An 83,813-nucleotide genomic window follows, 5' to 3' on the forward strand; every position below is an offset into this window, starting at 1 on the left:
GTCTGTGGAGGCTTAGGGGATGCCCAGCCTGTGAAGCAGAAAGTCTCATTTGTGAATCTGAGATGCTCCCGCTACACTGCTTGCAGTTAGCGGTGAGAGTTGTCACATCAGCATTTTACCCAACAGCAAAGTCTGTAAACTGTCTTTTATAAGGTGAGTGAAATCCTAAGACAATATCTTGCTTAGGAACGCCTAAAGCTACTAGTTCATCAGCAATATTGGCTTCTGTGCCATTATGCTGAATCCAAATTTTTTCATTTTTAATATCTAAATGCAAGACACAACCATATACACGCCGTTTATTTTTCCAACCAACATATACTAATTGATAATGGTCGTGTTCGCTATCAAATATAGTTTGTGCTTCTACCTGATTATCAGATTTATAATACTGGCTATATTCTGTTAATATCTGCTTTATATATTTTCTATATTCTTCTAATTTAGCCATTGGACGATTACCTCATTTTCAATGTCATAAATTACCAAAATTTAAGAAATTTCAATGTAGGGTGTTTTGTCGCCAAGCGCCTCACCGCCAAAAATTATAAGTGCGTTAGCCTACAAACTTTAATTTTGAATTTTGAATTTTGAATTTTGAATTGTTATTCATCTTCATCGCGAATAATTGTTAAACCTAAAGCTTTATAAGCCGCCAACATATCATTAGATACTGTGGGTGCAGTGACAAGATAAGTCAACGCATGAATTGACTCAACTACATAAGGTGCGGCTGTGTCTAACTTTTGCGCTGTGACTAATCCGACTACCTCAGCTGAACCCGCAATCATGGCGCGTTTCACATGGGCTTCATCTAAATTTGGCACGCTAATTCCCACTTCTGGATGCAAACTGCACACCCCTAACATGCACAAATCTGCACGAATCATCCGCAATGATTCGATGGTAACTGTACCAACGTTAACTAAAGCCTTTTTGTAGAGCTTACCACCTAACATCACAACTTCTATATAAGGATGTTCGGCTAAAGCGATCGCAATTGGTGGGCTATTTGTCACCACAGTAGCTTGCAAATCTAGCGGTAAATGGCGCGTTACCTGCAGCGTTGTTGTACCGCCATCTAATATTACCACCTGCCCCGGACAAACTAATTTAGCTGCGGCACGAGCGATCGCTTCTTTTTCTTTGGGCGCTTGTTTTTGCCGATCTGCATAACTGGCGGTAGCTGGAGAAGTCAGCAATGCACCACCATGTACGCGCTGTAAAAGTCCCGCTTCTGCAAGTTCCCGCAAATCCCGCCGAATAGTATCTTCCGAAACCTTTAATACAGCACTCAGTTCCGTTGATAGCACCTTCTTATCACGATTGAGAAGTTCAAGGATGAATTGTCGGCGTTCAGCAGTCAACATAAAAATTTTCCTGAAGTTGCGTTTTTAATCTTGAAATTGCACGTTTGTGAGTTTATACTTATTACATAAAGTTCAATACCAGCAAATCACAAGCATTAGACTCAATCTGATGTCCGCCTAATTGCCGATCAATAAAACTCTCCCCGTATCCATTGCTCTGAATCCTTACAGAGTAAGGGTTACGCTAGAACCGTGTCAACATATCGGTCGGTATTTTACCGGACTTGATATCACTTTTAACTGCTGCTTCCCATACCAGGAAGGAGACAATTCAGCCTATCTTCTGTCAAAAGAGAGATTGCTGCTAGGGTTATTCATTTCACAATAGCGGTAAAGTGCATGTTTTCGTACATTTAACCGTATCTTCACTTGTATACAAGCACATTCGTGCAAATTTGATTGTTGACTGTTGACGGTTGACTGTTGACTGTTGACTGTTGACGGTTGACTGTTGACTGTTATCAATGCCCAATGCCCAATGCCCAAAAAGGACAAATAACAAATGACTAAATTTCCTATCGATCTCGGTGCTTACAAATATTTATCGCTCAATCCTGCGAATGCTACCCTAACAGCAGAACAGCGAGATACGCTCAAAGCAAATATTCAACTTTGCCGAGATGCGATCGTGTTTTTTACAGCCACAGGCGCGGCTAGAGGCGTGGGCGGGCATACTGGCGGCCCCTATGATACAGTTCCAGAAGTGATGATTCTTGATGCCTTCTTCCGGGGTGCTGCTGAACAATTTGTGCCGATTTTCTTTGATGAAGCTGGACATCGCGTGGCTACTCAGTATCTCATGTCAGCGCTACACGGGGATTTACCCGCAGAGCATCTTCTACAATATCGTGCAGCCCATTCTCATTTACCGGGGCATCCAGAATTAGGATTTACACCTGGTGTAAAATTTAGCTCTGGGCGTTTGGGGCATGTGTGGCCTTACGTAAACGGGATAGCAATGGCGAATCCGGGGAAAGTCGTTTTCTGTCTCGGTTCTGATGGTTCCCAGCAGGAAGGTAACGATGCAGAAGCAGCGCGGTTGGCGATCGCGCAACATCTCAATGTTAAACTGATCATTGATGATAATGATGTGACAATCGCTGGACATCCTTCTAAATATTTACCGGGTTTCACCGTCGCCAAAACCTTAGAAGGACATGGTTTAAAGATACTTGAGGGCGATGGGGAAGATTTAGACGATTTGTACAGCCGCCTTTGCACAGCTGTAAATACACCAGGCGCGATCGCAGTTATTAACAAACGCCCCATGTGTCCCGGTATTGCAGGTTTAGAAGGCTCAACCCACGGACATGATGTGATTTCCGTCGATTTGGCGATTAAATATCTCGAATCTCGCGGACAAACTGCGGCGGTGGAATACCTGAAAAATATCGAAAAACCCAAGCAAACCTATACATTTCTCGGTGCTAGCGACAAATGGGGCGCAAATCGCAACGTTTTTGGCGAAGCTGTGGTAAATGTCCTCAGTCGCATGAGTGAAGCCGAACGCAAGGAGAAAGTCAGAGTAATTGATAGCGACTTAGAAGGCTCCTGCGGATTGAAGAAAATCCACGATACCTATCCCGAAGTATTTATTCCCTCAGGCATCATGGAAAGAGGTAACTTCTCGGCTGCGGCTGGGTTTGGGATGGTAAAAGGCAAACAAGGCATTTTCGCCACCTTCAGCGCCTTTTTAGAAATGTGTATTTCCGAAATTACAATGGCGCGGTTAAACCAATCTAACGTTCTGTGTCATTTTTCCCATGCAGGTATCGATGACATGGCAGATAATACCTGTCACTTCGGCTTAAATAATATGTTTGCCGATAATGGTTTAGACGATCGCTATGACACAAAACTCTACTTTCCCGCCGATGTCAATCAAATGACAGCTTGTGTAGAAGCGATATTTTTCGATCCAGGATTGCGGTTTATATTCTCCACCCGTTCCAAAGTCCCGAATATATTGGATAGTAACGGGAATGAATTTTTTGGCGATGGTTACAAATTTATCCCCGGTAAAGATGAAATCATCCGCGAAGGCACACAAGGTTATATAGTCAGCTTTGGCGATGCTTTATACCGTTGCTTGGATGCGGTAGAACGCTTGAAGCAGGAAGGCTTAGATGTGGGTTTGATTAACAAGCCAACTTTAAATGTCGTGGATGAAGATGCGATCGCTAAAATTGGTAAAGCACCCTTTGTTTTAGTCGTCGAAGCCTTCAACCGTCGCACAGGTTTAGGTAGCCGTTTCGGTACCTGGTTATTAGAACGGGGGTTAACTCCCAAATATGCCCACCTGGGAACTTATAAAGAAGGTTCCGGTGGTTTGTGGGAACAATACCCCCATCAAGGTATCGATCCGGTGGGCATTATGAAGAAGGTGAAAGAATTGTGCTAGTTGAGTAGGGTGTGTTGTCGCGTAGCGCAACGCACCGCCACTCTGCTGATTTCTCTCGCATACCCGATATATCGCCCGCAGGAACCAGTAGCCTGGGGCTATCATTACGAAGCCTGCAACAGCAGGCTTTGTTCAATTAGCCGCACCCTTCTAGGGTGACGGCGGGATTACGGAATCAGCGAGGTATTTGATATAAATCCGGTTGAGTTCATCAATTCTCTCGCATACCCGAAATAACGCCCGCAGGCTATAAGCCTGGGGCTATCATTACGAAGCCTGCAACAGCAGGCTTTGTTCAATTAGCCGCACCCTTCTAGGGTGACGGCGGGATTACGGAATCAGCGATATATTCTAGAGGGCATGGCAGTGCCAGTGCCCCTACAATCTGCCGCATTATTTTTGCAATTGGTATAAGATTTCACAGGTATAGAGCATTATTAGCTTTTCCCATGCCCCATGCCCAATGCCCCATGCCCAATGCCCAATGCCCAATGCCCAATATTACTTCATCCCCCGCCAATTGCCCGAAGGAATAAAACTCGCCCAATAATAAGGATGCTGATATTTGGGATTATTTAATAACTCTAACTGCACCTCTCGCAACGCTTCATGTCTCCCCTTACCCGCCCGCAATTTATCATAATATTTCACCATTAAATCTTTAGTGCCATCATCAGCAACTTGCCATAAACTTAATAGTTGAGTTTGCGAACCTGCAATTACCAAAGCCCGCCGCAACCCATAAACACCGCCACCAATTTTCACATCACCAAGCCCAGTTTCACAAGCAGATAAAACTACTAATTCTGTACCCCGTAAATTTAACCCAGCAACTTCTAAAGCTGTGAGAACTCCATCATCTGTATCGGCTTTTTGTTGACGGTTATTAAATCCAGCTAAAGCTAAACCAGAACGTAATAAGGGATTTTCTAAATTTAAAACTGGGGCTTTATCTAATTGCTGATTAAAAGCATTGGTTGGGGGCTTAACTTCTTCATCTGGTAAAAAGAATCCGTGAGTAGCTAAGTGTAAAATTCTGGGTGCATTTAATTGTTTAATCGCCGCTTCTGTGGCTTGTTTTCCTAATATGAGATTTACTTGGGGGAAAATCTTTTGGATTTGTTGCCCTTCGGCTAAAGTCGCTGTTAATGAGCTAAATTTTAAATTAGCAAAGTCAATAGAACGCTGATTTGAACCACGGGATTTGGCTACAACAGTGTTATCTTGTTGGTTGTAGTCGATATTTGCAAAGACTACAGGATTTGCGGCTGCTTTGGCTGTGGTTTGCAAGCTGAGTAAATCTCGCCCAGTGGTGAGGTAAGAAAAGGCGTAACGTTGGACGAGATATTGATTTTGCTCATCTTTTAAGGCTTCAAAGGGTATCAAGTTTAACTGACCATCTGGTGAAAGCAACAGGTGATGCGCATCGCCTAACAGAGGACGGATGGGAGCCATGATTTGCTTATCCAAGCTACGGGCGAGTTCCTGAAGCTGGGCTACAGCAGTTTTGCTATCAATTTGAAAAATGCCCCGCTCTTGTTTGGAATTATTGTGATTTTCTTGACTAGATATGGGAGCATAAGCCAAAATATTGCGGAAACTCGCAACAGATTTATCAATAGTTGCAGCATCACCCAAATCAACCCACTTCGGCTCCCCCGCAGCACGCAACACCACGGCTGCATAACGCGGGTTATCCCATTGTTCGCCTTTTTTTGCTTTGGGATTAAATGGATCATATTGCACAATTTCCACCATTGCAGCATCTTGGGGAATTTGGGCTTGGATAGCAGCTAATTCCACTGGTTGAATTGCTTGGCGGAATTCGGCACTTTTAGCACTTACCTGTTCTTCTAAGCGTTCTTTTTCAGCTTCTAATTGTTTAATTTGCGCTTGATAAATTTCAAATTTCTCTTGCCCCTGTCCGCGATATACTAGGGCGGCTAACTGTTGCTGCACATCCAACCAATCATCAAACAGCTTTTTGGTTTCTGGATTGTTCGCTAACTGGGTGCGTAATGTCTGCACTGTGTCGGTCATAGCATCTAGTACGCGACCTTTACGACGGAGTACAGTAGTTAGGGCGAGTTTGGCTAATGCGGGGTTGTTGGTAGATTGTTGTAGGGCGAGGGAAACAGCAGCGTTAGTGGTTCCACTAAAGGTTTGAGCGTAGTTTTGTTTTCTTTGTTCCGAACCCACAGCATAGATAAGTTGCAAATTTTGTTCTTCAATTGCGAGTGCGCGGGTGAAAAAATCAGTGGTGCGATTGATATCACCCTGTGCCCAGTAAAGTAGAGCTAAATTTTTCAGGCTAGCAGCCACATCGGGATGTTCTTTCCCCAGTACCTTTTCCCAAATTGCCAGAGAGCGGAGGTACAACCCTTCGGCTTTGGCATAATTTCCCTGTGACTTGTAAAGTCCAGCTAAATTGTTCAGGCTACTAGCCACATCAGGATGTTCTTTTCCCAATACTTTCTCCCAAATTGCCAGGGAGCGGATATAAAGGCCTTCGGCTTTGGCATTATTCCCTTGTTCTCGGTAAAGTACTGCTAAATTGTTCAGGCTAGCAGCCACATCGGGATGTTCTTTCCCCAGTACCTTTTCCCAAATTGCCAGGGAGCGGATGTAAAGTCCTTCGGCTTTGTCATAATTCCCCTGTACACGATAAAGTCCTGCCAAATTGTTCAGGCTACTAGCCACAAGTGGATGTTCTTTACCCAGTAGCTTCTCCAAAATCACCAGAGAGCGGAGGTAAAGCTCTTCGACTTTGGCATAATTTCCCTGTTCTCGGTAAAGTACTGCTAAATTGTTGAGACTTTCTGCTACAAGTGGATGTTCAGTACCCAGCACTTTCTCCCGAATCGCCAGAGCGCGGAGGTAAAGCCCTTCGGCTTTAGCATAATTCCCCTGTAAATAGTAAAGTGCAGCTAAATTGTTCAGGCTTTCTGCTACAAGTGGATGTTCAGTACCCAGCACTTTCTCCCGAATCGCCAGAGAGCGCAGATAAAGTCCTTCAGCTTTGGTATAACTCCCCTGTTCCCGATAAAGTGCAGCTAAATTGTTCAGGCTAGTAGCCACATCGGGATGTTCAGTACCCAGCACTTTCTCCCGAATCGCCAGAGCGCGGAGGTAAAGCCCTTCGGCTTTAGCATAATTCCCCTGTGAGGAGTAAATATCTGCTAAATTATTCAGGATAATTGCCACAAGTGGATGTTCTTGACCCAGTACTTTCTCCAAAATCGCCAGAGAGCGGAGGTAAAGCCCTTCGGCTTTGGCATAATTCCCTTGTGAATAGTAAAGTGCTGCTAAATTGTTCAGGCTATTTGCCACAAGTAGATGTTCAGTACCCAGCACTTTCTCCCGAATTGCCAAGGAACGGAGGTAAAGACCTTCAGCTTTAACATAATTCCCCTGTGAGGAGTACAGTATAGCTAAATTATTCAGGCTTTGTGCCACATCGAGATGTTCAGTACCCAGTACCTTCTCCCGAATTGCTAAGGCTCTTTCTGCCAGGGGGATGGCTTCACTATATTTACCTTGCTGATACAACTGCATCGTTTGTTCATTCAGTTGCTCGGCTTCGACTAACTCTGCGGACTGTTGGGCTGATAGTGGTGGTTGGGCTTGTCCTGCAACTTCCCTGGGTATACTCACCAGTAGTCCTAATGTCATTGCTGTAGCGATTGACCAAGTTAGCAATTTCATCGGGTTACGCTTGAAGAGGCTGTAATTCGTAATTGGTGACCGGGAAAGATAGATTTTGGGTATTTTAGTTAGTATAGCAGGGTTTATTAGAATTTTTTTAGTGTTTTTTGCCAGATTTAATAAAGTTTGTCGGTGCATAATCATCTGCTGACGCTGTTGGCGCTGAGTTTTTTGGCGTTGCAATTACATATATCTTTGAGGCGTGGGGGGTTATGTAATTTTTCATTTGTCATTGGTCATTAGTCATTGGTCATTTGTCAATAGGGCTTATATGAGTAGACGTAGGGTGTGTTGTCGCGCAGCGCAACGCACCACAGCCCAGAATTCGGTGCGTTACAAGCCTTTACAAATATGGCTTCATTAATCAATACATACGCAACGCACCACAGCCCAAAATACGGTGCGTTACACTTTGTGATAACGCACCCTACACATACGTATTAATTACGGCAGTTTTCACCTATTTTAACCACATCTGTCGTAGGGGCACGGCATCGACAATCTTTTGGTACATACAATAATTTTACTAGTGCCGTGCCCCTACAGCGTGGTCTATTTACCTGACAATAGCTTTTAAGATGCGATCGCTATATCAAAAAAACACATAAAGCTGAATTTAGTAGGCAAAAAGCCATTTTACTTACTCGAAATGCTTAAACGAGTTCTTAAAAAGCCTTACTGCTTTCTCATTATTGTGTTTTCCGCAGGCAAAAAGCTATTTTACCTTCTCAAAAAGCCTTACTGCTTTCTCATTTTAGTAAATCACGCAGTCATTTTAGTGTTTTCCGCAGGTAAAAAGCTATTTTATCTACTCAAAAAGCCTTATTACCTTCTCATTTCGGTAAATCGCGCAGTCATTTTGGTGTTTTCCGCAAGTAAACAGCAAATCAAATTCTTAATTTCCTGATTTATCAACTTATATCCAGAATTCACCTACTTATTACTTAAATCTCTGTGTAGCAAAAGCTATTTTATATTTGCCGAAATATTCCCAGGCTGATCGGTACATAAAATTTTTAAGGTAAATAATATCAACGATTATTTATCAGCAGGTGTAGAATATGGCGCGTCAAAAAAGAAGCTCTAAAGTTTTAGAAAGAGCAGTGCGTCGTGCTGCTAGCATGAACTCAATCAATCCCAATTTAGATGTAGGTAATGGACTGACTTTACCTGGCTTTCGCACTCTCATTGAGAAAATGCAATCGCAAGAATATGCATATAACACAGCCCTTTCTAACTTGGATGGATTATACCGAGAAATGCTAGAAACCGAGCGCGAATTAGGCGATATGACAGAGCTTATACTGTTAGGAGTTGCCACAAAATATGGCAAAAGCAGTGTAGAGTATGGCAAGGCGGGAGGAGTACCAAAAAACCAACGCCGCCGCGCCGCCAAAAGTGACGCATCAACTCCTAATTCTGCACCAATGGAATTAATTCCTAATGTAAATAGCAACGGTAATGGTAAGAAACCAGCCGCTACAAATTAGGATGGAATCTTCATTTTAATTGTAAAACGAATGCGAGATGTTGTGGGGCTACAACATTGTTTATTCGTGTCAACTTAACGTGAAACCTCCTTACCGCAAGGAACTGAAGTTCCTTGCTAATAGCCAAAGTCATCTCAAGATGACTAAATATCCTCAAAATCTTGAGTCTACTTTAGTAGACTTTGGCTATTAGCCTGAGAATTCATTCTCAGGCGGGTGACAAAGCTAAGACAGAGGCTATTTTTAGCTTAAATTGACATCAATGGGCAGTGCTATGCCCTCCTTCAAAATATATTGATGTGTCGCTTAATAATTCCTTCTTCTCTCTTGGCGCACTTGGCGTTCTTCTCTTCGAGACGCTGCGCGTTGGCGGAAGCCTCTCGCAGAGAAGGCGGTTCATTAAATAAATATCAATTGCATCATAGCGAATTGATATTATCCTAAATTAAATACTTCTCGCAACATATAAATATATTCTAGAGGGCATGGCAGTGCCAGTGCCCCTACAATCATTGATAGGGTGAAATATTATCCCCTACTAACACCAAATCTGCACAACACGCCCTTGCAATTGTTGCCCTAACCAAGGTGTATTACGAGAAAGTGTATGCAGATTTTTACTTTCAACTTTCCAACTTTGCTGCGGATCGAATAGAGTTAATTCTGCTTTTTGATTTGCTGTCAAACCTGTCAAATTTTGTCGCAAACATTCTGCAGGACGACTACTCAAAGCACGCCATAATTCTAAAGCGGTGAATTCTCCCGTTTCTACTAAATGTTGCCATAACAAAGGTAAGGCTAACTCTAAGCCAATGGCTCCCGGTGGTGCTTCTGCAAAGGCTTGGACTTTTTCTTCATAGGTGAAAGGTGCATGATCGATCGCGATCGCATCGATGATTCCTGTACGTACCCCTTCCCTTAATGCTGCCATATCTTTAGGCGTACCCAAAGGCGGATCTAAATGCAAGCTGGTGTGATAACTCTTAACAGCTTTGGTATCTAATAATAAATGCATCCAGGTAGTACTAGCGGTAATTGGTAAACCCGATGCTTTAGCTGAAGCAATTAATTCTACACTACGCGCCGTAGAAACACGCATAATATGCACGTGAGAATTACCGATGCTAGCGACTAATTCTAGCAAAGATGCGATCGCAGATGTTTCTGCACTCTCTGGTATTGGCGGTAACCCAAACCGCAATGCATCGGCACCTTCGCGCATTACCCCATTGGCAGCCAATTGGCGATCGCAAGCCCAAAAAGCCACTGGTTGATTGAAAGGCAGTAAATATTCTAACACCCTCCTTACCAGCCCCAAATTCTCCCTTGGCTGCCCATCAGTAAAGCCAACCACACCAGCCGCCGCCAAATCTGCCAACTCCGTCAACTGCTTTCCCGCCAAATCCAAGGTAATTCCACCCCATACTTGCAGCTGGGGTGTAGCGGTAGCCTCCTCAACTCCTCTGCCTTTCTGCAACTGTGCCACAAGCGCCGGGTTATCAATCGCGGGAGATGTATTCGGTAAAACACTAACTCTAGTAAAGCCACCAGCCGCCGCCGCTTGCAACAGAGATGAGAGAGTTTCCCGTTCTTCAAACCCTGGTTCACCAGATTGGCTGTACAAATCCACCAACCCCGTCCCTAGAACTAAACCCCGACAATCTCTAATTTGAGTATCGGAACTAACATCGGTAATATGAGATGCGATCGCTTGGATAAAACCATCAGCAATCAACACATCTGCTATTTTATCGGTTCCAGAAACCGGATCTATAACCCGTACTTGTTGTAACAATTCAGTTGTCATGTGAGCTTTCAGCTATTATTTATCAGTGCTGCCACTGTTAGTCTATTTTCATCTAGGAAATTTCAGAATAAAATTATCCAATTTGTCAGAGTAAAAGAGGCAGAGGGGCAGGGGGAATAAAGAAAAATCTCATTAAATAAATTGGGTAATTTATTCGCTGGATGTCCCTTAAGTAGACGTAGGTTGGGTTGAGGAACGTAGACGCGGAGCGGCTTCCCGTAGGGTAACCCAACACCAAAGCCGCTTTGTTGGGGAGCATCCCAATTTTGACGCAATACCCTCAAGGGTATTGCTATACCAACAAAGCCTGCCTTCGCAGGCTATCAAACTTTTAGCCTGCCAAGGCAGGCTTCGTATTTCTAGCCCCACCCTTATAGGGTGAGGGCGTTTTTGCACATTTGGGATGCTCCCCTTTGTTGGGTTTCGCTGACGCTCTACCCAACCTACAATTATCCTGTCAACCGTCAACCGTCAACCATCAACAGCCTTAACACCAATCTCTACAATGCTCCAGCTGCTGTTTTATCAAATACCCCGCCACCTAAGTGTGTGGTAATATTCATTGCTTGCAGCACTGGTAAACCATCGGGGCCTGATGGATAATCGATAACACTAACTGCACCATTACCCTGGCGGAAATTCCAGAAATTATCTGCGGGTAAACCCAGAATATGACATAGTAAAGTTTTGTTAGTAGCATCGTGAGCTACGACTATGCCGGTTTTAAGTTCGCTTTTAGCTGCGGCTTGCACAATAGCTTGCCAAGCTGCAACGCTACGTTCCCATACTTGTTGTAAATTTTCCCCTTCTGGCATTTGTACCTCGGCGGGAACTGTGCGCCAGCGTTCCAATTCACCGGGAAATTCTTGTTCAATTTCTACTTCTAATTTGCCTTCCCAAAGTCCGTGGCTAATTTCTCGTAAACCATCTTGCAATTCCAAATTTATCTGCGGATGGTGCTGTAAAATAATCTCTGCGGTTTCTTTGGGACGCTGCATGGAACTGCTAACGGCAAAATCAATGGCTACATCTTTCAGAAATTCTCCGGCTTTTTGCGCCTGATTTCTGCCGTTGTCATTGAGGGGAACGTCAATTTGTCCTTGAAATCTAGTTTGACGATTCCACTCTGTTTCCCCATGACGTACCAGTAATAATCTTACACCTTCATGTCCTGGTCTTAATGAAGGCAAAATTTCGCCTGTATGTTGTGTTTGATTTAAAGACTCTAGCTGAACTGCATCGCCTAAACCGCCAGCAAAATTTAAAATTGTGATGCCACAATTAGATTGCTGTATGGAATGGTAGCGACTGGGGGGAACGCCTAAAGCGGTGCTGATTAAAGCGCGATTAATGCCGTTATGCCCCACAATCAAAATAGTTTCGCCTTGATGATGGGGTAAAGTTTCTTGCCAAAATTCTTTAGCTTGGGCGTATAAAGACACAACAGGGAAATGTTCTTTAGTTCCCTGTGCATCTTCTAACAACATCCGCAATTCGTCGGGATGTTCGTGCCAAGTTTTATAATCTTCAGCATACTTTTCCTTGACCTCAGATGTGAGCATTCTCTCCCACAAAGGCAAGTCTATTTCCAACAATTTATCAGAAGTTTGGATAACAGCAGCTTTTCCCCTAGCATTGACTAATTGATGATGAATAATTTCTGCTGTCTGCTTTGCCCGTTGTAAGGGACTACTGTAAATGGCATTGAATGCAATATTACTGAGGGCTTGGCCTAATTTGGTAGCATCATTCTGACCTTTTTGAGTCAATTGTGACGCATCAGTGCGTCCTTGAATCCGCCGCTCGGTGTTATAGCTACTTTGACCGTGGCGTACAATGATGACCTTAGTCATCTATTTTGCCCTCCTCTATCTAAAGGACTAATTTTACTGCAAACTGGTACGAGGGAAATAAGGGACTTCCAAGTAAATCAATATTCAATTGCTGGGAAGGGAGACAAATGAATATTGTAGAGACGCGATTCATCGCGTCTTTGCCCAATGCCCAATGCCCAATGCCCCAAGCGGCGGGGCGACTATCCCTCTCCACCCAGCAGAATATGAAGTTTCCCGCCGCTTTCAATCAATCTTGCCAAGGTGTAGTCGGTGCATCTGGATCGTCTGAAGGTGCAGTGGGAATTGACGAATTATTTTGCCTCATAGTATTTTTATTGATATATGTACTCAACTGCTCAAAGGCGATTAAAGCCTCCCTTGCAGTTTGATAGCGTTGCTTATAGTCTTCCAATACCATTTGGCTGAGAATGTCTGCTAAGGGTTCGCTGACTTCTACCTTATCGCGCCATTGCAACTCACCCTCGCTATCTCTTTTAAACTCGTGGGGGGAGATACCAGTCAAGGCTTTGATACCTATCATCCCTACTGCATAGATGTCGCTACTATATTGGGGACGACCAAAACATTGTTCGTTAGGTGCATAACCTTTTGTACCAATGCCAATGGTGAAGGGGGTGTGTTCTTGATTTTCCATTGGCGGTGCAGATACGTCTTTGACTGCACCAAAGTCAATTAATACTAGTTTCCAGTCAGAATGGCGGCGGATAATGTTGCTAGGTTTAATATCGCGGTGAATTACTTTATTTTCATGCACAAATGCTAATGTTTGCAGTAAATCTCGTAAAGTATCAATAACTGTAGTTTCTGATAGACATTGACCAGAAGATAATTCTTGGCTTAATGGATGACCGACTATAAATTCTTGCACTAAATAAAATTCTTCGTTTTGTTCAAAATAAGCTAATAGTTGGGGTATTTGCGGATGGTTACCCAATCTTTCTAATGTTTGCGCTTCGGAGTTAAATAAACGTCTGGCTAGTTGCAATCCTGTGGATTTGGTATTTGCAGGTTTGAGCTGTTTGACTACACAACGGGGATTTCCCGGACGATGGGTATCTTCGGAAATGTAGGTTTCGCTAAAGCCGCCAGAACCGAGAACTTTGACAATTTTATAGCGTCCGCCCAGTATGATACCAGCTAAGGCTAAATTCCGTTGCTGGAGTAAGTCTTGCAAGTCATCTTGTTGGCTAATGATTTCTTGCACCACTGCTGAAGATTGATGTTTGCGAAATATATCAATTAATTGCCGTTTTTTAATACTTTCTCTAATTACTTCGGTTCCCAGGTAAGTGAAGCCACTAAAAGCGATCGCAATTATAGGTATAGTTGTGGGAAAAATTAAATCGTTGGCGATAAACAATACATAGCTCATTCCGCCCCACATCGTTGCTAATCCCAGACTCAATATAAATCGCGTGCTACCACGTTTACTGCGAGTACAAATCAAGATTGCACCCCCAACTATGGTGAGTACAAATAAACCGCGTAATGGGGGACTAGTGATACCTTGAGCGATCGCTTTATCGTACATTAAAGTCGCGATCGCATTGGCATGGATTTCTACCCCAGCCATGCGTTCGGGATACAGCCAGTGACTACCCGCCGCTACAGCATAAAAATCATTGCCTAACTGAGCTGTCGCGCCAATAATCACAATTTTATTTCGGAACACCTTACCCCGTTGCAAATAATTTTGCCAATTTTCCGGGTCAAGTACATACCAAAAGGGAATTTGTTCAAATGTCCCAGAAGTTCCCCAAAAATGAATGCGATCGCCTTTAGGTCGAGGATAATTAATTTGCGCCGCCCTCAGTACTGCTTCGTCAAATGAGGGCATCTTATCAGTAATTAAATCATTAGTTGCCAGTAACTGCGTATACTCGCTGGCTAATCGGTGAATTTTGCCATCTACCTCTATGGGAAAATTTACCGTCCCGATTGATACTGAACCTTTATGAAACATCCTTTGCGGTTGCGTTAGCTGCACAAAGTTTCCTTGATGGGTGTCAAAGTGTTCGTACAGCGCAGCTAAAGTAACTTTACCACCGTATTTTTCTAAGGCTGCTTGCAATTGGCGATCGTCCGCCGGGCCATAACTGCTTGGAGTATCAAACACAACATCTAATGCCACAGCCTTAGCACCAGCCTGCACCAATTTTTCAATAACTTGGGCATATGCAGCACGTTTAAATGGAAAAGATTTCAGTGGTTCCAGGTAAGCATACTGTTGTGGATTTGTTTTATAGTACTGTTCAGGGACTGATACAGACTGATTGTCGATTGCCAAAATCACAATGTCTTCTGGAGGATTTACTGGCCCCCGCAGTTGAAAAAAAGTCGAAATCGCCTGACTTTCCATCAATTGCACCATACCCATACCAGAAGTACTCAGCATGGCTGCGCCAATTGCTGAAGCACCAGTCAACACATGACCAAACCAAGTTATCAGCTTGGAACGGTAAGTTGAAGTGGTCGAAGTGGCTTTTGTCGGTTTGCTTAACCGTCCATCGCTAGCAGAGACATCTTGTTTAGTTGCGGTAGAGGTAGGTTCTTCTGCCATATCGTGTTATTGAATAATTAAGGTACAACAACTTTTATTTATTCAGACCCTGTTTTCGTGCAACCACATTGAAATCTGACTTAAATGAGAAACTTATACATTTGTCATCTATCAATTAATTTCCCCCAAATTTTTATTCATATCGCTACTTTGCTTACTTATAGTTATTTTTACAATCCTGACCTCATTCTTGCAAACAGTTGCAAGCTGTAATCTTCCCAAGTACTCAGCTAAAAATCCTTGGTCTTTACACTTGCTGGAGATGAGATCTACCCCACCCAACATTTATACCCCCAATCGCGAGTGGATGGAGCAAAGCTTTTCAGTTGTCATTGGTCAGTAGCATTATCTATGCAACTGACATCAGTATTGATGACGATCGTAGCATCACCCAGAGGGCAAGTTATATCGCAACTGGTTTGATCGCCCTCCCTCAGCCAACGATCTCAATATATATTTGCCATTGACAGCTGACAAAATCCTCAGCCACTAGCGAAGTTTATTTTCCGCAACTTCTGTGACTGCGGTAACGCCAATCCAGCAAAAAAATTCTGTCCTGTTGATGATGGCAAAAATTAGAGCTGCGCTTTCGCCTAACTTCTCCCCTACAGGTTGTACCATACCTCTTTAGGAGTAAACTGAACTGTTATACAGTTAAGATTACTGTTATTAAGTCTAATTTATTGGTAGATTTTGATCGGAGGGTAACGCTTGTATTGCCCTATATCCAAAGCTCAGAGTCTCCAGGATCTGCTCTAATGTTGCCGCTATTATTAATGAATTTAAAGAGGTTAAGATAAAAGCTATACATGAAGATACACTTTATAGATATTAGCAAATTGAGCGATTGATAATTGCTATAATCTATTGTTCAATCTACAATTCTTTTCTATTATTTAGGTGTAATTTTTTATGGTATCTCCTATGAATCGTCTGTCTATTTTTGTAGACGGAAACAATATGTTCTATGCGCAGCAAAAAAATGGCTGGTTTTTTGACCCCAGGCGAGTATTAGAATATTTTAAACACGAACAAGCAGAAACAACCTTAATCAATGCCTTCTGGTACACTGGCTTAAAAGACCCCCAAGATCAACGAGGTTTCCGCGATGCTCTAATTAGTTTAGGATATACAGTACGAACGAAAATTCTCAAAGAATATTATGATGATTCTTCCGGGAGGTACTCGCAAAAAGCTAATCTAGATATTGAAATTGTTGTCGATATGTTCAATACAGTAGATCAATACGATAGAGTAGTTTTATTTAGCGGCGATGGCGATTTTGAACGGGCAATTGAACTATTACGCTCAAAAAATACACATATTACAGTAGTTTCCACAGAAGGCATGATTGCTAGAGAATTACGTAATGCTACTGATAGATATATAGATTTGAATGATATTAGAGACCGCATAGAAAAGACTGAAGCCTAATATAGTTAACAAAAATTTACAAATGTAAATAGTAAAAAACTTAAAATCCAAGTGTAGTTATAGCAAAAAGTCCACCCTAAACTAAACAAAGAGAAAATGAGCAGCCAACCAGAGCGAATTATCATATTTGATACGACATTGCGCGATGGCGAACAATGTCCGGGAGCGACCTTAAATATAGATGAAAAGCTAGTAATAGCCAAGCAGTTGGCGCGGCTTGGGGTAGATGTAATTGAAGCGGGTTTTGCGTTTGCCAGTCCGGGAGATTTTGAAGCTGTTAATAAAATCGCCCAAGTTGTCGGTACAGAAAATGGCCCGGTAATCTGTAGTTTAGCCAGAGCCAAGCATGATGATATCAAAGCCGCAGCCGAAGCGATTAAACCAGCAGCGAAAGGTAGAATTCATACATTTATCGCCACATCTGACATTCATCTCCAGTACAAGCTGAAAAAAACCAAGTCAGAAGTAATTGCGATCGCGGAGGAAATGGTCGCCTATGCCAAAAGCTTTACCGATGATGTAGAATTTTCCCCAGAAGATGCCGGACGCTCCGATCCAGAATTTTTGTACCAAGTATTAGAAAGAGCGATCGCAGCTGGCGCAACCACAGTGAATATTCCCGATACTGTGGGTTACACAACCCCCAGCGAATTTGGGGCAATAATTAAGGGGATAAAAGAAAACGTCCCCAACATCGACAAAGCGATTATTTCCGTTCACGGACATAACGATTTAGGTTTAGCCGTTGCCAACTTCTTAGAAGCAGTCAAGAATGGCGCGAGACAATTAGAATGTACCATCAACGGCATTGGCGAACGTGCCGGGAATGCAGCTTTAGAAGAATTGGTGATGGCGTTGCATGTGCGGCGACAATATTTTAATCCCTTCTTGGGCAGACCAGCCGATTCTGAACAGTCCTTAACCAATATCGACACCAAGGAAATTTATAGATCTTCGCGCCTGGTGTCTAATTTAACCGGGATGTTGGTGCAGCCAAATAAAGCCATCGTCGGGGCTAACGCCTTTGCCCATGAATCCGGCATTCACCAAGATGGTGTATTAAAGAACAAGCTGACCTATGAAATCATGGATGCCCAATTGATTGGCTTAACAGACAATCAAATCGTTTTGGGTAAACATTCTGGGAGAAACGCTTTCCGCACCCGCCTAAAAGAATTGGGCTTTGAATTATCTGAAAGCGAATTGAATAAAGCCTTTGTCAGATTCAAAGAAGTCGCTGATAAAAAGAAAGAAATCTCCGATTGGGATTTAGAAGCGATCGTCAACGATGAAATTCAACAAGCGCCGGATTTGTTTAAAGTAGAATTGGTGCAGGTTTCCTGTGGAAGCAACGCCCAACCTACCGCCACAGTTACCTTGCGCACTCCCGATGGACAAGAATTAACCGACGCCGCCATTGGTACCGGGCCTGTGGATGCAGTTTATAAGGCAATTAACCGTGTAGTTAACGTACCTAACCAGTTGATTGAGTTTTCTGTACAATCGGTTACAGCAGGTATTGATGCGATTGGGGAAGTAACTATCCGGTTAAAGCATGAATCGCGCATATTTTCAGGTCATGCAGCCAATACAGATATTATTGTGGCTTCGGCGCAAGCTTACGTAAATGCACTGAATAGGTTGTATTCTTCTTTGCAATCTAAAGAGAAGGCAGAAGAAGCGACTCCCCAGAAAGTCTAGATAAATCTGAGTTTGAGTTGCTAGAACCCCGATTTCTTGAAGAAGTCGGGGTTCTAATTATGTAATACTAATTTAAATAATGTTGGCGCTACATCAATATATTCTAGAGGGCATGGCAGTGCCCATACCTGTCAACTTAATGCGAAAGCCAGTTACCGCAAGGAACTGAAGTTCCTTGCTAATAGCCAAAGTCATCTCAAGATGACTAAATATCCAAATATCCTTAAAATCTTGAGTCTACTTCAGTAGGGGCGGGTTCACAGATATGCTCCAATAATTCACGACTATCTCGCTGAACCCGCCCCTACTTGGGCTATGAGCCTTGAGCAAAGTCGAAAGGCGGGCGACAAAGCTAAGACAGAGGCTATACAGCATATTTCAGGTAAATGAGGTACGCGCTTCGGGGCATGGCAGTGCCAGTGCCCCTACAATCAACGATAATCTGTACCTCACCCACTAGCAATATGCTGAAGTTCCTTGCTAATAGCCAAAGTCATCTCAAGATGACTAAATATCCAAATATCCTTAAAATCTTGAGTCTACTTCAGTAGGGGCGGGTTCACAGATATGCTCCAATAATTCACGACTATCTAGCTTAACCCGCCCCTACTTGGGCTATGAGCCTTGAGCAAAGTCGAAAGGCGGGCGACAAAGCTAAGACAGAGGCTATACAGCATATTTCAGGTAAATGAGGTACGCGCTTCGGGGCATGGCAGTGCCAGTGCCCCTACAATCAACGATAATCTGTACCTCACCCACTAGCAATATGCTTTAAGTTGACACTAATGGGTAGTGCCATGCCCCTACCGTCTGTTGTCTTCTTTTTGCAAATTGATAAATTATTCTCTGTGCCATCTGTCTTGAAAAGTTCTGAGCGCCGGAAGCCGGCGCTCAGACTTTTCGCTGTGTCTCTGTGGTTCATAAATTAATTATTCACCACAGAGAGGGCAGAGGCGCAGAGAGATATAGGAATATTTTTCGCTTTAAAAGCAGAGTTTAGATGATGAATTGGGAGAAGTTGCTGTGACTAGAGGGATTTGAATGGTAAATTCTGTACCTTCTCCTAAAGACGAGACACAATGCAAACTGCCAGCGTGGATTTCTGTGATAATCTGATGACTAATCGCTAATCCTAAGCCTGTACCTTTACCTTCTGACTTGGTAGTGAAGAAAGGGTCAAATAATTGCGATCGCACTTCTTCTGACATTCCTGTACCATTATCGGCAATTTTGATAATTAGATAATTTTCATCGCTATTGGTGGTGATAGTAATGATATTAGGATGGGCGAGTAAATCAGCAAAACTTTTGTTCTGGTTCGACTCTTCTAAAGCATCAATCGCATTAGCGCACAAATTCATAAAAACTTGGTTGAGTTGTCCGATATAGCAATCAATTTGCGGTAAATTACCATAATGCTTGACAACTTGAATGGCAGGACGATTTGTGGTAGCTTTGAGACGATGCTGTAAAATCATTAGGGTAGTGTTAATTCCCTGATGAATATCGGCGGTTTTTTTCTCAGTTCCATCTAGGCGCGAAAAATTGCGCAATGATTCCATGATTGCTTGAATGCGATCGCTACCTAATTGCATGGAAGAAATCATTTTTGGTAAATCTATCAGCAAGAATTCTAAATCAATAGCTTTTGTTTGCTGTTCAATTTCCTTACCTGGTTCGGGAAATTTTTGGCGGTAAAGGTTGACTATATTAATTAAATCTTGAATATAGTCGTTAGCTAAAGACAAATTACCAGAGATAAAATTTACCGGATTATTCACTTCATGGGCAACACCTGCAACTAACTGTCCTAAAGAAGAGATTTTTTCTGTATGTGCTAATTTGGCTTGAGTGCGTTGCAATTGTTGTAAAGCTTGTTCTAGTTTACTCGCTTGTTGTTGCTGAAAACATCTTTCTATATGTTGACGTTGGATAATTTCATGTTCGAGATTGGCTAAAGCTACTGTTCTTTCGATTGCTGTTGTCTCTAAGGAAATTATTAATGCTAATCCTAAAATTGCAAAGGTGACAATCCCAATAGTTGTAGCTAGCGCAGCAGCATCAACAGCCATCGCTGAAGGTGTCTGTACTACTGCGATCGCATGAAAGTTAGTAGCAGTCATCCCTGTATAATGTACAGTAGGGATAGCTGCGCCCATAATCATCGCACTAAATATTTTCTTCCTTCTATAGGCTACAGTATGGCGATCGGGTAAATGAAATGCTAACCATAAAGCTGCGAAGGAAACGATAAAAGCGATCGCTACGGAAATTCCTACTAATAGATAGTTGTAATGAATACTCGCATTCAGACGCATCGCCACCATTCCCGTATAGTGCATGGTGGTAATACCCAGCCCCATCAATAGACTACCAGCAAGTAAATTAGAGATACCCATTACTTCCTGACTGACAACAAATAAAGCACAGCCTGAGGCGAAAATAGCTGCCAAAACTGATATCAGCACGGTAAATATATCATATTTTACAGGAATTGGTAAATGAAAGGCGAGTATGCCGACAAAGTGCATAGACCAAATACCAGTTCCCATTGCGATCGCACCGCCAATTAACCAGCCAATTTGCGCATATCCTATCGATCTGCGCACTCGTTCCGCTAAATCTAAGCTGGTGTAAGCAGCCAGTAGTGCGATCGCTATTGAAAGAATTAATAACCGAATGTCATAACTACCAGTAATAACTGTACTCATATAATAAATTTATTTTCTCTGCCAGCAAAATTCATTTCAGCACCGATGCTAATTCTATAAAGAGAAAATAAAGAAAATATGAGATTTTTAAAATTAATAATTCCCTAATAAAAGACAAATTCTTATAATTCCCATTTCTTCCTCAAAAATCACACCTAATCTTTATCTTGTGTTTGATTTAATTAAATATCGTCAACAGTAATTCCCCTTACTGATGACTAATGACTAATGACTAAAGCGCATCATCATTTTTTCTGGTGCAGCTAAACTTTTAAACCCGCAGCGTCGGTATAATCCATGAGCGTCTTTCGTTCCTAAGAACCACTTAGGTACAGTTTGCAGTTCTGAATATTCCAAAATGTACTGCACAAACCATTTACCTAAACCCTGTCTGCGATAAGGCTCAAGAATAAACACATCTTTTAACAGCGCAGAAGTAGCATAATCAGTAATTACCCTAGCAAAACCAACTTGCTGTTCATCTTCGTAAAGTCCGAAGCATAAAGAATTTTCAATTGATTTTGCTAAAACTTCTAAAGGCATATTTTCTGCTAAATCAGCACTGCACAGAAAATTGTGGATCATGGGGATATTCAGTTTAGATTTATCTATGCTGATATAAAATCTATGTTTTAAATCTTCATTCATAGCGACCTCAAGAAATTTACCAATAAATTGATTTATCTGCGAGATGTAGATGCAAATGATGAAAAACTCCACCCACAAGGGGATGGAGTTTTTGGGCATGGGGAATCGGGCATGGGGCATGGGAAAGAACATAACCAATGCCCAATGCCCAATGCCCCAAGCGGCGGGGCGGCTGTCCCTCTCCACCCACAAGGGGATGAAGTTTCCCGCCGCTTTCGATGAAACTACTGAAACATTAGCTGAATGAAAGAGGCTATATTCAGCAAGAGCAGGGATATATCTATTATTAATTATGAATCAAATAGGTACCACATCTTGGAATTTAGTTTTGGATACCTTCAAAAAAATTTGGGGCTACGATGATTTTCGTTCCCCACAGGGAGAAATTGTCAGCAGTTTATTAGCTCAAAAAGATGCCTTAATTATTATGCCCACAGGCGGGGGAAAGTCGATTTGTTTTCAACTTCCCGCACTGCTCCAAACAGGATTAACTTTGGTAGTTTCCCCTTTAGTGGCGTTGATGGAAAATCAAGTACAGGAACTACGTCAGTTAAACCTCAGCGCCGCATTGTTGCATAGCGAATTACCAGCATCTCAACGCCGTTTAACAATGCAAGCATTAGCACAACAAAAACTGCGGTTATTATATTTATCACCAGAAACTTTACTGAGTGCGCCAGTTTGGGAAATTTTATCTCAGCCACAATTGCAGATTAACGGCATCATTCTCGATGAAGCCCATTGTTTAGTCCAGTGGGGTGAAACCTTTCGTCCAGCTTATCGCAGATTAGGTGCAGTGCGCCCAGCTTTGCTGCAATCGAAACCAGTCGGAACGAAAATTAGCGTAGCAGCTTTTACCGCCACTGCTGACCCTGTAGCGCAAAAAACCATCGCCACAGTTTTACAATTACAACAACCAGATATTTATCGTCTCAATCCCTACCGGGCGAATCTGCATCTTAACGTCTGCATAGCTTGGACTCCGAGAGGGAGAAAGCAGAAATTATGCAAATTTATCCAAAATCGACCGCAACAAGCCGGATTAGTCTATGTGCGCACCCGCCGCGATAGCGAGGATTTAGCCGCATGGTTTACGGAAATGGGTTATGCTACAGCTGCGTACCATGCAGGTTTGAGTGCAACAGAACGCCGCGCTGTGGAAGCTAGCTGGTTAAGTGGTAAAATGCCATTTGTGGTCTGTACCTGTGCATTTGGTATGGGGATTAATAAACCAGATGTGCGTTGGGTTATACATTATCACGCACCGTTGCTGCTTTCAGAATATGTGCAAGAAATTGGGCGCGCTGGAAGAGATGGAAAACCAGCCGAAGCTTTAACGTTAATTAGCGAACCTACAGGATGGTTAGATGGGGAAGATAAACAGAGACAGGAGTTTTTTGCACAACAAATGCGATCGCAACAACAAACCGCACAGCAATTAATCAAAAAACTACCCAAACGAGGAGAAGTCAATTCTGTAGCGCGACAATTTCCCCAAGGTGCGATCGCTCTTTCTCTACTCCATAGTAGCGGTCAATTACACTGGCTTGACCCATTTCATTATCAAATCCAGCCAAGAGTCAACAAACAGCCGATAAACCAGCTTGCAGCCGCCAAGCAAATGCATCAGTATTTACATAGTAAACATTGTCGCTGGCAATTTTTATTAACCGCCTTTGGTTTTGACAAAGAAGCCGCTAACTGGCGTTGTGGACATTGCGATCGCTGTTTGTCTAAATAATTATCAATTTGTCAAAAATCTCCGGCTACTTTTTCTCTTCGTGACTTCGCGCCTTCGTGGTTTAATCATATTTTTTAACCGCGAAGGCGCAAAGAACGCAAAGAAGAAGAGTTTATTGAAGTATCAGCTTTAAAACTGGCGTAAAAAGCGCAAATCGCTGGCGTACAACCTGCGAATATCATCCATTTGATGTAAAACCATCGCAAAACGTTCTACACCAAAACCAGCAGCAAACCCAGTATAAATTTCTGGGTCATAACCTACAGATTTTAAAACATTTGGATCGACCATCCCGCAACCCATCACTTCCAGCCAGCGCCCATTCCATTGCAAATCCACTTCTGCAGAAGGTTCGGTAAAGGGGAAGTAACTCGCACGGAAGCGAATTGGCAAATCGCCAAACATAGCTTGCAAAAATACCTTAATTGTGCCTTTGAGGTCTGTAAATGTTAACCCCTCATCAATGGCTAAAAGTTCTATTTGATGGAAAACGGCTGAGTGTGTCGCATCCACATTATCCCGGCGATAAACTCGCCCTGGCGCGACTACCCGAATTGGCGGTTCTTCCGTTTCCATGTAACGAATTTGCACGGAGGAAGTGTGAGTCCGCAGCAAATTACCATCTGGTAAGTAGAATGTATCTTGCATATCGCGGGCGGGATGGTCTGGCGGAGTATTCAACGCCTCAAAATTGTAATAATCTGTTTCCATCTCTGGCCCTTGCGCCACAGTGTAGCCCATGCCCACAAAAATATCCAGCGCCCGGTCAATAATACCATTGAGGGGGTGAATTCGACCTTGGGGGCTGAAAATTCCTGGCATAGTGACATCCAGAGTTTCCGCTTCTAACTGGGCTTGAATTTGCGCAGTTTCTAAAGCGGTGCGCTGCTTATCTAAACTATCTTGTAAAGATTCTTTAACAGTATTGGCGATCGCTCCAATTTTCGGGCGTTCTTCTGCACTCATCTGCCCCATACTGCGCAAAAGTGCCCCTAGTTGCCCTTTTTTACCCAGATAGCTGACTCTGAGTTCTTCTAGGCGTTCTAAGGTATCAGCAGCTGCGATCGCTTGTTCTCCTTCCTGCCGTAGTGCTAAAAGTTGAGCCTCTAAATTGCTAGTCATTAGTTAATACTCAAGAGTCAATAGTCAATTGGTGTCAATCGTCCAAAGTTTTGGACTTGTCGGCAAATAACCCTAGTAGTATGCCATTAAAACCAAACCTCTGTTTACCAGTTTATAAGGGATTCAGTGTTTGCATCTGTTTTTTGTCTGCTATTTGTGACCCTCGACATTGACAAATAGCCAATAACCAATAACTAATGACAAATGACCCATGACTAATGACCAATCACCATGAAATTACTCATTAGCAATGATGACGGAGTTTCTGCTTTAGGTATTCGTACCTTAGCCAACAGTTTAGCAGAGGCTGGTCATGATGTAACCGTAGTTTGCCCAGACCGAGAGCGATCGGCCACCGGTCATGGATTAACCTTACACCAACCGATTCGCGCCGAAATTGTCGAGTCAATTTTTCACCCAAATGTCAAAGCATGGGCTTGCGATGGTACGCCCTCAGACTGTGTGAAATTGGCGCTTTGGGCTTTATTAGAATCTCCCCCCGATTTAGTGCTGTCTGGAATTAATCAAGGCGCTAATTTAGGCACGGAAATTCTCTATTCCGGAACCGTGTCTGCCGCGATGGAAGGTATAATAGAAGGTCTTCCCAGTATAGCTTTCAGCCTTGCCAGTCATACATATAAAGACTATCAAGTTGCTGCTCGCTTTGCCCAAAATCTCGTAGCCCAACTGGCTGCCAAACCTCTGCCTGAGTTAATGTTACTGAATGTAAATATTCCCCCTGTGAAGTGGGAAGAAATTGCTGGCGTAGCAATTACACGGCAGGGAGTGCGGCGCTATGTTGATGTATTTGATAAGCGCGTCGATCCTCGTGGTAAAACCTACTACTGGTTAACCGGTGAAGTGCTTGAGGATGTCGAACCCCCAGAGGGTTTAAATTTGCCTCAACACATCCCCATTGATGTGCATGTTATCCGTAAAAATTACATTAGTATCACGCCATTACAATACAATCTCACCTACGCAACTGGCATTAACCAATTAGCAGATTGGGAATTTAAATTTACGTAATAACTTTGTCTTCTTTAGAAAAATTTGCAACTGAGGAGGTATTTAAATCTATTTTCCCGAAACTTAGGCTATAAAGTAGGAGCGCTCTCGATCCCATCGCTAAACTCAGTCCTAATAACTTAGGATTTTTGCTTAGTAATGTCTCACTCAAGCTGACAAAAATAGCCTGAAAAAGGGTATGCTGTTTTACCAAGAAATTCTCCTCTATTAAAATGGTAAGACCGCATAAACTGAAGAATAATCAGTAACAATTTGTTTTATCGATCGCCCGCTCAGTCCAGAAAGCAACACCCATGTCTAGGTTAGAACACCAATTTACCGTGCAATTTTGGGGCGTTCGCGGCAGCATCCCCAGTCCAGGGACACATACCGTGCGTTATGGCGGTAACACCCCTTGCGTCGCCATGCAAGTAGGTGGTAACCGCTTAATTTTCGATGGTGGCACCGGGCTACATGTTTTGGGACAATCTTTATTGTCACAAATGCCGTTAGAAGGTCATCTATTTTTCACCCACTCTCACTGGGATCACATGCAAGGATTTCCATTCTTTGCACCAGGGTTTGTCAAGGGCAACAGTTTTAAAATCTACGGCGCAATTGCTCCCGATGGTTCCACAATTGAACAGCGCCTGAATGACCAAATGCTGCACCCAAATTTTCCGGTGCCTTTGCAAATTATGCAGGCTAACTTGAACTTTTGTGACATTACACCGGGGCAACCAATACATATTAATGACATTACCGTAGAAACAGCACCACTCAATCACCCCGGTGAAGCGGTGGGATATCGCGTCAACTGGCTTGGCGGTGCTGCGGCTTACATTACTGATACAGAACATTTTCCCGATCGCCTGGATGAAAATGTCCTGTGGCTAGCCCGGAATGCCGATGTGCTGATTTATGATTCTACTTATACTGATGATGAGTATCATTCGCCCACATCACCGAGAATTGGCTGGGGACATTCCACTTGGCAAGAAGCGGTAAAAATTGCTAAAGCTGCTAAGGTGAAGACTCTGGTAATTTTCCACCACGACCCTGCCCATAACGATGATTTTTTAGATAAAATCGCCAAACAAGCGGTAGAGCAATTCCCCAATGCCATCATGGCCAAGGAAGGGTTAGTAGTCAATATTCCCGTTTCCGTGCCTTTATCAGAATCTTTATCAGTTAGCTAATTTTTTGTTTAAAGGTAGCAGTCGCATTGATTCGAGATTTTAGATTAGATTGTTGATCGGAAGCTCTCAGCAAGAGAGTGGCCTTTGAGGTAAACTGCGAAAACTGAAGAACTAGCTTTGCGAGTTCATCAGAGGAGCAAACAAGCCTGGAGAATAACTCTGTTGGGGCTTTTGCGAGTCAAACCTCGCCACAACCCAAAATGTCAGCCTCAAGCCAAAATGGCTATGGTATCGGGTGCTATGGACTGAGTAACGAGCGGTTAACCGTTGGCGACTTTCCTGAGAGTATGCTGTGGCTAAACAGTCAGTTATGTCATTCCTTGGCTGATGGCAAAAAATGTCATCTCGCCTGCGATCGCATTTTCTCCTCTAGGCGGTTACCCATCAGGTAGCTTGTGGCTGATAGCTAAATAAACCTAAAATCCCAGAATCAAGTGCTAAATTTGTCTCAAAATGGGTGTTCTGTGTGGGTTGCTTCTGCAACCGAAGAACTGTTAACGCCAACGGCTGTGGCTCTTGGCAAATTTGATGGCGTGCATCTTGGCCATCAAAGAGTAATTAAACCAGTTTTGCAGCGAGCAAACAAACAAGTTCCACCAAGGACTTTGGATGCAGAAGAGAGCAATGTACTCGAACTCTCACCCACAGACGCTACAAACCATATATACTCAACTGTTGTCACCTTTCATCCCCATCCCCAGGAGTTTTTTTCGGGACAACCCAGGGCGTTATTAACTCCCCTAGATGAAAAAGTTGCCCAATTGCGATCGCTCGGCATAGAACAGCTAGTACTATTACCCTTTGATAAAGAATTATCAGCTTTATCCCCCGAAGAATTTGTGGAAAAAATTCTCGTGCAAAAACTGCGATGTCAGCAGCTGAGTGTGGGACAAGATTTTTGTTTTGGCAAACAGCGTACCGGTACAGCCAGGGATTTACAACTACTCGCCGCAAAATATGATATCCCTGTCACCATAGTTACTCTAGAAAAATACGCAGGTAAGGCTGAATTACCACCAGAAAATCATTGTGTCGATTTTCTACCTACACCAGATTTACCAATTAGCACTTCCCTCATCCGCCAAACCTTAGAAAATGGCGATGTCAAAAATGCAAATCTGTTATTAGGCAGGCCTTACACTTTGTTTGGGCTGGTGATTCAAGGGCAACAATTGGGTAGAACCATTGGCTTTCCTACCGCGAATTTGCAACTCCCAAAAGATAAATTTTTACCCCGCTTTGGTGTTTACGCCGTGCGCGTTTTCCTCACAGAGCCAACAGCACAGACATCTATCCCCCTATTGGGAGTGATGAATATCGGTAATCGTCCCACCGTTGCAGGTATCAATACATCGGTAGAAGTCCATTTATTCGATTGGGCGGGAGACTTGTACGGTAAACAGTTAGCTGTGCAGCTGGTGGAATTTTTACGCCCCGAACAAAAATTTTCTTCCCTAGAAGCACTCAAAGCACAAATTCAACTCGATTGCAATATTGCGAAAGAAGTTTTGCTATTTCCATGATGAGTTGTGCCGCTTGGTTGGGAACAATAGGAGGGGCTAGGGGCTAGGGAAGGGGACAAGGGGGACAAGGAAGACAAGGAGGACAAGGGGGATATCAATTATTCATGCCCCATGCCCAATGCCCAATGCCCCATGCCCAATGCCCAATGCCCAATGCCCTATACCCAATCCTGGTGCATGAGAGAAAAAATTGACGCTTTAACACAAAACCTGTCTCGTACTATCGTTGGTAAAACTGAAGCAATACGTTTGGTGCTGGTTGCTCTTTTTGGCGGTGGTCATGCTTTATTAGAAGATGTTCCTGGTGTTGGTAAAACTCTGCTAGCTAAGTCTTTAGCGCGTTCTGTTGATGGTAAGTTTCAACGGCTACAATGTACCCCTGATTTATTGCCAACTGATGTTACAGGGACTAACATTTGGAACCCAAAAAGCGGCGAATTTAGCTTTCTTCCCGGGCCAATATTTGCTAATGTACTCTTAGCTGACGAAATCAACCGCGCTACACCTAGAACTCAGTCAGCGTTGTTAGAGGTAATGGAAGAACATCAGGTAACAGTTGATGGGGTTTCTCGTCCTGTACCTAAGCCGTTCTTTGTTATCGCTACCCAAAACCCCATTGAATATCAGGGAACTTTCCCGCTACCAGAAGCGCAGATGGATCGGTTTATGCTGTCCTTGAGTTTGGGCTATCCTTCTGAGGCAGAAGAACTGCAAATGCTGCAAAATTTGGCTGATAATATCAAAGCCGATGATTTGCAAGCTTGCATTACCTTGGACGAAGTGACGCAATTGCGACAACTCTGTGCGCAAGTGAGGGTAGAACCGACTTTACAGCAATACATCTTAGATTTGGTAAGGGCGACAAGGCAAGATGAGGAAATTTCCCTTGGTGTGAGTCCCCGTGGTACGGTGGCATTACAAAAAGCTACCCAAGCCCTCGCTTTTATTTTAGGGCGTGAATATGCCATTCCCGATGATGTCAAATTTCTCGTGCCCCATGTACTAGGCCATCGTTTAATTACAAGAGGCGGGCGCAGTTCTCGCACTGTAGTTGAGCGATTATTGCGATCGCAACCCATTCCCTAAATAAGGGGAGCATCCCAATTTTGACGCAATACCCTTCTAGGGTATTGCTATACCAACAAAGCCTGCCTTCGCAGGCTAAAAGTTTGATAGCCTGCGAAGGCAGGCTTCGTATTTCTAGCCTCACCCTTATAGGGTGAGGGCGTTTTTGCACATTTGGGATGCTCCCTAAATAAGTGCTTTCATCTTCTATTTAGCCCGCTCAGGCGGGTTTTGTTATTTTAAACACAATTATCTCTAAAATAGTTCGGTAAATACAGTCAACCGTCAACCGTCAACCGTCAACGAAAAAAATATTACCTTCACTATCTAATCTGGGAATCCTGAGTAGAGAGGAACATTCACCTGGAGGATATCTGCTGATGCGGAATTGCGCATCCAGCTATGAAGTTATGTATAAACAAATGCCCCTACGAGTAATTTTTGTTGTCTCTACACTACTCCAGGTGATGACTGCGGTAGGACTTACCGGATATTTCTCTTTTCGCAATGGACAAAGGGCTGTGAATGAAGTCGCCACCCAGTTGCGGGATGAGGTGACTGCAAGAGTTAAGGATCAATTGCAGGTTTATATCGAAACGCCTCATTTAATTAATCGCCTGAATGCTAATGCAATTGAGTTAGGGCAGTTAGATACACAAAATATTCAGTATAAACAGAAGTATTTTTGGCAGCAAATTCGGACTTTTTCGGTAATTACCTATAACTTTTATGGTAACGCTGATGGGGAATATTTAGGTGCTAGAAGGTTAGCCAATGGTGAGTTGCAGGTAATGCAACGCGATCGCACTACAGGACATAATCAGTATTTTGCTACCAATAATCAAGGCGATCGCACAAAAATGATCCAATCTCTACCTAATTTTGATGCGCGTCAACGTCCTTGGTATCAGGAAGCTGTGGCGGCTGGTAAACCAACTTGGAGTAAAATCTACCGCGATTTTAGTACGGGAGGATTAGCAATTACCGCCGCTCAACCTGTCTATGACAAGCAGGGGAAACTCAAGGGGGTACTGGGTAGCGAATTTATTTTTTACGAAGTAAATAGATTTTTGCAAAGTTTGAAGATTGGTAAATCTGGTCAAACTTTTATTATGGAGCGATCCGGGTTGTTGGTGGCGACATCTACCCCAGATGCAAGTAACCGCCAGAGTAAGAATCCGCCTACACAAAGAATTAAAGCTTCTGAAAGTCAAAATTATCTGATTCAGCAGAGTGCGAAACATTTAGAACAGAAATTTGGCGATTTTGCGCAAATTCACAACAGTCAACTCCTAGACTTTGAGATTCAGGGAGAACGTCAATTTCTCCAGGTGACACCATTAAAAGATAGTCGGGGATTGGATTGTTTAATTGCGGTGGTGATTCCCGAAGCGGATTTTATGGCGCGGATTCAGGAAAATACCAGACTCACAGTTATGTTGTGTCTGCTGTCGCTGATTATTGCAACGGTGTTGGGTTTGCAAACATCTCTGTGGATTGTTAAGCCAATTCAGCGCTTAAATCATGCAGCTAGGGATTTAGCTGATGGAAATTGGGAACAAAAGTTAGTAATTGAGGGTTCGTATGAAATTGGCGAACTGGCGGAATCTTTCACCAGCATGGCGCAACAGTTAAAGGAATTGTTTGCTACTTTAGAACAAAAAGTACGCGATCGCACTCAAGCATTAGCCAAGACAAATCAAGAACTGAAAAACCGTAATGCACTGATTCGCCAAATCTTTGGGCGCTACCTCAGTGATGAGATTGTCAGCAATTTACTAGAAACACCCCAAGGGCTAGAGTTAGGCGGTACGCGCAAAAAAATTACCATTCTCATTTCCGATTTACGTGGTTTTACGGCGACAGCCGAACGACTATCCCCAGAGGAAGTAATTAAGATTCTCAATTTTTACCTGGAATATATGGCGGATGTGATTACCCATTATGAAGGAACCATAGATGAATTCATGGGTGATGGGATTCTCACATTATTTGGTGCGCCGACTATGAGAGAAAATGATACAGAAAGAGCGATCGCCTGTGCAATCGCCATGCAACAAGCCATGATTCCCGTTAACCAACAAATGCAACTATGGGGTTTCCCTCCTCTGGAAATGGGGATTGGGATTCATACAGGTGAGGTTGTGGTTGGTAATATTGGTTCAGTCAAACGCACAAAATATGGTGTGGTGGGAAATCATATTAACCTCGCCTACCGCATTGAAGCTTGTAGCGTCGGCGGACAAATTATAATTTCCGAGGATGTGTTAGGGGAAGTACGGGAGATTGTCAAAGTAGATGGTAAGCAACAGGTGCAGATGAAAGGAGTCAAAGATCCGATTAATCTGTATGAAATTAGCGGGATTGCGGGAGAGCATAATTTATATCTCACCAAGTCTACAGAAGAATTCCACGAATTGCCTGAGCCGATTTTACTCCAGTACGTCACATTAGAAAGCAAACATGTAGGCGATCGCTTGTATGCGGGGGAAATTATTCAACTTTCCCATCGAGAAGCTTTGATTAAATACAACAGCGATGGGGGAGAATTACCGCCACCTTTGACAAATTTGAAGTTAATTTTGCTGAATAAGGATGTGTCGTCAGGGGTAGGGGAAGATTTTTATGCCAAGGTGTTAGAAAAACCTGCACCGGAGAATAGCTTTTATATTCACTTTACATCTTTGCCGCCATCTGTGCGGGCAATGCTGGATCGGTTTTATGATGTTCCTTGTTTGGATGGTTGAAATTTGGACGGGATTCATTACGATGGAGACGCGATGAATTCCGTCACACAGGGAGACGCGATGAATCGATTCAAGAAGAAGACGCGATGAATTCCGTCACACAGGGAGACGCGATGAATCGATTCAAGAAGAAGACGCGATGAATTCCGTCACACAGGGAGACGCGATGAATCGCGTCTCTACAAGGGGTTAATGGGGTTGTCGATGGCGATCGCGGTGCCAATTGATTGGGTTATTGATAATATATTGTCGAATATTATCTAGGGCGAATTGATCGCGAATTATTTCATCATGAAATCTTTCTTGCCATCCAAAACCTTGATAAATTTGATTAATTTCAAACGTACATCGTCCCTTATACCACCGCAAAATTTTAGAAACCGAATTTTTCGACAACATCGGATTAAACAACCCCGTCACCCCCCCTCTTGTAGAGACGCGATTCATCGCGTCTCCTTGCGAATTCATCAAATTCACCGCGTCCCCCTGTTTATCGCAATTCACCGCGTCCCCTCCTTCCTCAAAATCAACAGAACCTTGTGCTTGATTAATTATCAAAATGCCGTGAATATGATTAGGCATAACGCAAAACACATCTATATCACAATTAGAAAACTGATTAGGAATATCACCCCACAACCTCTGGACAACCTCTCCAACTGGCGATAACTGCATTTCCCCCTGCACAACCTCACCAAAAAAGTATTTTTTACCCTGCGTGCAAAGAGTCAGAAAATATGCACCATTGCTAGCATAATTCCATGCTGGTAACCTTGTTGAATCAACGCGATATTTACCTTTATATTTAGGTTTGTCGTTTTTCCATTCAGGCTCGTAATTATTCATGATTACATCTTTGATTGATGCAAAGAATTTATAATCATGTAATTATTGCTGCGCATTTATCTAATTGCCAACCCAAAAAATTCGGAATTATTTCCACAGAAACCAAAGCTATTAATTTTTGCAATCAAAAAAACGATCGCACTCTTGAAAATATCTGTTTCACTACAGGCGATCGCATATTACAGATTTGGGTAAAATCACAAAACATGGCGATCGTCTAAATCAGATGCACAAAGCTGGCGATTGATTGAGAAAATTTATAAAACGTGACAAATATAAGATGTGCTGATTGATGCTACAGGATGTCAAATTCTTGAGTTGAGAATTTGCTTCAGGCTAAATTAGGGCGATCGCAAGGTAAGATAACCCAAGTACTAGCCAAACAAGCAGGTAAACAAATATCAAAGCCTCATTAATGAACTTCTGAGCCTCATTAACGAGTATCAAAGACTGGTTAACGAGTATTAAAGACTGGTTAACGAGTATCAAAGACTCATTCACGAGTATCAAAGACTGATTAATGAGTATCAAAGACTCATTCACGAGTATCAAAGACTCATTCACGAGTATCAAAGACTGGTTAACGAGTATTAAAGACTCATTCACGAGTATCAAAGACTGATTAATGAGCTTCCAAGCCTCATTAATGAATATCAAAAACTGGTGGATAAGTCGTAGGGGCACGGCACCAGTAAAATTATTGTATGTACCAAAATATTTTTGATGCCGTGCCCCTACCGCGTGTCTATTTACCTGAAAATAGCTGTAACGCAAAATCGGCGATCGCACCCAGCACAATTGAGAGATGTAGGTTGGGTTGAGGGACGTAGACGCGGAGCGGCTTCCCGTAGGGTAACCCAACGCTGTAATACATTGTAGATGTTGGGTTTCACTTCGTTCTACCCAACCTACATTTATTCTTAACTTCGTTCCATTCGCAATGACAAATTACGAATTACGAATTACGAATTACGAATTATCAATTAACCCTTGCACTCTCGCTACAACTTGCCTAATTTCTTCAGCATCAGGCGATTGGATACGCTGTAATATCTCCAAAGCTGGCTGCAAATAATCTAGTGCTTGATTGTAATTACCCTGTTGTTCTGCTATATGTCCTAACCACCACAACGTCGCCGCGTTGCCTTGGACATCGCCGATTTGTTCCTTGAGCGCCAGGGATTGTTGAAAAAGAGCGATCGATTCGGTGATTTCCCCGCTATTGGCTTTGAGTACTCCCAAACAGTGCAACGTCGCCGCTTTGCCTTGGACATCGCTGATTTCTTCTTTGAGCGCTAGGGATTGTTGATATAGGGCGATTGCTGCGGTAATTTCGCCGCTATTGGCTTTGAGTACTCCCAGACAGTGCAACGTCGCCGCTTTGCCTTGGACATCGCCGATTTGTTCAAACAGCGCTAGGGATTGTTGATAAAGAGCGATCGCTGCGGTGATTTCGCTGCCATTGGCTTTGAGTATCGCCAGTTGGTGCAACGTCGCCGCTTTACCTTGGACATCGCCGATTTGTTCAAACAGCGCCAGGGATTGTTGATATAGGGCGATCGCTGCGGTGATTTCGCCGCTATTGGCTTTGAGTACTCCCAGACAGTGCAACGTCGCCGCTTTGCCTTGGACATCGCCGATTTGTTCAAATAGCGCCAGGGATTGTTGATATAGGGCGATCGCTGCGGTGATTTCGCCGCTATTGGCTTTGAGTCTCCCCAGTTCGTGCAACGTCGCCGCTTTGCCTTGGACATTGCCGATCTGTTCTGTGATAGCCAGGGATTTTTGATATAGAGTGATCGCTTCCGTGATTTCTCCGGTATCGGCTTTGAGCATTCCCAAATGGTGACTAATTGATGCTTGCTCTGGTTTGTCTTCTGGGTGACAAAGATTTAACGCTTGTTGATAATGCTTTAGTGCTTTATCAACTTCACCAACTTGGCTCTCACAATGCCCCATTTCGTTGAGAACGCGATAGTCTTCAGTAATTTCTAAAGTTGATTTACACAGTTGCAGTGCTTCTCTAAAACGGCTTTGATGCCACAAGCGATTTGCTAAAATGCTAGCTATGTCGGCAGCTTTTTTTTCTTCTTTCCCCAACAACCCCAGCCGATGAATTTCTAACCTTTGTTCCTCACTTGAAGTTTCCGCCTCTTCCCACCAAAGGCGATACAATACCTCAGCCGCTTGCTTATACAAACCCTCCCCATCTCCCGGTAACTGCACAGGCAAAATACGCGGCACTCGCAACGCTTCATCATGGCTGACTTCCAACAACCCCAACGCCACCGCCCGATTAATATAATCTTCCAAACTAGGGATATTCTCACAAACTGCGGCTAACACTTCCCTTGGTACTGGTAACTCAAACACCAAACCCCGTGACAACATCTCCCGCATAGTTTCATCCATCTGTTGCAGCAGCGCCTCAGCCAAAACTTGCTCTCGCAACTCCACCGGATCTGCTGCTAACCTCTGCAAAATTGCTGCTCGATCAACAGTTTGATTTTGCAGAATCTTATCCAACCATTCCAGCAAGCGGGGATTCCCATCCGCCAATTTCTGCGCTTGTAACTTCAATGCCTCATCAACCTGAGATTTCTCACCAAAAGCAGTGAGGCGATTAAACTTTTTTCGCAAATCTGCGCCTTGCAGTGCATCCAACGGCTGCTTGTAGAAATACTGCAACTGGCTAAATTCAAAATCGTAACGGCAAGTAATAATGATGCGGTGGGATGTGGAATTTTCTCTAATCGCCCAAACCAAAGCTTTCAACACCTCGGCTGCTTCCGCTTGCAGCACATAACCCTCATTGCGGGGTGCTAAATTTACCTCAAAGTCATCCAGCACCAACAAAAACGACTTTCCACTCTCATGCAACTGCTGCAAAACTCGCCGCAGCCGAAATTTCAATTCTTCATCGTAATTTTGTAAGCTTTTACGTTGTTCGTTATCATCCAACTTTTCCGCCAACCGACTCACTAAATTACCTTCATCAATTCTTCCCACCCACACAACACGCTCAAAATTCAGCAGTCTGTCGCACAGCCTAGCTGCTAAACTACTTTTACCCAAACCGCCCATCCCATGAATCAACACCCCAATTTCATCGGGAGATTGTGTCAGCACCCTTAAACAATTTTGCAACTGACGGCGACGACCAACAAAACTTTCTCGCGTCGGGACTTTCACCTTACCCACCGGATCTAAAAACTGGGTAGTCACAGAAGGCGCTGGTGCAGGTTTTCGTCCGCGAGTCCGCAAGGGTGTGACTAATGCACCGGGTAAATCACCTGCTGCATACAGCCGCAACAAATGCCAATCCCGCGCTTTATTCTTAATTAACGCTTGGTAAGTACTAGCAACAGCCTCAACAATTTGCTTCCCCGCCGCTAATTCCTGATACAATGCAGCCGCCGCAGCCGTCGCTTCTGGATCTAATACCTTTTGTCCCCAACCCAAAACCGCCTTCGCACCAGCTTGCAGCAATTCTTCCGCCATTGAAGGTACATCACCGCCATTACCAGCTTGCCCAGTGCGACAACCAGAGAGGAAAATCAGCTTAGGCAATCGAAATTGTAATTCTTGGGCGATATCTGCTGCACTGGCATAGTAAGCTTCACCTGTGAAGGTTTCAGTTACAAAGCGGGGTTGCCCATCTTGTAAAGTAGCATGACCAGTCAGGTGTAAAACATCAAAATAATCCCTGTCGTAACTCTTAACTAAATAACCCAACTCGGACAAACAGCCGCTTTCTTCCACAGTCAAGGCTAAAGGTTGTCGCGCCGTCGCTACTAAAATCCGCCCTTCCTCGGCTTCAAAATCCAGCACAGGTGCGACATTCAACGGCGAAGTCGCCATAAATAAAACTTGCAGCGCCCGGTTTTCTGGTTCCCCTGCAATAGTCAATTTTTTTACCTTGCTATCCGACACCCACCGCACCGGCACAACAGCCGGGACACGTTGCACCAAAAAGCTAGTACCATCATGCAAAACTTCCCAAGGTAAATGTTGTAGAGACGCGATTAATCGCGTCTTTAAAAATCGCGTCTCTACAAGTTCGGTGTTTATAGCCAATACAACCCCATCCCGCCGATGCTTATCTATTAAGGATTGCAGATTGCGATCGCTCCCATCCAACCAGTTATACAACCGCCGCCCAGTTACCGCATAATCTTCTGGTAAGGACGAAACATAATAATCTCGCTCCGCCAAATCAATCAAATCAGCGATTTCTGAAAGGGGGAGCGATCGCTTTTCATACTGATTTGGATTATCAACAAAATACCGTAACTCTACGTAATCACCCGCAATATGCTTCAGTTCGAGGTGGAGAATTTGCACATTCCGAATCCCAACAATCCAGTATTATCCCCAAGTTTATCACCCCCAATCCCGTCCCATAATTGTAGAGACGCGATTCATCGCGTCTTGAGCCATCGCGTCTTTACAATTCATTCCGCCTTTACGATTCCAAAATTTGCCTAATCTCTTCCAATGTCGGATTCTTCAACAACAACCGCCTACCATTGCGCCCGACAATCAACACCTTTTCAATTCTTTTACCAGACTGTTTCGCTTGATACTCCTGATACCACTTGCGGATTTGTTCAGCAATTGCGATCGTACCGCCAACAATCCCCACAATAGTCGCCACCGTTGCGATTACAGTTTCTCGCGTCGGTTCTTCCTCATTTACCGTATAGTTACCAGATATACCAGGAATCGCCAATAACTCCTCCGTAGCTGCGATCGCATCTTCACCCTCAATCGATACTAGAATATCCGCCATAAATTTACCTACAAATATCTCCAAGCTGATTGTAAATAATCAATCCCGTAGTGAGGACTTCAATCCTCAAGAAAAAGGCTAAACTCCTCACCGCACAAAACAAAAGACTGTCAACTCCCAAATTACGAATTACGAATTACGAATTATCTACAGTCCATTACCAATTAAAATAAATGGTGCCCAATAATAAGGATGAGAATAATTCGTCAAATTTCTCCCCGGTTTTGTCGATGAACCTGGTACTGGTTCCACATTAATCGCACCCCTATCACCACTTGAATTTGCACTATTATTCCCACGTAACAAACTCAATTGTGCTTCACGTAAAGCTTGGGCTTTTGTTGGTTGATTATCCTTAGCTAAATTTGCATAAAATTGCTGCATTAACAAACTAGTACTAGCATCATCTACCAACCATAAAGAAGCCATTACCGCCTTAGCGCGACGGTTGAGAAAATAAAAGCTAACTCCCGGAATTTCAATCCCATCTTTTGCAGTTTCTCCTAGCGCAGTCTCACAAGCTGAAAGTACTACTAAATGCACATCGCTTAAATCTTCTAAATTATCAATTTGGGGAATTGGTAATTTCTCTCCTGTTCCTAATACCAAATAAGAATCATCTTGTCTTCCTGGAACAAACACACCATGAGTAGCGATATGCAAAATATTATGTCCCTTGAGATTATCTCGCAAAGTCCGATAATCAAATTCCTTATTCAGGTATTTTTTCCCTGGATAAATCCCATTTTTATCGCTGGGTGTTTGGCGAATAATGGTGTCTAATTCGGTGGGGACATTAGGTAAAGGATTAAACCCTGGTACGGCGTTAGATAAACCTAAGCCCAAAACTTTAGTATTTGCACTTCCCGCAGGTAGGCGCGATTCGGTATCTGTTAACCCCGCAGATAACACTGTAGAAATATTATAGTTTTCAATCAGATATTGTTGACCATCATATAAAGCACCTATGGGAATATAACGCGCAGCCCTATCTAAAGAAAATACCAGATTTTGAATTTTATTGGCTTTTAATTCTGGTTCTACAGGTTTAATTAACCAATCGTAAAGTTGTTTTCCTGTGGCTTTTAATTCTTGAATATCAGAACTGGGATTTTGTAATAATCTGCGGAATTTATTCACTGTCTCCCGAATTTTTGGCTCGCTTACAGGAACTTCGACACTTTTAACTACACCACCTTTAGATACCCACCAAATCCAAGTTTTATCCTCAACTACAAAGACATTAATTAAAACTGTACTTTCTTGCGATTCGACAATTTTCTTACCCACACTGCGTAAGTCTTGCGCATCTAAAGTACCTCTGTCTTTAGCAAGGCGATCGCGGACATTTTTCTCTAAGTTTTGAATCCTCTGATTAAATTCGGAAATCAAAGCATCTCTTTCATCAGCTAATTTAGCTTTCTCTGGACAATTGGTTTTTTGACATTCATCAAACTTTTGCCCAAAAGCAATCAAACTGCCATAATTTTTAATAATCTTCGCTTCCGTAGGAGTTTGTGCAATTGGCTTAGGAGTAGTGCTAGGTTTGCGATTGGCAAATTCGCTTAATTCTTGTACCTTTAATAATTCTAACACTTGACCAGCTTCTAAACTCCGCCCTTGGGACATCAATAAATTGGCATATTCCCGATAGATATCAGTAATGCTAGTTCTATCAGCATCTTGAATTGCTTGTAGCAGCGATGATTGTAATTCTCGTGATAAACCGCGATTTTTTTCGCGTACCTTTTCAATATCGTTAATTGCTTTTTGATAATAAGTTATCGCCGTAGTTGGTTGATTTAATTCTCGATATGTGCGGGCTAAACCTGCATATAATACAGCCCGATTACCAGAATAATTTAGTTGATCGGCTAAAGCCGCAGCTTGATTATAAGTATCAATTGCTTGTTGATATTGTTTAGTCCGTCGATAAAATCCCCCTAAAAATACTAATATCTGTGATTCCGTTTTGACTTCTTTATTATCCCTAACTACTTGCAAGCTTTTTTGCAAGTAATCAATAGCTTTTTGATTATCATTTAAACCACCATGTCCTATACCTATAAACAGATTATTCAGCATTTCTAATTGCTGTTTATAGTAAGGAATCTTGATTTTTGGTATGAGATTTAAACCTTCTTGAGCAAAAGCAATAGTTTTTTGATAGTCGCTTTTCACAAAATTATTGATGCTCAAAAACAACAGAGATATTCCTTCAATTTCTGGGATATTTTTTAACTTTCGTGCTGTACTTAATGCTTCTTGTGCTAATTGATTAGATTTTTGATAATCTCCTAAATTTATATAAGTAACAGCTAATGTTAATAAAGGTTGAGCAATTGCCGAAGGCTCTTTAGTTTTTTTAGCTATTTCTAAACTAGCAGAAGCAAATTCTATACTTTTTTGATACTCTTCTACAGAGTCATAAATGTAAGCAATTCGATTTAAAGCTTCTGATTCTAGTTGGAGATTTTTCAGTTGTTTGGCAATTTTTAAAGCTTGTTGCGCGAAAGCTAAACTTTTTTCATTTTCTGCATCAGATACAGCTAAGGAACTAGAAGCACTCGCCAGAGTGAGTAAAATATTAGCCTCCATTTCGGCATTTTTGAGTTCTCGCGCAATTGGTAATGCTTCTTGAGCAAAAGTCAAAGATTTTGCATATTCTCCAGAAATGTCATAAGCTTTACTCAATAAAAATGCACTAGTTAATTGAAAGTTTTTCTTAAAGTAATCCGGTGATTGTTTAGTCTTACCTTCCTGAGAAATCTCGGCTATGAATTTCCAGTCATTATCCTGAAGTTTTTGCGTAATTTCTCTAAATTGTTGTCCTAAAACAATAACTTTCGGATAATCTGCGATCGCCTCATAGGAATTTAACAGTTCTCCCATGACTAAAACTTGAAAAATCGTCTGTAATAGCTCTGGTGACATCCCTTTAAAATTTTCACCGACTAAACTGACAAACAAGTCTAATTCGACTGCTTCTAGTTTAGTTTGCTGAAATATTTCTAATGCTTGTTGACCTGCGGTAATAGCTTGAGGATATTTTTTTTGCTGATTATTAGCTGAGAGTTCACCGAATAACAGAAATCCCACGAAATATTTTGATAATCCGGGAAAGTCAGTAAATAATTGTTGTGTATATTCTTCAACTTTTTTACTATCACCCTTAGCTGTATAAGCTTCTATCAACTGGGGTAAAACCTTAAATTGTAACTCACGGCTTTTCATCTCTTGCGCAATCTGCAAACTCTGCTGTAAGAAACCCAATGCTTTATCGGGTTGCTTGATGGTGTTATGTACAGTACCTAAATTCAGCAGATTTTCCGCCTCTAAATTTCTGTTTTTAATTTCTCGTGCAATTACTAAACTCTGCTGATATAATTCAATAGCTTTAGGATGATTTTTCTTATTAACATAAACAGTTCCTAAATTCTTGAGAGTTTCCCCTTCTCCCCCAGGGTTTTTAATTTGTTGATAAATTTTTAATGCTTGTTCTAAAGACTTGATTGCAGCATCAAACTGATTAGCTTTTAATTGAGTAATTCCTTGCTGTAATAATTTATCGGCTTGGGTTTGACGGTTTTGATTAGTTTGGGTAGTTGTATTTTGAGCTAAAGTATCCTGAGACACAAAGCGGTTACTTGCTGCTGATGCGACGGGACAAGTTAAAGAAAATATTAAAGTAAACAGAGTGAGGGACTGAAAATGGTATGACATAACATTCCTCAAATAGCAGTAATCAAATAGCTCAATCATCTATATCTCCCATACAGGGTGAACATATGCAAAACTTTCCACGTCCCAGAATCTAGTGATGATTCAAAGACTGTGATATCAGTGCTATAGGGAAGAATTTGGGGATGTGAGGAATGTCAAATTTTGTCAAACGGAGATTAGGTAGTAAAGAAAAACGCGATGCCTACGGCGGGCTACGCCTACGCCACCGCAACAAATTAAACCGCCAGCCTTTAGGTTTACTATTGGTAGTATTGGCATGGAGTCTAGCAATGGGTTGGCTGTTGTCTGTAGCTAGCAACGTCCAAGGTGCTACCCCTAACGCAGAAATTGGCACTGTTGACGTAGTACCCGCACAATATCAGCTGGGTCAACAATTATATATAGAAAACTGCTCAACTTGTCATATCGCCTTACCACCAGCCGTATTACCTAGCCAAACCTGGAAAAATCTTTTAGAAGACTCCCAGCACTACGGCGCACAGCTACAACCTTTAATCGATCCGCCGCGCATTTTAATCTGGAGGTATCTGCAAACCTTCTCTCGTCCCCAACGCAAAGACGAAGAAACACCTTATCGCGTCAAAGATTCCCGTTATTTTAAAGCCTTACATCCCAAAGTCAAATTACCCCAGCCAATACAAATTAGTAGCTGTGTCAGCTGTCACCCCAGCGCCACCGACTATAATTACCGTCGCCTGAGTCCGGAAATGGAGAGTTCTCCGTAAGGGGACAATTGTAGAGACGCGATTAATCGCGTCTCTGCCCAATGCCCAATGCCCAATGCCCCATGCCCCATGCCCAATGAGTGTTAGGATCTGCAACAAAATCAGGTACATGGCAGATGAAAGCGATTGAAGTAACTGGAAAAATTGACGCTCAGGGAAACCTGATTTTAGATCAGCCAATTCAGGGAACAACTTACCCCCATCAAGTCAGAGTGATTGTATTAGTTCCAGAACCAGCAGAAGCAGAAGAGTTAGATCCTGACGATACACCAGTTGAGGAAATTAAAGCCAGCTTGAGGAGAGCCTTACAACAAGCGAAAATGGGACAAACTCTGCCAATTAGCGAGCTATGGGAAGGTATTGATGCAGAGTAATAACCATTAACAACTGACAACTGACAACTGACAATTGACCAATGGGTAAAATCGCTACTTGAGCATGGTGGGCGTTCTCTGCCTCAGCAGGGGGTGAAATGATACTATTAATAGAGTTCAAATATAAGATATGAAAATAAAACCAATCATTTAGTAAACTGGTTGGCCAGCCTTTTTGCTGTTTGTGAGTTAATTCTCATTTTATACCCATCAACAACCAACAGGGCTGGGTTGGGTTAAATTCTTATAATCTATGCCAAAACTTTAATTCCCATCCTCCTTTATTTAGTGCCATAACCTGCCATGCTAAAAAACTTGTTGGGCGATCCCAACGCTCGTAAACTTAAGAAATACCAACCTTACATTACGGAAATTAACCTCTTAGAGGAAGACATTAAAGCGCTTTCCGATGATGAGTTGAAAGGGAAAACAGGCGAGTTTAGACAGCGCCTTGCCAAAGGTGAAACCTTAGATGATATTCTGCCAGAAGCTTTTGCAGTAGTTCGGGAAGCAGGAAGGCGAGTCTTAGGCCTGCGGCACTTTGATGTCCAGATGCTAGGCGGTATTATTCTCCACACTGGGCAAATCGCGGAAATGAAAACCGGGGAAGGTAAAACCCTGGTGGCGACTTTGCCAAGTTATTTAAACGCCCTAACTGGCAAAGGTGTACATGTTATTACCGTAAACGATTACCTGGCACGTCGGGACGCGGAATGGATGGGTCAGGTGCATCGCTTTCTGGGATTGAGTGTAGGCTTGATTCAGGCGAACATGATACCCAGCGAACGCCAGAAAAACTATGAGTGTGATATTACCTATGTCACCAATAGTGAGGTAGGTTTTGACTACCTCCGGGATAACATGGCGACATCAATGGCAGATGTGGTGCAACGCCCCTTTAATTACTGCGTGATTGACGAAGTTGACTCAATTTTAGTTGATGAGGCGCGGACACCACTGATTATTTCTGGTCAGGTAGAAAGACCTACAGAAAAATATTTGCAAGCAGCCGAGATCGCCTTTAGCCTCAAAAAAGATGAGCATTATGAAGTTGACGAAAAAGCGCGGAACGTGCTGTTGACTGATGAAGGCTTTGCGGAAGCAGAAAATTTGTTGGGTGTAACAGATTTATTCGATCCGGAAGATCCTTGGGCGCACTTTGTCTTTAACGCGATTAAAGCTAAAGAACTTTTCCTCAAAGATGTGAACTATATCGTCCGTAACGGCGAAGTAGTCATCGTTGATGAATTTACCGGACGGGTGCTTCCCGGAAGACGCTGGAGTGATGGTTTGCACCAAGCCATTGAAGCTAAAGAACATGTAGACATTCAGCCGGAAACCCAAACCCTAGCGACAATTACCTATCAAAACCTGTTCTTGCTTTATCCCAAACTGGGGGGAATGACGGGAACAGCGAAGACAGAAGAAGCAGAGTTTGAAAAAATTTACAAGCTAGAAGTCACAATCATTCCCACCAACAGAATCAGAAAGCGCCAAGACTTGTCTGATATGGTATTTAAAACAGAACCAGGCAAATGGCAAGCGATCGCGCGGGAATGTGGCGAAATGCACCAACTCGGCAGACCTGTGTTAGTTGGTACTACCAGCGTCGAAAAATCTGAGTATCTCAGCCAACTGCTACGCCAAATGGAAATTCCCCACGAATTACTGAATGCGCGCCCGGAAAACGTAGAACGGGAAGCGGAAATTGTCGCCCAAGCAGGACGCAGAGGAGCAGTAACTATCGCCACAAACATGGCTGGTAGAGGTACTGATATCATCCTTGGTGGTAACTCCGAATATATGGCGCGGCTGAAACTGCGGGAATATTTTATGCCCCGGATTGTCCAGCCAGAAGATGAAGACACCTTTGGCGTGCAAAGGGCTTCAGGACTACCCACAGGAGGCGGCGGCGGACAAGGCTTTGTACCTGGGAAAAAAGTTAAGACTTGGAAAGCTTCGCCAGAAATTTTCCCCACCCAGTTATCAAAAGAAGCAGAACAGCAATTAAAAGAAGCTGTAGATTTGGCAGTGCGGGAATATGGCGATCGCAGTTTACCAGAATTAGAAGCAGAAGAAAAAGTTGCTGTGGCTGCTGAAAAAGCCCCCATTGACGACCCAGTCATTCAAAAATTGCGGGCGGCTTATAACCGAATTAAGGAAGAATACGAACAATTCACCCACCGCGAACATGACGAAGTGGTAGAATTAGGCGGATTGCACGTAATTGGTACAGAACGCCACGAATCTCGCCGGATTGACAACCAATTGCGCGGACGGGCGGGAAGACAGGGCGACCCTGGTTCCACCAGATTCTTCCTCAGTTTAGAAGATAACTTACTACGGATTTTCGGAGGCGATCGCGTTGCTGGTTTAATGAACGCCTTCAACGTCGAAGAAGATATGCCCATTGAATCGGGGATGTTAACCCGCAGTTTAGAAGGCGCACAGAAAAAAGTTGAAACCTACTACTACGACATCCGTAAACAGGTGTTTGAGTACGACGAGGTAATGAACAACCAACGCCGCGCCATCTACGCCGAACGCCGCCGGGTATTAGAAGGGCAAGATTTAAAAGAACAGGTAATTACCTACGCTGAAAAAACGATGGATGACATCGTTACTTACTACATCAACCCCGATTTGCCCTCAGAAGAGTGGGAATTGGATAAATTGGTGGAAAAAGTCAAGGAATTTGTCTATCTGCTAGCTGACTTACAACCAAGTCAATTAGAAGATATGGCGATCGCGGAAATTAAAGCTTTTCTCCACGAACAGGTAAGAATTGCCTACGACATGAAAGAAGCGCAAATTGACCAAATTCAGCCAGGATTAATGCGCCAAGCTGAACGCTTCTTTATTTTGCAACGCATTGATACCCTGTGGCGCGAACACCTGCAACAAATGGATGCACTGCGCGAATCTGTAGGTTTGCGCGGTTACGGTCAAAAAGACCCGTTAATTGAGTACAAGAGCGAAGGTTATGAACTCTTCTTGGATATGATGGTCAACATCCGCCGAGATGTAGTTTACTCCTTGTTCATGTTCCAACCCCAGCCGCAGCCGATGGTGCAGACTTCCTCGGAGATGGTGTAATTAAGTTCAGAACATATTTATTTAAAACCAAAAAGCAAAGGTACTGAGTTATAGTGCCTTTGCTTTTTTTTACCAAAAAATTGCATATCTTCCGATCCGCCAGAGATATATATTTTTTGATGACAGGGTTTTTGGCAAAAAAGCCAGCAAATCCATCAACAGGGAAAAAATGAGGCAACTCTGCTCATCATAATTTGGCCTATCAGCAACAGAAGTTATGCGTTATTACCGAATCATTTTGATTGCCTTTATCAGTTTTTTGGTCGTAATTTCACCAACTTTTCCCCAGAATTTATCAATCTTGTTTTCTGGAACCCAGGTATTAGCGCAAACACCCAACCAGAAAACAACTATTGCTGCATCAGGAAGCTTTATTGATTACTTTGCGGAAGAAAGGCAATTTAAAGGACATGAGGGTAGTGTTAACAGCGCCAATTTTAGCTATGATGGTCAACGCATAGTCACCGCAGGTAGTGACGGAACCGCCCGGATATGGGATTTTTCGGGTAAAGAATTGCTGGTATTACAAGGGCATCAAGGTACTGTGCGCAGTGCTAATTTTAGCCCTGATGGACAGTTGATTGTGACTGCATCTTTTGATGGTACTGCTCGGGTGTGGAATAATTCTGGGCAACAGTTAGCTGAACTTAAAGGACATCAGGGTAATGTTAACAGCGCCAATTTTAGCCCGGATGGGAAAAGGATTGTCACGGCTGGTGCCGATCAAACTGTACGGATTTGGGATATCTCAGGAAAGCAGTTAGCGGAATTTAAAGGACATGAAGGAAGTGTTTACAGTGTCAATTTTAGTCCCGATGGGCAGAGAATTGTCACGGCTGCGGCTGATAAAACGGCGCGTGTTTGGGATTTATCGGGTAAGGTTTTGGCGCAGTTGCAAGGGCATACGGATACAGTCTGGAGTGCGAATTTTAGCCCAGATGGTCAGCGCATAGTTACCGCATCTGATGATAAAACGGCGCGGGTGTGGGATTTATCAGGTAAAGTGTTGGCTGAGTTAAAAGGGCATAGTGATAGTGTATACAGCGCCAGCTTTAGTCCTGATGGGCAGAAGATAGTTACAGCGTCCGTGGACAAAACAGCTTTGATTTGGGATTCCACGGGGAAGTTGGTAGGGAAATTACCAGGACATCAGGGGGGTGTAAATAGTGTTGGGTTTAGCGCTGATGGCAAGTTCATTGTTAGCGCTGCCAATGATGGTAATACAAAAATATGGAATATGAGTACTAAGTTGCTCAGGGAATTACCCGGACAACGCTATCTCAGTTTTAGCTCAAATGGGCAATATATTCTCACTGTATCTGATGAAAAAATTCTGCAAGTGTGGAATATTGATGGCACAGTACTAGCAGAATTCAAAAGTCAAGATAATGTTATTTATGGCAAATTCAGCCCAGATACTAAGTTAATTGTTACTCTGTCTGAAACAACCACACAAGTATGGGACATTAAGGGCAAATTAATCAGCCAATCTAAGCATGATAATACTATTAATAAAGCTATTTTCAGTCCTGATAGTCAATGCCTAGTCACGACTGGTGACTATAACCAAATCAGTCAAATATGGGACATGAAGGGGAAATTACTAGCTGAACTTGAACATGATAGAACTGACAGTACTAGTTTAATAGGAAACAGTGTCACTTTTAGTTTAGATGGTCAGTATATTATGATCATATCTGGTAATACTGTAGCCAAAGTCTGGGATATCAATGGTAAGCTAATTTCAGAGATTAAAGATCCAGAAAGTTATATTAATCGTGCCAATTTTAGTCCTGACAATAAGCTAATTATTACTACGGCACATGAGCTAGATATTGCCCGGATATGGAATATTAATGGTAAGCTTATTACCCAACTTAAACATGATACTTTTGTAAAAGATGCCATGTTTAGTCCTGATGGGCAGATGATTTTGACCGCAGATGAACAAGTAAGAATATGGGATCTCAAAGGTAAACTCGTTACCAAAATCCCACAGCCTAATGCTAATGCTTTTTTTCATTTAAATTCTGAGGGCAAATTAATTATTATCACATCTACAGAAGAAACTACACGATTTTGGGATATTTCTGGCAAGATGTTAAGAGAACTAGTAGGAAGTTATCCTAAGTTTAGCGCTGATAGAAATTGGACAATCACTTCTGGATACAATACTGTAAAAGTTTGGAATACATCAGGTCAGTTGCTAACTGATATTAATGGTTTTAATAGTGATATCTTGGATGTCAGTATAAGTCCAGATGCCAGACAAGTGGCGATCGCATCAGATAATATTGGTGTCTGGTATCTAGCTGCTAAACAATCACCCCAAATTCAGAATCCTGTAAACCCTGTGCCCCTGATACCAAACTCTAATTCAATTACATCGCATTTTCCTACGGTTGCTGATAACGTAGATTTTAGTTTCGATGGAAAAAAACTACTTACAATAGCCGAAGAAACTATTCTTGAAGTGTGGGATATTTCTGGCAATCTGTTAGCCGAACTTAAAAAATCATCATATTCTTTAAGAAAAGCTCACTTTAGCCCAAACGCTAAACAAGTTCTTGTCATATTCTTGGACAATGCTGCTATTTGGGATATTTCAAGTAACAATTTAGTTGAATTAAAGGGTCATACAGATGCAATTATTGATGCTACTTGGAGTCAGAATGGAAAGTTGATTGTTACCACATCTAAAGATGGGACAACACGTTTATGGGATACAACTGGTAAACAAATAGTAGTTTTAGAAAAGCAGGATGGTTTTTTATATAGTGTAAGTTTCAGTCAAGATGGACAGCAGATTTTGACTGCAACAGACAAGGCAATTCGCCTGTGGCATTTGTCAGGTAAACAAATAGCAGAAATCAAGGAGGGGGCTGCAAACGCTTATCTTAGTCAAGATGGAAAGCGGATTATCAGCACATTAAATTATGGCACTGCAAAGGTGTGGGATATTTCAGGTAAGCTGCTGTTTGAACTAGGAGAAAAGAACACCGGTTATGTTAATGATGTGTTTTTAAGCCCGGATGGACAGCGAATTGTAATTGCATCAAAGAGCAGGGATATTTGTGTTTGGGACAACACAGGAAAATTACTAGCTAGATTTGAAAAAGAAAATATGATAAATAAACCATACAATTATAGTTTTAGTCAAGACGGACAGCGCATAGCCATTGTCTTAGAAAATGCTGTAGAAGTATGGGATTTATCTGGTAAATTGCTCTTGAATTTCCAAGCCGAAGGCGGAAAAATTGATAGTTTTGCACAAGCTACTTTAAGCGCAGATGGACAAAGTATTGCGATCGCATATTCTGAAGATCCTGCTCGGGTTTTCGATATGTCTGGAAAACAGCTAGCAATTCTGCAAGGACGCTCGAGTAGTGTTAATGATGCCAATTTCAGTCAAGACGGTAAATATGTTGTGACTGCATCATCTGACAAAATCGCCCGCGTTTGGGATATTTCGGGGAATTTATTAACAGAACTTAAAGGACATCTTAGCAGTATTAATAGTGCAAGTTTTAGCCCTGATGGTAAGCTAATTGTCACGACATCTGCTAATAGTTCGGCTCGGATTTGGGATATTTCTGGTAAACAACTATCTCTGCTCAAAGGAGAGAACGATTTTATATCAAATCAAGCTATTGGTTCTAGTGTTGCTAGTGCCAGCTTTAGCCCTGATGGAAAATTTATTTTTACCGTAGATGACAACCTATCGTATGTGCAATTGTGGACTAATACAGGTAAATTGGTAATGTCGACTTCAGATATTTACCAAATTCAAAATGTTAGGTTTAGTTTAGATAGTAAGCGGATTATGGTAACAGGATCTTCCCATATATATGTATGGGATATTTCCGGTAAAATGATAGCTAAAATTCGTATTCCTAAAGGTCAGTTAAATACTTATAGGCTTATTAGTATTAGCCCAGATGAACAGCATGTTATCCTCTATTCCTGGGTACTCCGGCTGGGTTTTTATTCCACTAATGCCCGTTTATGGGTAGCTAGTTTATCCAATGCTCAACCGTTAGTCGAGTTAAAAGGGCATCAAGGTTACGTGAACGAAGCCAACTTTAGTGCAGATAGTCAAAAAATTATTGCCACATCTAATAATACTGCTCGTGTTTGGGATTTGTCAGGGAAGCTATTAACGGAATTCAAAGGACATCAAGGTAATGTTACAAGTGCAAACTTTAGTTCAGATGGCAACAAAATTGTGACATCATCAGATGATGGTACTGCTCGTATATGGGACAATTCTGGTAAACAATTAGTTGTACTAAGTTTATCTCAAATCTCTTCTTCCCCAAAAGTTGCAGCCGACAGATTACGCGATTTAGAATTTTACGCTCCCAACTGCGCCCAAGCATTTGAACCGTGGCAAAAAGCGCTTAAAATCTATCAAGAAATATCCGATCGCGAAAACCAAGCTATCATCCTGGAAAAACTGGGAAATGCTTACTATTGTCTCAGCGATTACACCAATGCTATTAATTCCTATACTCAAGCATCAAGCATTGCCCAACAACAAAATTACCCAGAAATCCAAGCCAGAAATCTCTCCAATATCGGCAGCGTTTACAATTCTTTAGCTGATTATGAACCAGCAATTAAATCTTACGCAGAAGCATTAAAACTTCTCCAACAACAAAATACTCGACTCAAAGCAGAAATTCTCCGAGGGCGAGGTAATGTTTATAATTCCCAAGGTAAATATCACGAAGCTATTCAAGATTATTCGCAAGCATTAGCCATTGAGGAGAAGTGGAGAAATGCTGCTGGTATAGCCAAAAATAAAGTCAATCTGGCAAATATTTATTATGCTTTGGGTGACTACTCAAAAGCTATTCAATATTACAAAGAAACTCTAGATGCAACCCCCAGCGAATCTTTAGCCGGTTTAGGAAATACTTATCTTTCTCTCGGTGATACCGTCAAAGCAATTGAATTGCACAATCAAAGCTTGGCGAAAGCAAGACAAATTGAAGACAAAGAAGCAGAAGGTAACGCACTAAATAATTTAGCTTATGCTTTGATGAAAGCCAATAATCTTCCAGAAGCAGAGAAAAATCTCTTGGGAACTATAAAAATTTGGGAATCTCTGCGTGCTGGGTTAAATGATGCTAATAAAGTTTCTATCTTTGAAAAACAATCTCGCACCTATCGCCTACTGCAAGAAGTTTTAATTGCTCAAAATAAAATTAATCAGGCCTTAGAAATTTCTGAACGGGGTCGTTCTCGTGCTTTTGTGGAATTGCTCTCAAGGCGTTTATCTCCCAACCCAACACAACAATCAAGTATTACTCCGCCAAATATTGAGCAGATTAAACAAATAGCTAAATCACAAAATGCGACTTTGGTGCAATATTCAATTGTTAATCAAGAAGATAAACAACAAATAAAAGAATCAGAAATTTATATTTGGGTAGTGAAACCCACAGGTGAAGTTGCATTTCATCGCCAAGATATCAAGGCGTTATTGCAAACAGAAAATAAAACTTTAGCCCAATTAGTTGATATGTCCCGACTATCTATAGGGGTGAGAAGTCGCGCAGGTGGAATTATCGCCGCCGCAGCTGATGGTGCAAATCAAACCAAACGCTTACAACAACTGCATGATTTGTTAATTAAACCGATCGCAAACCAGCTACCCAGCAACCCCAGCGATCGCATTATTTTCATTCCCCAAGGTTCCCTGTTCTTGGTTCCGTTCCCCGCATTGCAAGACGCCCAAAATAAATACTTGGTAGAAAAACACACAATTCTTACTGCGCCATCGATTCAACTACTAGATTTTACACGCCAGCAAAAACAAGCACAGCCAGCTAAATCAGCTTCTCTAGCAAATTTAGTGGTGGGTAATCCTACCATGCCTTTTGTATCCCTTGTGCCAGGAGAAAAACCCCAACAGCTACCACCTTTAAAGGGTGCAGAAGAAGAAGCAAAAGCGATCGCACCTCTACTCAACACCAAAGCGATTACAGGTTCTCAAGCAACAGAAACAGCGATCGCCCAAAAAATGACCCAATCACGTATCATTCATTTAGCAACACATGGATTCTTTGATGATTTACGCGGTTTGGGAAGTGCTATAGCCCTTGCACCCGCAGGTAAAGATGATGGTTTATTAACTGCGGAAGAAATTTTGGATTTGAAACTACAAGCTGAACTCGTGGTTCTTAGCGCCTGCGATACTGGACGAGGAAAAATCACAGGGGATGGAGTAATTGGTTTATCTCGGTCTTTTATCAGCGCAGGTGTACCTAGCATTGTAGTTTCTCTCTGGCAAGTACCCGATACACCAACGGCATCTTTAATGACTGAGTTTTATCAAAACTTAAGTAAAAATCATGATAAAGCTGCTGCCTTAAGACAAGCGATGCTAACTACGATCAAGACCCACCCCGACCCTGTAAATTGGGCGGCATTTACTTTAATTGGCGAAGTCAATTGAATTTTTACCCTTGCTGTCAGCATACTTTGTGTACTTCGCGTCTACCCTGCGGGTTCTCCTTTGGAGTATGCGGTTCGTTTTTTTAACCCTCATAAATTTTACGACAGACCACTAGCTAGATAAAATTACTGAAATTCAAGCAATGAAAAAGGCACAACAATGTTGTGCCTTAACTATCCTCTGCAACTCCAAAAAATAAAATCTACTGTACAGTCCCTAGAATTAACTAGGGCGTTGCTCAGTTAACACCTGATATGCATAATTGAAATCATCAGTAGTAATACGGATGTCTGTAGGTGTTGTTTGTCCTTGAGAACGGAAACGGCGAATCGCCTCAACAGCCGCTTGATTGCACAGCAATGTTAAGTCTGCACCATTCCAACCTTTGGTCATCTCTGCCCAATATTCCAAATCCACATCTTGTAGTGGTCTTCCTTGGCTATGAACCTTTAAGATTGACAGACGGCTACCTAAATCTGGTAAATCGACTTTCATCTGTAAATCTAAGCGTCCAGCGCGTAATAAAGCCGGATCTAGAGTATCAGGTCGATTTGTCGCCCCAATTACTAAGATAGTGGTTCCTACTTGTAAGCCATCTAATTCTGTGAGTAATTGACCAACTACGCGATCGCTTACTCCCGAATCTCCATTGTAACTGCCTCTAGCGGGAGCCAAGGTATCAATTTCATCAATAAATACTACACAGGGGTCGGCTTGTCTGGCTTTCGCAAACAATTCTCGCACAGCTTGTTCGCTAGCTCCTACCCAACGGCTGAGTAATTCTGGCCCGTTGACACCAATAAAATTCGCCCTGGCTTGAGAAGCTACAGCTTTAGCTAACAAAGTCTTACCTGTTCCCGGAGGCCCCCACAGTAAAATTCCTTTCGGTGCTAAAGCTTTGGTTTGCAAATACAATTCCGGATACAGTAACGCCCCTTCTACCGATTCACGCAGCGTTTGCTTAATTGTCTCCAAACCACCAATATCTTCCCAAGCCACATGGGGAACTTCAACTTCCACACTCCGCAATACCGCCGGCTTGATTTCTTTCAGCGCTTGCAAAAAGTCAGACTGACACACCGTCATATTGTCTGGAATTTTTTCGTCAATCGAAGGTACGTGACGGCGCAACGCTGTATAAGCAGCTTTTTGACATACAGCCTTCAAATCAGCCCCGACAAAGCCCACAGCCCGTTCAGCAATGAAATCCAAGTCAACCGTATTATCTAAAGGCATAGCACGGGTGAGAATTTGCAGAATTTCCTTGCGTCCGTTGCAATCGGGGATGCGAAACTGAACTTCTCTATCAAATCGACCCGGACGGCGCAAAGCCGGGTCAAGATGGTCGGGGCGATTAGTCGCCGCTAAAACAATCACACCTTGGCTTTGAGAAAAACCATCCATCAAGCTTAATAACTGCGCCACTAGACGTTTTTCTACTTCCCCTTCTACCGCACTCCGGTCGGGAGCCAAACTATCAATTTCATCGATAAATATAATACAGGGAGCATTTTTCGCTGCCTTTTCAAAAATACCTCGCAGTCGTTGTTCCGCTTCACCGTAATATTTACTGATGACTTCCGGGCCGACGAGGGCGATATAGTTCACCCCCAATTCTTCTGCTAAAGCGCGGGCGGTGAGGGTTTTACCAGTTCCCGGAGGCCCCACCAACAACACGCCTCGCGTGGGTTCTAGACCTAGTTTTGCCAAGAGGTCGGGACGTTTTAAGGGGATAGCAATCAGTTCTTTGAGTTCTTTAAGAACTTCACCCAATCCACCCACATCTTTAAGACTATGATCGGAAGGTGCATTAGGTGGCACAATCGGGTCAGATGGGGCGCTGCTACCACCGCCACCGCCACCGCCACCACCTCCAGAATTAGCCGACGGTTGAGTGCGGAAGCGGCTAGTACCCACATCATTAGCCATATTATTCGGACGGGGCACATTCCCATATCGGGGAATACTGCTCATCGGACGAGAATTTATTTGTACATCCGTCTTAATCTCGCCCTTTTCTACCTTTTCTTCCAGAGTTTTGACTAACTCTAATAACTGTTCAAAACCCTTAAACAACTCACTCATAAAATACCTCGATAGTTGACTCCCAAATCCCGCGATTTCTTTGGCGAAATTTAGCTGTTATGTGCAATTAATTCCTCGAATTCAAATAACAGATGGGCTGCACATTGAATTCTCGTCAGTGGCTCTACAGAACGGGGTAAGCGCGGTAAGCGAATAATCGTTTGTTTGGGAAATAAGCTTCCCTCTACTTCCGCTTCTGGACTGTAGCGATTCTGTACCACATAACGTTGATTAACTCCCATCTTTGCCAAGGATTCTGTTAATCTTATGTGTTCGGCAATAATTGCTGCTTCTGCTTGAATTACACCAATAAATTGAGTTTCCTGGGGATTTTTTAATTTCTTTTGCGCCTGGACAACTTGTTGACGTAAACCCCGCAACCGCCCAATTACATCCACATGACCCAAAACATTTTGATATTTCATCCACAGCTTAAATATCCATGTTAACCAATCTCCTAAAGCTGATGGCATTTCCAAAAAGCGCAGTAGATGGCCTGTAGGTGCTGTATCTAAAATAATCAAGTCTTCTTGGTTGCTGCTTAATAAATCCATCACCGTAACTAGAGATAATATCTCATCAATTCCCGGTAAAGCTTGCGACATAATTTGTCGCCAAGCCTCTGGTAAATAAGCAACATTTACTGTCGAATCTGTTTGCGTTCCTTCTCCACTAATCATATCTGCTAATTCCCACAGATAATCAGCACGAAATTGGTCTAAAACTCTAGTTTCATCAACTTCTTGCGCGCTCAAATTAGGAGTTAACATCATCGGCTCATGTCCTAAGGTTTGCCCAAAAGCATCACCTAAAGAATGAGCCGGATCTATGGAAATGACGCGAATATTTTTTTGGGGATAATGTTGCGCACAAGCCCAAGCAACTGCTGCTGCTACTGTTGTTTTACCTACACCTCCTTTACCACCAACAATAATCAGTTGACATCCTTCCGCCAAAAAATCGCTAAAACTTGGTAGGATTTTATTTGGCCATTGGATGATTGGTGGTGGTGCAAGTTCCACAGTATTGATAGTTTGAATTTGGTTAGCCAAACTATCTAACAACATCCCACCTAAGGGCAGTACTTGCTGTTGGGGAAGAGTGAAAACAGGTTTGTCAGGTGCTATTTTTAAGTATTGAGCGAGTAAATTTTGCTGCTCGGCATAACGGTCTTTATCGAGAGTATCTGCTGTCAAAAGCCGATTGATAAACAATCCAGCATAGGGAATTTCTAATTCTTTTAAACTAACTAAAAAGCGTTCAGTTTCTAAAAATGACATCGGCTCAGAAACTGCTACCACTAAACAGCCGGTAAAATTTTCATCTTGCAGTAAGCGTCTGCCCTCTGCTAGTTGAAATTTCATATCAACTAAAAAATCATCAACCTCATCTGCTTTATAATTACCCTTAAAAGTTGTGGTAATTACACGATGTTTTTCTTGAAATAATTCAAAGGAATTTAAAATAACATCTAGAAAGTCTTTTAAGCGTAATAAATTTAATGTGTGCCCCGAAGGAGCCATATCTAGAACAATCCGATCTACTTTCTTTTCCGAAAGCAGTCGTTGAATTTCTAACAACCCCATGAGTTCATTTAACCCAGGCCAGTTTAAATCCCAAACTGGTGCTAAATCTTCACCGTCGGCTAAACTACCACGTTCTACTAATAATTCTAAAAAGTGACTATATTTGGCTTTAAATTCTAACAGCAGTTTTTGTGCATCTAATGCTTGAACGCTCAAGTTAGGTAAATCGTTTACAGGTAAAGCATTATCTGTGACTTCTGTGAGTAAAACATCGCCTAAAGAATGAGCCGGATCTGTAGAAATTAATAAAATTCTTTCGTCGGGAAATTTTCTCGCCCAATACCGGGCAAAACTGCAAGAAATGGTAGTTTTACCAACCCCACCTTTGCCGCTAAACATGACTAAATTTAGAGAATCGTAGTTTTTCATCATCCACCTATAAATTCCCAGTAAAACTTGTAAATCATCTTTAAACGAAATGGTAGGGAGGTAGAGCTTCTCCTAAGCAGAGATCCCAAGATGGGCAAGCAGATTGCCAAGTATAAAATTGCTCTAAAAATGCAGATTTATCTTGGTCGTTAACTAAAATATAAATCCGAATTTCTTCGCCTTTGTTCTGCACAATTGCCGAAGATTGATAAATTTCTGTAATTACATTAATCAGACTGGATTTTTCATCAGTCTGGGAAATTAAGAAAGTTTTTTGCTGTTCAAAATGCTGTTTCTTGGCTAAAAAATAATCTCTACCTCCGCCTACAGCCGCTCTGACAGGTTCTTTAAAAGTTTGAGGTATGAGTCTTAAACTATATTCAGTTTTACCTTGAATATGCTCTAATTTTTCTCGATATTCCCGATTGTGAACTTCTATATGGTTAAGTAATATTGCTTGAGAACTAAAAGAAGTGCCAAAACGCAAAGGTAAAACTGTAGTTTGCTCAAATAGTTCGCGAATCACGCGATCGTGAGTTAAGACCATTTTGATAACTTCTTCATCATTATCTTGCACTGATTCTAAAGATATTCCTTGTTCCACAACGGCGGAAATACCTGCACCATGAATTAAGCCTAATTTTCCTAAATTACCTATTGGTAAATTTAAAGATACATCAGGATTTTTCAAAAAAGCATAAGTGTAAAGATTTAACGATTCCATTGTTATCGATGTATTTAAAAAAGTGAGATTTTTGTTAACTTCGTTAATATTTATAGCACCCATAATTACCTGAAAACAAAATAATAAATTATTATTTTTTAGACTTTACAACCTGATTTTGTTAGTTATAATACAAACAATTGTTCAGGTAAAATCAATGAAACATCTTCGTAATCGCGGTTCTATTAGACCTAAAGTAACTACTATGCCACGGAGTAAATCGGAAGCTTCTAATCAGTTAGAACTTTATAAACTGGTGACCGAACAGCAAAGAATTAAGCAAGAGCTACAGTTTATAGAGCAGAGAACCGTAATGTTAAAACAACGTTTGGGTACACTCAAGAATCAGATAGCAGACGCAGAACAAAATATTCAAAAGTTACGCCAATCCGATCCTCGCCATTCTCACTTACCCAAGCGTCCTAATATCTTTTTTGAAGCTAAAAATTATCAAGCATTTGAGATTGAATATTAATGTTTATAGCTTCACTACATAATTAAACTATTAACCCGCAGAAGCGGGTTTTTAATTTAATATCAACATTAAGTTATGTCGGCAAATGATTAGGGTGATAAGACGAGATTTTCATTATCTTCATATTGGTTCTTCTCCCGAAGTGCTTCTGCGAAGACTTTAGCATCTTCAGGTACGGGTATAAAGTAAGTCTCTTCTAATTCTTCCTGTTCATCTTCTTCATTTTCTTCAGCTGCTAAAGCTGCTGCTTCTAATTGAGCTTCTTCTTCTAAAGCTTGAATTTTCAGCAGAAGTTCTTCCTCTCTTTCTTCAAATTCTTCTTCAGAAAGTTCGCCAATATCAAAGGAAAGTTGCAAACTTAATAATTGTTTATGTAAATTTTCTTGAGCGTCAAATTCAGTATTAGTGCGTTCTTGAATTTGTTCGCCAATCCACATTAGTCCATTGATTGGCCCCATGACGGGAAATAATAAAAGCTTGCCAAGCATAAGATTTTCTCCAATTATGATATCTGAGCAAATGTATAAGGTGCAGTAAAATTATTGTAACGAATACGTAGACGGTTACTAAATTGCCGATCGACAGCTTCTACACGTTCGCTAAATTGAGATTCGTTATCCCAAGGAATCAAAAATGCAGCGTTGTAAATCATTTCTTCCGTCATTGGTTCGCTTTCAATCACATCATGGGCTAGAGGCTTGAGTTCGTTAAAGAACGCTTGAATTACAGATTCTTTACGGAGTTTTAAATTGGCTTCAATTAATTGACCAATTTCAATGACTTCATCCATACTCAGGTTTTTACCTTCCATGCGATCGCGCTTTTGCTTCAATTCTAGATTGGCATCCATCATTGCTTGCAATTCAGCTTTCGTATCCCACAGAATCTTAATACTTACTTCTCGCTTTCCTGCCAATTTTTGGAATAGTTCGCGCAATTGTCTTTCGCAGGGTTTAATAAGTTGTGTAACTACCGTTTCCCAATTTTTGACAACTAATCCAAACCGTAAAGGTAGCAAGGTGCGGAAGCCTTCCTGCATTGCTTGTTCTAAAACTTTTTCATGGCTAATTAAATTCTTGCGGGAAGCCAAATATTTTTCTTGTTTAGCATCGGAATATAAAAAGGTAAAACCTTCAATCACTTCGCTGTGAACAGGCTGAGAATCTAAGCCTTTGAGACTAATTGTAGAAGGGATAGGATCGGAAAAAATACCGTACAAATAAAGACCAGCATCCATAACAAAAAATTACTTTGTAATTACAAAGGTTTTGAGGTTAACACTACGCGCAATTTAGCGTGAATCAGATTGAGTTGGGCAACACCTAAATCTATTTCCCCGTCTACAACAATTCCCGTATTTAATAGACGGTCTAATAGTTCTAGGATAGAGGGAGAAGTTCCTGTTTCCCCTGGATAGTACGATCCAGCAGTTGGTAACAGACTACCAAGTTCTCCTAAATGAATATTTAAGTCTGCTGGATCGATTTCAAAGATTTGACACAAATTTAAAACTTGTTCTTCTAACTTTTGCAAACTTTCTGCAGCTCGCTCTAAGTCAGATTCCGTCAGGCACTCCTGTTCCATTCGGCGAATTACTTGAGCTTCCATCAGCTGACGTATTAGTTCCACTACAGTTAATAGTAAGGGAACTAATCCGGCTTGATTATTAGCTTGAGAATTGGTAGCTACCAAGTCGTTGGAATTTTCAACTGGAGTGCAGGCCATTGCCATGATGCCACCTTTGGTTAATTGCTTTTTTGAGTAAACTCAGTCTAGTCATCAAGTTGAGAATTTATTGGCAATGGCAAATTTTCTGCATCGCTATGTTCGCGCTCTTCAGCTTTGACTGTGAATAATTCCGGCTTCTTGCTATTAGCCGCAGTCAGCGCTTTTAGTTGCGCTTCTAAACTCGCCAGCCGTTGCTGAAGTTCTTGATTTTCCTCAACTAAATGTTGATTCTTGCTACTGAGATAAGGGTCATTTTCCCACCAATTAATACCAAGTTCCTTGGCTTTATCGACGGAGGAAATTAATAAGCGAATCCGAATATGCAGCAGTTCGGTGGAAGCGATAGATACAGAAATATCACCAGCAATCACAATGCCCTTATCTAACACTCGTTCTAGAATGTCTGCCAAGGTAGAACCTTGGGTAGATGTGGTAATTGCTCGACTAGAGTTAGATTGAGGGCGTTGTGGCAGGATGGGTGTAGTAGTCACGATGAATTAGACTCTTGAATGAGATAAAGACTGTCTTGGGCGAGCAAGTATTAATTGGGATTGTCGCTTAAGAGGGTTTCGTCGAGGGTAACTGGTTCAGCGAGTGCTTCTTTTTGTGGCTCGATTTCACCACTGATTTCTTCTTCCGCAACATCATAAGGATCGCTACGATCAACCTGCTCTACCGATTGTGATTGCACGTGTAAGTGGTTGAGTAATTGCAAAAACAAAGTTGTAGCTTCGCTAGCAGATAAGTTTGTGCGGTTAAACAGCACATCTGCACAAATTTCGCGAAAATCGGAATTTTCGGGAGCCACTAAAATCTCGTGTTCCGCACACACTTTAGCAACCATTAAACAAGAACGCAAGCCGGAAGTTTTTTCACCACCAGTAGCGGCGCGGAATGCTTTGACTAAACGCACAACCAACAGCGCCGATTCACGATTGAGACCTGTTTTATGGGTTAAAATTTCGGTTTGAGTTTGCTCATCTGGTTCTGGCATATTAATTGTTACCAGTCGATCCATTAAAGCATCTTGAGTTGAGTGAACTCCACAGTATTCTTCGGGATTAGAAGTGAAGATAGCCCGGAATTTAGGATGAACATGCAAATATTCGGGCTGATTGCTGCTAGGAGGTAAAGTGAGGATTTTTTCTTCTAAAGCTGAAAGTAAGACGTTATTAACTTCAGGCCGCGAACGGTTAAATTCGTCATAGACTAAGGTTAAACCTTCCCGACAAGCTAAAGTTAGGCGAGAATCAACCCAATTTTGCTTGAGTTCGTCTTCAACTTTGAGAACATTGTGAATGTAATTATCTAATAATTTTTTGTGAGTATAACCAGATTCACTACCGATTAAATCAGAACTCTTAAATTCGTCATCCCCGAAAATCAACATGATTGGTCGATCTAGACAGTTGGCTAGATGCATGGCTAGAGTCGTTTTTCCTGTTCCGGCTGGCCCCCGTAGGTGAATTGCAAATCCTGATGTGAGATAACGCAGCGCACGAATGGCTACTTGCTCAATCGCAGGTGTAACTACAAACTGGCCAGGACGGACACGAAGAACGGCTCTTTTTTTATGATTTTCGGTAGTATTCATAATGTTGTTGATGATGGGCAGAAAAATTTCCAAAAATAACAGAAATTAGATGCTATTTATGCATCTGTGTGCTACGATAGAAGAACAAACTATAAATAACCCTCTAGTCGATTGTTTGGATAATTGATACTCGATAGAGTTATATATTGTTCACTGATAGAAGAGAGGTAAAAATAGGTTCTCAGTACTGGTTACTGAAGCCTTGTCATCAGTGACAATATGTGTTATTTATATTTCGTGCTAAAACTCATTGTTGAATTTGACTACCCCCTGGTCTTACCAGTTTGTACCTGGAAGATTAGGGGGTTTTACTATTGGCCCCGTTCTTCAACAGATAAACTCCGTTTGTTCGGAACTTTGATTAACCAATAGAGATGCCAAAAACGCTAGCGAACAAATCTTGACGGAATTGTTGTAGTTCCTCTCTTTGCGCTTTAGCTTGGTCCATTCTTTCTTTAGCTGTGTCAGTTAAGAAATCATGGGTTGTTTGCTCAAGATTTTGATGGAACTCGTACAATTGACGGGCTTGTTCTTTAGCCTGCGCCATTCTTTCTTTAGCAGTTTCTGTCAAAAACTCTTCAGTGTTTTGTTCCAGTTCCTGATGGAATTGGTACAGATTTTCTGCTTGTGCTTTAGCTTGCGCCATTCTTTCTTTAGCAGTTTCTGTCAAAAACTCTTCGGTGTCTTGTTGCAAATCCTGATGGAATTGGTGCAGATTTTCTGCTTGCTCTTTAGCTTGCGCTTTTCTTTGAGCTGTGGTCACGGACAAGAATTCTTGAGTATCTTTAAATAGTTGAGCTACTTCCCCAGCTATTCCTTGATGCTCTTGCCGGATTCTTACCATTAAAGGAGTCATGAGGTTCTCCGCAATACAACTAAATCATGATTAATGAACTACATTCACTAAGTCTCAATATTTAGTGAATGTAGTCGAAGGAATATCTGCTCTCTTCCTTTTATCTTGGGATTAGCTTGGTCGGAGCAAATCCAGATAATTAGAAAAAAGCAGAATAAACATCAGAATCTCAACCCAAAAATTCTGATTTTAAATACTGCTTAAGTAATTAAGCAGGTACTGCGGCTGACTGAGTTAGACCAACAGCTTCTGCATACTTCAAGTATGTTTCAACAGAAGCGATAACGATCCGAGCTTCAATAGCTAATAATTCAATACCTACCAAAGAAACACGTACCCAAGCATCTACAACGATACCTTTATCTAGGATACGATCGATAACTTCTGCCAAGCTGGAGGAAGAATTGGTTTTTTCGACTGCCATTTGATTGCACCTTTAATTGGTTATGGTTTACGTTTGATTTAGACAAGGGTTAGACAATAGAATTAGTTAGTTACTAATTCTATTGTTGTGCGAACTACTTAATAATTAAGCAGGTACTGCAGCTGATTGAGTTAGACCAACAGCTTCTGCATATTTCAAGTAGGTTTCTACGGAAGCGATAACGATCCGAGCTTCAATAGCTAGTAATTCAATACCTACTAAAGAAACACGTACCCAAGCGTCTACAACGATACCTTTATCTAAGATGCGATCGATAACTTCTGCCAAGCTGGAGGAAGAATTGGTTTTTTCAACTGCCATTTTCTTGTACCTTAACTCATTGTTGTTGTTTATAAGATTGATTCGCTTGCGCTGCTCTCAATCTCTAAAACTATACTATTAACCTATTTGGCAAATGTAAAGAGGATTACATCGCAAATGCTGTAAACAAATATGACATTGAGCGAAAAGTAGATACGCATGTTTGTTTAAATTGTATGCTTTACTTTCCTTTAAAACACTTACCATGCAAGAATTTGTTGTTTTTTGAGCGATATTGTTCGTTTTGTATATTTTATGTATAAATTAGAATTTTTTAGTCAAGTGCAAAAGTAGATACAAGTCATTGATATATAGCAATCTAGTGAGGCAATTTCAGTGATAATACGGATACAAAATAGTCGGCTGCATGAAATAGGATGATGGCAACAATTATCGTTGTCTAGCAAATATGTTTAAGGAAGCAAATCCAGATCCAGTCCGGCAAGAAGCGTTAGCTGGCTTAATAGCTCATTTGGTACAACAAGGGAATGAACCTAAATATGCTCAATTGATGGCAACTTCAATTATTTTTCAGACAGATTTAGATTTAAGGAATGCCCAGATGGCTAGCCTTTTAACTTGGCTACAACAGGAGCATAATGATATCTATTCTTCTGCTGTGAGCGTCGTGGAAAAAACCCGGGCAGACTTTGAGAACCGAGTGCAACGTGGTTAAGTGAAGTCTCTATTTACTAGTGCGATCGCTAGAGATTAGTTGCACAATGTTGAAGAATTATTGGAAATGAAACTTAGTCAAGCATAGCCATTTTCAATTATGTAGAATATGCATCTTTTATGGGAGCGCAACGGTTGTTGCGCTCCTACTGTTTTTGGGGAGATGGCGATGAAATGGCTGATAAACTCAACTAAAGAATAAGTTGAGATAGGAACTAAGGTTGATAGGATAGGAAAAAACCAAAGATATTGGCCGTACTGGAAATTTGTTGTTTGCTATGACTAGTCTCGAAATTGCTTCTCCCCTAATTGCGATCGCGCAAAAAACTCGCGCTGCTGCAAGTAAGTTAGCTGTTCTCTCGACAGAGGCGAAAAACCAAGCCATTGAAGCGATCGCCCAAGCTTTAGAATCAGCAACGGATGACATCTTAAAAGCCAATCTTGCTGATTGTGAAGTTGCGACTGCTGATGGCATTGCCAAACCATTATATAAACGCTTGCAGTTAGATGCCCATAAATTAAGAGATGCGATCGCGGGAGTGAGAGATGTTGGTAAGCTAGCCGATCCAGTCGGGAAAGTCCAAATTCACCGAGAAATCGACACAGGCTTAATCCTCAAGCGGATTAGCTGTCCTTTGGGAGTTTTGGGAATTATTTTTGAAGCGCGTCCCGAAGCCGCAATTCAAATTGTCTCTTTGGCGATAAAATCAGGTAATGGCGTCATTCTCAAAGGTGGTAAAGAAGCAATACGTTCTTGCGAGGTAATTGTCAAAGCAATTAAGCAAGGTTTAGCAGACACGGCTGTCAATCCAGATGCAGTTCAGTTGCTGACAACTAGAGAAGAAACCTTAGAACTGTTGAATTTAGATAAATATGTAGATTTAATTATTCCCAGAGGTTCCAACGCTTTTGTCCGCTTCGTCCAAGACAATACCCGGATTCCTGTACTCGGCCATGCTGATGGTATTTGTCATATATATATAGATAGAGCTGGGGAACTGGAAAAAGCCGTTAACATTACTGTGGATGCGAAAACTCAATATCCAGCAGCTTGTAATGCGATTGAAACCTTACTAGTTCATGCTGATATTGCTGGTGAATTCCTCCCGAAAATTGCCACTGCTTTGCAAGCACATCATGTAGAACTCAGGGGAGATGAACGCAGCATCAAGATTTTGCATCAAATTACCAATGCTACAGAGCAAGATTGGGAGACAGAATACAGCGATTTGATTTTAGCAATTAAAATAGTCGATTCTTTAGAAGATGCGATCGCTCATATTAACGAATATGGTTCACGCCATACAGAAGCAATTGTCACCGAAGATTTAGCGGCGGCGGAAACCTTCTTAGGATTAGTAAATGCAGCCGGAGTTTATCACAACTGTTCTACCCGCTTTGCTGATGGCTTCCGCTACGGCTTTGGCGCAGAAGTAGGTATTAGTACTCAACAAATGCCCCCTAGAGGCCCCGTTGGCTTAGAAGGCTTAATTACCTATAAATATCAGATGACAGGGGATGGTCATATTGTCACTACCTACACTGGCGCGAATGCTAAATCATTTACCCATCGGGATTTAGATTAGGGTATGGGGCATTGGGCATGGGGCAACAGTCAACAGTCAACAGTCAATAGTCAACAGTCAACAGTCAACAGTCAACAGTCAACAGTCAACAGTCAACAGTCAACAGTCAACAGTCAATAGTAATTTTTCTCCCTTGTCTCCCTTGTCCTCCTTGTCCCCCTGCTCTCCCTAGCCCCTAGCCCCTAGCCCCTAGCCCCTACTTAATCTTCGTCTCCTCTGCGCCTGTATAACCAGTTGCCACCCAAAGGATTGCTCTTGCGCCATCGCGGAAAGTTTTTTCTATAGGTTCCGATGTATTTTTTGAGGGAACGGGTACAGCTTTAAATTCAATTCCTCGGCTACCTAAAACAATTTCCGCAATGACACAAGCACGCCGCATGTGGAATTCAGAGGTGATTAAATAAACACTCTTGATGCCACGAGCTTGCAAATCATCTACCAACGTTGTAAAATTAGTAACTGTATCTACAGCTTCATAATCTAAGTTCAAACGCTCAGGATCTACTCCTGCTTTAGTAAATACCTTTTGCGTCGATCTAGGTGGACTGCCACCACTAATCCAAATTGGTAAATTCGGATGCTCTTTGGCAAAATCGGCTGTAAACTTCTCTCGTTCTAAATTTTTTGTGGAACCACCTAATACTAATACTGCTTGGGGTTGAACGATTTGGTTTTTGACTTCCTTGTATCCTAACCACATGAGTAGCGGTAGGGCACAAGCCATAAAGCGGAAAGATTTACCTGTAAACAATAGCTTATTCAAGGCTCTATTACTTAGTCTACTGAATCCAAATTTCTCTAACTAGAAGAAAAAATAATGATGTCAAGCAGCAGAGTTTCCCAAAAATCTACCCAAAAAAGAATTTAGGGATTTTTTTGGTAACCGCTCAATGAATTTGCGTTCGATACATGGGATTTTGTTGCCTCTGTTGATAAAAGTAGAAGCTCTTGACCCTGATATTTTAGATTACTTCTTCCTTTACTCGCAGTCTAGAGAGTTGAGGTAGGAGAGGTTTATCGAACTTAGATTCTATTTAAAGGCGTTTTAACACTTTCTGTGTAAATTGTCGATGTCCTATCCTACCTTGTATCGGTACTTGGTTTCTAGTCTGCTGATACTTTGATACAGTTTTATTTTCTGCCAGCAATAGAACTTGCCAGGTTGTCATATAGAAAATTGGGCATTAATAACGGGAAAGACAGACTTGCAGAAGATGTTCCTGTACGCAGTTGATAGCAACTGTTTTCCAGTCACATTTTTTGCATTATGCCCGATTTCTATTTTTCTTTTAATCTTAAATCGATGACAGTGGCATTAAAGTTATAGTTGAAGCCTTCTAGCTCAAATGGCATCCCAATTTTGACTTTGCTGTTCCCTAAAACTGGGCCATTGGCTGTAATTTGGGCTTTCCCTTCTAAGGTCAGCAGCATATCTGTACTAAAGTTGTTGGTTTTGGGATCTGGTAATTCTTTGAGGGTACCATCTGGTTGGGGAACATTGACTGTTCTGGGTAGTTGTTTGACAGATTTAATCGTAATTTCGCCGTGGGGTTGATTGCGAATAATTACGTTGGTTTTACCATTGGCTTTCAATCCTTGATCGAATAACTGCTGCGGATCGCGCACATTCAAGCCGCGAACTACTAAATCTACTTCCATTGGTACGGTTTTTGTACCGACTTGGGCGACAGAACCGGAAGTACCGGGGAAGACGAATATACCAAAGATAACTAGGGCAATTACTAGTAAAGCGCCAAAATCCAGGAGATTGATTTTGCCGAACAAGCGACCTTTAGAATCTAAAATAGCCATAATGAGTTTTTCCCTATTTGCTAAGTCCCAAAATTAGCTGGGCGTTGCAGTCATGCGACAGTTTATCACGACTTCTAAAATTCCGGGGCGAGGTAGCCTAGTTTAATAATATGGTTGACGGTTGACTGTTGACGGTTGATGGTTGACGGAAGAAAGGCAGGCAAGATGCCTACTCCACAAGAGACTGATAAAATTTAATCGGCAAATTAGATGTGTTTTAGCCGATCAATCACTTTATTTAAGTGCAAAAGCGGTTACGCATTTGGCTTTTTGGGTAGAGAATGCAACATAGAAAGACTGAAATTCGTCTCATAAGTTTGATGTTCTTCCACAATTATCCATAAAGACTGGATTTATGAATGCTGGGAATGCGTTTTTAACTAATTACCGTTTTTGGCGGCGTCGCTGGTTTTACCCGTTAGTTTCTTTGGTAGTAACCCTGAGTGTCTGTGTAACTGCACCTCTTCCGGGAAGGGCGTTTGATTTGTTACCCCTGTTATTCCAGGGAGTGCAGATACTTCAGCTATCTAATATATCCGATCGCCAAGAGGTGGATTTGGGTAAGGATATTAATCAGCAAGTTAGCAGTGAAATGCGGCTGTACCGCAATGCAGAAGTTAATCGTTATGTGGAACAAATTGGGCGACGGTTGGCGGCAAATAGCGATCGCCCTAATCTCCCTTATACATTCCAAGTAGTTGAAGATCCGGCGATTAATGCTTTTGCAACGGCGGGTGGCTATGTATATGTACACACTGGTTTGCTCAAAGCTGCTGACAATGAAGCGGAACTAGCAAGTGTGATCGCCCATGAAATCGGTCACATTGGCGGGAAACATTTAGTCAAACAAATGCGACAAAGAGCGATCGCTAGTGGTGTAGCTACAGCCGCAGGTTTAGATCGCAATACTGCGGTGGGTATTGGTGTAGAATTAGCACTTAACCGTCCCCGCAGTCGTCAAGATGAATTTGATGCGGATCAAAGAGGTTTAAGAACTTTGACACGTAGTGGTTACGCGCAATCAGGAATGGTTTCTTTTATGCAAAAACTGCTAGGAAGAGGTTCTACGCCGACGTTTTTAAGTACTCACCCAGCAACGAGCGATCGCATTAATTCTCTCAAACGCGCTATTAGTCAACAACCAAGCAATGGGCGTTATGGATTAGATAATGCTGCTTATAAAGCCAATATCCGCGCCTTACTTTAATTATCATCTCAATTTAAATAGTGTTTGCGGCACATTCATATATTCTATAGGGCATGGCGATGCCATGCCCCTACCATCTTTAGCATGTTTTTCACGCTCGTTGCTTATTGCGGCGAGTACCTTTAATTTCATCTGGATCGATAGTGGCGATCGCGTCTTTTAAAGGTAAGGTACGCACGCACTTTTTAAACACGTTTACTTGATGTACCAGTTGATTAGTGACATCCAGTGCTGTCAACCAGCCACTGCGGGGATGATATGCACCAGTATCTATCCCTAACCAGCCTTTTCCTTGTGCTAATTGACCTGGATTCACTCCCGGAAAGGTAAAGGTAATAGTATGACCAATAATAATTAATTTATTAGGAAAGTATGGTTTTTCCATACTGTGAAATTCTTCTCTAATCCAGCAGAATTGTTCAGCTGTTTGTTCATGCAAAGGAATGAATGGATCTATCCCCGCATGGGTTAACCAAACATCTCCTAAATCAATATATGTAGGTAGACTTGTGAACCATTCGATATGTTCTTGGGGAATTGTTGCTTCTTGGTAACTGGCTATAGTCGCTTGTCCGCCACTGTATAACCATGCTTGCATCGCTGAAGTAGAAGCGCTACCGCCGGTTAATACATTTAATAACATCTGTTCGTGATTTCCCAACAGACAAGGATAGTTATTTTTTTTGACAAAATCAACTACTTGGGCACTTTGGGGGCCGCGATCGATTAAGTCTCCTAGAAAATAGAGCCGATCGTTAGACCCTGGTGCAATAGCTCCTAATAAGGTCATTAATCCTTCATATTGACCATGTACATCGCCAATTACAATTCGACGCTGGCTAGTTTCGCTCATTTGCTCTTAGCTGAAATGATAGTGCCCACTAATTTTGCTACAGTCTTACCTGTGCAGTTTTCCCAAAATAGATAATAATTTTTTGAGAAAGTTTGTTTTTATTCTATTCTATTTATACAGGTAGTTGAAATAGATATTGTTGCAGATTTGAACTAGTAAAACTACATATAACTAATCCAATCACTCCAGCTACCAGCATAGAGTTTACCTGTAGAAATACCTGCTAATTTTAATGAAAGTAAATTTACGCAAGCGGTTACACCAGAACCACAATAAACGATAATTTCTTCAATTGTAGCTAAGTTTTCCCACCTGCGACGTTGTTCTATTGGTGACAGTAAATATCCGGTAGAATCTGTAACTTCTTGCCAAGGATAGTTAACTGCACCGGGAATATGACCGGCTATTTTATCGATTGGTTCCCGTTCACCTCGGTAGCGATCGCTCTCTCGAGAATCTACCAAAGCTACCTCTGGTAAATCCTTTTTACTTTTGACGCCATGAATATCTACTACCATATCTGTTTGAATTTGCGGTACAAAGGTAGCAGTTTGGGGTTGTGGAATCACATTTGTCAAGGGATAATTAGCTTTTTGCCATCCCGTAAATCCACCATCGAGGACAGCTACATTGTCATGTCCTAAATATTGCAGTAGCCACCATAACCGCGAGGCAAAGGCGAAACGGGAATCATCATAAGCTACTACTAAGGTTTCTTGAAAATTTACCCCAATTTCTGCTAATTTCTGCGCTAAATCCTCAGGATTGGGTAAAGGATGTCTCCCGCCATGTTCTGTGACAGGACTGGAAAGATCCTGATTTAAGTCGAGATAATAAGCGCCTGGTATATGGCTGGCTTCATATTGTTGGCGTCCTAGTTGTGGATCTCCCAGAGAAAAGCGACAATCAACGATCGCAACTTGCGGATCGTTTAAATGTTCAAGTAACCAGGCTGGTGAAATAATTAAATTTGTCATTGGTCAATGGTCAATAGTCAATGGTCAATGGTCAGAGACGCGATGAATCGCGTCTGTACAATTGTCTCCCTTGTCCTCCTTGTCCCCTTCGTTCTCGTTGCGATTTTGAAAATGCCAGATTTTGAGCAATTTATCCCCCAAACTACGGCAGATGGTTCTTTTACTTTTACTTCTCAAGAGTTTGGCGAAGACTTTCATAGTCGTTATGGAGCCAAGCAGGAGAGTTTTCAGAAGTTTGCAGTGCCGACGCAACTTGCTGAACGCGCGCAAAAATCAGGATTGCGGCTGTTGGACATTTGTTATGGTCTAGGATACAACACGGCAGCAGCTTTGCAGACGATTTGGGAAATAAATCCCGGTTGTCATATTGAAGTCATGGCTTTGGAACTTAATCCGAATGTTCCCCAAGCAGCGATCGCTCATGGTTTATTTGATAACTGGGACTATAAATATACCGATATTTTGCATCAGCTAGCTTTTGAGTATGAAGTGCAACAACCGCACCTCAAAGCTAAGTTAATCATTGGCGATGCCAGAAATTCAATTGCTTTACTCCAAAAGTCTGGTTTTTTAGCTGATGCTATTTTTCTCGATCCGTTTTCACCGCCTCAGTGTCCTCAGTTATGGACTGTGGAGTTCCTTGAGCTAGTTGCTCGGTGTTTGCACTCTGATGGTATTCTGGCTACTTATTCCTGCGCTGCTGCTGTGCGCGCGGCTTTATTGGCTGCTGGTTTAATTATCGCTTCTACTCCACCTGTAGGTAGGCGATCGCCTGGTACGGTTGCAGTACATCAGGGATATTCTGGTATTTTAGCGCTTCCACCACTTTCTCAGGCAGAAACCGAGCATTTGCTCACCCGTGCGGCTATTCCCTACCGAGATCCTCAATTGCAAGATGTCGCTGATGTCATTTTGCAGCGACGACAACAAGAACAACAAGCTTCTTCTCTAGAGTCTACTTCTAGCTGGCGTAAAAGATGGCTGTTAGACAGTGCGGCTAGCAATTGACATATCAAACGCTTTTTAATTCTCTATTCAAAGAAAAATAAATTTTTAGATCGAGAGTTTTTTGCTACATAGCTGATATTTTATAGGTAACGAGAAGCCAAGCTTTTTGAAATATCAAAAATACATTCTCGTTCGGTATAAATCCAATGAGTAATTGTGCTAAATTACAGTGTTTAGTAGGGGTTGAGATTGGTGTAACAGTTTGCCGAGAAAGCTTTTTCGCTCCACATCCCCAATCGCAATCTCAAGTTGATATTAATTGGTGAACTAGCGTGACACTTTGTAGTAATCAAGATCATGAGTCTGTGTGTTTTAAATCACGCCAATATAGCCATAATTTAGAAGATAATGGATCAGAGCTAATTAGCGAAATTACTTAGTAGTCTCAACAAACTCAATAATTGCAATTCTCACACGTACTTAGAAATAAGGATAGCAAATTCCAAAAGGTTAAATCTACGAAGTGTTGCAACATTTCTTTGAAAAAATTCCTTGTGGGTAGGTATATAATCTCAAAATCTCAGCGCTCGCTGATATCAAAACGGTAGATTGCCGGTGAGATATAGACTCTAAATGGTTGACTGCCACTTTAACTAGGAGAAACGCCAGGAGCTAAGTGGTTATCTTTGGTTCTGAAAAAGATTTGGTTTGACTCACTTATCTAAATTAGTAATTGGAGATTTTACGCAATCCCCTGTGGTAGTATCAAGGCAAATATCCGTAGAAGGGCGGATTGCATATTTAAGTGAATTTCTTTCCCAACAATCAAGAATCTGAGAGACTATTGAAGTTTATTGAATTTTTTCAATAAATATTAAAAAAAATAATGCATCTAAGTTTGAAAGAGATGTATATGCAAAATAAAAAAAATTTGTATAATAATGGCTGACTGTAATTATGCAAATACTAGTACTAAACTTAAATATTTTATTTTGAAAACCTAACAACTGTTGACGTTTTTGGAAAAAAACTGGAGCAATTCTGTGATTGAATGGGAACCCAAGCATACAAACTCTACCGAAATTCTCGTTAATGGGTCTAACCCCCTAAACAAATTAACGAATATAAGCGCCAATCATTCCTTAGAATTAAAAAGTGTAGAGGGTGATTCAATAAGCTTATCTCCAGGGGATTTGATGCTGGAAAAAACCCCAGGGTTGGCTTCTTTAATGCAACAAACAAATTTCAAGACTCATGACAAATCATTAGATTTAAAAACATCGCCAGTCCAAAGTTCTCAAGTTAATACCTGGGATACGGATTTACCAAAAATTTTAGTAGTTGATGACCATGCTGCAAGTCGGATGACTGCTGTTGCACTGTTAGGTATGGAAGGATACGAGGTTATTGAAGCTGACAGTGGTTCTATGGCAGTGAATATAGTTGCACAGCAACAACCAGATTTGATTTTACTGGATGTAATGATGCCAGGGATGGATGGGTTTGAAGTCTGCCAAATCCTCAAACAAAACGAGCATACAAGGCTGATTCCCGTCATTTTTATTACAGCATTAAACGATAGGCGATCGCGTATCCGGGGTATTGAAGTTGGCGCAGATGATTTTCTCACCAAACCCTTCGATCGGGTAGAACTAGTAGCGCGTGTTAAATCCTTAGTTCGTCAGAAGCGGTTGAATGAAGACTTAGATCATGCAGAAAAAGTACTGTTTTCCGTGGCGATGGCGATTGAAAGTCGAGATCCGAATACTGGCGATCATTGCGAACGCTTGGTAAAACTCGGACAAGCCTTTGGTGAATACCTTTGTCTTTCACGCAACCAAATTCGGGATTTGATGTGGGGTGGTTATCTGCATGATATTGGTAAAGTAGGTATACCTGACGCAGTGCTGTTGAAAAAAGGTAAACTCACCCCCGAAGAATGGGAGATTATGAGACAGCATGTTTCCATTGGGGAGAAAATCTGTCAACCATTACGCAGTATGCGCGGTGTAATTCCCATTATTCGCCATCACCACGAGCGCTGGGACGGAACTGGTTACCCTGATGGTTTGCAAGGTAATGATATTCCCTATCTAGCACAAGTGTTTCAAATCATTGATATTTATGATGCTCTCACCAGCGAACGACCTTACAAAAAGAGTTTTACGCCAGAGGAAGCACTTAAGATCATGCTAGAAGAAACTCAATCTGGTTGGCGCAATCCCGAACTAGTGCAGCAGTTTGTCGATTTCATCACCAAAAGAGCAGCTTAGGATTCTGGATAAGCAATAAACAGTTGCAGCAAGTTGAAGTTAGGCTAGTTATGATCGATATCAAAAGATATTTCAATTAAAGTTGATGGATTCTTTAACTAGTTTAACTTCTGAGGCGATCGCAGCTGGCTTTCACGCGCTGTCTGAACCTTTGCGGATTCAGGTTTTGGAACTGCTGCGCGAGCAAGAACTGTGTGTATGTGACTTGTGTGCAACTTTAGGCGTCCCCCAGTCTAAGCTGTCTTTTCACCTGAAAACTCTCAAAGAAGCTGGCTTAGTGCGATCGCGTCAAGAAGGACGTTGGATTTACTACAGTTTGAATGTAGCTCAATTTGTGGTTTTAGAGCAATATTTATCTGATTATCGCCGTCTAGCTAAAATCTCACCCGCCCGCTCCTGCTAAAATGTTCTGGTATCTATCAAGTTTTGTTAATAAATATTTTTTTTAATAAAACTTAAACCCTTGGAGCAAATTCACATGACAGCTAAAACAGCTAATTACACTTCACAGTATTTCACAAGTAAAATTTTTGAAACTGATTATGCTACTTTAGCTGCGGTAATTATTGAACTTTATCATCCTCAAACAGTAGTTGAATTTGGCTGTGGGCCAGGTCATCTCAGTCGAGAGCTAGCGCAACGTGGAGTCCAGGTTACATGTGTAGATGGTTACTCTCAGCCAAACTTTGCTGGACTTTCAGTTGAATTTTATCCACTTGATTTAAATGACTCTGTGGCAATTAAAAAGCTGTTTGAGCATAAGCAATTTGATTTGTCAATATGCTTAGAAGTAGCCGAACATTTAGAGGAAGAAAGCTCACAGGCTTTAGTTAAGTGGTTGACTCAAGTTGCTCCTATAGTAATATTTTCAGCAGCTGTTCCTAATCAAAAGGGACGCGGACATATTAATTTGCAAACCCGCGAATACTGGCACAATATATTTTCTCAAAGAGAGTTTGTCATAGCTGACCGTATACGGGAAAAATTGCGCAATTCTAATATTGCGCCCTGGTATCGATATAACGTTATTGATTATATCCAAATTCAGCACCCTCAAGCTCCAAATTTAGCTGATGTACTTCCTCGTTTAATTGCTTCAGAATCAGCCGCAGCATCAGGTTTTTATGACGAATATAACAAGCGACTTGACGCAGAAGAGCATCTCAAGTCTGCTCCTACACCGTTATCTAAACTTGTGAATCAGCTAGGTAGTTTTGCTAAAGGTCTACTTCGTAGAAGTTAAATCATCTTGCTTGATTGTCAGTCCATATTCAGGTTATTAACTTAGGGTTATCAATCCCTCAGTTAATACCTTAAAGAAGCTGACTAAGTGCGATCGCGTCAAGAAGGACGTTGGATTTACTACAGCCTGAATGTGGCTAAATTTCTCGTTCTAGAAGAATATTTATCTGATTATCGCCGCCTAGCTAAAATCTCACCTGCTCGACCCTGTGAAAATTACCAATAGTACATCAAGTTTTTTTGATGAATTTTTATATCTTGGTAGTTGACAAGACACGGACATATCAAGTTTTATTGAAATGAGACTGATAAAAATTTAGCCACAACACAGGGTGGAAAGATGGAAGCCAAAATCAAGCAATTGGCTCTCGCACTGGGAATGGTGACTTTAGTTAGTAGTTGTGCAGGTAGCTCAACTTCTAGTACCGAAAGTCAACAGCCCTCAAATGCTATTGAAGCTAGTAATATTACCAAAGCTGGCACGAAGATAAGAATTGATGGTTCTAGTACGGTATATCCAATTACCCAAGCGATCGCTAAAGAGTTTCCCAAAGACTCCAATGACAAGCTGCAAGTAGAATTAAAATTTTCTGGGACTACAGGCGGATTTGAAAAATTCTGCGCTGGCGAAACAGATATCAACAACGCCTCCCGACCGATTTTGCTCTCAGAGATGGAAACTTGCAAGAAAAATGGCGTTGGTTACATAGAACTTCCTATTGCTTTTGATGCCCTTACCGTTGCTGTTCATCCGCAAAATAACTGGGCAAAAGATATCACCGTTGCAGAATTAAAGAAGATTTGGGAACCTGCGGCTGAAGGTAAAATCACCAAATGGAACCAAATACGCTCATCTTGGCCAGATCGCCCTATAAATTTGTATGGTGCTGGTAAAAAATCTGGTACTTTTGACTACTTTACAGAAGCAATTGTAGGTAAAGCTAGATCATCTCGTAATGACTATACAGCTAGTGAAGATGATGAAGTATTGGTAGAGGAGATACGCAAAGATCCCAACGCATTGGGGTACTTTGGCTATGCATATTACGAAAAACATCAAGATAAGTTAAAAGCACTCTCCATTGATAACGGAAAAGGTGCCGTATTGCCATCACGTCAAGCTGTAGAGAAAGCTCAGTATCAACCACTGTCTCGGCCTTTGTTTATCTATATCAATCCTCAGTCTTTACCAAACAGAGGAGCGCTATATACGTTCACAGATTTCTATATTAAGAACGCACCACAAGCAGTCAGTTCTGTGGGGTATATACCTTTACCAGATGATGGCTACCAAATTAATTTTGTTCACTTGTATAAGGGCAAAGTTGGAACAGTTTTTGATGGGAAAGCAGAAATGAACTTAACAATTGGTGAGTTGTTACGCAAAGAAGCGAAATTTTAGCAATTCTTGTTAATTGTAGGTTAATTTCAATGAATGATAATTCACAAATTAGTACAGCCCGAATCAAAGCAGGAAGCAATCTGAGCTTTTTTGAAAAATACCTTACTGTTTGGGTATTTTTATGTATCTTTGTCGGAATTTTCTTAGGTAGATTATTTCCAGGGATAGCAGTAGCTCTTGATGCTATGAGTGTGTATCAAGTCTCTATTCCTATTGCTGTATGTTTGTTTTTCATGATGTATCCCATCATGGTAAAAATTGACTTTACACAAGCAGCAAATGCTATCCGCGCCCCTAAGCCAGTGATTCTTACCTTAGTAGTGAATTGGTTAATTAAACCATTCACAATGGTGATATTTGCGCAATTCTTTTTAGGCTGGTTATTTCGTCCTTTGATAAGCACAACAGAGGTGATTCGTGGGAGCGAAGTTACACTGGCTAATTCCTACATTGCTGGTACCATTTTATTAGGAATTGCGCCTTGTACAGCGATGGTGTTGATGTGGGGATATCTATCCTACGGTAACCAGGGACACACTTTAATTATGGTGGCAGTAAATTCTCTGGCAATGCTGTTTTTATATGCACCCTTGGGGAGATGGTTATTAGCAGCGAATGATTTAACTGTGCCTTGGGAAACCATTGTTTTGTCCGTATTAATTTATGTGGGCTTACCTTTAGCAGCAGGGATGTACAGCCGTTACTGGATTTTTAAATACAAAGGTAAAGTGTGGTTTGAAAGCAGATTTCTCAAGTATCTGACTCCAGTGGCAATTACGGCTTTATTGCTAACTTTGGTACTGTTATTTGCATTCAAGGGTGAACTAATAGTTAACAATCCCTTGCATATTTTATTAATTGCTGTACCACTGTTTATCCAAACTAATTTTATATTTTTAATTAGTTATGTAGCGGCATTAAAGCTGAATTTATCCTACGAAGATGCAGCACCAGCAGCATTAATTGGAGCTAGTAATCATTTTGAAGTTGCTATTGCCACGGCTGTCATGTTATTTGGTTTAAATTCAGGTGCAGCACTGGCTACAGTAGTCGGGGTTTTAATCGAAGTTCCAGTGATGTTAATGTTAGTTGAATTTTGTAAGCGGACAGCAGCATGGTTTCCACGAGAGCCGCAAAAAGCAACATTACCAGATCCGCGTTGTTTTGGAGCTTTTAAATAACAACCTAATGAAAGGCTCGAACCAATGGAGCAAGAAACAATTCAACCGATTTTAGAAAACCTGTGGTGGGTAATTCCAGGAAAACTAGCAGGTGTTCGCAAGCCTATAGCAGAGGAGTTGACAGAGTTACAAACCGCAGGTGTACAGGCAATTATCTCCGTTATGGATGATCCCTCTAACTTAGATTTATATCAAACGGCAAATATTCCTTATCTGTGGTTGCCAATAAAAGGTGGTACGACACCCAGCCAAGAGCAAATTCATGATTTACAAAATTTCGTTGACAACCAAAATAACCTTGGTAACGCTGTTGCAATTCATTGCACCAATGGTAGACGGCGAACGGGAACAATGCTAGCTACTTACTTGATTTGTACTGGCTCATCTTATAACGATGTCATCGAGGCGATTAGGCGTGCAAATCCCGAAATCGAACTGCGAGAAAACCAACACAAATTTCTACAAGAATTAGAGCAGGGTATGAAACTGTAAGTTAAATTCTGGACAAACATACCCATGACTACTCATTTTTGGGGAGCTTTTCTTCTCGTGCCATGCGTTCTATAACATCACTCAGACTTGATGCTTTCCGACGTAGGTAGAGAGCAAAACTTTTGACAAGACAATCATATTTTTTTAATTAACGGTAGGAAAAGTAATGAGCATTCGTATTGCTATTAATGGATTCGGTAGGATGGGACGATTGGCTCTGCGTGCTGCATGGGGTTGGCCAGAATTAGAATTTGTTCATATTAATGAGATTAAGGGTGGAGCAGAAGCGGCGGCTCACTTACTCAAGTTCGATTCTGTTCATGGACGTTGGACACCAGAAGTAGAAGCACAGGACGAACGCATTCTCATTGATGGTACACCCTTAAGCTTTAGTGAATATTCCCAACCTGGTGATGTCCCTTGGGAAGACTTAGGCGTTGATATTGTACTGGAATGCTCCGGTAAGTTTAGGACTCCCGCTACCCTAAACCCTTATTTTAAGCGAGGAGTACGGAAGGTAATTGTAGCTGCTCCAGTGAAGGAAGAAGCCCTGAATATTGTTATGGGGGTTAACGATCAACTTTATGAGCCAGATCGGCATCATCTGCTAACTGCAGCTTCTTGTACAACTAACTGTTTGGCTCCAGTTGTGAAGGTAATCCATGAAGGTTTGGGGATTAAACATGGAATTATTACCACAATTCATGATAATACTAATACTCAAACTATCGTAGATGCGCCACACAAAGATCTGCGACGGGCAAGAGCTACCAGTTTATCTCTAATTCCTACTAGTACTGGATCGGCAACTGCGATCGGCTTAATTTATCCCGAACTCAATGGCAAACTCAATGGTTTAGCAGTACGAGTGCCATTACTCAACGCTTCTTTAACAGATTGTGTATTTGAAGTTGCGCGATCTACCACAGTAGAAGAAATTAATAGTTTGCTGAAAGCTGCTTCTGAGCAAGAACCTCTTAAAGGCATTTTGGGCTATGAAGAGCGTCCTTTGGTATCTATTGACTACAAAGACGATCCTCGTTCTTCCATTATCGATGCTCTCTCCACAATGGTGGTAGATGAGACGCAAGTGAAAATACTTGCTTGGTATGACAACGAATGGGGCTATGCCAACCGGATGGTTGAACTCGCCCGTAAGGTGGCTTTGAATTTTATAGCGTGAAATCTTCTGATTTAGAAATACTCTGCGTTAAATCTCTATTACCTCATGGCTTCTACTACAGCTCATAGTGCCAATTTCAAGAACTATATCCTAGTCACCCTCGCCTACTGGGGCTTTACCCTAACTGATGGTGCCTTGCGAATGCTGGTGTTGCTATATTTCAACCAAATTGGCTATACCCCAATACAAATTGCCTTTCTGTTTTTGTTCTACGAAGTCTTCGGAGTTGTCACAAACTTTTTAGGCGGTTGGATTGGTTCTCAGTTGGGATTGAAGGTAACACTTTATAGCGGCATCGGATTACAGGTTTTTTCACTAGTCATGCTGTCTTTGTTGAATCCCGATTGGGCACAGTGGATTGCAGTCAGCTATGTGATGTTGGCACAGGCATTTTCTGGGATTGCTAAAGACTTAACCAAGATGAGTTCTAAAAGTGCCATTCGGTTGGTGGTACCCCAGGATGCTCAATCATCTTTGTTTAAATGGGTGGCGGTGCTGACTGGTTCTAAGAATGCTCTGAAAGGAGTTGGTTTCTTTCTTGGTAGCGCTCTCCTGGCTGGGGTTGGCTTCATCAATTCCCTGTGGATTATGGCCGGGGGACTTGCCTTGATTATGTTTTCTGGGCTAATGCTGCCTAAAGGAATGGGCAAAATCAAGAAGAAAGTCAAGTTTAGTCAACTGTTTTCTAAGAGTGAAGAGATTAATATTCTTTCGGCTGCACGATTTTTTCTCTTTGGCTCTAGGGATGTGTGGTTTGTTGTGGGCTTGCCAGTATTTTTACGTAGCGTTTTGGGCTGGTCATTCTATCAGGTCGGTGGATTCTTGGCTTGTTGGGTAATTGGTTATGGCATGATTCAGTTCTTAGCGCCAACGCTAATTCAGCGATTTGCTTCTGGTCGTCCACCACAATCAAAGACTATCCAGTTTTGGACATTTACTTTAACAGCAGTTCCAGCTGCGATCGCTCTTGCTCTCCAATTAGGTATACCTGCAAATATTGCGATCGTTGGCGGACTCTTGATTTTTGGCATTGTGTTTGCTTTTAACTCAGCAGTTCACTCTTATTTAGTGTTGGCTTTTACTGATGATGATAAGGTAGCGCTGAACGTTGGTTTTTATTACATGGCAAACTCAGGTGGTCGATTAGCTGGTACTGTTTTATCAGGTTTGATATATCAGTTTTTCGGTTTAGTGGGCTGTCTGTGGACATCAATGTTATTTGTATTAGCAGCTGCATTAATTACTCTGAAGTTACCCGATCCTCAACCAAGTAAAGCGATCGCCTGGAAAGCAGGGGATGGTGATTAAAACAGTTGTCTAGTGCCAAATTATTAAATTATTTAGCACTAGATCCACCCCCGGAAAAACTGTATGATTAGCCTCTAAAAGGCAAAACGTTGATGGACAAAAATGACTCATCTGCACTAGAGCGATCGCGTCTTTTGCAATTATCCTTTCTCTACTCTGTACCGATTGGGGTGTTAGGAGGATTAATTGGCTTGGGGGGTGCAGAGTTTCGCCTACCAGTATTGGCTGGTGTCTTGGGTTATTCAGTACGGCAAGCTGTACCTTTAAACCTAGCTGTGAGCTTGGTGACAATTGCTGCATCTCTAGCAATTCGGGGTAGTACGCTCTCCTTTAGCTCAGTTATTCCGTTGTTACCTGCGGTTTTGTCCTTAATTTGTGGAGCAGTTATTACTGCCTTTTTTGGGGCAGCAATGGCAGGAAAGCTTTCAAATGAGCAGCTTGAGAGAATTATCTTAGTGCTATTAGTCTTAATTGGCGTTGCCCTAATAGTTGAAGGTTTTCTTCCCCAACAAATACCAGCCCTTCTACCTTCCTCTTTAGCCTGGCGCATTGGAGCAGGTATTTTGTTTGGTTTAGCAATTGGGTTGGTAAGCAGTCTCCTTGGGGTTGCAGGCGGTGAAATAATTATTCCAACGCTGGTTTTTGCTTTTGGTGCAGATATTAAAACAGCAGGTACAGCTAGTCTTTTGGTTAGCTTACCCACAGTACTGGTGGGAGTTGTGAAATATGCCAGTCGTGGGGCGTTTGCAAACCGTGCAGCTTTGAGGAATACCGTTGCGCCTATGGGAGTGGGTTCGGTAATTGGCGCAGTTATTGGCGGAATGCTTGTTGGGGTTGTTCCTGCGTCAGTACTCAAAGTTACATTAGGGGTAATCTTAAATATCTCTGCGTTTCGAGTTTTTCACAAAGCTAAATCTCACAATTCATAATTAGTTTAATCTGGAAAGGTTAGAGCTTTTCGTAATATTTCAAACCTTGCTGGTACTAACCGATAGTAAATCCAAGTACCGCGTCGTTCCTTCTCTAGCAAGCCAGCTTCATACAACACCTTGAGATGATGGCTGACAGTAGGTTGAGATAAACCCAGTGGCTCTACCAATTGGCAAACACAAGCTTCTTGTGCAGGTTGAACTGCAATATAACTGAGCAACTGTAACCGAGCCGATTCGCCCAGTACGCGAAATAACGCCGCCATTTGGGCGGCTTCATCTGGCTGCAATAGGTTTTGCAACAGGGAAGAACAACAGCTTGAAGTAGAGTTTGCAGAATTCATACTTATATATTGACACTTATCAATATAGTTGGCAATATATAGATATACATAAATATTGATGAATATCAATTTAAGGAGAACTGCGATGTCCCGCGTACAACTGGCGCTGAATGTAAGTAATATTGATGCTGCGGTTGAATTCTACAGCAAGCTATTCGGTACTGAACCAGCAAAACGCCGTCCTGGTTACGCGAATTTTGCGATCGCTCAACCGCCGCTCAAATTGGTATTAATTGAGAATTCGGAAGCAGCTGGAACTCTTAACCATCTGGGTGTAGAGGTAGAAACAACTGAGGACGTAAACATAGCAACCGAACGCCTGCAACAACTCGGACTAGAAACACGAACAGAAGAGCAAGTAACTTGTTGCTATGCTCTGCAAGATAAAGTATGGGTGCAAGATCCAGATGGCGCACCTTGGGAGATTTATAAAGTTTTGAGTGACTCCCAAGTGCGGGATCTTAAACCTGTAGAAGTCAGCACTAAAAGCTGCGCCTGTTCTTAGTTTGTAGCTCTGCACTTTTTGATTTGTATGTGGAATCTCTATGACAACATTTGACCATCCTCCCAGAATTTTGTTTTTGTATGGTTCTCTGCGTGAGCGTTCCTATAGCCGCTTGTTAGCAGAGGAAGCAGCACGCATCATTGAAGAATTTGGCGCAGAGGTAAAGTTTTTCGATCCCAGGGAATTACCAATTTACGGTAGCGTTCCCGACACTCACCCCAAAGTGCAAGAGTTGCGCGAATTAAGCCAATGGTCAGAAGGACAAGTCTGGTGTAGCCCAGAGATGCACGGTCAGATTTCTGGCATTATGAAAAATCAAATAGACTGGATTCCTCTAAATATTGGAGCTGTTCGCCCAACTCAAGGGAGAACTTTGGCTGTGATGCAAGTCAGTGGTGGTTCGCAGTCTTTCAACGCTGTCAACACCTTGAGAATTCTGGGGCGCTGGATGCGGATGTTTACTATCCCCAATCAATCCTCGGTGGCTAAAGCTTATGAGGAGTTTAACGAAGACGGTACGATGAAAGATTCGTCTTACCGCGATCGCGTTGTGGATGTGATGGAAGAACTTTATAAGTTCACCTTGTTGCTCCGAGACAAAGTAGACTACCTCACCGATCGCTACAGCGAACGCAAGGAAAAAGCCGCAAAACAGATAATTGAAGTAGCAAACCAAGCTCTGCGGTAATAGCTTTAGATATGGATCTAATGAATTATGACCGGGTATTTCAGTCTATGATGATTAGCTGGTAATATTTGAGGCTCAATCTCAAAACACCAAGCGCGACAGCGCAATTCATTAATAGCTGAAAGCTAAGTTATGGTAGTTGTAGCAATTCTAGCGGCGGGACGCGGCACAAGGATGAAATCAAACCTGCCCAAAGTATTACATTCTTTGGGTGGGCGATCGCTAGTTGAAAGAGTGATTCACAGCGTAGAACCTCTTTCTCCTTCACGGCGGTTAGTAATTGTCGGATATCAGGCACAGGAAGTGAAAGCTGCTATGGAGCCAATTCCTGGTTTGGAGTTTGTCGAACAGACTGAACAAAAAGGAACTGGTCATGCAATCCAGCAATTACTGCCTTATTTAGAAGATTATACAGGGGATTTAATTGTCTTAAACGGTGATGTGCCCTTATTAACTAGCCAAACCCTGCAAAATCTCTGGCAAACTCACCAAGAACATCAAAATGATGCCACTATTCTCACTGCATACTTGCCTGATGCAAAAGGTTACGGGCGAGTTTTTTGCGATAGTGAAAATATAGTGCAACAAATTGTGGAAGACAAAGATTGCACCAGCGCTCAAAGACAAAATCGCCGGATTAATGCGGGGGTTTATTGCTTCCGGTGGCAAAATTTAGCCAAGGTGCTGCCCCATTTAGAAGCAAATAATAGTCAAAAAGAATACTATCTTACCGATGCAGTCACTCAAGTAGGCAAAGTCATGGCGGTGGATGTCCAAGATTATCAAGAAATTCTTGGCATTAACGATCGCTTACAACTAGCCAATGCCTACGATATTTTACAAACCAGAGTTAAAGAAAAATGGATGTTGGCGGGTGTGACGCTCATCGATCCTCAGAGTATTACCATTGATGACACTGTAGAATTACAGCCAGATGTAATTATTGAACCCCAAACTCACCTACGTGGTAATACTGTAATTCAAGCAGGAAGCCGTATCGGCCCTGGCAGTTTAATTGAAAATAGCCAGTTGGGTGAAAATGTTACTGTCCAGTATTCCGTAATTAGGGATAGCTTTGTGCAACAGGGAAGCCAGATTGGCCCCTATAGCCATTTACGCGGTCAGGCTAAAGTTGGTGCAGGCTGCCGTATTGGTAATTTTGTAGAATTGAAAAATACTCAATTAGGCGATCGCACTAATGTGGCTCATTTGTCTTATTTAGGCGATACAACGGCAGGTACTAAGGTTAACATTGGTGCAGGTACAATTACTGCTAACTATGACGGTGTGAAAAAACACCCAACCAAAATTGGCGATCGTACGAAAACTGGTTCTAATAGCGTTTTAGTTGCACCAGTCACTTTAGGTAATGATGTCTACGTCGCCGCAGGTTCAACTATTACAGAAGATGTTCCTGATGATGCGCTGGTAATCGCCCGTGCGCGTCAGGTAGTTAAACCAGGTTGGCGCAATAAAAGCGCTCAGAGTCAGCCATAAAAAATAGATTTGCCAAATGGGCATGGGGCATGGGGCATGGGAAAGACAGATTTTCATCCTTTGTTGGCTAGCTTGAAAATAGGGAACAGGGAATAGGGAACAGGGAACAGGGAAGGGAAATTTTCATGCTTGGTTGTGCCAAAACCTGGCGTGAATGGCTAGTACTTTGACAAGGGAACTATGCTAGGTGCATTAAATTTTCTCGTTCTCTTCTTTTCCTCTTTCTTTGAGTACTTCGTGCCTTCGTGGTTCGTTTTTTCACCCAGCAAAGTTGAGTTGCCAGACTACTAGTGGTCTGTCCCATTAATTTTGCTGGGTTGGATAAATCTTTGAAAGCTTAACTCTTGCATCTTCTGTACGAAAACGCCAATCTACACAAACCTGATTAAGATTGCGATCGCATTCCCAAATTGAAACCTCT

At 41.9% G+C, this 83,813-nt stretch carries 63 protein-coding genes and 1 pseudogene; 34 read left to right on the top strand and 30 right to left on the bottom strand.

The window, feature by feature from the left end; genetic code table 11:
- Positions 1-115: 115 nt before the first annotated feature.
- A complete protein-coding gene (locus H6G08_RS21955) occupies positions 116-451 on the bottom strand; it encodes a XisI protein (RefSeq protein ID WP_190546749.1) in 336 nt (111 codons plus the stop codon).
- 154 nt (positions 452-605) lie between these two features.
- On the bottom strand, positions 606-1,370 hold the full coding sequence (locus H6G08_RS21960; protein ID WP_190546751.1) for a DeoR/GlpR family DNA-binding transcription regulator: 765 nt from the start codon (positions 1,368-1,370) through the stop codon (positions 606-608).
- A 502-nt stretch (positions 1,371-1,872) separates the two neighbouring features.
- On the opposite strand from H6G08_RS21960, the gene H6G08_RS21965 reads away from it, so the two are divergent.
- Positions 1,873-3,771: a thiamine pyrophosphate-binding protein gene (locus H6G08_RS21965; RefSeq protein ID WP_190546753.1), complete on the top strand. Its 1,899-nt coding sequence runs from the start codon at positions 1,873-1,875 to the stop codon at positions 3,769-3,771.
- Between the two features lie 501 nt (positions 3,772-4,272).
- Here the strand turns inward: H6G08_RS21965 and H6G08_RS21970 are convergent.
- Positions 4,273-7,476, bottom strand: a complete 3,204-nt coding sequence (locus H6G08_RS21970; protein ID WP_199322689.1) for a CHAT domain-containing tetratricopeptide repeat protein — start codon at positions 7,474-7,476, stop codon at positions 4,273-4,275.
- Positions 7,477-8,537: 1,061 nt separating this feature from the next.
- On the opposite strand from H6G08_RS21970, the gene H6G08_RS21975 reads away from it, so the two are divergent.
- Positions 8,538-8,966 carry a hypothetical protein gene (locus H6G08_RS21975; RefSeq protein ID WP_190546755.1) on the top strand — a complete coding sequence of 143 codons (429 nt, stop codon included), beginning with the start codon at positions 8,538-8,540 and terminating at the stop codon, positions 8,964-8,966.
- Between the two features lie 538 nt (positions 8,967-9,504).
- Here the strand turns inward: H6G08_RS21975 and H6G08_RS21980 are convergent.
- The 3 genes from H6G08_RS21980 to H6G08_RS21990 all read right to left on the bottom strand — a co-directional run bounded on the left by H6G08_RS21980 (position 9,505) and on the right by H6G08_RS21990 (position 15,189).
- On the bottom strand, positions 9,505-10,773 hold the full coding sequence (locus H6G08_RS21980) for a dihydroorotase (RefSeq protein WP_190546757.1): 1,269 nt from the start codon (positions 10,771-10,773) through the stop codon (positions 9,505-9,507).
- Between the two features lie 500 nt (positions 10,774-11,273).
- Complete coding sequence (locus H6G08_RS21985) at positions 11,274-12,626, bottom strand: histidine phosphatase family protein (protein ID WP_190546759.1); 1,353 nt, start codon at positions 12,624-12,626, stop codon at positions 11,274-11,276.
- 229 nt (positions 12,627-12,855) lie between these two features.
- On the bottom strand, positions 12,856-15,189 hold the full coding sequence (locus H6G08_RS21990) for a serine/threonine-protein kinase (RefSeq protein ID WP_190546761.1): 2,334 nt from the start codon (positions 15,187-15,189) through the stop codon (positions 12,856-12,858).
- A 912-nt stretch (positions 15,190-16,101) separates the two neighbouring features.
- On the opposite strand from H6G08_RS21990, the gene H6G08_RS21995 reads away from it, so the two are divergent.
- Positions 16,102-16,623 (top strand): LabA-like NYN domain-containing protein, encoded by a 522-nt coding sequence (locus tag H6G08_RS21995; protein WP_096646186.1) that lies wholly within the window; start codon positions 16,102-16,104, stop codon positions 16,621-16,623.
- Between the two features lie 96 nt (positions 16,624-16,719).
- A complete protein-coding gene (locus H6G08_RS22000; RefSeq protein WP_190546762.1) occupies positions 16,720-18,324 on the top strand; it encodes a 2-isopropylmalate synthase in 1,605 nt (534 codons plus the stop codon).
- Positions 18,325-19,307: 983 nt separating this feature from the next.
- Here H6G08_RS22000 and H6G08_RS22005 read toward each other — a convergent pair.
- Together H6G08_RS22005 and H6G08_RS22010 are read right to left on the bottom strand one after the other, a co-directional pair.
- Positions 19,308-21,035 carry an MHYT domain-containing protein gene (locus H6G08_RS22005; protein WP_190546764.1) on the bottom strand — a complete coding sequence of 576 codons (1,728 nt, stop codon included), beginning with the start codon at positions 21,033-21,035 and terminating at the stop codon, positions 19,308-19,310.
- A gap of 225 nt (positions 21,036-21,260) precedes the next feature.
- The gene (locus H6G08_RS22010; protein WP_242046233.1) at positions 21,261-21,782 is read right to left on the bottom strand and encodes a GNAT family N-acetyltransferase; all 522 of its coding nucleotides are present in this window, start codon (positions 21,780-21,782) and stop codon (positions 21,261-21,263) included.
- A 193-nt stretch (positions 21,783-21,975) separates the two neighbouring features.
- Here H6G08_RS22010 and H6G08_RS22015 point away from each other — a divergent pair, with 193 nt between their 5' ends.
- A complete protein-coding gene (locus tag H6G08_RS22015) occupies positions 21,976-23,424 on the top strand; it encodes a RecQ family ATP-dependent DNA helicase (RefSeq protein ID WP_190546766.1) in 1,449 nt (482 codons plus the stop codon).
- A 129-nt stretch (positions 23,425-23,553) separates the two neighbouring features.
- Here the strand turns inward: H6G08_RS22015 and pheS are convergent, their stop codons facing one another.
- Positions 23,554-24,546, bottom strand: a complete 993-nt coding sequence (pheS, locus tag H6G08_RS22020) for a phenylalanine--tRNA ligase subunit alpha (RefSeq protein ID WP_096646015.1) — start codon at positions 24,544-24,546, stop codon at positions 23,554-23,556.
- 231 nt (positions 24,547-24,777) lie between these two features.
- Between pheS and surE the strand changes: the two genes are divergently transcribed.
- The 6 genes from surE to H6G08_RS22055 all read left to right on the top strand — a co-directional run bounded on the left by surE (position 24,778) and on the right by H6G08_RS22055 (position 32,088).
- Positions 24,778-25,575 (top strand): 5'/3'-nucleotidase SurE, encoded by a 798-nt coding sequence (surE, locus tag H6G08_RS22025; RefSeq protein WP_190546768.1) that lies wholly within the window; start codon positions 24,778-24,780, stop codon positions 25,573-25,575.
- Positions 25,576-25,868: 293 nt separating this feature from the next.
- Positions 25,869-26,753: an MBL fold metallo-hydrolase gene (locus H6G08_RS22030; protein ID WP_190546770.1), complete on the top strand. Its 885-nt coding sequence runs from the start codon at positions 25,869-25,871 to the stop codon at positions 26,751-26,753.
- A gap of 200 nt (positions 26,754-26,953) precedes the next feature.
- Complete coding sequence (locus H6G08_RS22035) at positions 26,954-27,145, top strand: hypothetical protein (RefSeq protein WP_190546772.1); 192 nt, start codon at positions 26,954-26,956, stop codon at positions 27,143-27,145.
- Positions 27,146-27,187: 42 nt separating this feature from the next.
- The gene (locus H6G08_RS22040; RefSeq protein WP_190546774.1) at positions 27,188-28,276 is read left to right on the top strand and encodes a bifunctional riboflavin kinase/FAD synthetase; all 1,089 of its coding nucleotides are present in this window, start codon (positions 27,188-27,190) and stop codon (positions 28,274-28,276) included.
- A gap of 177 nt (positions 28,277-28,453) precedes the next feature.
- Entirely contained in the window at positions 28,454-29,362 is a 909-nt protein-coding gene (locus H6G08_RS22050) for an AAA family ATPase (RefSeq protein WP_190546849.1), read from the top strand.
- 359 nt (positions 29,363-29,721) lie between these two features.
- The gene (locus H6G08_RS22055) at positions 29,722-32,088 is read left to right on the top strand and encodes an adenylate/guanylate cyclase domain-containing protein (RefSeq protein WP_199322690.1); all 2,367 of its coding nucleotides are present in this window, start codon (positions 29,722-29,724) and stop codon (positions 32,086-32,088) included.
- A 189-nt stretch (positions 32,089-32,277) separates the two neighbouring features.
- Here the strand turns inward: H6G08_RS22055 and H6G08_RS22060 are convergent, their stop codons facing one another.
- A complete protein-coding gene (locus H6G08_RS22060; protein ID WP_190546776.1) occupies positions 32,278-32,934 on the bottom strand; it encodes a transposase in 657 nt (218 codons plus the stop codon).
- Between the two features lie 17 nt (positions 32,935-32,951).
- Between H6G08_RS22060 and H6G08_RS22065 the strand changes: the two genes are divergently transcribed.
- Positions 32,952-33,155, top strand: coding sequence for a hypothetical protein (locus H6G08_RS22065; RefSeq protein WP_190546778.1), 204 nt, complete (start codon positions 32,952-32,954; stop codon positions 33,153-33,155).
- A 524-nt stretch (positions 33,156-33,679) separates the two neighbouring features.
- Here the strand turns inward: H6G08_RS22065 and H6G08_RS38255 are convergent.
- The 4 genes from H6G08_RS38255 to H6G08_RS22080 form a co-directional block, all read right to left on the bottom strand.
- Positions 33,680-33,808, bottom strand: coding sequence for a hypothetical protein (locus H6G08_RS38255; protein ID WP_277877849.1), 129 nt, complete (start codon positions 33,806-33,808; stop codon positions 33,680-33,682).
- 95 nt (positions 33,809-33,903) lie between these two features.
- Entirely contained in the window at positions 33,904-37,278 is a 3,375-nt protein-coding gene (locus tag H6G08_RS22070; protein WP_190546780.1) for a tetratricopeptide repeat protein, read from the bottom strand.
- A 121-nt stretch (positions 37,279-37,399) separates the two neighbouring features.
- Positions 37,400-37,726 (bottom strand): hypothetical protein, encoded by a 327-nt coding sequence (locus H6G08_RS22075; RefSeq protein WP_190546782.1) that lies wholly within the window; start codon positions 37,724-37,726, stop codon positions 37,400-37,402.
- A gap of 147 nt (positions 37,727-37,873) precedes the next feature.
- Entirely contained in the window at positions 37,874-41,449 is a 3,576-nt protein-coding gene (locus H6G08_RS22080) for a CHAT domain-containing protein (RefSeq protein WP_190546783.1), read from the bottom strand.
- Positions 41,450-41,601: 152 nt separating this feature from the next.
- Here H6G08_RS22080 and H6G08_RS22085 point away from each other — a divergent pair, with 152 nt between their 5' ends.
- The 4 genes from H6G08_RS22085 to H6G08_RS22100 all read left to right on the top strand — a co-directional run bounded on the left by H6G08_RS22085 (position 41,602) and on the right by H6G08_RS22100 (position 52,128).
- Complete coding sequence (locus H6G08_RS22085) at positions 41,602-42,195, top strand: diheme cytochrome c (RefSeq protein WP_190546785.1); 594 nt, start codon at positions 41,602-41,604, stop codon at positions 42,193-42,195.
- Positions 42,196-42,311: 116 nt separating this feature from the next.
- Positions 42,312-42,569: a type II toxin-antitoxin system RelN family antitoxin gene (locus H6G08_RS22090; RefSeq protein ID WP_096646024.1), complete on the top strand. Its 258-nt coding sequence runs from the start codon at positions 42,312-42,314 to the stop codon at positions 42,567-42,569.
- A 303-nt stretch (positions 42,570-42,872) separates the two neighbouring features.
- Positions 42,873-45,665: a preprotein translocase subunit SecA gene (secA, locus tag H6G08_RS22095; RefSeq protein ID WP_190546787.1), complete on the top strand. Its 2,793-nt coding sequence runs from the start codon at positions 42,873-42,875 to the stop codon at positions 45,663-45,665.
- 301 nt (positions 45,666-45,966) lie between these two features.
- Positions 45,967-52,128: a CHAT domain-containing protein gene (locus tag H6G08_RS22100; protein WP_242046234.1), complete on the top strand. Its 6,162-nt coding sequence runs from the start codon at positions 45,967-45,969 to the stop codon at positions 52,126-52,128.
- A gap of 222 nt (positions 52,129-52,350) precedes the next feature.
- Here H6G08_RS22100 and H6G08_RS22105 read toward each other — a convergent pair whose 3' ends face one another.
- The 3 genes from H6G08_RS22105 to H6G08_RS22115 are packed head-to-tail and all read right to left on the bottom strand — an operon-like array spanning position 52,351 to position 56,892.
- The gene (locus tag H6G08_RS22105; RefSeq protein WP_190546792.1) at positions 52,351-54,213 is read right to left on the bottom strand and encodes an AAA family ATPase; all 1,863 of its coding nucleotides are present in this window, start codon (positions 54,211-54,213) and stop codon (positions 52,351-52,353) included.
- A 50-nt stretch (positions 54,214-54,263) separates the two neighbouring features.
- Positions 54,264-56,171, bottom strand: coding sequence for an ArsA family ATPase (locus H6G08_RS22110; RefSeq protein WP_199322691.1), 1,908 nt, complete (start codon positions 56,169-56,171; stop codon positions 54,264-54,266).
- A gap of 37 nt (positions 56,172-56,208) precedes the next feature.
- Positions 56,209-56,892: a GvpL/GvpF family gas vesicle protein gene (locus tag H6G08_RS22115; RefSeq protein ID WP_190546794.1), complete on the bottom strand. Its 684-nt coding sequence runs from the start codon at positions 56,890-56,892 to the stop codon at positions 56,209-56,211.
- Positions 56,893-57,049: 157 nt separating this feature from the next.
- On the opposite strand from H6G08_RS22115, the gene H6G08_RS22120 reads away from it, so the two are divergent.
- Positions 57,050-57,367 carry a gas vesicle protein gene (locus H6G08_RS22120; protein ID WP_190546796.1) on the top strand — a complete coding sequence of 106 codons (318 nt, stop codon included), beginning with the start codon at positions 57,050-57,052 and terminating at the stop codon, positions 57,365-57,367.
- Between the two features lie 89 nt (positions 57,368-57,456).
- Here the strand turns inward: H6G08_RS22120 and H6G08_RS22125 are convergent, their stop codons facing one another.
- The 8 genes from H6G08_RS22125 to gvpA (H6G08_RS22160) all read right to left on the bottom strand — a co-directional run bounded on the left by H6G08_RS22125 (position 57,457) and on the right by gvpA (H6G08_RS22160) (position 62,290).
- Positions 57,457-57,855, bottom strand: coding sequence for a gas vesicle protein GvpG (locus tag H6G08_RS22125; RefSeq protein ID WP_190546798.1), 399 nt, complete (start codon positions 57,853-57,855; stop codon positions 57,457-57,459).
- A 14-nt stretch (positions 57,856-57,869) separates the two neighbouring features.
- Complete coding sequence (gvpF, locus tag H6G08_RS22130; RefSeq protein WP_190546800.1) at positions 57,870-58,604, bottom strand: gas vesicle protein GvpF; 735 nt, start codon at positions 58,602-58,604, stop codon at positions 57,870-57,872.
- 20 nt (positions 58,605-58,624) lie between these two features.
- Positions 58,625-59,092 (bottom strand): gas vesicle protein K, encoded by a 468-nt coding sequence (locus tag H6G08_RS22135; protein ID WP_199322694.1) that lies wholly within the window; start codon positions 59,090-59,092, stop codon positions 58,625-58,627.
- 47 nt (positions 59,093-59,139) lie between these two features.
- Entirely contained in the window at positions 59,140-59,586 is a 447-nt protein-coding gene (locus H6G08_RS22140; RefSeq protein ID WP_190546804.1) for a gas vesicle protein, read from the bottom strand.
- Positions 59,587-59,636: 50 nt separating this feature from the next.
- Positions 59,637-60,689 (bottom strand): gas vesicle protein GvpN, encoded by a 1,053-nt coding sequence (gene gvpN / locus H6G08_RS22145; RefSeq protein WP_242046235.1) that lies wholly within the window; start codon positions 60,687-60,689, stop codon positions 59,637-59,639.
- 361 nt (positions 60,690-61,050) lie between these two features.
- The gene (gene gvpC, locus H6G08_RS22150) at positions 61,051-61,545 is read right to left on the bottom strand and encodes a gas vesicle protein GvpC (RefSeq protein ID WP_190546806.1); all 495 of its coding nucleotides are present in this window, start codon (positions 61,543-61,545) and stop codon (positions 61,051-61,053) included.
- A 208-nt stretch (positions 61,546-61,753) separates the two neighbouring features.
- The gene (gene gvpA / locus H6G08_RS22155; RefSeq protein WP_045871251.1) at positions 61,754-61,969 is read right to left on the bottom strand and encodes a gas vesicle structural protein GvpA; all 216 of its coding nucleotides are present in this window, start codon (positions 61,967-61,969) and stop codon (positions 61,754-61,756) included.
- Between the two features lie 105 nt (positions 61,970-62,074).
- Complete coding sequence (gvpA, locus tag H6G08_RS22160; RefSeq protein WP_045871251.1) at positions 62,075-62,290, bottom strand: gas vesicle structural protein GvpA; 216 nt, start codon at positions 62,288-62,290, stop codon at positions 62,075-62,077.
- Positions 62,291-62,699: 409 nt separating this feature from the next.
- Between gvpA (H6G08_RS22160) and H6G08_RS22165 the strand changes: the two genes are divergently transcribed.
- Together H6G08_RS22165 and H6G08_RS22170 are read left to right on the top strand one after the other, a co-directional pair.
- Complete coding sequence (locus tag H6G08_RS22165; protein WP_190546807.1) at positions 62,700-62,966, top strand: hypothetical protein; 267 nt, start codon at positions 62,700-62,702, stop codon at positions 62,964-62,966.
- 277 nt (positions 62,967-63,243) lie between these two features.
- The gene (locus H6G08_RS22170) at positions 63,244-64,551 is read left to right on the top strand and encodes a glutamate-5-semialdehyde dehydrogenase (RefSeq protein ID WP_190546810.1); all 1,308 of its coding nucleotides are present in this window, start codon (positions 63,244-63,246) and stop codon (positions 64,549-64,551) included.
- A gap of 196 nt (positions 64,552-64,747) precedes the next feature.
- On the opposite strand, the gene H6G08_RS22175 is transcribed toward H6G08_RS22170, so the two are convergent.
- Both H6G08_RS22175 and H6G08_RS22180 read right to left on the bottom strand, forming a co-directional pair.
- Positions 64,748-65,275, bottom strand: coding sequence for a YdcF family protein (locus H6G08_RS22175; RefSeq protein WP_190546856.1), 528 nt, complete (start codon positions 65,273-65,275; stop codon positions 64,748-64,750).
- 554 nt (positions 65,276-65,829) lie between these two features.
- Positions 65,830-66,363 (bottom strand): DUF4330 domain-containing protein, encoded by a 534-nt coding sequence (locus H6G08_RS22180; protein ID WP_190546812.1) that lies wholly within the window; start codon positions 66,361-66,363, stop codon positions 65,830-65,832.
- 355 nt (positions 66,364-66,718) lie between these two features.
- On the opposite strand from H6G08_RS22180, the gene H6G08_RS22185 reads away from it, so the two are divergent.
- A complete protein-coding gene (locus H6G08_RS22185; protein WP_190546814.1) occupies positions 66,719-67,570 on the top strand; it encodes a M48 family metallopeptidase in 852 nt (283 codons plus the stop codon).
- 91 nt (positions 67,571-67,661) lie between these two features.
- Here H6G08_RS22185 and H6G08_RS22190 read toward each other — a convergent pair whose 3' ends face one another.
- Positions 67,662-68,423 (bottom strand): metallophosphoesterase family protein, encoded by a 762-nt coding sequence (locus tag H6G08_RS22190; RefSeq protein ID WP_190546816.1) that lies wholly within the window; start codon positions 68,421-68,423, stop codon positions 67,662-67,664.
- Between the two features lie 161 nt (positions 68,424-68,584).
- Positions 68,585-69,400 (bottom strand): sulfurtransferase, encoded by an 816-nt coding sequence (locus tag H6G08_RS22195; protein WP_190546817.1) that lies wholly within the window; start codon positions 69,398-69,400, stop codon positions 68,585-68,587.
- 111 nt (positions 69,401-69,511) lie between these two features.
- On the opposite strand from H6G08_RS22195, the gene H6G08_RS22200 reads away from it, so the two are divergent.
- From H6G08_RS22200 to H6G08_RS22250, 11 genes and pseudogenes are all read left to right on the top strand, one after another.
- Complete coding sequence (locus H6G08_RS22200; protein WP_190546858.1) at positions 69,512-70,408, top strand: tRNA (5-methylaminomethyl-2-thiouridine)(34)-methyltransferase MnmD; 897 nt, start codon at positions 69,512-69,514, stop codon at positions 70,406-70,408.
- 983 nt (positions 70,409-71,391) lie between these two features.
- A complete protein-coding gene (locus H6G08_RS22205; protein ID WP_190546819.1) occupies positions 71,392-72,621 on the top strand; it encodes a response regulator in 1,230 nt (409 codons plus the stop codon).
- A gap of 85 nt (positions 72,622-72,706) precedes the next feature.
- Positions 72,707-73,024 carry an ArsR/SmtB family transcription factor gene (locus H6G08_RS22210; RefSeq protein WP_190546821.1) on the top strand — a complete coding sequence of 106 codons (318 nt, stop codon included), beginning with the start codon at positions 72,707-72,709 and terminating at the stop codon, positions 73,022-73,024.
- A gap of 75 nt (positions 73,025-73,099) precedes the next feature.
- Positions 73,100-73,864, top strand: coding sequence for a class I SAM-dependent methyltransferase (locus tag H6G08_RS22215; RefSeq protein ID WP_190546823.1), 765 nt, complete (start codon positions 73,100-73,102; stop codon positions 73,862-73,864).
- An 87-nt stretch (positions 73,865-73,951) separates the two neighbouring features.
- Positions 73,952-74,089 (top strand): annotated as a pseudogene (locus H6G08_RS22220) (transcriptional regulator); the annotation flags it as partial.
- Positions 74,090-74,203: 114 nt separating this feature from the next.
- A complete protein-coding gene (locus tag H6G08_RS22225; RefSeq protein ID WP_190546825.1) occupies positions 74,204-75,265 on the top strand; it encodes a PstS family phosphate ABC transporter substrate-binding protein in 1,062 nt (353 codons plus the stop codon).
- A gap of 29 nt (positions 75,266-75,294) precedes the next feature.
- The gene (gene arsB / locus H6G08_RS22230) at positions 75,295-76,446 is read left to right on the top strand and encodes an ACR3 family arsenite efflux transporter (RefSeq protein WP_190546827.1); all 1,152 of its coding nucleotides are present in this window, start codon (positions 75,295-75,297) and stop codon (positions 76,444-76,446) included.
- Between the two features lie 24 nt (positions 76,447-76,470).
- Positions 76,471-76,938 (top strand): phosphatase domain-containing putative toxin, encoded by a 468-nt coding sequence (locus tag H6G08_RS22235; protein WP_190546829.1) that lies wholly within the window; start codon positions 76,471-76,473, stop codon positions 76,936-76,938.
- A gap of 166 nt (positions 76,939-77,104) precedes the next feature.
- Positions 77,105-78,121 carry an ArsJ-associated glyceraldehyde-3-phosphate dehydrogenase gene (locus H6G08_RS22240; RefSeq protein WP_190546831.1) on the top strand — a complete coding sequence of 339 codons (1,017 nt, stop codon included), beginning with the start codon at positions 77,105-77,107 and terminating at the stop codon, positions 78,119-78,121.
- 45 nt (positions 78,122-78,166) lie between these two features.
- Positions 78,167-79,429, top strand: a complete 1,263-nt coding sequence (arsJ, locus tag H6G08_RS22245) for an organoarsenical effux MFS transporter ArsJ (RefSeq protein ID WP_190546833.1) — start codon at positions 78,167-78,169, stop codon at positions 79,427-79,429.
- 92 nt (positions 79,430-79,521) lie between these two features.
- The gene (locus H6G08_RS22250; protein ID WP_190546835.1) at positions 79,522-80,358 is read left to right on the top strand and encodes a sulfite exporter TauE/SafE family protein; all 837 of its coding nucleotides are present in this window, start codon (positions 79,522-79,524) and stop codon (positions 80,356-80,358) included.
- A 5-nt stretch (positions 80,359-80,363) separates the two neighbouring features.
- Here the strand turns inward: H6G08_RS22250 and H6G08_RS22255 are convergent, their stop codons facing one another.
- Positions 80,364-80,702: an ArsR/SmtB family transcription factor gene (locus tag H6G08_RS22255; RefSeq protein ID WP_190546836.1), complete on the bottom strand. Its 339-nt coding sequence runs from the start codon at positions 80,700-80,702 to the stop codon at positions 80,364-80,366.
- Between the two features lie 85 nt (positions 80,703-80,787).
- Here H6G08_RS22255 and H6G08_RS22260 point away from each other — a divergent pair, with 85 nt between their 5' ends.
- The 3 genes from H6G08_RS22260 (at position 80,788) to glmU (ending at position 83,392) form a co-directional block, all read left to right on the top strand.
- Positions 80,788-81,207, top strand: coding sequence for an ArsI/CadI family heavy metal resistance metalloenzyme (locus H6G08_RS22260; protein ID WP_190546839.1), 420 nt, complete (start codon positions 80,788-80,790; stop codon positions 81,205-81,207).
- A 40-nt stretch (positions 81,208-81,247) separates the two neighbouring features.
- Entirely contained in the window at positions 81,248-81,895 is a 648-nt protein-coding gene (gene arsH, locus H6G08_RS22265) for an arsenical resistance protein ArsH (protein ID WP_190546841.1), read from the top strand.
- Positions 81,896-82,027: 132 nt separating this feature from the next.
- Entirely contained in the window at positions 82,028-83,392 is a 1,365-nt protein-coding gene (glmU, locus tag H6G08_RS22270) for a bifunctional UDP-N-acetylglucosamine diphosphorylase/glucosamine-1-phosphate N-acetyltransferase GlmU (protein WP_190546843.1), read from the top strand.
- Positions 83,393-83,813: the final 421 nt, after the last annotated feature.

Source organism: Calothrix anomala FACHB-343, assembly GCF_014696435.1.
Lineage (GTDB): Bacteria > Cyanobacteriota > Cyanobacteriia > Cyanobacteriales > Nostocaceae > Aulosira > Aulosira anomala_A.

Coding starts and splice junctions, on each gene's coding strand:
- H6G08_RS22170 (WP_190546810.1), top strand. CDS start 63,244: ATGACTAGTCTCGAAATTGCTTCTCCCCTAATTGCGATCGCGCAAAAA.
- H6G08_RS22030 (WP_190546770.1), top strand. CDS start 25,869: ATGTCTAGGTTAGAACACCAATTTACCGTGCAATTTTGGGGCGTTCGC.
- arsB (WP_190546827.1), top strand. CDS start 75,295: ATGAATGATAATTCACAAATTAGTACAGCCCGAATCAAAGCAGGAAGC.
- gvpA (WP_045871251.1), bottom strand. CDS start 62,290: ATGGCAGTTGAAAAAACCAATTCTTCCTCCAGCTTGGCAGAAGTTATC.
- H6G08_RS22190 (WP_190546816.1), bottom strand. CDS start 68,423: ATGAGCGAAACTAGCCAGCGTCGAATTGTAATTGGCGATGTACATGGT.
- H6G08_RS22200 (WP_190546858.1), top strand. CDS start 69,512: ATGCCAGATTTTGAGCAATTTATCCCCCAAACTACGGCAGATGGTTCT.
- H6G08_RS22055 (WP_199322690.1), top strand. CDS start 29,722: ATGCGGAATTGCGCATCCAGCTATGAAGTTATGTATAAACAAATGCCC.
- H6G08_RS21955 (WP_190546749.1), bottom strand. CDS start 451: ATGGCTAAATTAGAAGAATATAGAAAATATATAAAGCAGATATTAACA.
- H6G08_RS22185 (WP_190546814.1), top strand. CDS start 66,719: ATGAATGCTGGGAATGCGTTTTTAACTAATTACCGTTTTTGGCGGCGT.
- H6G08_RS22060 (WP_190546776.1), bottom strand. CDS start 32,934: ATGAATAATTACGAGCCTGAATGGAAAAACGACAAACCTAAATATAAA.
- H6G08_RS22005 (WP_190546764.1), bottom strand. CDS start 21,035: ATGAGTACAGTTATTACTGGTAGTTATGACATTCGGTTATTAATTCTT.
- H6G08_RS22255 (WP_190546836.1), bottom strand. CDS start 80,702: ATGAATTCTGCAAACTCTACTTCAAGCTGTTGTTCTTCCCTGTTGCAA.
- H6G08_RS21985 (WP_190546759.1), bottom strand. CDS start 12,626: ATGACTAAGGTCATCATTGTACGCCACGGTCAAAGTAGCTATAACACC.
- H6G08_RS22050 (WP_190546849.1), top strand. CDS start 28,454: ATGAGAGAAAAAATTGACGCTTTAACACAAAACCTGTCTCGTACTATC.
- gvpA (WP_045871251.1), bottom strand. CDS start 61,969: ATGGCAGTCGAAAAAACCAATTCTTCCTCCAGCTTGGCAGAAGTTATC.
- H6G08_RS21960 (WP_190546751.1), bottom strand. CDS start 1,370: ATGTTGACTGCTGAACGCCGACAATTCATCCTTGAACTTCTCAATCGT.
- H6G08_RS22135 (WP_199322694.1), bottom strand. CDS start 59,092: ATGGCCTGCACTCCAGTTGAAAATTCCAACGACTTGGTAGCTACCAAT.
- H6G08_RS22000 (WP_190546762.1), top strand. CDS start 16,720: ATGAGCAGCCAACCAGAGCGAATTATCATATTTGATACGACATTGCGC.
- H6G08_RS22260 (WP_190546839.1), top strand. CDS start 80,788: ATGTCCCGCGTACAACTGGCGCTGAATGTAAGTAATATTGATGCTGCG.
- H6G08_RS22250 (WP_190546835.1), top strand. CDS start 79,522: ATGGACAAAAATGACTCATCTGCACTAGAGCGATCGCGTCTTTTGCAA.
- H6G08_RS21990 (WP_190546761.1), bottom strand. CDS start 15,189: ATGGCAGAAGAACCTACCTCTACCGCAACTAAACAAGATGTCTCTGCT.
- H6G08_RS21980 (WP_190546757.1), bottom strand. CDS start 10,773: ATGACAACTGAATTGTTACAACAAGTACGGGTTATAGATCCGGTTTCT.
- arsJ (WP_190546833.1), top strand. CDS start 78,167: ATGGCTTCTACTACAGCTCATAGTGCCAATTTCAAGAACTATATCCTA.
- H6G08_RS21970 (WP_199322689.1), bottom strand. CDS start 7,476: ATGAAATTGCTAACTTGGTCAATCGCTACAGCAATGACATTAGGACTA.
- H6G08_RS22075 (WP_190546782.1), bottom strand. CDS start 37,726: ATGGCGGATATTCTAGTATCGATTGAGGGTGAAGATGCGATCGCAGCT.
- glmU (WP_190546843.1), top strand. CDS start 82,028: ATGGTAGTTGTAGCAATTCTAGCGGCGGGACGCGGCACAAGGATGAAA.
- H6G08_RS21965 (WP_190546753.1), top strand. CDS start 1,873: ATGACTAAATTTCCTATCGATCTCGGTGCTTACAAATATTTATCGCTC.
- H6G08_RS22085 (WP_190546785.1), top strand. CDS start 41,602: ATGTCAAATTTTGTCAAACGGAGATTAGGTAGTAAAGAAAAACGCGAT.
- H6G08_RS22090 (WP_096646024.1), top strand. CDS start 42,312: ATGAAAGCGATTGAAGTAACTGGAAAAATTGACGCTCAGGGAAACCTG.
- H6G08_RS22225 (WP_190546825.1), top strand. CDS start 74,204: ATGGAAGCCAAAATCAAGCAATTGGCTCTCGCACTGGGAATGGTGACT.
- gvpF (WP_190546800.1), bottom strand. CDS start 58,604: ATGGATGCTGGTCTTTATTTGTACGGTATTTTTTCCGATCCTATCCCT.
- surE (WP_190546768.1), top strand. CDS start 24,778: ATGAAATTACTCATTAGCAATGATGACGGAGTTTCTGCTTTAGGTATT.
- H6G08_RS22235 (WP_190546829.1), top strand. CDS start 76,471: ATGGAGCAAGAAACAATTCAACCGATTTTAGAAAACCTGTGGTGGGTA.
- gvpN (WP_242046235.1), bottom strand. CDS start 60,689: ATGAATACTACCGAAAATCATAAAAAAAGAGCCGTTCTTCGTGTCCGT.
- H6G08_RS21975 (WP_190546755.1), top strand. CDS start 8,538: ATGGCGCGTCAAAAAAGAAGCTCTAAAGTTTTAGAAAGAGCAGTGCGT.
- H6G08_RS22080 (WP_190546783.1), bottom strand. CDS start 41,449: ATGTCATACCATTTTCAGTCCCTCACTCTGTTTACTTTAATATTTTCT.
- secA (WP_190546787.1), top strand. CDS start 42,873: ATGCTAAAAAACTTGTTGGGCGATCCCAACGCTCGTAAACTTAAGAAA.
- H6G08_RS22210 (WP_190546821.1), top strand. CDS start 72,707: ATGGATTCTTTAACTAGTTTAACTTCTGAGGCGATCGCAGCTGGCTTT.
- H6G08_RS22215 (WP_190546823.1), top strand. CDS start 73,100: ATGACAGCTAAAACAGCTAATTACACTTCACAGTATTTCACAAGTAAA.
- H6G08_RS22125 (WP_190546798.1), bottom strand. CDS start 57,855: ATGCTTGGCAAGCTTTTATTATTTCCCGTCATGGGGCCAATCAATGGA.
- H6G08_RS21995 (WP_096646186.1), top strand. CDS start 16,102: ATGGTATCTCCTATGAATCGTCTGTCTATTTTTGTAGACGGAAACAAT.
- H6G08_RS22105 (WP_190546792.1), bottom strand. CDS start 54,213: ATGAGTGAGTTGTTTAAGGGTTTTGAACAGTTATTAGAGTTAGTCAAA.
- H6G08_RS22115 (WP_190546794.1), bottom strand. CDS start 56,892: ATGGAATCGTTAAATCTTTACACTTATGCTTTTTTGAAAAATCCTGAT.
- H6G08_RS22240 (WP_190546831.1), top strand. CDS start 77,105: ATGAGCATTCGTATTGCTATTAATGGATTCGGTAGGATGGGACGATTG.
- H6G08_RS22195 (WP_190546817.1), bottom strand. CDS start 69,400: ATGACAAATTTAATTATTTCACCAGCCTGGTTACTTGAACATTTAAAC.
- arsH (WP_190546841.1), top strand. CDS start 81,248: ATGACAACATTTGACCATCCTCCCAGAATTTTGTTTTTGTATGGTTCT.
- H6G08_RS22010 (WP_242046233.1), bottom strand. CDS start 21,782: ATGCCCAAAAACTCCATCCCCTTGTGGGTGGAGTTTTTCATCATTTGC.
- H6G08_RS22165 (WP_190546807.1), top strand. CDS start 62,700: ATGTTTAAGGAAGCAAATCCAGATCCAGTCCGGCAAGAAGCGTTAGCT.
- gvpC (WP_190546806.1), bottom strand. CDS start 61,545: ATGACTCCTTTAATGGTAAGAATCCGGCAAGAGCATCAAGGAATAGCT.
- H6G08_RS22015 (WP_190546766.1), top strand. CDS start 21,976: ATGAATCAAATAGGTACCACATCTTGGAATTTAGTTTTGGATACCTTC.
- H6G08_RS22110 (WP_199322691.1), bottom strand. CDS start 56,171: ATGATGAAAAACTACGATTCTCTAAATTTAGTCATGTTTAGCGGCAAA.
- H6G08_RS22035 (WP_190546772.1), top strand. CDS start 26,954: ATGTCAGCCTCAAGCCAAAATGGCTATGGTATCGGGTGCTATGGACTG.
- H6G08_RS22120 (WP_190546796.1), top strand. CDS start 57,050: ATGAAACATCTTCGTAATCGCGGTTCTATTAGACCTAAAGTAACTACT.
- pheS (WP_096646015.1), bottom strand. CDS start 24,546: ATGACTAGCAATTTAGAGGCTCAACTTTTAGCACTACGGCAGGAAGGA.
- H6G08_RS22175 (WP_190546856.1), bottom strand. CDS start 65,275: ATGGCTTGTGCCCTACCGCTACTCATGTGGTTAGGATACAAGGAAGTC.
- H6G08_RS22180 (WP_190546812.1), bottom strand. CDS start 66,363: ATGGCTATTTTAGATTCTAAAGGTCGCTTGTTCGGCAAAATCAATCTC.
- H6G08_RS38255 (WP_277877849.1), bottom strand. CDS start 33,808: ATGTATTACAGCGTTGGGTTACCCTACGGGAAGCCGCTCCGCGTCTAC.
- H6G08_RS22065 (WP_190546778.1), top strand. CDS start 32,952: ATGCAAAGAATTTATAATCATGTAATTATTGCTGCGCATTTATCTAAT.